Annotated in this window: 94 protein-coding genes, 2 tRNA genes and 1 pseudogene (2 of these 97 only partly in view); 30 read left to right on the top strand and 67 right to left on the bottom strand. The window is 44.1% G+C overall.

Annotated elements, in window-relative coordinates:
* A protein-coding gene (locus tag BUQ89_RS01465; RefSeq protein WP_083399549.1) for a Tex family protein crosses the window boundary here: on the top strand, positions 1–1,225 show its 3' portion. It extends 1,001 nt beyond the left edge of the window; only the last 1,225 of its 2,226 coding nucleotides appear in the window; its start codon lies beyond the left edge, outside the window; its stop codon occupies positions 1,223–1,225.
* A gap of 219 nt (positions 1,226–1,444) precedes the next feature.
* Here BUQ89_RS01465 and BUQ89_RS01460 read toward each other — a convergent pair whose 3' ends face one another.
* The 13 genes from BUQ89_RS01460 to BUQ89_RS01400 form a co-directional block, all read right to left on the bottom strand.
* Positions 1,445–2,938, bottom strand: a complete 1,494-nt coding sequence (locus tag BUQ89_RS01460; protein WP_028462065.1) for a DEAD/DEAH box helicase — start codon at positions 2,936–2,938, stop codon at positions 1,445–1,447.
* Positions 2,939–3,374: 436 nt separating this feature from the next.
* A complete protein-coding gene (locus tag BUQ89_RS01455; protein WP_074202462.1) occupies positions 3,375–4,013 on the bottom strand; it encodes a NapC/NirT family cytochrome c in 639 nt (212 codons plus the stop codon).
* On the bottom strand, positions 4,013–4,726 hold the full coding sequence (gene cycA, locus BUQ89_RS01450) for a cytochrome c-550 CycA (RefSeq protein ID WP_074202461.1): 714 nt from the start codon (positions 4,724–4,726) through the stop codon (positions 4,013–4,015). Before cycA ends, BUQ89_RS01455 begins: the two co-directional genes overlap by 1 nt.
* Positions 4,727–4,871: 145 nt before the next feature.
* Positions 4,872–5,918: a hydroxylamine oxidation protein HaoB gene (haoB, locus tag BUQ89_RS01445; RefSeq protein ID WP_074202460.1), complete on the bottom strand. Its 1,047-nt coding sequence runs from the start codon at positions 5,916–5,918 to the stop codon at positions 4,872–4,874.
* The gene (locus BUQ89_RS01440; protein WP_074202459.1) at positions 5,915–7,627 is read right to left on the bottom strand and encodes a multiheme c-type cytochrome; all 1,713 of its coding nucleotides are present in this window, start codon (positions 7,625–7,627) and stop codon (positions 5,915–5,917) included. Before BUQ89_RS01440 ends, haoB begins: the two co-directional genes overlap by 4 nt.
* A gap of 253 nt (positions 7,628–7,880) precedes the next feature.
* A complete protein-coding gene (locus BUQ89_RS01435) occupies positions 7,881–8,582 on the bottom strand; it encodes a hypothetical protein (RefSeq protein WP_028461603.1) in 702 nt (233 codons plus the stop codon).
* Between the two features lie 446 nt (positions 8,583–9,028).
* A complete protein-coding gene (gene glcF, locus BUQ89_RS01430) occupies positions 9,029–10,273 on the bottom strand; it encodes a glycolate oxidase subunit GlcF (RefSeq protein WP_028461604.1) in 1,245 nt (414 codons plus the stop codon).
* Between the two features lies 1 nt (position 10,274).
* A complete protein-coding gene (gene glcE / locus BUQ89_RS01425) occupies positions 10,275–11,348 on the bottom strand; it encodes a glycolate oxidase subunit GlcE (protein ID WP_028461605.1) in 1,074 nt (357 codons plus the stop codon).
* A gap of 15 nt (positions 11,349–11,363) precedes the next feature.
* Positions 11,364–12,818 (bottom strand): FAD-linked oxidase C-terminal domain-containing protein, encoded by a 1,455-nt coding sequence (locus tag BUQ89_RS01420; RefSeq protein ID WP_028461606.1) that lies wholly within the window; start codon positions 12,816–12,818, stop codon positions 11,364–11,366.
* 4 nt (positions 12,819–12,822) lie between these two features.
* Positions 12,823–13,728, bottom strand: a complete 906-nt coding sequence (locus BUQ89_RS01415; RefSeq protein ID WP_028461607.1) for a 2-hydroxy-3-oxopropionate reductase — start codon at positions 13,726–13,728, stop codon at positions 12,823–12,825.
* Between the two features lie 299 nt (positions 13,729–14,027).
* Positions 14,028–15,290 carry a DUF2254 domain-containing protein gene (locus BUQ89_RS01410; protein ID WP_028461608.1) on the bottom strand — a complete coding sequence of 421 codons (1,263 nt, stop codon included), beginning with the start codon at positions 15,288–15,290 and terminating at the stop codon, positions 14,028–14,030.
* 639 nt (positions 15,291–15,929) lie between these two features.
* Positions 15,930–16,907: an ABC transporter permease gene (locus BUQ89_RS01405; RefSeq protein ID WP_028461609.1), complete on the bottom strand. Its 978-nt coding sequence runs from the start codon at positions 16,905–16,907 to the stop codon at positions 15,930–15,932.
* Between the two features lie 15 nt (positions 16,908–16,922).
* On the bottom strand, positions 16,923–19,121 hold the full coding sequence (locus BUQ89_RS01400) for an ABC transporter substrate-binding protein (RefSeq protein WP_051537599.1): 2,199 nt from the start codon (positions 19,119–19,121) through the stop codon (positions 16,923–16,925).
* Positions 19,122–19,257: 136 nt separating this feature from the next.
* Here BUQ89_RS01400 and BUQ89_RS01395 point away from each other — a divergent pair, with 136 nt between their 5' ends.
* Positions 19,258–20,043 (top strand): enoyl-ACP reductase FabI, encoded by a 786-nt coding sequence (locus BUQ89_RS01395; RefSeq protein ID WP_028461611.1) that lies wholly within the window; start codon positions 19,258–19,260, stop codon positions 20,041–20,043.
* A 67-nt stretch (positions 20,044–20,110) separates the two neighbouring features.
* On the opposite strand, the gene BUQ89_RS01390 is transcribed toward BUQ89_RS01395, so the two are convergent.
* The 9 genes from BUQ89_RS01390 to BUQ89_RS01350 form a co-directional block, all read right to left on the bottom strand.
* Positions 20,111–21,997 (bottom strand): SurA N-terminal domain-containing protein, encoded by a 1,887-nt coding sequence (locus BUQ89_RS01390; RefSeq protein WP_028461612.1) that lies wholly within the window; start codon positions 21,995–21,997, stop codon positions 20,111–20,113.
* Between the two features lie 84 nt (positions 21,998–22,081).
* Positions 22,082–22,158: transfer RNA gene (locus BUQ89_RS01385), tRNA-Asp, on the bottom strand.
* Between the two features lie 20 nt (positions 22,159–22,178).
* Positions 22,179–22,254: transfer RNA gene (locus BUQ89_RS01380), tRNA-Val, on the bottom strand.
* A gap of 11 nt (positions 22,255–22,265) precedes the next feature.
* Positions 22,266–22,538 (bottom strand): HU family DNA-binding protein, encoded by a 273-nt coding sequence (locus BUQ89_RS01375; RefSeq protein ID WP_028461613.1) that lies wholly within the window; start codon positions 22,536–22,538, stop codon positions 22,266–22,268.
* A gap of 242 nt (positions 22,539–22,780) precedes the next feature.
* A complete protein-coding gene (locus BUQ89_RS01370) occupies positions 22,781–23,773 on the bottom strand; it encodes an NAD(P)H-dependent glycerol-3-phosphate dehydrogenase (RefSeq protein WP_028461614.1) in 993 nt (330 codons plus the stop codon).
* Positions 23,770–24,195: an SH3 domain-containing protein gene (locus tag BUQ89_RS01365; protein WP_245812866.1), complete on the bottom strand. Its 426-nt coding sequence runs from the start codon at positions 24,193–24,195 to the stop codon at positions 23,770–23,772. The genes BUQ89_RS01370 and BUQ89_RS01365 overlap by 4 nt, the downstream gene beginning before the upstream one ends.
* Before the next feature lie 68 nt (positions 24,196–24,263).
* On the bottom strand, positions 24,264–24,728 hold the full coding sequence (secB, locus tag BUQ89_RS01360; protein WP_028461616.1) for a protein-export chaperone SecB: 465 nt from the start codon (positions 24,726–24,728) through the stop codon (positions 24,264–24,266).
* Between the two features lie 80 nt (positions 24,729–24,808).
* Positions 24,809–25,066 (bottom strand): glutaredoxin 3, encoded by a 258-nt coding sequence (gene grxC, locus BUQ89_RS01355; protein WP_028461617.1) that lies wholly within the window; start codon positions 25,064–25,066, stop codon positions 24,809–24,811.
* A gap of 9 nt (positions 25,067–25,075) precedes the next feature.
* Positions 25,076–25,510: a rhodanese-like domain-containing protein gene (locus tag BUQ89_RS01350; RefSeq protein ID WP_028461618.1), complete on the bottom strand. Its 435-nt coding sequence runs from the start codon at positions 25,508–25,510 to the stop codon at positions 25,076–25,078.
* A gap of 348 nt (positions 25,511–25,858) precedes the next feature.
* Between BUQ89_RS01350 and gpmA the strand changes: the two genes are divergently transcribed.
* From gpmA to BUQ89_RS01325, 4 genes are all read left to right on the top strand, one after another.
* Positions 25,859–26,608: a 2,3-diphosphoglycerate-dependent phosphoglycerate mutase gene (gpmA, locus tag BUQ89_RS01340; RefSeq protein ID WP_028461620.1), complete on the top strand. Its 750-nt coding sequence runs from the start codon at positions 25,859–25,861 to the stop codon at positions 26,606–26,608.
* Positions 26,609–26,766: 158 nt separating this feature from the next.
* Complete coding sequence (locus BUQ89_RS01335; RefSeq protein WP_074202636.1) at positions 26,767–27,900, top strand: murein hydrolase activator EnvC family protein; 1,134 nt, start codon at positions 26,767–26,769, stop codon at positions 27,898–27,900.
* A gap of 41 nt (positions 27,901–27,941) precedes the next feature.
* Complete coding sequence (locus tag BUQ89_RS01330) at positions 27,942–29,378, top strand: S41 family peptidase (RefSeq protein WP_028461622.1); 1,437 nt, start codon at positions 27,942–27,944, stop codon at positions 29,376–29,378.
* Positions 29,379–29,421: 43 nt separating this feature from the next.
* Positions 29,422–30,195: a HesA/MoeB/ThiF family protein gene (locus BUQ89_RS01325; protein WP_028461623.1), complete on the top strand. Its 774-nt coding sequence runs from the start codon at positions 29,422–29,424 to the stop codon at positions 30,193–30,195.
* Between the two features lie 297 nt (positions 30,196–30,492).
* Here the strand turns inward: BUQ89_RS01325 and BUQ89_RS01320 are convergent, their stop codons facing one another.
* Together BUQ89_RS01320 and BUQ89_RS01315 are read right to left on the bottom strand one after the other, a co-directional pair.
* Positions 30,493–31,356, bottom strand: coding sequence for an SAM-dependent methyltransferase (locus BUQ89_RS01320; protein ID WP_028461624.1), 864 nt, complete (start codon positions 31,354–31,356; stop codon positions 30,493–30,495).
* On the bottom strand, positions 31,353–32,177 hold the full coding sequence (locus tag BUQ89_RS01315) for a glycine/sarcosine N-methyltransferase (RefSeq protein ID WP_028461625.1): 825 nt from the start codon (positions 32,175–32,177) through the stop codon (positions 31,353–31,355). Before BUQ89_RS01315 ends, BUQ89_RS01320 begins: the two co-directional genes overlap by 4 nt.
* Positions 32,178–32,326: 149 nt before the next feature.
* Here BUQ89_RS01315 and BUQ89_RS01310 point away from each other — a divergent pair, with 149 nt between their 5' ends.
* From BUQ89_RS01310 to lspA, 3 genes are read left to right on the top strand one after another with little or no spacing between them, the layout of a single operon-like run.
* Complete coding sequence (locus BUQ89_RS01310) at positions 32,327–33,283, top strand: bifunctional riboflavin kinase/FAD synthetase (RefSeq protein ID WP_028461626.1); 957 nt, start codon at positions 32,327–32,329, stop codon at positions 33,281–33,283.
* Positions 33,284–33,337: 54 nt separating this feature from the next.
* The gene (gene ileS / locus BUQ89_RS01305) at positions 33,338–36,163 is read left to right on the top strand and encodes an isoleucine--tRNA ligase (RefSeq protein WP_028461627.1); all 2,826 of its coding nucleotides are present in this window, start codon (positions 33,338–33,340) and stop codon (positions 36,161–36,163) included.
* Between the two features lie 32 nt (positions 36,164–36,195).
* Positions 36,196–36,666, top strand: a complete 471-nt coding sequence (gene lspA / locus BUQ89_RS01300; protein WP_028461628.1) for a signal peptidase II — start codon at positions 36,196–36,198, stop codon at positions 36,664–36,666.
* 740 nt (positions 36,667–37,406) lie between these two features.
* On the opposite strand, the gene ftsZ is transcribed toward lspA, so the two are convergent.
* From ftsZ to rsmH, 15 genes are all read right to left on the bottom strand, one after another.
* Positions 37,407–38,561 (bottom strand): cell division protein FtsZ, encoded by a 1,155-nt coding sequence (gene ftsZ / locus BUQ89_RS01295; protein ID WP_028461629.1) that lies wholly within the window; start codon positions 38,559–38,561, stop codon positions 37,407–37,409.
* 67 nt (positions 38,562–38,628) lie between these two features.
* Entirely contained in the window at positions 38,629–39,867 is a 1,239-nt protein-coding gene (ftsA, locus tag BUQ89_RS01290; protein ID WP_028461630.1) for a cell division protein FtsA, read from the bottom strand.
* 20 nt (positions 39,868–39,887) lie between these two features.
* Positions 39,888–40,580: a cell division protein FtsQ/DivIB gene (locus tag BUQ89_RS01285; protein ID WP_245812865.1), complete on the bottom strand. Its 693-nt coding sequence runs from the start codon at positions 40,578–40,580 to the stop codon at positions 39,888–39,890.
* 73 nt (positions 40,581–40,653) lie between these two features.
* Positions 40,654–41,571: a D-alanine--D-alanine ligase gene (locus BUQ89_RS01280; protein ID WP_028461632.1), complete on the bottom strand. Its 918-nt coding sequence runs from the start codon at positions 41,569–41,571 to the stop codon at positions 40,654–40,656.
* Positions 41,568–42,536 (bottom strand): UDP-N-acetylmuramate dehydrogenase, encoded by a 969-nt coding sequence (murB, locus tag BUQ89_RS01275; protein ID WP_028461633.1) that lies wholly within the window; start codon positions 42,534–42,536, stop codon positions 41,568–41,570. Before murB ends, BUQ89_RS01280 begins: the two co-directional genes overlap by 4 nt.
* Before the next feature lie 54 nt (positions 42,537–42,590).
* A complete protein-coding gene (gene murC, locus BUQ89_RS01270; protein WP_028461634.1) occupies positions 42,591–44,009 on the bottom strand; it encodes a UDP-N-acetylmuramate--L-alanine ligase in 1,419 nt (472 codons plus the stop codon).
* A 1-nt stretch (position 44,010) separates the two neighbouring features.
* On the bottom strand, positions 44,011–45,090 hold the full coding sequence (murG, locus tag BUQ89_RS01265) for an undecaprenyldiphospho-muramoylpentapeptide beta-N-acetylglucosaminyltransferase (RefSeq protein WP_028461635.1): 1,080 nt from the start codon (positions 45,088–45,090) through the stop codon (positions 44,011–44,013).
* A 37-nt stretch (positions 45,091–45,127) separates the two neighbouring features.
* Complete coding sequence (gene ftsW / locus BUQ89_RS01260; protein ID WP_051537600.1) at positions 45,128–46,288, bottom strand: putative lipid II flippase FtsW; 1,161 nt, start codon at positions 46,286–46,288, stop codon at positions 45,128–45,130.
* Between the two features lie 3 nt (positions 46,289–46,291).
* Complete coding sequence (gene murD, locus BUQ89_RS01255) at positions 46,292–47,707, bottom strand: UDP-N-acetylmuramoyl-L-alanine--D-glutamate ligase (RefSeq protein ID WP_028461637.1); 1,416 nt, start codon at positions 47,705–47,707, stop codon at positions 46,292–46,294.
* Positions 47,704–48,789 (bottom strand): phospho-N-acetylmuramoyl-pentapeptide-transferase, encoded by a 1,086-nt coding sequence (gene mraY / locus BUQ89_RS01250; protein WP_028461638.1) that lies wholly within the window; start codon positions 48,787–48,789, stop codon positions 47,704–47,706. Before mraY ends, murD begins: the two co-directional genes overlap by 4 nt.
* A gap of 52 nt (positions 48,790–48,841) precedes the next feature.
* Complete coding sequence (locus BUQ89_RS01245; protein WP_028461639.1) at positions 48,842–50,257, bottom strand: UDP-N-acetylmuramoyl-tripeptide--D-alanyl-D-alanine ligase; 1,416 nt, start codon at positions 50,255–50,257, stop codon at positions 48,842–48,844.
* Positions 50,254–51,804, bottom strand: coding sequence for a UDP-N-acetylmuramoyl-L-alanyl-D-glutamate--2,6-diaminopimelate ligase (locus tag BUQ89_RS01240; protein WP_036573110.1), 1,551 nt, complete (start codon positions 51,802–51,804; stop codon positions 50,254–50,256). The genes BUQ89_RS01245 and BUQ89_RS01240 overlap by 4 nt, the downstream gene beginning before the upstream one ends.
* Positions 51,805–51,812: 8 nt before the next feature.
* A complete protein-coding gene (locus BUQ89_RS01235; RefSeq protein WP_028461641.1) occupies positions 51,813–53,540 on the bottom strand; it encodes a peptidoglycan D,D-transpeptidase FtsI family protein in 1,728 nt (575 codons plus the stop codon).
* On the bottom strand, positions 53,537–53,842 hold the full coding sequence (gene ftsL, locus BUQ89_RS01230) for a cell division protein FtsL (protein ID WP_028461642.1): 306 nt from the start codon (positions 53,840–53,842) through the stop codon (positions 53,537–53,539). Before ftsL ends, BUQ89_RS01235 begins: the two co-directional genes overlap by 4 nt.
* Positions 53,843–54,790, bottom strand: a complete 948-nt coding sequence (gene rsmH, locus BUQ89_RS01225; RefSeq protein WP_028461643.1) for a 16S rRNA (cytosine(1402)-N(4))-methyltransferase RsmH — start codon at positions 54,788–54,790, stop codon at positions 53,843–53,845. It abuts the gene before it with no gap.
* A gap of 1,066 nt (positions 54,791–55,856) precedes the next feature.
* Here rsmH and BUQ89_RS01215 point away from each other — a divergent pair.
* Complete coding sequence (locus BUQ89_RS01215; protein ID WP_074202458.1) at positions 55,857–56,996, top strand: CHRD domain-containing protein; 1,140 nt, start codon at positions 55,857–55,859, stop codon at positions 56,994–56,996.
* A 501-nt stretch (positions 56,997–57,497) separates the two neighbouring features.
* On the opposite strand, the gene BUQ89_RS01205 is transcribed toward BUQ89_RS01215, so the two are convergent.
* Together BUQ89_RS01205 and BUQ89_RS13800 are read right to left on the bottom strand one after the other, a co-directional pair.
* A complete protein-coding gene (locus tag BUQ89_RS01205; protein WP_218612745.1) occupies positions 57,498–58,505 on the bottom strand; it encodes an RNA-guided endonuclease InsQ/TnpB family protein in 1,008 nt (335 codons plus the stop codon).
* Positions 58,454–58,630 carry a helix-turn-helix domain-containing protein gene (locus tag BUQ89_RS13800; protein WP_218612743.1) on the bottom strand — a complete coding sequence of 59 codons (177 nt, stop codon included), beginning with the start codon at positions 58,628–58,630 and terminating at the stop codon, positions 58,454–58,456. Before BUQ89_RS13800 ends, BUQ89_RS01205 begins: the two co-directional genes overlap by 52 nt.
* Before the next feature lie 403 nt (positions 58,631–59,033).
* On the opposite strand from BUQ89_RS13800, the gene BUQ89_RS01200 reads away from it, so the two are divergent.
* The 6 genes from BUQ89_RS01200 (at position 59,034) to BUQ89_RS01175 (ending at position 64,301) form a co-directional block, all read left to right on the top strand.
* Positions 59,034–60,191, top strand: coding sequence for a cysteine desulfurase family protein (locus BUQ89_RS01200; protein ID WP_028461742.1), 1,158 nt, complete (start codon positions 59,034–59,036; stop codon positions 60,189–60,191).
* 140 nt (positions 60,192–60,331) lie between these two features.
* On the top strand, positions 60,332–61,129 hold the full coding sequence (locus BUQ89_RS01195) for a phosphocholine cytidylyltransferase family protein (protein ID WP_028461741.1): 798 nt from the start codon (positions 60,332–60,334) through the stop codon (positions 61,127–61,129).
* A gap of 68 nt (positions 61,130–61,197) precedes the next feature.
* A complete protein-coding gene (locus BUQ89_RS01190; protein WP_028461740.1) occupies positions 61,198–61,677 on the top strand; it encodes an HIT family protein in 480 nt (159 codons plus the stop codon).
* Positions 61,670–62,716, top strand: coding sequence for a fatty acid desaturase family protein (locus BUQ89_RS01185; protein ID WP_028461739.1), 1,047 nt, complete (start codon positions 61,670–61,672; stop codon positions 62,714–62,716). Before BUQ89_RS01190 ends, BUQ89_RS01185 begins: the two co-directional genes overlap by 8 nt.
* Positions 62,717–62,924: 208 nt before the next feature.
* Positions 62,925–63,650 (top strand): 2,3-bisphosphoglycerate-dependent phosphoglycerate mutase, encoded by a 726-nt coding sequence (locus BUQ89_RS01180; RefSeq protein WP_036573198.1) that lies wholly within the window; start codon positions 62,925–62,927, stop codon positions 63,648–63,650.
* Between the two features lie 108 nt (positions 63,651–63,758).
* Positions 63,759–64,301, top strand: coding sequence for a DNA-deoxyinosine glycosylase (locus tag BUQ89_RS01175; RefSeq protein WP_028461737.1), 543 nt, complete (start codon positions 63,759–63,761; stop codon positions 64,299–64,301).
* Between the two features lie 267 nt (positions 64,302–64,568).
* On the opposite strand, the gene BUQ89_RS01170 is transcribed toward BUQ89_RS01175, so the two are convergent.
* Positions 64,569–64,958, bottom strand: coding sequence for a RidA family protein (locus BUQ89_RS01170; RefSeq protein ID WP_028461736.1), 390 nt, complete (start codon positions 64,956–64,958; stop codon positions 64,569–64,571).
* A 274-nt stretch (positions 64,959–65,232) separates the two neighbouring features.
* Between BUQ89_RS01170 and sbcB the strand changes: the two genes are divergently transcribed.
* From sbcB to BUQ89_RS01150, 4 genes are all read left to right on the top strand, one after another.
* Positions 65,233–66,666 (top strand): exodeoxyribonuclease I, encoded by a 1,434-nt coding sequence (sbcB, locus tag BUQ89_RS01165; protein WP_028461735.1) that lies wholly within the window; start codon positions 65,233–65,235, stop codon positions 66,664–66,666.
* A 246-nt stretch (positions 66,667–66,912) separates the two neighbouring features.
* Complete coding sequence (gene ilvA / locus BUQ89_RS01160; protein ID WP_028461734.1) at positions 66,913–68,424, top strand: threonine ammonia-lyase, biosynthetic; 1,512 nt, start codon at positions 66,913–66,915, stop codon at positions 68,422–68,424.
* Positions 68,425–68,771: 347 nt separating this feature from the next.
* On the top strand, positions 68,772–70,877 hold the full coding sequence (locus BUQ89_RS01155; protein WP_028461733.1) for a methyl-accepting chemotaxis protein: 2,106 nt from the start codon (positions 68,772–68,774) through the stop codon (positions 70,875–70,877).
* A gap of 45 nt (positions 70,878–70,922) precedes the next feature.
* Complete coding sequence (locus BUQ89_RS01150) at positions 70,923–75,968, top strand: hybrid sensor histidine kinase/response regulator (protein ID WP_028461732.1); 5,046 nt, start codon at positions 70,923–70,925, stop codon at positions 75,966–75,968.
* Between the two features lie 89 nt (positions 75,969–76,057).
* Here BUQ89_RS01150 and mutL read toward each other — a convergent pair whose 3' ends face one another.
* The gene (gene mutL / locus BUQ89_RS01145) at positions 76,058–77,848 is read right to left on the bottom strand and encodes a DNA mismatch repair endonuclease MutL (protein ID WP_028461731.1); all 1,791 of its coding nucleotides are present in this window, start codon (positions 77,846–77,848) and stop codon (positions 76,058–76,060) included.
* 509 nt (positions 77,849–78,357) lie between these two features.
* On the opposite strand from mutL, the gene rpiA reads away from it, so the two are divergent.
* The 3 genes from rpiA (at position 78,358) to ppx (ending at position 81,501) form a co-directional block, all read left to right on the top strand.
* Positions 78,358–79,017 carry a ribose-5-phosphate isomerase RpiA gene (gene rpiA, locus BUQ89_RS01140; RefSeq protein ID WP_028461730.1) on the top strand — a complete coding sequence of 220 codons (660 nt, stop codon included), beginning with the start codon at positions 78,358–78,360 and terminating at the stop codon, positions 79,015–79,017.
* A gap of 72 nt (positions 79,018–79,089) precedes the next feature.
* Positions 79,090–79,797 carry a phosphate signaling complex protein PhoU gene (gene phoU, locus BUQ89_RS01135; RefSeq protein WP_028461729.1) on the top strand — a complete coding sequence of 236 codons (708 nt, stop codon included), beginning with the start codon at positions 79,090–79,092 and terminating at the stop codon, positions 79,795–79,797.
* Positions 79,798–79,992: 195 nt separating this feature from the next.
* Entirely contained in the window at positions 79,993–81,501 is a 1,509-nt protein-coding gene (gene ppx, locus BUQ89_RS01130) for an exopolyphosphatase (RefSeq protein WP_028461728.1), read from the top strand.
* A 105-nt stretch (positions 81,502–81,606) separates the two neighbouring features.
* Here ppx and BUQ89_RS01125 read toward each other — a convergent pair whose 3' ends face one another.
* From BUQ89_RS01125 to BUQ89_RS14330, 12 genes are all read right to left on the bottom strand, one after another.
* Positions 81,607–82,065, bottom strand: coding sequence for a type IV pilin protein (locus BUQ89_RS01125; protein WP_028461727.1), 459 nt, complete (start codon positions 82,063–82,065; stop codon positions 81,607–81,609).
* 102 nt (positions 82,066–82,167) lie between these two features.
* On the bottom strand, positions 82,168–85,695 hold the full coding sequence (locus BUQ89_RS01120) for a pilus assembly protein (RefSeq protein ID WP_028461726.1): 3,528 nt from the start codon (positions 85,693–85,695) through the stop codon (positions 82,168–82,170).
* A 28-nt stretch (positions 85,696–85,723) separates the two neighbouring features.
* Positions 85,724–86,293, bottom strand: coding sequence for a pilus assembly PilX family protein (locus BUQ89_RS01115; protein WP_028461725.1), 570 nt, complete (start codon positions 86,291–86,293; stop codon positions 85,724–85,726).
* Positions 86,290–87,024 (bottom strand): PilW family protein, encoded by a 735-nt coding sequence (locus BUQ89_RS01110; protein WP_028461724.1) that lies wholly within the window; start codon positions 87,022–87,024, stop codon positions 86,290–86,292. The genes BUQ89_RS01115 and BUQ89_RS01110 overlap by 4 nt, the downstream gene beginning before the upstream one ends.
* A gap of 65 nt (positions 87,025–87,089) precedes the next feature.
* Entirely contained in the window at positions 87,090–87,596 is a 507-nt protein-coding gene (gene pilV / locus BUQ89_RS01105; RefSeq protein ID WP_028461723.1) for a type IV pilus modification protein PilV, read from the bottom strand.
* Complete coding sequence (locus BUQ89_RS01100) at positions 87,593–88,114, bottom strand: GspH/FimT family pseudopilin (RefSeq protein ID WP_028461722.1); 522 nt, start codon at positions 88,112–88,114, stop codon at positions 87,593–87,595. Before BUQ89_RS01100 ends, pilV (BUQ89_RS01105) begins: the two co-directional genes overlap by 4 nt.
* A 276-nt stretch (positions 88,115–88,390) precedes the next feature.
* Positions 88,391–88,951: a GspH/FimT family pseudopilin gene (locus BUQ89_RS01095; RefSeq protein ID WP_036573187.1), complete on the bottom strand. Its 561-nt coding sequence runs from the start codon at positions 88,949–88,951 to the stop codon at positions 88,391–88,393.
* A gap of 21 nt (positions 88,952–88,972) precedes the next feature.
* Entirely contained in the window at positions 88,973–92,080 is a 3,108-nt protein-coding gene (locus tag BUQ89_RS01090) for a pilus assembly protein (protein WP_036573186.1), read from the bottom strand.
* A gap of 22 nt (positions 92,081–92,102) precedes the next feature.
* A complete protein-coding gene (locus tag BUQ89_RS01085) occupies positions 92,103–92,603 on the bottom strand; it encodes a pilus assembly PilX family protein (protein WP_036573183.1) in 501 nt (166 codons plus the stop codon).
* Positions 92,600–93,673: a PilW family protein gene (locus BUQ89_RS01080; protein ID WP_051537609.1), complete on the bottom strand. Its 1,074-nt coding sequence runs from the start codon at positions 93,671–93,673 to the stop codon at positions 92,600–92,602. The genes BUQ89_RS01085 and BUQ89_RS01080 overlap by 4 nt, the downstream gene beginning before the upstream one ends.
* Positions 93,670–94,248 carry a type IV pilus modification protein PilV gene (gene pilV, locus BUQ89_RS01075; RefSeq protein WP_245812864.1) on the bottom strand — a complete coding sequence of 193 codons (579 nt, stop codon included), beginning with the start codon at positions 94,246–94,248 and terminating at the stop codon, positions 93,670–93,672. The genes BUQ89_RS01080 and pilV (BUQ89_RS01075) overlap by 4 nt, the downstream gene beginning before the upstream one ends.
* A gap of 8 nt (positions 94,249–94,256) precedes the next feature.
* The gene (locus BUQ89_RS14330) at positions 94,257–94,667 is read right to left on the bottom strand and encodes a type IV pilin protein (RefSeq protein ID WP_036573181.1); all 411 of its coding nucleotides are present in this window, start codon (positions 94,665–94,667) and stop codon (positions 94,257–94,259) included.
* Between the two features lie 257 nt (positions 94,668–94,924).
* On the opposite strand from BUQ89_RS14330, the gene thiO reads away from it, so the two are divergent.
* Positions 94,925–95,980: a glycine oxidase ThiO gene (thiO, locus tag BUQ89_RS01065; protein ID WP_036573199.1), complete on the top strand. Its 1,056-nt coding sequence runs from the start codon at positions 94,925–94,927 to the stop codon at positions 95,978–95,980.
* A gap of 31 nt (positions 95,981–96,011) precedes the next feature.
* Here the strand turns inward: thiO and ispH are convergent, their stop codons facing one another.
* The 4 genes from ispH to BUQ89_RS01045 all read right to left on the bottom strand — a co-directional run bounded on the left by ispH (position 96,012) and on the right by BUQ89_RS01045 (position 100,030).
* On the bottom strand, positions 96,012–96,959 hold the full coding sequence (gene ispH / locus BUQ89_RS01060; RefSeq protein ID WP_028461715.1) for a 4-hydroxy-3-methylbut-2-enyl diphosphate reductase: 948 nt from the start codon (positions 96,957–96,959) through the stop codon (positions 96,012–96,014).
* 171 nt (positions 96,960–97,130) lie between these two features.
* Positions 97,131–98,267, bottom strand: coding sequence for a 3-deoxy-7-phosphoheptulonate synthase (locus BUQ89_RS01055; protein WP_028461714.1), 1,137 nt, complete (start codon positions 98,265–98,267; stop codon positions 97,131–97,133).
* Positions 98,268–98,455: 188 nt separating this feature from the next.
* Positions 98,456–98,752 (bottom strand): hypothetical protein, encoded by a 297-nt coding sequence (locus BUQ89_RS01050; RefSeq protein ID WP_028461713.1) that lies wholly within the window; start codon positions 98,750–98,752, stop codon positions 98,456–98,458.
* A gap of 45 nt (positions 98,753–98,797) precedes the next feature.
* A complete protein-coding gene (locus tag BUQ89_RS01045) occupies positions 98,798–100,030 on the bottom strand; it encodes an RNA-guided endonuclease InsQ/TnpB family protein (RefSeq protein ID WP_074202456.1) in 1,233 nt (410 codons plus the stop codon).
* Positions 100,031–100,060: 30 nt separating this feature from the next.
* Between BUQ89_RS01045 and tnpA the strand changes: the two are divergent.
* The 3 genes and pseudogenes from tnpA to BUQ89_RS01030 form a co-directional block, all read left to right on the top strand.
* Positions 100,061–100,369 (top strand): annotated as a pseudogene (gene tnpA, locus BUQ89_RS01040) (IS200/IS605 family transposase); the annotation flags it as partial.
* Positions 100,370–100,662: 293 nt separating this feature from the next.
* The gene (locus tag BUQ89_RS01035; RefSeq protein WP_028461236.1) at positions 100,663–101,943 is read left to right on the top strand and encodes an ATP-binding protein; all 1,281 of its coding nucleotides are present in this window, start codon (positions 100,663–100,665) and stop codon (positions 101,941–101,943) included.
* A complete protein-coding gene (locus BUQ89_RS01030) occupies positions 101,940–102,500 on the top strand; it encodes a response regulator transcription factor (protein WP_028461237.1) in 561 nt (186 codons plus the stop codon). The genes BUQ89_RS01035 and BUQ89_RS01030 overlap by 4 nt, the downstream gene beginning before the upstream one ends.
* 83 nt (positions 102,501–102,583) lie before the next feature.
* Here the strand turns inward: BUQ89_RS01030 and ribD are convergent, their stop codons facing one another.
* The 6 genes from ribD to clpS form a co-directional block, all read right to left on the bottom strand.
* Positions 102,584–103,669: a bifunctional diaminohydroxyphosphoribosylaminopyrimidine deaminase/5-amino-6-(5-phosphoribosylamino)uracil reductase RibD gene (ribD, locus tag BUQ89_RS01025; RefSeq protein WP_028461238.1), complete on the bottom strand. Its 1,086-nt coding sequence runs from the start codon at positions 103,667–103,669 to the stop codon at positions 102,584–102,586.
* Positions 103,670–103,767: 98 nt separating this feature from the next.
* Complete coding sequence (gene nrdR, locus BUQ89_RS01020) at positions 103,768–104,235, bottom strand: transcriptional regulator NrdR (protein ID WP_028461239.1); 468 nt, start codon at positions 104,233–104,235, stop codon at positions 103,768–103,770.
* A 109-nt stretch (positions 104,236–104,344) separates the two neighbouring features.
* The gene (gene glyA / locus BUQ89_RS01015; RefSeq protein WP_028461240.1) at positions 104,345–105,592 is read right to left on the bottom strand and encodes a serine hydroxymethyltransferase; all 1,248 of its coding nucleotides are present in this window, start codon (positions 105,590–105,592) and stop codon (positions 104,345–104,347) included.
* Between the two features lie 127 nt (positions 105,593–105,719).
* A complete protein-coding gene (locus tag BUQ89_RS01010; protein ID WP_051537563.1) occupies positions 105,720–106,778 on the bottom strand; it encodes a TRAP transporter substrate-binding protein in 1,059 nt (352 codons plus the stop codon).
* A gap of 138 nt (positions 106,779–106,916) precedes the next feature.
* A complete protein-coding gene (gene clpA / locus BUQ89_RS01005; RefSeq protein ID WP_028461242.1) occupies positions 106,917–109,175 on the bottom strand; it encodes an ATP-dependent Clp protease ATP-binding subunit ClpA in 2,259 nt (752 codons plus the stop codon).
* A 1-nt stretch (position 109,176) separates the two neighbouring features.
* Positions 109,177–109,485, bottom strand: coding sequence for an ATP-dependent Clp protease adapter ClpS (clpS, locus tag BUQ89_RS01000; RefSeq protein WP_028461243.1), 309 nt, complete (start codon positions 109,483–109,485; stop codon positions 109,177–109,179).
* A 289-nt stretch (positions 109,486–109,774) separates the two neighbouring features.
* Here clpS and BUQ89_RS00995 point away from each other — a divergent pair, with 289 nt between their 5' ends.
* Complete coding sequence (locus BUQ89_RS00995; RefSeq protein ID WP_028461244.1) at positions 109,775–109,978, top strand: cold-shock protein; 204 nt, start codon at positions 109,775–109,777, stop codon at positions 109,976–109,978.
* A 122-nt stretch (positions 109,979–110,100) separates the two neighbouring features.
* On the opposite strand, the gene icd is transcribed toward BUQ89_RS00995, so the two are convergent.
* Together icd and BUQ89_RS00985 are read right to left on the bottom strand one after the other, a co-directional pair.
* Entirely contained in the window at positions 110,101–111,351 is a 1,251-nt protein-coding gene (gene icd, locus BUQ89_RS00990; protein WP_028461245.1) for an NADP-dependent isocitrate dehydrogenase, read from the bottom strand.
* Positions 111,352–111,838: 487 nt separating this feature from the next.
* A complete protein-coding gene (locus tag BUQ89_RS00985; protein ID WP_028461246.1) occupies positions 111,839–112,327 on the bottom strand; it encodes a retropepsin-like aspartic protease family protein in 489 nt (162 codons plus the stop codon).
* Between the two features lie 387 nt (positions 112,328–112,714).
* Here BUQ89_RS00985 and BUQ89_RS00980 point away from each other — a divergent pair, with 387 nt between their 5' ends.
* Both BUQ89_RS00980 and BUQ89_RS00975 read left to right on the top strand, forming a co-directional pair.
* Positions 112,715–113,752, top strand: coding sequence for a phosphoglycerate mutase (locus BUQ89_RS00980; RefSeq protein ID WP_028461247.1), 1,038 nt, complete (start codon positions 112,715–112,717; stop codon positions 113,750–113,752).
* A gap of 137 nt (positions 113,753–113,889) precedes the next feature.
* Positions 113,890–115,343, top strand: partial view of an EAL domain-containing protein gene (locus tag BUQ89_RS00975; protein ID WP_051537564.1) — the 5' portion only. The gene runs 22 nt beyond the window's last position; 1,454 of the gene's 1,476 nt are visible here — the first part of the coding sequence; its start codon is at positions 113,890–113,892; its stop codon lies off the right edge, out of view.

The following is a 115,343-nucleotide window of genomic DNA, read 5'->3' as shown; positions in this document are numbered from 1 at the left end:
CGGGCCACACGTCACTATTGGACTTGATCCGGGGCTACGCACGGGAGTGAAAATTGTAATCGTCGACGCAACCGGTAAAATTATAGAAACTGCCGTCATCTATCCTCACCCACCCAGAAATGATTGGGATGATTCTTTATCTATTTTGAAGAAACTCGTCGAAAAGCATCGGGTAACATTGGCCGCTATTGGTAATGGGACTGCATCACGTGAAACAGACAGGTTAATAAAGGATTTAATTAAACAATACCCTGAGTTGAAGCTGACCTCAGTCATCGTATCAGAGGCAGGGGCCTCAGTTTATTCCGCGTCCCAGCTGGCTTCTCTTGAAATGCCAGATATCGATGTGTCATTGCGCGGCGCAGCATCTATTGCTCGCCGCTTACAAGACCCATTAGCTGAATTAGTTAAAATAGATCCTAAATCAATCGGTATTGGTCAATACCAGCACGATATTGACCAAAACAAACTAGCACGTTCATTAGATGCTGTTGTTGAAGATTGTGTCAATGCTGTGGGCGTAGATGTGAATACCGCTTCATCAGCATTACTTAAGCGCGTATCAGGCCTCGGTAGCAAAGTAGCTCAAAATATTGTTACCCATCGTGATGCAGAAGGAATGTTTGTCTCGCGTACCGCTTTGCTCAAGGTGCCACACTTAGGTGAAAAAACTTTTGAGCAGGCAGCCGGATTTTTACGCATCATGAATGGAAATAATCCGCTGGATAGCACTGCAGTACACCCAGAATCATATCCACTGGTCAATAAAATTCTGGTCAGTCTTAAATCAGACATCCAAACACTCATGGGTAACATTCATTTATTAAAATCACTCAGCCCCTCTCATTATATCGACAAGAAATATGGCGTACCCACCATTAGTGATATTCTCAAAGAACTTGAAAAACCAGGTCGAGATCCCCGCCCTGCTTTTATTAATACAATCTTTAAAGCAGGTGTGGAAGAACTCACAGATTTACACCCCAATATGATACTCGATGGCGTCGTCACCAATGTCGCAGCATTTGGTGTGTTTGTCGATATAGGAGTGCACCAGGACGGGCTCGTTCATATTTCCGCACTCGCAGATACTTTTGTGAAGGACCCTTCCACCATAGTCGAAGTTGGACAGGTAGTTAAAGTCAAGATATTAGCTATAGACTTAAAACGTAAGCGGATTACATTAACTATGCGCTTAACTGACACGGCTTTATCTAATCATTAGCTGTGGTGAAAATAGTCTTAATCATAATGCGAGACTTTTGCAAAAGTCCTCGATAGAAGATTTATACTATTGATTATAAAGGGTTAATTTTTCAACTATTGGGGTTTTGCAAAGGTCTCAATGCATTCATGGCTGAGAAAGAATAAGCTGTCCCTAGCACATTAACAACGCCACTTGTAAAACCAGATACTGAAAAACAAGTGCAGAATCGATAGATTATTATTTACGTTTATCTACTGCTGGTGGAATAAACAAAGCGGGTAACGGTCTTTTGTGACGGCCATATCGAGTCGTATTCATAATTTTCTTCTCCATATCTGACTGATTCGATTCCGTTGATATTGTATTTTTTACTAATGGAACATAAGGTTGCGTAAATAATGGATCTTCCTGTGCGCTCAGATACCTCGCGCGAGGCTGCTGTGTTTTATTCACATTAGAACGCACAGCTGAACGTGTTTCATCACCATGTCTACTCGTGCGAATCTTTTTTTGTATTATTTTATTCCGTTCATGCGGTGGTTTATCTGCATGAGAATTCCCTGCAGACGGGACTAGATTGCGTGAATTTTTCTGTTCAAACCCATCAATTGTTTCTACTGAAAGTTTTATTTTTAGCAACTTCTCAATACCGATCAATAATTGATTTTCTTCCTCGCTTACCAAAGAAATAGCATTTCCTTTAGTACCAGCACGCCCCGTGCGCCCAATCCTGTGAACATAATCCTCTGGATTATTCGGCAATTCAAAATTAATGACATGTGATAAATCTTCTATATCTAAGCCGCGAGCAGCAATATCAGTAGCAACCAAGATTCGTACTATACCCTGCTTGAAATCGGCCAACGCCTGAGTACGTTGAAGTTGGTTTTTATCCCCATGAATTGCCGTTGCATTGACTCCATTCCGGTCTAATTGCTGAACCAATCGATTTGCTCCATGTTTAGTGCGCACAAACACGAGCACCTGTTGCAGATCACGTTGCTTAATTAATTGTACTAATAGTTCACGCTTACATTCCTGATTAACCGGATATACTGTATGTGTTATCAATTCACTCACCGTATTCCGCTTTGCGACCTCTATCAAAACTGGCTGCCGCAACAGTTTATCTGCAAGCTTCTTAATTTCGTCTGAGAAAGTAGCCGAAAACATTAGATTCTGACGCTGCTCAGGCAATTGCTGGAATATCCGTTTGACATCAGGAAGAAAACCCATATCCAGCATACGATCAGCTTCATCAATGATTAACATATCAACTTTTGCAAGATTTAATGTCTTTTGCTCAATATGATCCAACAGACGTCCCGGCGTGGCCACTAAAATTTCCACACCGGCACGAATTTCTTCAATTTGCTGATCCATATTAACGCCACCATAGATTACCGCAGATCTGAGGGTTAGATATTTACCGTAAATTCTAACGCTCTCATATACCTGTGCCGCTAACTCTCTTGTAGGAACAAGAATCAATGCACGAGTAGAATGCCGAGCTGGTGACATGCTCGTATTAGCATGAGACTGAAGTCGCCGCAACATAGGTAATGTAAAGCCCGCTGTTTTACCTGTGCCTGTTTGCGCACCACCCATAATATCCTTACCTGCAAGTATCGCTGGGATGGCTTGTGTTTGAATTGGAGTAGGTTCTGTATAACCCTGTTCCGAGATAGCTCTTAAAATTTCGGTCGATAAACCGAGTTGCTCAAATAGCATTTATGCTGCTCCTAAACCACTTAACAAAATTTACTAGCAGTAGTTTAGATAGAGATTGATAGTTTCAAAAACTGCATATAAATTACGTTTATTTATACTAAAAATTAAGGCCGCTATGAATAACTTTATTCAATACCGGTTGATAACAAATAATGAAATATAAAAGATAGAAAATATATCCATCATTGTGTTAATAGAGGGGATAAGTTTATCTATGTTAGTTTTCTCATAAAAAAATCATTTGAGAAAACTACTAGTTCTTCGATTAAATTCATCTTATACAAAATATTAACATTCTGGAGTGTATTACCACTCCAGAATGTATCGCCACATCTTTTCTCTTTTGTTACAGCTCATTTATAGACAGAAAACATGAACTGAATAGCTGAGTAAGTTGTTATCACTCATCATTCAAACGACAAGAGGAGTGAAGCATTTACTCATCATCATCTTCATCTTCTTCCTCATCATCATCCTCGTCGTCGTCATCCTCTTCCTCGACTTCTTCCTGCTTCAAGACTAACTTACCCGCTGCCAGACTCGCATTCAAGTCAGTCATAGGTGCTTCTTCATGAACCAGGTTTTGATGACAATCTATACATGTCGCACCTTCAGTTTCCATCTTTTTATGAGCGGCTTGTGCATCTTCTCCCGGTGGGTCCGGATTTCGATGGCAATCACGGCAAGTCACACTATCCCATTTCTTCAGGTTCATGCGAGCATCATGCGCCATGATCAAACGACGTTCATTAAATTTTTCCAGCGTGGAATAATCGTTCATGAATTCCAAATACAGCTCGCGCGCGCCATCAACCGCATGAGTATATAGCGCAAGATGGAAATTCGAAAATCCCTGTGGAATATGACAATCCTTACAGCTTGGATTGACACCTAACGCGCCATAATGTGTCGATTCCTTCAGTTCCTCTTGCGGATACGTCATGGAGTGACAGCTGGTACAGAACTCTTCCGTAGAGAGAGCAGCCTCGCCTCCAAATACGACCGCGACCATGACTATTCCAAGCAGACCACCTGTAAGCAGCGTACCTATCGCGCCTTTTTGTAGTCCTGTCATCAGTCTTTTCCTTTCTTGTCGTCTTTGGCTACTTTGGTCTCAGCCTGGAATTCATCATGATATTTGAATTTTGGCTCACCCACAAATGTGCCATCCAGTTTGTAATGTTCATGCATGGCACCCACATCTTTAACCATTTTGTCAAAGTTAAATGTGTATTTTTCATCAACTTCAGGGGTGAACGGTGTATAAGGTGCTTTAGCGCCTTTCCATGGCGAACCTTCATAGTTCAAATGACAAGCATTGCAGCTTTCTTCAAAGTGAAAATCCTGTCCTTTGTCCGCCAGCTTCTTGCGAGGTGTTGTCTTACCCGATTTTTCAAATTGCTGACCACTCTTACGGTGATCACCGCGATACTTTCTACCAGGCCCATGACAGGATTCGCAGCCCACACCCGTCAACATTTTCTTGGGTGATGCAATCGTATACCCCCCTTTCTCGCCAAAGCCATCTACGTGACAACCGACGCAATCCTTATCTTTGGTATAGTCTTTGGCTGGATCAAGCTTTGCCTTGATCTTGGCTTCTTCTCGGGTATTCGGTTTGAGTGATTCCATTGCTTTGGCATGGGCAGTATCTTTCCATGATTTAGCTTGAGCTTTATGGCAGGAACTACATTTCTTGCGTCCTTCAAATGTATCAGCAGCTACGTTTCCGGAAAAAAAGGTCAACATGGCTAACAGAGCAAATACATAGGTGATTGGGTGTTTCATCCTTCCTCCTTTATAACTTTTTTATCGTTCAAATTATTTGCCAGGTATTCTACGCTATCATTAAGTGGTGTAAATGGACAAGATCACGATTGTGTCCTTTTTTTGTAACGAACTGCTTTATTTTTCGTACGTGTCTGCCCATTGTTTACTGCTTTTGCCCCGATGGGATTTGATACACCCAATAACCACCATGCTGATAAATCAGTTGCGCCGCTTCGAGTTCCAGCGGTGGCTTGTTACTGGTAAATGGCAACATCTGCGCGAGCAAGGTCTGGCTACTCGCTTTATCGCTGAGAAAATAGGCTCTGATCTCATTGTCTGATAGCGATTGCAGCGTGTATGTTTCGTAATTATTTTCTTTCAGATACACCTTCATATGATTGATCAACCCATGCATGTTGCCTGTCAACGGAAAACTTTTATAAGCAATACCGAAATTATCCGGTTGCATCAATCCCAGTTTATAAAGATCCGTGACGTGTACAATGAGATAGGCTTCACGTGGGGAACCGATCAATTCCCGCAGCATGGCAACACCTTTTTCCGGGGTTGCTACCAGTGCTTCACTAAAGCGCTGAAAATCATCCTGTTCTTGTTGAGTAGCGGTATCCTGCCAGAATTTATTTTCGTATGCGCGGATGGCTTCCTGCTGATCTCGCCAGCTTTCCGGGATGATCAGTGGTTCACCCAGATGACTGGTAAAAAAAGTATCCCGTTCAGACAAGAGCTTTATCTGGCGCGAAGTATCCCACCAAGCCAGTATGATTGCCTCGGGCGATGCATGCTTGGCAATCGCATCAGCTAAGACACTGAGTTCAGATGGCTTCTGATCAATTGAGATCAATTGCTCGCTGAGACGGTTTTCCCAGTTGATGAGTACCGGCGAGTCATTTTCACGTCGAGCAAGGTATGCCAGAGCAACGGGTTTATCTATGCCCGCTACCTGTACCTCATATTTACTGAGTGCCAGATCTGGCCAGGAATCAAGCTCCAGCTCACTAAACTGACGTACATCTCCTTCTGCTACCAAATGATACTCATAAGGCGCTGGTACCGGACTAAACCAGAGATAAGCAAACCAGCCAAGTAGAATCAAACCTCCCATCACCAGGAGTATACCCAGTGACGGGAGCAGCTTACTTCCCGGTCGCGTCACGCCAGTGGAGCGACCGGATGTGTTGAAGGAGGTCAACCTTCGATCTTCTTACGTTTACGCCAGCCTGCTAATGCAAGCGTCCCAGCCAGCAACATACCACCACCGAGTCCTCCCAATGAGATTTTCTCAGCCGTGCTGTCCAGATCGAGGAGACTGGTACGTTTGCTTTCAAGCTTCTGTACACGTTCCTGTAATGCCATCATTTCACGGAACTTTGTATTTTCGTCCTGAATTTCAACGTATGAACGGTTCATCGGACCCCAACCTTCAGTATAGGTCCAGCCACCTGGGTTGACGTGTGCCAAGCCCACATGCATTTTCGCCAGCTGATTCTCACCCATTTCAAGTATCTTCAGTTCGAGTGAAGCTGGGTTATTCCCTTTCGACCAGAACAACTGTGAGAATTGCGCAAACCCGGGTTTTTCCGGTGCAGGTGGTGCAGGACGATTAGTCTTCTGACCCGTTAGCAGACCATCGTTGTAAAGCGTTTCTACAATTTCATGGGCTTCCTGGTATTTAGCCAGTCCTTGTAGGGTACCCTTGTCCATGAGCTCCAGATAAGAACGTGCCAGACGCTCAGAGTGACATTGCGTACAAGTTACGACCCATGAGTCCAATCTTCCTTCAGACCATTCGCTGGTAATGTTTTCTGCAATACCCGGTACAAATGGGTAATTTGCCCAACGAATCTTCCTGACCATATTATGCGTGTATTCACCTTCATATTCCATATGGCAGCCAGCACAAGTGGGCGCATTCTGTCCACCTTTTGCATAGGCATCTTTCAACTGCACATCCCAGTTCCATTTATTACCCAGCATCGATACCATTTTTCCATGTTTGGACATGGAATAGGCTTCCCAGTTGTTGTGATCAACACCGCTGTGACAGGTAGCGCAAGCTTCCGGTTTACGTGATTCTGCCGCTGAGAATTCATGGCGGGTATGACATGAGTCACATTTGTTTTGATTGGTATGACACATGGAGCAACCTTCGGCTACTTCCCGTTGTGGCATTGCTGCCCAGACAGTCGTTTCTACGTTGGCTTTATAGTCCAGCGCATGAGATGGACGTCCTGCAGGCCATTGGTCATGCGGCCAGATAAGTGTATCCCGCTCAGATTCCCGTTCAGCAAATTCCTGCAGGTGACAGACACCACAGACATCTGCTGTCGGCATAATCAGGTCTTTGCTGTGATCGGCCTTCTTCTTAGCGTTAATATCCACGTGGCAATCAATACATCCGACTTCTTTCAGATTCTCTTTCTCGCCCAACTTGCCCATGGAGCGCAGATTCTTTTCTACACCTTCCAGTTTGGCTTTCTTGTAATAGGTCGGATCACTTGGCTTAAGATCCCGTATCTTGTCCAGGTTAGCATGGGTGCTTCGTTTCCAAGCCTGTACCCAAACCGGTGATTCGTCTGTATGGCATTCTACGCATTCACTCCGTCCGGCTACTTCTTTCATTGAGCTGGGAGGAGTATAAAAAGTTGCCGGATCCAGATATATACCATAAGGAATGGGTTCCCAATATTCAGCCATGGTCCCTCTTCCAGCACCCTGAGCAGGATCTTTATAGCGCTTTACCAACGCCTCGTGCATTTGTTTGGGTGTAACCGTATTACGATCCAGCTTCAGTGCTTCATAGGTTTCATCCGGAACGCTTGGTATGCTCGCGTGCGCTGCTGCTACCAGCAGTCCGCTACAGACAAGCGATACTATTTTTAGCCAAGACTTGGCAACCATATCTCTCTCTCCTTTATTGTTCCAAAATTACTGCTTACATTATTACAAAATAGTTTTTTGCTTTTATTATTCCCTGTGTGCAAGAATTTTGCTCGCACATTCCTCTATCCAGCACGTTTTATTCTCTAGACAAGAGGACCGCCTAGCCTACTGAGTCCATACTTCACTGTCAAGAATTTTTGGCTAGGCAAATTAATACATCACTAAAATGTCAAAAAAATCAGGATTTATTATTTAATGCTTATAAGAAAACCTACTCAGGATTATTCTTACGACGCAGGAAATAAAATGCAGCACCGCCTGTCACAATTAACAAAATAGCAATTTCCATCATACCAAAGCCACCACCGTGCCCACCATGCCCACCACCTCCAACGTGTAAAGGGATGCGAACTGCTGTACTTACATTGCCAGCGTCATCTTTTTTTTCCAGTAAGACCGCATACTGGCCAAGCTCCTTTAGTTCTGCTGCGACGACAATAATTCCGGATCTATGAACTTCCGCTGGCATATACACAATCCCCTGCTCTTTTGCAGCATGGCCATCATGATCCACGCCTTCATGCGCACTATGATCGGCCTCTTCACTTTCATTCTCTCCTTTGCCAGAAGTAGCAACGTCATCATGGTTCCCGCTCTCATGCCCTTCTTTTATCAAACGTACTGCAAGTGGTATTTCACGAGCCGCATAATCAGATAATTCTACAGTTAAGTTCACCTTTCCCACACCGGGTAAATGATCGCAATATGAATGCATAGGCGGAATATCCCCTTCAGGTACCTCATAAGCACTGAATGTTACTGAGAAATCTCCCGTATCTATCACACAACCACCGCCTCCATGGTGTCCCTCATGCGCGAGCATTAATTGCGCATATGATGGTAGCGCCAATAACGATACCAAAACAGCCCCGCTTATCTTTGCAACCCATCCACCCTTTGACACTTCCTTCATAATTTCTCCAATTTATAACCTGTGAGCTAATTCATACCTGCTCAGCAATCCTGTCCGAACAATTCAGCCCAAGATTGTATACCAAATAAATCCAAATATTAATCGAATTAAAAACATTCAATTCTGACACCTTACAAACAAATATCAAAATATCAAGTCATTGAGGATTGTGAGTCCCTACGCTATCTAGACTTGCTATGCAAGTATTTGTCAATAAAGATTCTCTGGATATCTATACTTTGTCAGTGGTAACGTACATAAGAGTATCTGAAAATTAGATTTTTTTATTCCTAGATAATTGTAAGTAAGCAAAAAAACATAATTTTGGAGTACTCCATCCACTCAAACTGAAAATTGACAGATGCAGTAAGGAGATGATCTCTGTTATAACAGACATGCGAATACGACCAGCTAACTGAAATTTAAAATAATAATATATCCCTTGATTAACAACACGACAACTCCTCATCCAACAATTCAATCCAATGTTTCACAGATAACTGTGTACCAGTCTGTAAATGTGTTAAGCAGCCAATATTTGCTGTTACAATTTGCTCAGGATTATCAGATTCTAGTGCCGCTATCTTATTCTCCAGAAGCTGTCTAGACAACTCGGGTTGCAGTATCGAATAAGTTCCTGCTGATCCACAACAAAGATGAGCATTCTCAACCATAGCTAATTCAAATCCCGCTGCAAGCAAAATTCTCTCGGCCGTACCACGTATTTGCAAACCATGCTGAAGCGTGCAAGGAGAATGGAAAGACAACTTAGATCCTTTGGAATTCATAGAACGGTTATTTAATAGCCGCTGCAAACTTTCAAACTCGGTATCGAGAATCTCACTAATATCTTTAGCCAACGCTGAAATCCGTGCTGCTTTTTTTGCATAAGCTACATCATGCCGCAGCAAATATCCATATTCTTTCACGGTTACACCACAACCACTCGCAGTCAGAACAATGGCCTCTACTTCCTGCTCAACATATGGCCACCAAGCATCAATATTATGACGCATGTGGTCCAACCCTTCTTCCTGAGCATTAAGGTGATATGCAACCGCACCGCAACACCCCGCTTGCTCCGCCTTAATCAGTGAGATATCCAGATTGTCTAATACACGCGCAGTCGCCGCATTAATATTGGGAGCCAATACCGGCTGCACACAACCTTCAAGCACTAGCATTCTTCGTGTATGTCGAATTAGCGGCCATTTCTCTGCAGATCTTACTTTGGATGGGACTGTTTTCTTTAAACTACTTGGCAATAACGGACGAATCATCTGTCCTAATTTAAGACATGCTGAAAATACGCTAGTATTAGGTAATATTTTACGTAGCATATAACGTAAAATACCAGATTCGATATTGCGCTTCACTTGTTCTTCGATAATACCACGACTAATATCCACCAATTTTCCATACTGCACACCAGATGGACAGGCCGTTTCACATGCACGACAAGTTAAGCAGCGATCAAGATGCAACTGAGTTTTTTGTGTAACTGGTTGACCCTCCAGCATCTGCTTCATTAAATAAATACGCCCACGCGGGCTATCCAACTCGTCGCCCAATAACTGGTAAGTTGGGCAGGTAGCAAGACAAAAGCCACAATGCACACAACTACGTAATATCGCATCGGCCTCTTGACCCTCAGGGGAGTCCTTAATGAAATCGGCTAGGTTAGTTTGCACGTTATAAGCCCGGGTACAGCCTGCCAGGATTAAATATTCCTACAGGATCAAATTTTTCTTTTAATAATCGGTGAATTCGCATCATAGCTGGATCAAGAGGATGGAATACACTGACACATGATTCGCCGCTACGAAAAAGCGTGGCATGACCTTCCGCTTCTTTCGCTACCGTATGCATCATTTCTGCATTTATTCTTTCGCTGCCGACCAGCCAGCGTAATGCGCCACTCCATTCAATCAATTGCTGTCCTGGCAACGATAATGGCGCAGCCGTTGATTTTATCGATAAGCGCCAAAGTGATTTAGCAGAATGAAAATAAGAATGAGTTTGCTCACGTACGGATTCCCAGAATGCAGAACCTGTTACTAATTCCTCACCACCTAGTTTAGCATGAGCTGCGCGTACAGCTGATTCAGCACCCGAAAGTCTTAGCATCAGCTCATCACCGCAGAAACAGGTTGCAGAAATCGGCAGGGGTTTTCCTGCCCATTCATTCATTTTACTCATTGCTTCTGCTGCATTCATCTGCATACGTAAAGTTAATTCAGCAGGGGGTAGCGGCAACACCTTAAGCGATACCTCAAGCAGCACACCCAACGTACCCATGGAACCAGCCATCAATCGTGAAACATCATAGCCAGCAACATTCTTCATGACTTGTCCACCAAAACGTAAATCATTTCCCCTGCCATCCAGCATGCGTATGCCCAACACAAAATCACGTACTGCACCAGCAGATGCCCGACGCGGCCCGGATAATCCAGCAGCAACGCAGCCACCCAATGTGGCCGTCGCACCAAAATGCGGTGGTTCAAATGCGAGCATCTGGCCATGGTTGCGAAGCGTAGCCGAAAGATCAGCCAGACGCGTACCGGCACGCGCAGTCACCACTAATTCAGTTGGTTCATAATCAATAATGCCGCTATAAGGCGAGATGTCCAAAGTGTCATTATTTTGTCCAATTATTGTATTACCATAAAAATGCTTGCTCCCTCCACCACGTATACGTAATGGCAATCTACATTTCGCAGCGCCGAGAATGGTAGTCACAAACTGATCAACAATCGCTTGCATAAATCCCTATATTTCTTAAAATCGTGGTAATTCGGGAAATTTTATTTTACCCTGATGTACATGCATAGCACCCAGCTCCGCGCAACGGTGTAAAGTCGGAACGGCTTTTCCAGGGTTTAATAATCCGTCCGGATCAAAGGCTGCTTTTATAGCGTGAAATATCTCTAACTCTTCGTTTCCGAACTGTGAACACATTTGATTAATTTTTTCCATACCCACACCGTGTTCGCCTGTTATTGTTCCCCCGACACGGATACACATTTCAAGAATCTTTGCACCAAACTCTTCCGTTTTCTCCAACTCTCCGAGCTGATTAGCATCATAAAGAATTAATGAGTGCAAATTCCCATCTCCTGCGTGGAATACATTCATGCAGCGCAATTGATATTCCCTTGAAAGATCCTCAATACCACGCAATACATCTGCCAGATGTTTGCGCGGGATTGTTCCATCCATACAATAATAATCAGGAGAAACCCGACCTGCCGCAGGAAAAGCAGCTTTACGACCAGCCCAGAAACGCTGTCGTTCCACTTCATTATGTGATGTGCTAATTTTAATTGCACCACTCTGCTGCATAATCTCATGAATTCGTACAATTTCATCCGCAACTTCCTCAGCTGTTCCATCGGACTCACACAATAGAATAGCTGCCGCATCAAGGTCATAGCCAATATGAGTAAATGCTTCTACTGCATGAATTGCTATTTTATCCATCATTTCCATGCCCGCAGGAATAATACCCGCACCTATTACGCGAGCAACAGCGTTACCTGTTTTATGCACATCGTCAAACGCCGCCATAACTAACTGTGCTTTTTCTGGCTTAGGGATTAATTTTACGGTAATCTCAGTAACGATACCCAACATACCTTCACTACCCGTCATCAGCGCCAGTAAATCATAGCCCGGGCTATCTAAGCTCGCACCACCAATTTCTAAATATTCTCCCGTAATAGTCAATACACGCAGTTTAAGAATATTATGAACAGTAAGGCCATATTTTAAACAATGTACTCCTCCCGAATTTTCCGCAACATTACCGCCAATAGTACAAGCGATTTGTGAAGAAGGATCAGGTGCATAATATAAACCATATATCGCAGCAGCTTCGCTGATTGCTAGATTTCTCACACCAGGCTGTACGCGAGCGGTACGGGCTACCGGGTCCACCTCAATAATTTGCTTTAATCTTGCCAACGATAATAAAACACCTTGTGCATGAGGCAGTGCACCACCTGACAAACCGGTTCCTGCACCACGTGCCACCACAGGTATCTTCGATGCCTGACAAAGTTGTAAAATTTGGATAATTTCTGCTTCCGTCTGTGGCAAAACAACAATCATGGGTAGCTGTCGATAAGCGGATAGGCCGTCACATTCATAAGGCCTCAAATCTTCTATTTCATGTAAGACAGCTTCAGGTGGCAAAAAAGCACATAGATTATCAACTAATTCTAGAGGGGACATGCGTTTATTCCGATAGTTTCTGAATTTCGTGACCAGCCAATTTCTCCAGCATCTTTACGATTGCGGAATTATCCCACTTAGCACCGCCGTGCGCTATGCAAGCATTAAACAACCCATGTACCGATGCAGTATTAGGTAGGCTCAATCCTAATGCCGCAGCATTAGATAATGCAATATCCAGATCTTTTTGTTGTAATTCAATACGAAATCCCGGCTCAAATATACGTTTAATCATACGATCTCCATGGATTTCCAGCACACGAGATGATGCAAAACCGCCCATCAATGCCTGTCGCACCTTCTCTGGATCAGCTCCTGCCTTAGATGCGAATAACAACGCCTCACCTACCGCCTCAATCGTAAGCGCAACAACGATCTGATTAGCAATCTTACAGGTTTGTCCGGCACCATTCTCGCCTATCAACGTAATATTCTGACCCATCAACGCCAAAATGGGCCGCACCTTATCAAAAACCACCTGTTTAGCACCGACCATAATAGTCAATGTTGCGTTCTCTGCGCCGACATCTCCGCCAGAAACCGGTGCATCCACATAATCACAACCCAGCTGATTAATCTTAAGAGCAAACTTCTGAGTTTCAATAGGGGAAATTGAACTCATATCCACCACCACTTTCGCTGAACTATCACTCTCTTCCAAGCTTCGTACTACGCCATGTTCGCCAAACAAAACTTTCTCGACATCTGGCGTATCCGGCAACATAGTTATAATAATGTCCGTATGTTGAGCCACCTCCTTTGGCGAAGAACAGAGCTTGCCACCTTGTATCACTAATTCCTCAGGAACACCGCTACGTGAATGTAGGTATACGGTATGCCCCCCCTTAATCAAATGCTTTGCCATGGGTTTCCCCATGACACCAAGACCAATAAAACCAATATTTGCCATTGACTTCTATATTCTTTATAAAATCTATGTTTTATCTATTCATAAGCCAATATTACCAGCCTAGTAAGCTCAGAAAACATTTAATTACTTACATCCAATGCAGCTCTTTATGGTACCCAAAAATAACTACCAGGAGAAACCTTTGCAAAAGCCCTCGCCAGTAGTTTTTTACTATTCATTATAAAGGGTTAATTTTTCAACTATTGGGATTTTGCAAAGATCTCACCTCAATTCCCTCACTGATCACAAGCAGACATCTCTAACACAGACACACTCATTTGCTATTCAACAATCCGTCTCTAAGGCAAATCCGTAAACTTGACCAACTTGCGCACACGTTCTAAATCTTCTGGAAATTCCAATGTTTTTTCTGCTCTAACGAGCGCTAGACGAGCATAGCGAATCGCAATGGCTCTCATCGGACTATTTTCCATCGATGCGAGTGACCCAAAAGCTTTTTGCAGCCGTATCGCAACTTCAACAGTACCTGCTCCATCACGCGCGATCGCGGTAAAGGCATCATCGAACATGTCTTCTAAAGATATTTCAGGCACTGCGACACGATTATATTTGGAAATTCGTATATCACCTTCACTAATTGGCTCACCCCAAAGCACAAAAAGCCGCACAAATGTTCCAATAATACCAATTGCTGTGCCAGGATCATTGATGGCAGGCGACATCGCCCTGCTCGCGATTTCGGACAAAACAATTAAACCAAATCGAGGATCCTCATCAAATTTTCTATCATTATCAATCAGAAATTCTCGAGTTATTCGGTCAACATTAATACTAGATAAATCGCTCGAGCCTACGGTTATATATGCAAGCGCTTGACCCGGAGCAGAAAAAGCACCCGGCAAAGCCACGACTGTAATGCGTATTTTCACTTCTTCCGCATATACCTGCAGCGCAGCAACATCAATACGCTGCACATAACCAACCACATTTCCGTAAATAACTTGATCGACAACCAGATCTGCTTCCACAGACGCACCACAAAGCGTCGGTGCATATCGAAGTCGACGCAAAGCTGCTGCAGTCGCCGCCTCAACCTTATCGCTCGTTTCCCCAATCCGGCCTAGACGTGCAATGCAGTCTACCCATCGTACAAGTGTAATAATCACCACGGAAAAAATAAGCAGCGTTAAAACGAATAATGCAAAACGGCCAGCTTGTTCATAATATCCATTCTTCAATGCAATCAGCGCAACAATGCTGAAGATAAAAGCGCCGATGAAGGTTGATAATGCATTTTGAGAAACATCATCTGAAATAATCAAGGAAAAAGAGCGGGGCGTTGCAACGCTGCTGGCGGAAGCATAGGCAGAGACCATCGATGCAACAGCAAAGGTGGCAATTACTAACATGCTGGAAGAAATAATAGAGAGTAGCGCTTCTATTGAATCTAGTGTAATGTTTGGAATAAATTGATTAGCTTCGGTATCATCCGCCAGCTTTGCAAGAAACACACCTGCTATTGATAATACACACATCACGAATGGCTTAACCCATAGCTTCTCGCCAATACGATTCAGAAAAAACCTAAATCGATCTTTCATGACCCCATCCCCTGACAACCCAATTACAACATTTACTATCACACTTTTTTCGAGCTATCAAATTAGCTCTAGCAGAATCATTATCATATATGAATATCCAATATAGAATGGCAGTAACGATTATCTTATCCATATCTCTCGGAAAAATACTGTGATCTACTTTCCAACGGGGCTATTTTTAGACAGTTATATAAACTATCTTTCGTAGCAACCCAAGGTTTTCTATTTAACCATTTTCATTAACCAGAGCTATCAAATAGTTATTAAACAACAATATCGAGAAGGAAAAAACAAATAAAGATATATTGCTGACAACTCCTGACTGATATGTCGAGATCTTTGCAAAACCCCAATAGTTTAAAAATTAACTATTTACAATCAATTATTTAAAACTTATAGCAAGGGTTTTTGCAAAAATCTCACATCAATTATTCAAAATAACGATTGTACTTGTGGTACTTTATTTTAAAAACTGGATTTTGCCAAGGTCTCGCTAGATGTCGTTCTCTGATAGGATATCTCGTCACCACGCTATCCGAACACAAGATTCCTAAAAATAGATAGAATAGGAAATCTAATCTTCAACTCTTTAAATAGATTAATTATTTCTTAATCAGTTGCTCATAATCCCATGCTCAGTTATGCAAACCTAATTCTTGGATCAACTAACGTATAAGAAATATCCGTCAATATCAAACCAATAATATAAAGTATCGAGCCTAGAAAAACCATGGCACGCACAACCGCAAAGTCCTGCGAATTAATTGCATCAATGGTATAACTACCTAGTCCCGGAATGCCAAAAAATGACTCCGTAATCAGGCTACCCAGAAATAATAATGGCACAATCACTACCGCACCCGTCAGAATTGGGATCATAGCGTTTTTGAGAACGTGCCTGAATAGAACTACAGATTCTGGCAAACCTTTTGCACGGGCAGTAGGAACATATTCCTTACCCATTTCTTCCAGAAAAATAGTACGATACCAGCGCGTATTAGCACCTGCATTACTAATGACACCAATAATAACTGGTAGTATCAAAAATTTACCAATATCTGCTCCGCTTCCATAACCGGATATCGGGACCAAATGCCACAATTTACTAATAAGAAATTGGGCACCTATAATATAAAACAAACCAGAAATTGACATCAGTGCAACGCACAATACAACACCGCAGAAGTCAATATAAGTTGCACGAAAAAAAACCATGAATAACGCAAAAATTATATAAGCAATCAAGCCTAGCAGGAATACTGGTAGTGCAATGGCAATACTCGGCACCATGCGCGATTTAATTTCTTGCCCAATATCGCGACCATCATCGGCACGTCCAAACTCAAAAACAAACATGGCGACCGATTTTTCAAAGAAGATAGTCTGAGTGAACTGGGCCAATCTGATTTCTTGATTATTAAAAAACAGCGGTTTATCATAACCACGTTCTTGCTTCCATTTGGTAATAGCCTCAGGGGTGACATACTTGACCCCCAATTGCATTCGCGCCATATCATCAGGTGTGTTAACAATAAAAAATAATGTGAACGTCACCAGATTTACCCCAATCAGAATTGGAATCGCATAAAAAATACGTCGAATAATGTAGTTAAGCATCGCGATCGCTCACACTCAAGTTGACGACGACCGAACTTTAATTCCCAGGTCACGTTCTCTGCGACGAAAGGCTTTTATTGCAGGAATGAAACCTAATATGCATATGATTAAAAACCATCCAATGGGCCATAACACGGGTTGGTTCCACTCCTGTCGCTTTTGCTCTCTTAATTCCGGATTCACTCTAAAGTATTTGAAATTATTATAAGATATTTTATTTGGCTTGATATTTCTGTGCCAGGTATGATAGAGCCCGTAATCCTTCGGGTGATAACCCCAAAGCCAAGGTGCATCGTAACGCAGAATCGCGACCATCCGATCAATGATTTGCTGACGCTCAGGACCATTGTCCATATTTTTCATCTGTTCAAATAACCGGTTATATTCCCCATTATCATAATTTGCAGCATTTTCACCATTTAGGCCTACCTTTCGCTGAGGCCCATATAACAGAAACAAGAAATTCTCCGGATCAGGATAATCTGCATTCCAACCCCATTCAAAGATTTGTGCATTCCCTTTGCGTATCTTATCTTGAAAACGATTATAATCTGTACTTCTAATGACCAATTGAATATTCAGTTTATGAAATTGCTTGCGCATCCAGTCAAGTCCGGATTTATCCTCTGAGCTACGCGCAGTAACATCAAAGTATAATATTAAAGGCATGCCCGTCTTCTTATTCACGCCATTAGGATAACCTGCTTCCGCAAGCAAAGCTTTGGCTGTTTCAATTGACTTGCGTTCCGGACGATCATTTATCCAATCATATACAATCGCGTTGATGCCCTCTTTTCCATCACGATGACCCGCTATGCCAGGGGATATCGGGCCCTGCGCTGGAATACCACGACCATTGGCAAATATTGAAACATATTCTTCATAATCTACGGCAATTGAAATGGCCTGTCTCAGCTTTCTTGCCGACTCACGCTCCTGATCACTGATTCCACCGACCACGGGGTCCAGCATATTAAAACCCATATAATAAGTGGAAGCAGCTATCGCTGTTTCGAGCCTTATTCCCTGCGCAACCATCGCCTCAGTTACGGCTGCTTCACCCTGGCCTACCAGTTGTATTGCCTGATCAAAGCTATCGGAACCAATGCCAGATACATCATAATACCCCTGCAAGAATTTATTCCATCTGGGAATACTCTCTTTCTCACGTGTAAAAATAATTTTGTCCGTAAATGGCAGCAATTTACCTGCATCAACTAATAAGCCATTTTGCTCATCATCTGCCATTCCCTCCGATGGATAAAACTCACCATGAAAATTTGGATTTTTTTCCAACATCATGATTAGATTTGGATTGTTTTCAGTAAGCATGTAAGGCCCCGTACCGACAGGATACCAATCAAGAGTAATATTCCTTTCTATTAATCCTTTCTGTGAATAAAACTGTTCCGCTTCCCAAGGAACTGGAGCAAAAAAAGGCATGGCCAGCCAATATAAAAACTGTGGATATTTTCCTTTAATCTTAATACGGTAAGTATAATTATCTACAGTTTGAACGCCTTCTAGTGCAAAATTACTTAAATCTAAATAGGCACCGTGTTCTGATTGCCCCTCAGTTGCGGTTTTAAGAATAGCCGCATACTCCCTAAGACCTACAACATAATCTGCCATCAGTTCATATATTGGCGAATGCAACCTAGGATGCGCCAGGCGCTTTATTTGAAATACGAAATCATCTGCAACCAATTCACGTGTTGCTGTTTTAGAGAAATCAGACAGCTTATAAATATCTGTTAAGTCTTGATTTGTTAGATTGTGATAAAGTAGTTCGTTCCGTGCGTTACGTACGAAAGCAGGATGAGGTTGAAATAAAATACCCGGCTTAATTGAAATATCATAGACAGTGTAGGCTATCTCAGCAGTATGAACAGTATCAGGTAATTTGTTTCCCTGATTATCAATGTACTGTATCGTTGGCATTTTATCTGCTGACAAAGGAATCAGCGTATAAGGGCGCTTTAAGTAATGGTATTGTAGTGGCGGTTCGTATATCTGGGCAGTAAATTGAATTTCATTACTACTATAGGATTGAACTGGATCCAGATGTTTAGGTCGCTCAGTGAATGTATTGTAGAGAATATTCTTTCCAGCATCCTTTAATGGATAAGGGCTATTCCAATTGTGGTGATCACAAGCAGGTATTAACACCACGATCAGTAACATCCACCATTGAACTTTAATATTTTTTTTCATTGAACTCACAGTTTATCGGAAACACTCAATCTAAGAGAATAAATCCAATTGCATAATTTCACCTATCCTAATACGCCACGCTCAACTAGCCTTAAGCTATAATCTGCCAATACCTTAATTTTTAAAAGGAAACATCATGGGATTTCTTGCTAATAAACGGGTACTCATTACGGGATTACTCAGTAACCGTTCAATTGCATATGGCATTGCCAAGGCAATGCGGCGTGAAGGAGCAGAGCTTGCTTTTACTTACCAAGGAGAAGACATACGGGGACGAGTCGAAAAGCTCGCCAAGGAATTTGATAGCAATTTGCTGTTTGCCTGCGATGTAACAAAAGATCAGGAAATCAGCCAATGTTTTAATGATATTCAAAAACACTGGGATGGCCTTGATAGCATTATTCACTCTATCGCATTTGCGCCACGTCAGGCGCTCAGCGGAGACTATCTTGACAGTATTAATCGAGAAGCCTTTCGTATTGCACATGATGTTAGCTCTTATAGTTTTGCTGCATTGGCAAAAGCGGGGCTGCCATTAATGCAAAATAGAAATGGCTCTCTCTTAACTCTGACTTATTTAGGCGCAGTTCGTGTCATGCCTAATTACAATGTAATGGGCCTAGCCAAAGCAAGTCTTGAGGCAAATGTTCGTTTCATGGCATCCAGTCTAGGGCGTCAAAATATACGCGTTAATGCAATTTCTGCGGGACCCATTAAAACATTAGCTGCTGCCGGCATTAGTAATTTTGGAAAATTATTAGGCTATACTGAAAAAGTGTCACCATTACGACGTAATGTCACCATTGAGGAGGTTGGCAATGCAGCTGCTTTTCTATGTAGCGACTTAGCCAGTGGTATTACAGGAGAAATCACCTACGTTGATTCAGGATTTAATACCGTCGCCTTTGATATAAGCGAATAATTCTATTCCGCTGATGTTTATTCCGTTGATGTCTCAAACGTAGTTATACTCCGGACATCAACGGAAATTAATTAGCTATTATATCCTGCTTGATTGTGACATCATAGCGCTGCCTGAGCCCACTCAGATAAGATGACAACTCCTCCTGGGTCATAATTTCTTGCAATTGTTCGCTAAACTTTTCATTTTTAGCCTCGTCTTCCATATCTGGTTCAATTATACGGTTGACGCGTATCAAATCATAGCCTCCGAGAGAATCACTGATTCCCACATAGGCGGGCAATCTGGCTCCGTCTATCCTAAAAACCGATTGCAGGATATCATAATCAACACCTTGAGACTGTGAATATGAAATTTCTTTAGTATCAGTCCATGTAACAACATCGTTCTCGCCTGCCTGTAGGTGCGCAAGCTTTTCCTCACCCTCTTTCATAGCCATTTCAACAGCAATTTGTTGCTTCAGACGTTCAATAATCTCATCCTTTACAATCGCTAATGATTGCGCCGCCGCAACTTTATGCTCTAATATACGTGCAGAAACAAACACATCGGGTTCCACCTCGATCGCATCGGTATTCCGCTTATCCTTAATAGCATCGTCAGAAAAAATGGCTGCTAATAATTTCTCATTAGCGAGAACAGAAGGTTCCTTTATTTTTCTATCAATCCAATCACTCTCGTGTATTGACAATTCAAACCTTTCTGCTACAGGCTGCAAACTATCACTTTGTTCGTACACAATATTACTAAAATCTTCTGCTATTTCTCCAAATAGAACTGCTATTTTTTGTTGCTTCAAATTTTTAGCAATTTGTGCTTCCACTGCTTCAAAATCAGCCACTTCGGTAGGTTTTACCGCAGAAAGCTTAATAATATGAAATCCAAAATCCGTTTCAACCAACCCACGTATTTCATCTAGCTCCATCTGAAAAATTTCATCTTCAAACGCTTTAACCATAGCACCACGGCCAAAGAAGCCTAAATCTCCATCCTGATTGGCTGAACCTGGATCATCAGAATACTGTTTTGCCAGATCAGCAAAATCATTTGGATTCTGTTTGATCTGCTCTAATATCTCGCTTGCTTTATCTTCCGCTGCCTTTCTTTCATCGCCCGATGCATCAGCAGGCACACTAATCAGAATATGACTGGCTCGTCGCTCTTCTGGCTGACCAAATTCACTCTGATGTTCATCAAAATAACTTCTAATCTCATCTTCATCTATCGGCTCATTTTCCGCCAGATTATCTAAAGATAAAACCAAGTACTCTATACGCACTCGTTCAGGTAAATAAAATTCTGCACGATGCTCCTCATAATAGGATTCTATCGCCGCTTCATCCGGATTTATCTGCGATATAAACTGACTCGGATTAATTCTGACCTGACTAATTTCACGCTTGACTTCACTCAAATAAAGCGCCTTTTTTGCCGCGGTCTTTGAGATAAACCCATTTTCACTATAGCCGTCCAATAACTGCTGCAGCAGCAGCTCTTGTCGAACACGCGATTCAAATATTAATGGGCTTACTCCCTGATTCTGCAATAATTCCTGATAACGCTGATTTGAGAAAACACCATTCTGTTGAAATTCTGGAATGTCTCTTATTACTTTTACCAGCTGTGAATTCAATACGATAAATTTATTATTGACTGCTTCTTGATGTAACAATCTCTGCTGGATGAGTCTATCTAGCACTGAGTTTCTAACTTGAGGATTATCAAGCAGCGCGCTATCAAAATTTGAGCCGAACATACTGCGCATCCTTTCTTGCTGATCGCGTAACGCCTGTTCAAATTCACGACGTGATATTTCTTTGCCATCAACTATCGCAACGTAACCTTCACCTCCATCACTGCGATACGACTCGACACCCCAAAATAAAAAAGGCAATACCGCCAGAAACATAATAACCTGGACGACACGTTTTTTTCGGTTAACAAAATCAAACACTATTAAAACCCGATAGAATCAGCAGGAAGAAAAAGGTAAACGCTCGCTCACCTTTGATTGTTTACTTAATATTAATATATTTTTTGGCGGAGTGGACGGGACTCGAACCCGCGACCCCCGGCGTGACAGGCCGGTATTCTAACCAACTGAACTACCACTCCTAAAACCATCTATTCTAATTTGGTGGGTGCTGACGGGATCGAACCGCCGACATTCGCCTTGTAAGGGCGACGCTCTACCAGCTGAGCTAAGCACCCATCCGAAGACGCTAGTTTACTGCATCTTTAAGTGCTTTACCAGCACTGAATTTAGGAACCTTCGCCGCTTTTATTTTAATAGCAGCCCCAGTACGCGGATTCCGACCAGTACGTGCAGCACGCTTACCTACTTTAAAGGTTCCGAATCCAACCAGAGTAACACTTTCATTCTTTTTTAACGCAGCCTTTATTGCAGATAACGCTCCGTCCAGCGCATGACCTGCTGAAACCTTAGATATATCAGCAGATTTAGAGATGGCCTCAATGAGTTCGGATTTGTTCATATAATTCCCCTTTTAATTTATTGGTAATTAAGTCACAAGCAGTTTCTGCATTCGCTCTTATATCAAGCTGTCTAAGCTTGGTCAAGCGATTGCATACACTCCTTTACAACAATTGATTTTGCAAACTATCACATCAAAGTTAAATACAGCGCCAATGATAAACGAAACCAGCTTCAAGGTTTCAGAGAAATACACAATCATCTACTTCCCAATTTCCTTTATCAGCATTTACATTGTCATCTTTAATTAATAAACTCTGTTTTTGGCTCACGATTTAACAACGCTTCTACCGCTATTTTAGCCGGTACATTTTCGTACAGAATACTACAGACTGCTTGTGTAATCGGCATTTCAATGTTTAGTTCTGTAGCTAATCGCTGCGCTTCCTTTGCGGTATGCACACCTTCTGCAACATGCCCCAGATTCCGCAAAATATCTGGCAAGCAACGTCCCTCAGCAAGCATCAATCCAACCTGCCTGTTACGTGACAAGTCACTAGTGCAGGTAAGAATCAGATCGCCCATTCCAGTCAGCCCCATAAAGGTTTCCATACAACCACCCAGCTTAAGCCCCAATCGAGCTATTTCTACCAGCCCTCTTGTAATTAAAGCAGCCCGCGCATTATGGCCAAAGCCCAAGCCATCAGAAATGCCCGCAGCTATGGTAATGACGTTCTTGATCGCACCCCCTGTTTCTACACCGATAATATCCTGACTGGTATAAATTCGTAATCTATTATTGTGCAATTGGGTTGCTATTTTCCTGGAAAATTCATCATCACGGGATGCCAATGTCAAAGCGGTTGGTAAACTCTGCGCGACCTCTAAGGCAAAACTAGGGCCAGATAATACACCACAAGGCAAAATATCAATATATTCCTCTTGCACTATCTGATGTGGCAGCTTAGCAATCCGCGGTTCAAATCCCTTGCACCCCCATATCATCGGTACTTTTATTCCTGTTTTAACCACCCCGCGCAATGTCTCTCGGAATCCAGCAATCGGCACAACAACGAGAATAAGATCTACGGAATCAATTGCGTATTGAAGTGTAGATGTAAATTGCAATGACGCAGGTAATGGAAAACCGGGAAGATAACTTTGATTAACTCGATGGCTGATAAGCTCAGAAAGGTGAGCTGGATCTTTTGTCCATAATGTTATTTGGTGGCGCGAAGATAGATTAATAGCCAGTGCCGTACCCCAGGCGCCAGCGCCCAGTATGGCAATTTTCATGAACCCCAGACCTGATTAGCCCTGACATGACCACTCTGTCCATCACGATGACGTACTTTTACCCATCCTATAGTAGAGGAATCCAGCCATTCCATAACAATATTTTCCTGAGCCTGAAAAACTAATTTTGAATTAACATCTGCCGCCTGATAGACATCCGCCAATGGCACAATAACAATGACATAGCGCTTATCACTCAAAACTTTTTTCTCAACCCAAGCAAGACTCCCACTATGGTCTCGTATCTTAGCCCAACCTTCAACATTCACCACTACCTCGACTGGCAAATGGATATTTGCCACATATAATTTCTCAGCTTTAAGTGAAGGTGCATCATACATAATTACAGCGTTCTCTGCCGTTGAGAGAAACTCAATGCTGGCAGCAGTATGTCCTGACAAGATCCATAATATAGCTAACAACAAAACTCTAATTAGAGTTTTAAATTGTGATCGCTTAACAAGGAAGATATTTCTCATCGATTATTTTTTTATGCTTTCTCAATTTTTTCAACGACAGCATCTGTTTCAGTTTTTTGTTTATCCTGCCGATAAATGGCTTCAAAATTTACCGGATTTAGAATAACCGTAGGGAATCCAGCTCGCGTAACGATATCCGATACCGTTTCGCGTAAATAGGGAAATAGAATATTAGGACAGGCAATACCCAAAACTGGGTTCATTTCCTTTTCCTCGATATGATGTATCCGAAAAATACCTGCTTGCTGAACTTCTACTAAAAACATAACCTTACCTTTAATCCTGGCAGTAACGGTTACTGTTAGCAATACTTCATACAATTCCTGATCAACGCTTTCATTTTTAGTATTCAGCTGAAGGTTTACCTCAGGCGTCTCACGTTCCAGAAAAATACTGGGTGCATTAGGGATCTCTAAGGATAAATCCTTAACATAGATTTTCTCTATCGCAAAGACAGGTAATTGTTGTTCACTCATAGTTAATTCAGTTTAATTTAAAGATTAAAAATTCAGGATTGCCATAAGCGAATAGAATATACAACCCTTCCATCAGAGCATTAAGGTGTCAGTAATGTCAGCAATTCGCCTTTATGATCCAGGCGATTTAAATCATCATAGCCACCCACATGCATTTCTCCGATATAAATCTGAGGAACAGTACGACGACCTGTCTTTTCCATCATTGCAATACGCTGATTAGGATCCAAATCAATACGAATTTTTTGAATTTCCGAAACACCTCTGGAACGCAATAAATTTTCTGCCATCTTGCAATAGGGGCAAAACCCAGAAGAATACATAATTACTTTAGGCATTTATTCTCTTTATCTCTTTACGATGGGTAAATTTGCGCGGCGCCAAGCATCGATACCGCCCATGAGATTATGCACTTGGACAAATCCGTTTTTAAACAGTACTGAGCTCGCATGGCCTGACCGAACACCGCTACGAAATATGACGACAATAGGCTTGTCTTTAAATTTTTCCAACTCATGCCAGCGCTCTGCAATTTTTTCCGTTGGAATATGTTTTGAATTAGGCAAATGACCGTCAGCATACTCACTATCGTCTCGGACATCCAGCACTAAAGCATCTTTGTAATTAATTAACTGTATCGCTGTACGTGTATCAATTTCCTTGGCTGATCGACCCGATATCGTCGACCATAACAACATGCCTCCACTCATTAACGCAGCAACAACGAATAGTAAATTCTCCGGTCTCAGGAGAAAATAATCTTGCAACAATGTCGATTCCATATGTACTTATCTTGTATCTTCAAACAATTGATTTTATCAGAAACTGACCGTTCATGATCTTTTCCCTTTCACCAGTCAAGCGCACATCATCATATTGTGATTATAAATATCCCGGATCTGTCGAAAACCCTATGGTGAACTGCCTTCTTAGCAAAAAATATAAAAAATACGCTCACAGCGCAATCATGCCAAAAATAAAGCAAATGATGTGAAATATACCCATTCTTCTTATCATTATATTCAAGTCTAAAGTAAAGTTGGATGCTGCGAACATCGTCAAAATATAATAGAATAGTAGAATATTTCAAGCTGCTTGACAAAAAAACTCCCTTTTCATAAAAGGCTAACATGAAAAAACTCGTTCTCCTGCGACACGGAGAAAGTATCTGGAACAAAGAAAATCGATTCACCGGCTGGACAGATGTTGATTTAACACCAAAGGGCTTAAAAGAAGCCCAGAACGCTGGCCGATTATTGCGGGAACATGGCTTTATCTTTGATCAAGCTTATACTTCAGTATTGAAGCGGGCTATTCGTACCTTATGGGTTACGCTCGATGAAATGGATCAAATGTGGATTCCTGTTCATCTAAGCTGGCGGCTAAATGAACGGCATTATGGCGCGCTACAGGGATTGAATAAAGCTGAAACGGCAACCAAATATGGTGACGAACAGGTTTTAGTATGGCGACGTAGTTATGATATTCAACCTCCCGCACTAACTATCAACGATGATCGCTATCCTGGAAATGATCTTCGTTATAAGGAACTTGCTAATCAAGACATACCTCTAACCGAATGTCTTAAAGATACCGTCATCAGATTTCTTCCATACTGGAATGACGTTATCGCACCTCAGGTCCAATCAGGAAGTCGCGTTATTATCACCGCTCACGGGAATTCATTAAGAGCGCTTGTTAAGTATCTGGACGGCATTCCTGACCAAGAAATTCTAAACTGCAATATTCCAACAGGTGTACCATTAGTGTACGAGCTAGATGATCACTTAAAACCGATACGAAACTATTATCTCGGAAACCCGCTAGAAATCCAGGAAGCAATGCAGGCAATGACGAATCAAGGTAAATCAAAAATATAATATTAATTTCATATCATACGAGATCGTATAGTCCATCAATGGTCAAATGTTCTCACTTGATAAAGCTGTATCCGGGATCAGGCGAGCCCGATCGCCTCTATCTTTTATGCTGTATGCCACTGAAATTGATCTTGATCTTCATCTTGATCTGCATTTTGATGCAGTCACACCTGCTTTATGCCACACCCGATCATAAAGAAAATCTAAGGGAACTCCGTAACCGTATTCAAGTATTACAAAAGGACTTATCTCGTAAAGAAGAATCAAAGCTGGAGGCAGCCGATGCTCTCCGAGAGTCCGAGCGTGCTATCAGTAACGCAAATCGTAAACTTACTGAACTAACACGCGAGAAACGACGAATCGAGGTGAACTTAAAACGTTTACAGGCAAAGCATAAACGTGTTAAAACCAGTATTAATGTGGCACAAAAACAACTTGACAAATTACTATATCAACAATATCTGGGTGGCCAGCAAAAATATCTGAGGTTATTACTCAATCAACAGGATCCTAATCAGATTGCGCGTAATATTCATTATTACAAACATCTCTCGTTGGCACGCTCAGAAAATATTCGTACCCTACGTATAAACCAAAAAAAACTCGAAATACTCACCAGGACTAGTCGCAAACAAATGGATCAACTTACTGCAATCCAAACTGAGTATTCCAAGCAAACAGAAAAGCTGGCACAAGAAAAAACCAAACGTCAGATGGTTCTTTCCCAGATTTCCGAGAAAATTATTCAACAACGGCAAGAAATCAACAAGCTCAAACATGACGAAAAACGTATCGCCAATCTAGTCGAACAGATCAACAAGCTGCTCGCCAAACGAAATATCACCCCCCCTTTGTACAATAATAAGCTTCCGAATACTTCCAAGGAAAAACAGTCATTTGCATCCCTTAAGGGGCGCTTATATTTACCCGTACGAGGGGAACTTGTCAGTCGTTTTGGTAGTCCACGATCTGGTAAGCATATTACGTGGAATGGATTATTTATCCGTTCACCCAGCGGTAATGATATAAAGGCTATTGCAGATGGGCGAATTGTATTTGCGGATTGGCTCCGAGGTTTTGGAAATCTGATGATTGTAGATCATGGTAACGGTTATATGAGTTTATATGGCAATAATGAAACACTATACAAACAAGTGGGTGACATAATCCGCGGTGGTGACATCATTGCAGCAGCAGGAAACAGCGGCGGCAATCTAGATTCCGGTTTATACTTTGAATTACGTCACAAGGGCAAACCATTTGATCCTTTGACATGGATAAAAATAGAATGAAAGTATTAACGATAAAATTCGATCAGTGCGGAGATAGCGTAATGCGTGACATAGTTAAAAAAACCGGTTTAATTCTTATTGGTGCCATCACTGGCATAATGCTCAGCTTGAATTTCTCTGCCGTAGCTAATAAAGAAACGAAGGAAGTATTGCATCCACTGCCGATCGAAGAATTACGCACATTCTCGCAAGTATTTGGGCGCATCAAAAGTGATTATGTTGAACAGGTAGAGGATAAAAAACTCATTACTGAAGCTATTAATGGAATGTTAGTTGGACTGGATCCACATTCTGCCTATCTCGATAAGGATGACTACAAAGAGTTACAAATAGGAACACAAGGTGAATTCGGTGGACTGGGCATCCAAGTCAGTATGGAAGATGGGTTAGTTAAAGTGATTTCACCTATCGAAGATACCCCGGCATTTCACGCGGGTATTAAAACAGGCGATCTTATTATCAAACTGGATGATACCGCTGTTAAAGGCATGACATTGAATGAAGCAATCAAACGTATGCGCGGAAAACCCAAAACACCCATTACGATTACTGTAGTACGAGAGGGTGAAACTGAGCCATTAATTTTTACATTAATACGAGACATTATAAAAATACAGAGTGTTAAATCCAAGCTAATCGAACCAGGCTATGCCTATGTTCGCATCACTCAATTTCAGGAGCAAACCGGTGAAAATCTAGCCCAGGCTTTGAAAAAATTATTCAAAGAAAGCTCAATTCCCATGAAAGGTTTGATATTAGATTTACGCAATGATCCCGGTGGATTGCTAAATGGTGCAGTAGCTGTATCGGCAGCATTTCTGCCAAACAATGCGCTGGTTGTCTATACTGAAGGCCGGACTGCGGATGCACAAATGAAACTTCATGCTAATCCGGAATCATATTTACGCGGGACAAGACAAGACTATCTTGAAGGATTACCTGCTGGAACTAAAACCGTACCAATGATTACACTCGTTAACGGTGGCTCTGCATCGGCTTCAGAAATTGTTGCAGGGGCCTTACAAGACCATAAACGTTCCATCGTAATGGGATCGCAGACTTTTGGTAAGGGATCAGTGCAAACTATTTTACCTTTAGGTAACGATACCGCTATCAAATTAACTACGGCACGTTATTACACCCCCAATGGGCAATCTATCCAGGCCATGGGTATTACACCTGATATTGCGGATGAATCAGAAAGAGATGATAAACGATTACGAGAAGTTGACCTGAATCGTCATTTATCTAATGGGAAAGCCAAGGAAGCAGAACTGATAACAAGAGCTCATGAAATAGAACAAGAATCCGTAAAACAACCCGAGAATAATCAAGATCAAGACAAAGACAAAGACAAAAAAAATAATTCTCCAGTTGAATTTGGCTCCAGCGATGATTTACTCTTAATTCAAGCAATGAATTACCTCAAAAATATCATCGAAAAACTTGATCATAATACTATTGAAACAGACGGTTAAATCATAGCTAGAAACAAGAATTCATGATCGGAGCAGAGGGGTTGTGAATGACAATCAGCTACTGCGATATAGTCGTCATATCCTGCTGCCACAAATTGATATAGCGGGGCAGGAGACGCTCATCCGCTCACGTGTACTCATTATTGGTGCTGGAGGACTAGGCTCGCCTGCGGCACTGTATCTTGCAGCTAGCGGTATTGGCAAGCTCGTTATTTGTGATGGCGATAAGGTTGATCTTACCAATTTACAGCGGCAAATCGTCCATAATACGCATTCTATCGGATTGTCTAAAGCCTATTCTGTAAAGCGTACACTGACAGGGATTAATCCAGAGATTGATATCGTGACACTACAGGAGCACGTCAATGAAGATCAATTACTCCAACTGGTAGCTGAAACAGATGTGGTAATTGATGCAAGCGATAACTTTGCTACGCGCCATAACATAAACAAAGCTTGCGTCTTGCATAAAAAACCGCTGGTATCAGGCGCGGTTATTCGTTTTGATGGGCAAGTTACTGTATTTGATCTGCGCCGCAACGAGAGTCCCTGTTACCACTGCCTATTCCCACTAGATGGAGACAATGAAGACATGCATTGTGCAGTCATGGGTGTGTTTTCTCCACTAGCGGGCATCATAGGATGTACGCAAGCAGCAGAAACACTTAAAATATTGCTAGATATAGGTGAAACTTTAAACGGTCGCTTACAGTTACTCAACGGTCTAACAATGCAATGGCGATCCATTAAATTACACAAAGACCCTGCCTGTATCGTATGTCGCATTTCTGAGTCAGCAGCAATTCACATCAAGTAACTTTTTGGATTGGCGATTAATATATATTGCATTAGTCAAATAAGGCACCTTTCAATGCTTTTCTCGTCATCATTCGACTGTATGATGAATTATCCAGACTTTTGCAAAAGCCCTCGCCATAAGTTTTAAGCTATTGATTACAAATGGTTAATTTTCAACTATTGGGATTTTGCAAAGGTCTCAACATAACTAAAACAGTCTGGTATTAGTTAATCCAAAAGATCGACTATTAAGAATCTGGCCAATAATAGCAAACCACAAGCATAGTATATTCGAGAAATCATACCGTGTTTAGCATTAAGGTTTCCGTAATAGGAAGATCCCCCATGCTAAATATCCTGCCTTACCACCGGTTATCCAGTACCTTAATCCCGCTTTCATTCGTTCGACATAATTTGCGCTGACTTTTCCCTCTAGCTCAGCCGCACGTGCTTCGGTTTCTTCCAGTACTCGCTGGTAATGATTAACCAATTGATTCGTCTGATCATCAAAATCAAGCACCTCAAATCCCAATGCCTTTGCGATAGTACAATAATAATTCGGTGAGCCAAGAGAACTCAAATGAATGCGATCAAGAATGGGTTGCAATACGCCTTCCGGACAATCATCCGCTTGCATTGGATCGGTAAATATAAAGTAACCACCCGATTTTAATACCCGATATGTCTCTGCAAATACCTGCTGACGATTACCGCTGTGCAGTATTGCATCTTGTGACCATACTATATCGAAACCATTATGAGATGAGGAAGCACTTTCAAATGGCATCGTTTCAAAACTGCCATCGCACACTTCAATATAAGATGACAAGCCAGCTGATATATTGTGTTCACGCGCTTTCTTATTTTCCACCTCACTCAGATTCAGTCCCGTTACACGAATACCATAAGTTTTCGCAAGATATCGTGCCGCGCCACAATAGCCAGAACCGATATCAAGAACATGACAATCTGCATCAAGCCCGGACAGGCGCCCGGCCATAGTGACTACAGTGCGCTGACTCGCTTCATTAATTGCCTCATCAACGGCCTCATACAGCCCAATATGAATATCCTCTCCACCCCATATTTGGCTATAGAAGTAATCGGCATCCTTACTATTGTAATAATCACGGGCAGTTTCAACAGCAGTAGACCGTGTTTCTTCAGAAGCAGCTGTCATAAATCACCCTCTGATCGTACATAGGCTTTTTCAGCAATATGGACAAAAAAATCAGGGTCATTCTCACGGCGTGTTTCCTGGAAATCACCAAAAGTCTCAATACGCTGAAATCCTACTTCACGCATTAGGCGGGTAGTGTAAGAATTTCTAAGCGGAAACATATTTAAATGATATACGTCATTATCAGAAAAACGATATTCAAATCGCGCCAGCCCATCATCCACATGCACCGGTTTCACCGAAACATCATTGCCACAATAATAGTAAATATGTTTACTTGAGAAGCCATGATCTAATAGAGCATCATAATTTCTCTGATCAAGCACTAAAATGCCATTATGACGTAACGCCGCATAAAATTCGGCAAGCGCCTTACGGCGATCATTCTCGCTAAACAAATGCGTAAATGAATTACCAAGACAAATGATCGCATCAAATTTCTGGTGTACATCACGATTAAGCCAACGCCAATCAGCTTGTACCGTACGAAGCAAATGGCCGCGAGAACGCGCATTGGAAAAAGCTCTAGCCAGCATTTCTGCACTGCCATCCGCACTCACTACTTCAAATCCTGCCTCAAGTAATCGCACCGAATGAAATCCAGTTCCTGTAGCAACATCAAGCACTTGTCGTGTGCCTCTTTCCCTAAGCTTATCGATAAAAAATGAGCCCTCTGATTCAATACGTGCATCCCAATCAATCAATGAATCCCATTTCTGCACAAACGCATGAACATATTCCGCTCGATATTGATCCGTTGCGCGGACAGAGACTGGATCAGGCCCGTAATTTTGTTTTGTTTTATTTGATGATGTAACCATAAATTCTCCGTGGCTGTTAGTGTAGTTTTACTACCGCCAAAGCGACGGCATAAGACGCCAAAATAGCATCAGCATGCGTAATAACTTGGTATCAACCTAGACCTGCTTGCCTTAAACAAGCTAAAATTGCAATTTTAGGTATCCTGCACATGCAAGTTTGGAGAAGCACTTCCGCGCATGCTAAAACACCTGTCGCACTTACAATTGGAAATTTTGATGGTGTGCATCTAGGGCACCAAGCTATGCTTGCCCGTCTGAAAGATGCAGCAAAAAGACTGGAACTTACTGCTTGTGTCATGACTTTTGAACCACATCCACGCGAATTTTTCGCGCCAGATCAAGCACCCACACGATTAACTAGCTTGAGGGAAAAACTGGAGTTACTAGCTCAATCGAAAGTGGATCGGGTTCAAGTATATCGTTTTAACTATGATTTCGCAAAGATCTGTGCTGAAGAATTCATTATTCGCATTCTAAAAAGGGAGCTATCTGTACGCTGGTTATTAGTCGGAGACGATTTTCGTTTTGGTGCACGACGAGCTGGTAATTTCTCCATGTTACAAGCTTATTCTTCTCAATATGAGTTTGAAGTAGAAGAAATGCCCGGGTTTATCATAGATAATCAACGCGTCTCAAGCACTCGAATAAGACAGGCGCTAGCAGCTGACAATTTAAGACTGGCCAAACACTTATTGGGAAGACCTTACAGCATTAGTGGACGCGTGGTAGATGGCGATAAGTTAGGCAAGAAACTTGGGTTTCCTACTGCCAATATTCAATTAAAACATAATCGACCACCGCTATCCGGAATTTTTGTAGTGGAAGTACATGGCGCAATTAAATCATCACTGCCAACAATTATTCCTGGTGTAGCAAGTTTGGGGGTCAGACCCACTACGCATGATAACGGTAAACCAATACTGGAAATTCACTTACTGGATTTTAGCCAGAATATCTATGGTCATCATCTGCGCGTCGATTTTCTACATAAACTCCGCGACGAAGAAAAGTACCCTAATTTGGCAGAGCTCTCTAAACAAATTGCAAAGGATATAGAAAGTGCAAGAAATTATTTTCTGACCGCTTATTCCTTAAAAATGGCTTAAAATGGCTTAAATAAGCACGCTGTGCTTTAATATCATAATTCAATTTTATATTTCATGACTGACTATAAGAAAACCCTTAATCTGCTTGACACCTCTTTTCCCATGCGCGGCAATCTTGCGCAGCGGGAGCCTACTATGCTCAAGGCCTGGCAAGAGAGAAATATATACCAAAAAATTCGCACAGTCTGTAAGGGCCGCCCTAAATTCATATTGCATGATGGCCCTCCTTATGCCAACGGCGATATTCATATTGGTCATGCAGTCAACAAAATTCTTAAAGATATCATTGTCAAGAGTAAAACATTAGCCGGCTTTGATGCACCTTATGTACCCGGCTGGGATTGTCATGGCTTGCCTATCGAACATCAAATTGAAAAAAAACAGGGCAAGCATTTGCCTCCAAATAAAGTGCGTGAACTTTGCCGTTCTTATGCACAAGAACAGGTTGAACGACAGAAGCTGGATTTCATGCGCTTAGGCGTATTGGGTGATTGGGAAAATGCCTATCTCACTATGCATTTCCAGACTGAAGCAAGCATTATCCGCACACTTGGGAAAATTTATGAGAATGGTTATCTCTATCTAGGGCAAAAGCCAGTTAACTGGTGTATAGATTGCAGCTCCGCTCTCGCCGAAGCGGAGGTCGAATATGAAGATAAAACCTCGCCGGCAATTGATGTTGGCTTCGAGGTCGGCTATTCAAACGTATCTGTCGATACCCAACCCATTACCCAACAACTGGCCAACATATTTGGTTTATCTTTACCAATCAACACGAAGATTTACGCTGTTATCTGGACAACCACTCCATGGACACTGCCCGCTAACCAAGCAGTCAGTATTCATCCTGATTTCGATTATTCACTGATACAAACGCCTCGCGGTTTGCTGATACTGGCTGCTGAACTCGAACAGGTATGCTTAACGCGCTATGGCTTAACTGGCCAGACGCTTGCCACTTGCAAAGGTAACGCATTAGAAAATATTCCACTAAAGCATCCTCTTGAAGAACGTGGCGTAAAAATAATATGTGGCGAGCATGTCACTTTGGAGGCAGGAACCGGATTAGTACACACTGCACCAGCTCATGGCTTAGATGACTATTTTATTGGCCAACAATACCATTTACCCAGTGACAGTCCGGTAGAGGGTAATGGTAAATTCAGCGCCAGCACACCTTTAGTGGGCGATTTGTTTGTATGGAAAGCTAACGATGTCATCATTGATGCATTACGAACAGGCGAGCACCTGCTGCATCTGGAAAAAATAGAGCATAGCTACCCACACTGCTGGCGACATAAAACACCCATTATTTTTCGTTCGACACCACAATGGTTTATTGGCATGAATCAGCAGCATGGAACAGATGCGCTACAGCAAGCAAAGACATTACGTCAACTTGCTATGGATGCAGTGGATGCGACCGCATTCTATCCTGCATGGGGGAAAGCACGATTAGAATCAATGATTAGAAATCGGCCTGATTGGTGCGTTTCGCGTCAACGTAACTGGGGCGTCCCTATGGTGTTTTTTATACACAAAGAAACACAGGCGCTCCATCCACAGACGCTCCAGTTACTTGAACAAGTCGCACAAAAAGTCGAACAGCACGGAATCGAAGCATGGTTTTCTCTTGATGCGACAGAGCTATTAGGCGAAGAGGCGGAGAATTATAGAAAACTAACCGATACGTTAGATGTATGGTTTGATTCTGGCACTACTCATGCAACCGTACTCAAACAGAATTCACTGCTCAAGCATCCAGCCGATCTTTACTTAGAAGGCTCAGATCAGCATCGAGGCTGGTTCCAGTCCTCACTCCTCACGGGTTGTGCTATTGATGGTCGTGCGCCTTATGATGCACTACTTACACACGGTTTCGTCGTAGATGGTAACGGCCGCAAGATGAGCAAATCCAAGGGAAATGTGATCGCGCCTCAGAAAATCATGGATACCTCTGGAGCAGATATTTTACGGTTATGGGTTGCTTCAACTGATTATTCCGGTGAACTTTTTATTTCTGAAGAAATTCTGAAGCGCGTTGTAGAAAGTTACCGACGCATTCGTAATACGCTGCGTTTCCTATTAGCTAATCTAGCTGACTTTGAGCCTCAAACTGATGCGCTAGCAATAGAAAACTGGCTTGAAATTGACCGCTACATGCTCGCAGCGACTAAAGTACTTCAGGAAGATCTCACTCAAACTTATGATCGCTATGAATTTCATCAGGCAGTACATAAACTGCATAATTTCTGCTCAGAAGATTTAGGTGGATTTTATCTGGATATTCTCAAAGATCGCTTATATACCACGGCCGCTCAGGGAATTCCCCGCCGTTCAGCGCAAAATGCGCTCCATCACATTGCCCACAGTCTCATACGTTTGTTTGCACCGATCCTAAGCTTTACTGCCGAGGAAGCATGGGAACATCTAACTGGCGATACTGATGGCAGTGTGTTATTACATACTTGGCATGAATTCCCTTCACAGCCTGATGCTTCCATACTGATACAGCGCTGGACTCAACTCCGAGTATTGCGTTCTCAGGTACAGAAAAAACTTGAGGACTCTCGTACCAAAGGAGAAATCGGCTCATCACTCGCTGCGACTGTAGAAATTCACGCCCATAATGAAAATTACACGCTACTTAGCTCATTAGAAGATGATTTACGATTCGTATTCATCACTTCTGAAACTAGCTTGGTAAAAATTGATAACCCACAGACGGAAAGTATTTTTATAAAATCCTGTCAGCATCTGAAATGTGAACGGTGCTGGCATTATCGCCAAGATATCGGTAATAACGTTGAACATCCGACTCTATGTAATCGATGCATATCCAATCTTTTTGGTACAGGTGAAGTACGACAGTATGCTTAAAAATATATCTAATGCGCGGGAGTACTGATGTTATGAAACTTCGTTTTGCCTTAAGTATTGCATTCGTTGTGTTGCTTCTCGATTTTATTACAAAGCGCTGGGTAGAATCCGTATTATTCTCTGGCCAGCAGATCCCTTTGACTGGCTTCTTCAACTTAGTACTAACCTATAATGCAGGTGCCGCATTTAGTTTTCTAAGTGACGCATCAGGATGGCAGCGATGGTTTTTAAGCAGTATTGCAGCAAGTGCATCAATACTGATTATTTATCTGCTATATAAACATACGGCTGAGAAACTCTTTTGTCTTGCACTCAGCTTGATCCTGGGCGGGGCATTGGGGAATTTATGGGACCGTATCACAATCGGACAAGTCGTTGATTTCCTAGATTTTTACGTTAAAGATTATCATTGGCCTGCATTTAATATCGCTGATTCTGCCATATTTATCGGTGCAATATTATTAATTTTTGATAGCTTTCAACATAAGAAACCTCATGATTAACATGGCGCAATGTGTTTTTATCTGATCCAATTGAAATTCTGGATTTCATCTGATTATTATCGATGTCGATTAATCACACGGCGGATTAAATAACAACAAAAAACACTAGGCGAGGCTTTTGCAAAAGCCCTCGCCAGAAGTTTTCGATGACTGATTATAAAGAATTAATTTTTCAACTATTGAGATTCTGCAAAGATCTCTAGGCATGACATTGATCATTAGCTGGAAAAAACTGAAAATAAGACCCTGATCAAATTCAAAGATATTGTGAATGGGTCATTTCCGATATTTTTAACAAAAATAAACATTATTTAGTCTCATCGAAGCCAATAACCTCATGCTTAGTACACCAGTAATCCACCACATTCAGAAAAGCTGCTTTAACCGGATCCGAATTGCTATTGCTATCATCTTTATGCGCCCTTCCACAACCATACGATAGTATCGTTAGATCAGTAAACCCCTTGTCGGCCAGACTCTTTAAGCACGCTAATCCAAGAGAACCCAACAGACAATATGAGTTGCTATCACAGATAAGATCGGACTCGTCTTGCCAACGTGTTTATTTCTGTTACGTTATACACCTGTTAAACGAGGCCGTTTACTCAATTCAATAACATCATGACATCATTCACACGTATCAACTGCCGAGTCCAATCCAAAAAAGCCAACATCAGTAATCGCACACTGCTTAAAACCAATTTCCATCAGATCCAATCTAAATCTGTACAGCCATCAGGCTAGTCAGCCTGTCTCCTCAAGAATGCTGGAATATCCATGGGATCAACACCTGATTGTCGCATGGCTGCCACTGTTGCATTGCTTCTTCTACCTGTGCGCATTACAGCAGGTTCTTCCATCGGCATTGCTGATGTCCTGTCATCCGTTCCTGTACGTGTATGAATAACAGTCAACGGTTTTTTATTTTGGCTTTGGGAGTTTATATTACCCAGGCCGGTTGCCACCATAGTGACGCGTAAATCATCATTCATATTTTCATCTATTACAGTTCCGATAATTACAGTAGCATCTTCAGCAGTTAAGTCTTTAATAGTACCCATTACTTCATGCACTTCGCGCATCTTTAATCCTGAATTAGCCGTAATATTTACTAACACGCCCCGTGCCCCAGACAGGGAAACGTCTTCCAATAAAGGACTCGCCACAGCCTGTTCTGCCGCCATACGAGCACGATCCATACCAGTTGCCACTGCAGAGCCCATCATCGCCATACCCATTTCTGACATAACTGTTTTCACATCAGCAAAATCAACATTAACCAGTCCCGGACAATTAATCACTTCCGCAATTCCTGCCACTGCACCATACAGAACATCATTTGCCGCCTTAAAAGCATCCAGCATACTAATATCATTACCCAGTACCATCATCAATTTATCATTAGGAATAACAATTAATGAATCAACATGCTGTGCCAATGCTTCCATTCCTACCTGGGCTGCTTTGAGGCGCTTTCCTTCAAAGGAAAATGGTTTGCTTACGACTGCCACCGTCAAAATACCCATTTCTTTTGCTACCTGGGCGACTACTGGTGCAGCACCCGTTCCCGTACCCCCTCCCATTCCAGCAGTAATAAATAGCATGTCCGAACCCTGAATCAATTCAGCAATCCGATCACGATCCTCCAACGCAGCTTCACGTCCAATATCGGGATTGGCTCCTGCTCCTAGTCCTTTTGTAATACCAGGCCCCAGTTGCAGTAGAATGTCTGCTTTATTACTTTTCAAAGCCTGCGCATCGGTATTCATACAGATAAACTCAACACCCTGCATGGCATTCTGAATCATATGATCCACAGCATTGCTGCCACAACCGCCCACACCAATCACCTTGATGATCGCTTCCTGGCTATCTGTATTCATGGTTTCAAACATAACCTGTCTCCTCTCATAAATTAAAATTAAAGCCGCTAGATTACTAACAACACTTATAAAACTCTAATTAGAAATTTCTCTGAAACCAACCTCTCATTCTTGCAAAAACCTGTTGAGCTGATCCGCCCTGCAATCTTGTACTCTGTTGGTGCTGTATCTGTTCAATACCAGCAATAATTAATCCAATGCTAGTAGCATACCGCGGCGTATGCACAACCTCCTTAAGGTTACCACTATACCTCGGTAAACCTAGCCGTACAGGCATATGAAATATTTCCTCACCTAATTCCACCATTCCGCGTAAAGAAGCACAACCTCCCGTAATAACAATTCCTGATGAAAGTAATTCTTCAAAACCACTCCGACGTAATTCGGCTTGTATCAGAGAATAAAGTTCCTCTATTCTGGGTTCAATAACCTCTGCTAACGTCTGTTTGGAAAGCTGACGAGACCCTCGATTACCCACATCAGGCACCTCTACCATTTCATTAGCATCAGCCATACTTCGCAATGCGTATCCATAACGACATTTAATATCTTCCGCATTTTTAGTAGGTGTACGTAATGCCATTGCGATATCATTTGTAACCTGATCACCTGCAATTGGAATGACCGCAGTGTGACGAATTGCGCCATGCGTAAAAACCGCAATATCAGTAGTGCCACCACCAATATCCACCAGACAGACACCCAGATCTTTTTCATCCTCTGATAATACAGCCATAGCTGAAGCAAGTGGCTGCAATATTAAATCACGGACTTCCAAGCCACAGCGATGCACACATTTCACGATATTCTGGGCTGCAGATACAGCACCCGTTACAATATGTACTTTAACCTCCAACCGTATCCCACTCATTCCAACCGGCTCACGTACATCTTCCTGCCCATCTATAATGAACTCCTGGTTGAGGATATGCAGAATTTGTTGATCTGCCGGAATATTCACTGCCTTAGCTGTTTCCATAACCCGCTCTACATCTTTCTCTGAAACTTCTTTATCTTTGATTGGCACCATTCCATGTGAATTGAAACCTTTAATATGGCTACCTGCAATTCCCGTATAGATTTCATTAATCTTACAATCCGCCATGAGCTCGACCTCCTCCAATGCACGCTGAATTGCATTGACTGTTGTCTCTATGTTTGCCACCACACCTTTTCTCAAACCACGTGAGGGATGACTGCCTAATCCAATAATCTCAAAGCCACCATCAGATTTAATCTCCGCAACAATAGCAATAATTTTAGAAGTACCAATATCAAGACCCACAATTAAGCTTCTATTTTCCCTGGCTTTATTCATCTAGTTACCTCCCCCTGATTTCACGTTTCTTTCCTTGCGCCAGGTTTACGCGGTGCTGATTGCATTGTCTCTGGCATGCGCACAGCAAAACCATTTGGATAGCGCAGATCTAGATAAGCCAGAGGCCCTTGCTGACTTAACTTTGCAATACTCTGGTCATAAACTGCAGTATAACGTGCCAATCGCGCTCTCATCTGTTCGCGCCCTAACTCTAATACAGTCCCTGTTTCTAAGCGAATACGCCAAGCATATCGGGGTGACAAGTGAATCTCCGCGATACGTTGCCGCAATGGCTCCAATAAGTGACTAAAAGTAGCATACTGTCGTGCAATTTCTTGCGAACTTTCTTCCATTGGCCCGATAAAAACAGGTAATTCTTTATCAATTGTTGCACGAAATACTTCACCATATGTATTTACTAATGCATTACTGCCCCATTGTGCCAGCACCACATGTTCTTCAAGCATCACTTTCAATCCAGATGGCCAATCCCTGTGTACTTGTACAGTGCGCACCCACGGCAATTTTATAAATGCCTGATGAATTATCGCCAGATCAATTGTAAAATAACTGCCTGTAATTTCATTTCGTACGATTTGTTCAATCTGTTCCCGTGTCACATGCTGCAATTTGCTTTCACCTGAATCCGCCTCACTAACGCCTATGATACTAATTTCCCTAAGCAAAAATAACGGCGGCTCTATCACCCGCATACTAACGATATACAGAACCGCAAATATCACTAGTGTTAATAGTGTATTTGATATTAAATTCAGCAGGTTATAATTATCCCACATAAGATAATGTCAAGATTTTTATTACCAGATCTTCAAATGATATACCTGCCGTTTCAGCCGCCATTGGCACCAAACTATGATTAGTCATGCCAGGAGAAGTATTTGCTTCTAGAAAATAAGACTTACCGGATTCGTCCAGTATTAAATCTACTCTTCCCCATCCTTCACATCCCAAAACTTTATGTGCCCATAATGCTTGAGACTGTATGGTGCGCGCCTCCTCATCAGGCAAACCACTTGGGCAAAAATAACGCGTCTCATCAGAAAAATACTTAGCCTCGTAGTCGTACAACTCACCCGCAATTTCTATTCGTACTAACGGCAACGGCGTTTCTCCCAGAATAGCGACGGTTAGTTCCACACCTTCAACAAATTCTTCTGCCAGTACAAGCGCATCATGTTTTGCAGCCAATTGATATGCAGCAAACAAATCTTTTTCATTGTTGACCTTACTTAAACCAATTGTTGATCCTTCACGCGATGGTTTAACAATGAGCGGCAGACCCAGTATTCTGATAACCTCATCGAAGTCACTTTGTGCATTCAATACAACATAGCGGGGGGAATTAACCCCTGCTGCCTGCCATAACAGTTTGGTGCGCCATTTATCCATCGCCAATGCGCTGGCCAGAACACCACTTCCTGTATAGGGAAGTCCCATCAGTTCTAACGCCCCCTGCACGGTCCCATCCTCCCCGTAACGTCCATGCAGCGATATATACGCTACATCAAACGCTTCATGCAACAATACCTCCATCGCATGCTCAGCAGGGTCAAATGGATGGGCATCTACGCCACGACTACGAAGTGCCTTGAGTACGGCATGTCCACTTTTGAGCGAAATTTCACGTTCGGCAGAACGCCCTCCCAACAGCACCGCAACTTTCCCAAAATCGTAATTGGTCACTGTATACTGCTCCTGGCATCACCGATGACACGCACTTCTTGAATTAACTTAATACCCGTTTCCTTTTCAACAGTGTCTCGTATCATTGCTATCAACAATTCGATATCAGTTGCTGTTGCATGGCCAGTATTAACGATAAAATTCGCATGTTTGAAAGCAATCATTGCACCACCCACGCGAGAACCTTTCAGGCCACAGCACTCAATTAGGCGCGCCGCATAATCTCCTGGCGGATTACGAAAGACGGAGCCCGCACTTGGCAAATTAAGCGGCTGACTACTCATACGCATCGCCAACAATTTTTTAATCTTCTCACGTGATATCGCTTGATTTCCCTGTTTTAATCTGAAATATCCGCCTACAAACCACTCCGAATTAGAAACAATTGGAAGAACAGTTCTTAATGCCACATGGCGATAGCCTATTTCATACTCATCAGACTGCCGAATAAATATTTTACCTGTCCTATCAATAACCTGGGACATACAAGTAATATCCCATATCTCACTATCATAACAACCCGCATTCATCGCCATCGCTCCACCCACCGTACCTGGAATACCCGCCAGGAATTCAGCGCCCGATAAATTGTATGATGCCGCAAACCGTGCCACCTTAGCGCAAGCTACTCCCGCACCTGCATAGATTAAACTACTTGATGTATCCTGTTGCAGCAGCTGCAAGTTACCTAATCGCGCATGCACTGTCACGACAGTACCTCGCAAACCACCATCACGCACCAATAGATTGCTTCCCAATCCCACCAGATATACGGGCTCACTCTGTGGTAAATCACGTAATAAGTCAGCAAAATCAGCCAGATCTGCGGGCACATAAAATCGCTCGGCTTCGCCGCCAACACGCCAGGATGTATGTTTACTCATTGGCTCATTCCGGCGCAGCTCCCCACGCAACGCAGGCATTCTTAATCCACTCATCAATTTATCTGCTTCCGGCAGTCTCATACATATATACTAAGCTATATAGTCAGTAATATCGTTAAAAAACTGCTCGTCTATTTATCCGTGCATTATCGTGAACTTTTGCTCTTTTTGTGCGATATCAGGCGCTACTTTCGATATCGAACCCGCTCCCATAATTAAAATTACATCACCGTCCCGCGCTATACGGGTTATGGTCGCAGATAGATCATCCACATTATTCACATAAATTGGCTCCATTTTTCCCTGCACCCTGATTGCGCGTGCCAGAGATTTACTGTCAGCAGCCAGTATAGGTTCTTCCCCTGCAGAATAAACCTCTGTTAAAAGCAAGATATCAGCCTTAGTTAGAACCTTGACAAAATCCTCAAATATATCACGGGTCCGCGTGTAACGATGTGGCTGAAACACCAGCATCAAACGACGGTTTGGAAAAGCGCCTCGTGCAGCGGCGATGGTTGCAGCTACTTCCGTCGGATGATGACCATAGTCATCAATTAGCGTAATTTTGTTTTTGTCGGATAACTTAATTTCGCCATAATGCTGAAAACGTCTTTCTACACCCTTAAATTCAGATAATGCCTTGATTATGGCTGTATCTGGCACGCCAATTTCGTTCGCCACCGCAATTGCAGCAAGCGCATTCTGTATATTATGTAATCCGGGCAAATTAAGTGAGATAGCGAGTTTACGAGTCTTACCATTTATCCCAATCAGCGCAGAAAAGCTCATCCTGCTGCCACAGTGATTAATATCAATAGCACGAATCTGCGCGTTATTTGATAATCCATACGTCGTAATTGGCTTAGTAATAGCGGGCATAATCTCACATATATTGGCATCATCTATGCACAGTACAGCCATACCATAAAAAGGTAAATGCTGAATAAACTCTACAAATGTCTGCCTTAACCGATCGAAATCATGACCATAAGTATCCATATGATCGATATCTATATTAGTCACTACCGTAAGTACCGGTTGCAAATAAAGAAATGATGCATCGGATTCATCAGCTTCAACCACAATGAATTCTCCGCTGCCCAGTTTGGCATGACAACCCGCCGCCTCCAGCCTGCCACCAATAACAAATGTGGGATCCATATTGGCCTCGGCCAGAATACTTGCGATTAGACTGGTCGTCGTCGTTTTGCCATGCGTGCCGGCTATTGCGATTCCACGACGCAACCTAAGTAACTCCGCCAACATAAGGGCGCGTGGTACAACCGGAATATTGTTTTTACGTGCTGCTATAATCTCCGGATTCTCTGGCTTCACAGCAGTCGATGTGACCACTGCGTCTGCGGACGCTATCTGGCTGCTTTCATGACCAATATGCACTACCGCACCCAGGTTTCTCAAACGACGTGTCGCATGATTGTCAGATAAATCGGAGCCACTTATCTGGTAACCTAAATTCAACAAAACCTCAGCAATACCACTCATACCAGCGCCACCAATACCCACAAAATGGACATGTTTGACTTTGTGTTTCATTTTATGTACGAGCCATTTCAATACAGGCTACAGCCACCCGTTGAGTTGCATCCGGCTTCGCTAAACTACGTGCTGCAATAGCCATTTCCAATAACTTTTCTCGGGTCATTCCCAACAATAATTCCATCAAATCCTGTGGATTCAATTGATTCTGAGGCACCAGCACTGCTGCGTTATGATTACTCAAGAATTTTGCATTATGTGTTTGATGATCATCCACAGCAAAAGGAAAAGGTATCAGAATACTCGCGATCCCGGCCGCAGCCAACTCCGAAATCGTCAGCGCCCCGGCACGACATAATACTAAATCGCAAGTTGCATAGTGCGGTGCCATATCCTCGATAAAACCGACCAGCTCCCCTTCTACGGCCACCTCGGCATAATTTCTTCTTAAGGCATCCAAGTTTCTTGCGCCAGCTTGATGAATCACAAATGGCCGTAAATTCTCAGGGATTAACCCCAGTGCCTGTGGCACAATCATATTTAGAACCTGCGCGCCAAGACTACCACCGATAACCAGTAATCTTAGTTTCCCATCCCGTCCACGAAATCGTTTTTCTGGTATTTCTAATTGCCCAATTTTATCTCGCACCGGATTACCGGAGAAAATGACCCTACTTTCACCCCCATCCATTACGTCAGGAAAGCCCACTAAAATCTTATCTGCCAGTTTTGCCAGAATTCTATTACTCAAACCAGGAATTGAATTCTGTTCATGTATTAGCAGTGGCTTATTCAACAGCGTCGCCATCATCCCACCAGGAAAGGCAGGATAACCCCCCATGCCCAATACAACGTCTGGTCGTACCCGAAATATTACCTGGCCACTTTGCCAAAAAGCACGCAGCAATCGCAGCGGTAACATCAACCAGGTAACCATACATTTTCCTCGCAAACCCGAGAAATTAATGAGTCGAATGTCATACCCATATTGTGGAACCAGCCTGGCCTCCATTCCATTTTTTGTTCCCAGCCAGACTACGCGCCACCCTAATGCTCTCAAATAATCGGCAACTGCCAGTCCTGGAAAAACATGCCCCCCCGTTCCCCCCGCCATGATTAAGATAGTGCGCACTACCATACAGTACTTATGTTTCGACCATCACTTTTCATCTGTTTCAAATGGGCAGCCCCTTTAAACGCTGACGATTTTCCCAATCGATGCGCAGCAGCACGGCGAGTGCAATACAATTAGCCGTGATGCTACTACCGCCAAAGCTCATCAAAGGTAATGTCAACCCCTTAGTCGGTAATACACCCATGTTTACTCCCATATTGATTAACGCTTGTATGCCTATCCAAATCCCAATGCCCTGCGCTACCAATGCTGAAAAATGACATTCCAGTTTAGTGGCTTGCCGACCAATCACAAATGTACGCAGCACCAGCCATATGAATAAGCCAATAACGGTTGCCACACCCACAAAACCTAATTCTTCTGCAAGAACTGCCAATAAAAAATCAGTATGCGCCTCAGGTAAATAAAATAATTTTTCAACACTGCCGCCCAAACCCACGCCCAACCACTCACCACGCCCAAAAGCAATTAATGCATGACTGAGTTGATACCCTTTTCCAAAAGGGTCAGCCCATGGATCCATAAATGCGATAATTCGATCCATACGATAAGATGCACTCTGGATCAAAACGAATAAGCCAATCGCTAAAAAGCTAATTAACCCCACAAAAATCTTTAAACTCATGCCACCCAAAAATAGAATAGCCATCGCGAGGGCTATCACAACAACAAATGCACCAAAATCTGGTTCAAGCAAAAGCAGAAACCCCACTATGGACAAAGCAAAAAGTATGGGTAGGAAGCCTTTACTAAAACTATTCAAATACTCAGTCTTGCGCACGACATAATCCGCAGCGTACATTATTATGAATAATTTAGTAAATTCAGATGGTTGCAAATTCACAACAAATAAGGATATCCAACGCTGACTACCATTGACTTCACGACCTATTCCTGGAATCAAGACTAATATTAACAGCAGAATGCTCAGAAAAAATAGATGAATGGCATACTTCTGCCATAGGTACATGGGTATTTGGAACACAATAAAGCCTGACAGTAAGCCGATAGTAAGATAGGCGCCATGTCGTAATAAATAATGCCCAGCGCTATCGACGCCATACTTTGCTTCAGCAATTGCAATAGATGCGGAATAAACCATTACCAATCCCAAACTCAGCAAGAGTAGGACTGACCAAACCAAAGCCTGATCAAGCTCTGATAGAATCTTTGGATATTGAGTATGCGTCTGATGAGCCATCGGCTAATGCCTTTTCTGACCGAAACTAAAGAATTTCGCTTCGATTTCCTTCACTGCGCCAACAAATGCTTCCGCCCGATGAATATAATTCCTGAACATGTCCAAACTGGCGCAGGCAGGTGACAGCAATACGATATCACCCGTTTGCGCCAGCAAGAAACTTTTCTGCATGGCTTCCTCCATTGTCATTGCAAAATGCAAGGGGACACCACAGCCATCTATGGCTACAGCAATCTTTTTTGCATCTCGTCCAATCAGCACCACTGCGCGTGCGCACTCCATAATCGGTTGCCTCAGAACAGAGAAATCCTGACCCTTGCCATCACCACCCGCAATTAAGATCACGTTTTTCTGCATTCCACCCAGGGCTGCAACCGTGGCGCCTACATTTGTACTTTTTGAATCATCGTAGAATGTCACACCATTGAATGCCGCCACCTTCTCAACCCGGTGCGGCAACCCTCTAAATTCACGCAATGCCAATAACAATGGCTTAATGGGTAATTCGATGGCACGACATAGCGCTAATGCAGCCAATGCGTTAGCCACATTATGCAATCCATTGACAAGTAGCTCCGATGCTTTCATTAGCTGCATCTTACCTTGCATCAACCATATATCACCTCCATCACGCAATATACCGAAATCAGTATCTGTCTCTGGCACATCTAAACCAAAAGTAATATGTTGCTTCCCTGCTAACGCCATGGCAGATACAGCTGGATCATCCCGATTCAAAACCTGTATACCCGCTCCGTTGACCTGATGCATAAATATTCTTTCCTTGGCAGCAACATAATCGTGCATATTCACATAGCGATCCAAGTGGTCTTCACTAAGATTAAGTACGGTTGCCACATCCGCATTCAGGTGCTGAGTCGTTTCCAACTGAAAACTGGATACCTCCAGGACCCATGACTGCGGTAATTTTCCTGAGTCCATACGTCTCATTAACGCATTCAATACGGCTGGGCCAATATTCCCCGCTACCTCCACATCCCATCCCGATTTCTTCAGCATTGCGCCGACCATGGCTGTCACCGTCGTTTTACCATTAGAACCAGTAATAGCCAAAATTTTAGGTCTGGGAACATCCATGTGTTCAAATGCCAAAGCAAAAAGCTCCACGTCCCCGAGCACGGGGATACCTTGTGCTTTTGCCTGCTGTACAAAAGGTTCTGCCAATGACACGCCAGGGCTAATTGCAACTGTCTCTACACCATCAAAAATTTCTTTTTCAAATTTACCCTTATATAGCTGTACAGCGGGAATAGCCTGCATCAGCGCATCCCAGCCTGGAGGATCCATTCGACTATCCGCCACACGTATTTTTGCACCCATACGTGACAGCCATTTGGCTATAGACAACCCCGTTTCACCCATTCCTAAAACCAGTACCATTCTATCTTGTAAGTTCATCTTAATTTTAATGTAGACAGTCCAAACAGCACCAGTATGAGCGTAATAATCCAGAATCTCACCACTACCTGATTTTCCTTCCAGCCTTTTAATTCGTAATGATGGTGTAATGGCGCCATTCGGAAAATACGCCTGCCCACCAGTTTAAAGGATGCCACTTGCAGCATTACGGATAATGTTTCTATAACAAATACCCCCCCCATGATGAGCAAAACGATCTCTTGACGCACAATGACCGTCACTACTCCCAACGCTGCGCCCAAAGCAAGTGCGCCCACATCGCCCATGAAAACTTCTGCCGGATAAGTGTTAAACCACAAGAAAGCAAGTCCCGCACCCGCCAAAGCACCACAAAACACGGACAATTCACCAGTATGCGGAATATAAGGAATACCAAGATATTTCGCAAAAACAACATGACCTGTTACATAAGCGAAAATAGCTAATGCACCACTAATCATGACCGTTGGCATAATGGCAAGCCCATCCAGCCCGTCAGTCAAATTAACCGCGTTACTGGTTCCGACAATGACAAAATAAGTCAGTATCATAAAACCAGGAATACCCAACGAAATCGCCACCTCCTTGAAAAAAGGTACAATCATCTCTGTCTGCGCGGGTAATTCAGCTGTTGAAGCCAGATACAGTGCAACGATCAGGGCAATTACTGACTGCCAAAATAACTTCGCACCCGCTGACAGTCCTTTCGGATTACGATAAACCACTTTTCGATAATCATCGATCCAGCCAATCACACCAAAGCCTACTGTAGTCAGCAATACTACCCAAATATAGCGATTGCTCCAATCCGCCCAAAGTAATGTCGTAATCACGATGGATACGAGTATCAATGCCCCACCCATCGTAGGTGTACCCGCTTTAACAAGATGGCTACGAGGTCCATCATCACGCACTGATTGGCCAATTTTATAAGCTGTAAGCTTGCGTATCATAATTGGGCCAATAACAAATGAAATAGCCAGCGCTGTCAATGATGCCAGCATAGTACGTAATGTAATATAATTGAATACATTAAAAGCACGAATATCTTGAGACAACCATTGAGAAAGTTCTAACAGCATAAGAACTCCGGTAATAGCAATTTATTCCCCGACTTCCAAGGCTCCAATTGTGTTAATGCATGCATTTTGTATCCGCAATTAAATATTCACTCTCAAATTTTTTGACTACGCGCTCCATTTGCATAAAGCGTGATCCTTTGATCAATAATGTGACATCAGCTGTGAGCAGCGATTCAACTACAGCCAACAGCTCATCTATGTTGCTGAAGTGCTGTGCGCCTGCTCCAAATCCAGCAGCTGTATACGCACTCAATTCGCCCAGTGTTAACAGCCTATCCACTCCGGCAAGATAGGCCTCTCTACCAATACATCGATGTAAATCCACAGCACTCTCGCCCAGCTCACCCATATCGCCCAGTACCAATATTTTCTTACCGGGCGCAGCAGCCAATACAGCCAAGGCAGCACGTACCGACTCCGGATTGGCGTTATAACTGTCATCAATCATCACGGCATGATGCAGACAACTTTTTTTCTGCATACGCCCCCGTACACCACTGAAACTCGCTAATCCCTCAGCAATTATCTGTTTGTCTATGCCTAATCCTACTGCTGCCGCTGCCGCTGCCAACGCGTTATAGACGTTATGCTCACCTGACACCTGCAATACGACATCGACTATTCCATCAGGTAATCTCAAGGTAATCTTGTTATCTAACAAAGCGTCCTGATAATATGCGCTCACTTGTGCATGTTCACGCAAACCAAAATCCACTACGCGTCTATTACCTGCAAACTGGCGCCATAGTGGCGCATATGTATCATCAGTATTAATAACAGCCGTTCCTTGCTGTCCCAACCCTGAAAAGATCTCACCCTTAGCACGGGCTACTGCTTCAATCGATCCTAATCCCTCAATATGTGCTGCACCGGCATTAGTGATAACGGCTACATCTGGCTTAGCCATTTGTGTCAAATAAGATAACTCTCCAGCATGATTCATACCCATTTCAATGACTGCATAGCGATGCTGCGTACGTAATTGCAACAACATCTTTGGCACACCAATATCATTATTAAGGTTTCCTTCCGTCGCCAATACAAAAGATTCACGATCCTCCTCACTGGTCTGATTACATCTTGTAGCCCGTTTCAAAATCGATGCAATCATTTCTTTCACCGTCGTTTTCCCATTACTACCAGTTACGCCAATCAGAGGCATCATCAAATTTCTACGCCAATATGCTGCTAATTGCCCCAAACCCAATCGCGTATCTTTAACCACTATCAGCGGTATTGTGGATGCCAAATGAGCAGCATCCACGCTCTGACTTACCATGGCTGCTACTGCGCCCTTTTCTTTAGCAGGAATAACAAACTGATGCCCATCAAAATTCTCTCCCGAAAGCGCAATAAATAAGTCACCTTGTTTTAGCGCACGACTATCAGTACTGACATCTGTAAATAACACATCTTCACCGTACCAAGCAGCATCCAGCGCGCGTGCCGCTTCCTCTAGCATCATCATGCTGGCACCTGTGCCCCATTAGCCAAATCCTGAAGTACCTGCAACGCAATCTGACTGTCACTGAATGGCAACTTGCGTCCATTAACTTCCTGATACATCTCGTGTCCTTTACCTGCAATCAGTACGACATCTCCCTTACGGGCACTATAAATAGCCTGGTAAATAGCTAATGCCCTGTTTTCCTCGACATAATAGTTCACACCTGGAATAACGCCTGCAACAATGTCATCGATAATAACGCGCGCATCTTCACAACGGGGATTATCGCTCGTGATAATGACCTCATCTGCAAGACGGGTGGTAACTTCACCTGCCAGTTTACGCTTACCCTGATCCCGCTCTCCGCCACAACCAAATACACAAAATAATTTAGCATTCAGGGTTACAGATGTCGGCCTTCGTTCGGAAAGGTGCATAATCTCACGCAATGCGGTCAGTACTTTTTCCAAGGCATCCGGTGTATGCGCATAATCAACAATCACTACTGGCTGACCAACCCCACCCAGCTTCTCCATCCGTCCAGGTATTGGACGCACCTGCTGCAAGGCTTGAATGCTATCTGAAAATCTGATTCCGCTTGCCAGCATGACAGCCAACACAGCCAGTAAATTTGACGCATTAAATTTACCTACCAGGTCGATTTCTAATCTCCCATTATTGCCTTCGAACTCAACATCGAACGCCAAACCATGAATATCCATTCTCAGATTCGAGCCCCGTACCATCTGAAATTTATTAGAATACCGTTCGGCAATTTCTGATTGTCTAAATCCATAGCCAATAACCTTTGTAGGCTTACTGGCCAGTTGTCGAGATAATTCAACACCTAAAATATCATCGAGGTTAAGCACCGCATATCTCAGCCCGGGCCAGAAAAATAACCGGGCTTTAGCAGCTGCGTAAGCATCCATATTTCCATGATAGTCTAAATGATCTCGCGATAAATTGGTTAGCACAGCCACAGCAAAAGTTACACCATTGATACGACCCTGTACTATTCCGTGCGATGAAACTTCCATTACAACATTCCCCGCATCTTGTTGTAAAAATTCTGCCATTCTCTGCTGCAACAAAATTGCATCGGATGTCGTATTGATCGTTGCCTCAAGCCTGTCAGGATAACCATTACCCAATGTGCCCATCACACCGGTTTTATTCTGCAATATCGCCATGGCCTGCGCATACCAATGGCTACAGGATGTCTTACCATTCGTTCCCGTAATGCCGACCAGCCATAGTTTCTGCGATGGATAACCATAAACATGGTTAGCAATTAATCCAGCCTTGGCTTGTAAGTCCGTTACCGGCAATGCAGGCAACTTCCAATCCGGATTCCAAACGAAATTGTGTCGTTCCCATATCACTGCATTTGCACCCGCTGCAATTGCCTGAGGAATAAACTGACGTGCATCAGACTTCTCCCCCGCATAAGCAAGAAATGTATCCCCTGGCCTTATCATGCGGCTATCGGCAACAAGATTTTTGATCGGGACACCCAGATTATCCAAAAGATTACAATCAAATGGTTTATATGATTTAGCCGCCATAATCAGACTCACCCCTCATTACCTAATTCCGACGCCACAGGGAACGATACAATATTATTTTTTGCAGGCGCATCATGCGGCACATTTAATATCCGTAAAGCACCTGTCATGACCTGACTAAACACTGGGGCCGCGACCGTACCAGCAAAATATTTCCCGGCAGATGGCTCATCTAGCATTACCGCAATTATTAAACGAGGATTCGATGCGGGCGCATAGCCAACAAATGTTGATATATAGCGATTTTTTGCATAACGACCATCTATTAATTTATGTGCCGTGCCTGTTTTGCCTGCGACCCGATAACCATTAACTTGTGCTAATGGCGCAGTTCCCCCAGGCTGAGTCACCATTTCAAGCATACGGCTGACTGCAAGCGCCGTATCACGTGAGATCACCCGCTGCCCCATGACCGGCAGGTTCTGTCTCTCCAGAGAAATGGGCTTTAACTCCCCTCCAGTTGAGAAGATTGTATAAGCGCGCGTAAGCTGCATCAGGCTGGCTGAAATCCCATGACCATATGACATCGTAGCTTGCTCAATTGGTCGCCAAGTATTATATGGTCGTAACCTACCATTCGCTTCTCCCGGAAACCCAGATCCGGTCGATATGCCAAAACCAGATTGATTGAACATTTTCCACATTGTTTGCGATGGTAGCGACAAAGCAATTTTCGCGGTGCCCACATTACTTGATTCCTGAATAATCTGTGCGACTGTCAATTCGCCCTTGTTACGTACATCACGTATGGTCGCCCGACCGATTCTCAGCATACCGGGCGCCGTCTGAAAAACGGTATCTGGATTAATTTCACCAACTTCTAATGCCGCCGCCACAGTGAAGGGTTTTAAGGTAGAACCTGGTTCAAAAACATTGATTAAGGCTCGATTCCGGGTTTTCTCATCACTAATACTCGTGCGTAAGTTTGGATTGTAAACAGGCAAATTACTTAAAGCCAACACCTCACCTGTCTGCGCGTCCAATACAATAATGCTGCCTGCTTTCGCTTTATTAACTTGTACAGCCTGCTTCAGCTCACGATGCGCGAGATACTGAATTCTACTATCGATAGATAAAATAAGATCCTGTCCTTGCTTAGGCAAACGAATGTTTTCCACATCCTCTATAATCCGGCCCTTATTATCTTTAATCACCCGACGGCTACCTAATTCGCCAGCAAGCATTTTTTGCCACCCTCGCTCAACGCCTTCCTGCCCCTGATCATTAATATCAGTAAAGCCAAGCACATGCGCGGTCATTTCTCCTGCCGGATAAAAACGCTGAAATTCATATCGTAAAAAAATGCCCGGCATTTTCAGATTCTTAATATTTTCGGCTATTTCTGGTAATAACCGGCGTTTTAAATAAACAAACCGACTTTGTTTTTTGTTAACAAGTTGGCTAACTTCTGTAGCATCCATTTTAAGTAAAGCGGCCAGTTTATTAACTTGTTCGGGTGTTATATCTGTTTTCTGCGGATCCGCACATACCGATGCCACAGGTGTACTGACCGCGAGTATTTCTCCGTGTCGATCAGTAATCATGCCACGATGTGCGCTCATTTCAACTACACGAACATAACGAGATTCACCCTTCTGCTGCAAAAAATCATTATGCATTCCTTGCAAATAAGCAGCCCGTCCAGCTAAACCAATCAAACCAAAAAATAACAATCCGAATAACAAACGCGAACGCCACACGGGTAAGGTAATATGTGGCATAGGATTACGTATCATGGCTTAAAATTCTCATCAAAATTGACCCAATCAACCGTAGCATCCGGCGAAATAATCTGTATACGCGAAGCCGAGGGTACTTTCATATTTAATTGCCCACTCACAATGGTTTCGATACGACCATGCATTGCCAGCGTACCCTGTTCCAATTGCAACTTTCCCCACTCCACCTCCAGTTTCCGCGCTATTTCTTTTTCACTCTCCAGCATCACAAAAAGCTTGCGCGCCTTGTGCTGTGCAGTCACCACACTCAATGCACAGATGACAAGAATCAGAATCAAAGAAATATTTAATCTAAGCATTCAATCCTCACCAGTAGAAATTCGCTCCGCCACGCGCATGACCGCGCTTCTAGCTCGCGCATTGATTATAATTTCCTGCTTTTCAGGACGCACTGCTCTGCCAATTAACTTTAACTTCTGTCTACTGAGGCGCCGCACCTCCTTTTCCCTTAATGGCAAGCCCCGGGGCAATACGTCAGCATCTGCGGCCGTACGCATAAAACGCTTCACCATACGATCTTCCAATGAATGAAAGCTGATCGCTACTAATCTGCCACCCAAATTCAATAAATCTGGACATTGCGGCAAGGTCAGCGACAGTTCCTCAAGTTCACGATTGAGATGGACTCGTATTGCCTGAAAAGTACGCGTCGCGGGATGCTGTTTATTTTCTCTCTGATGCTCACGTGAACGCACAACTGATGCAACAATCTCAGCAAGCGCCGACGTGGTAACAATCGGCTGACGCATTCTCTCCTCAACAATCTTCCTTGCAATCTGTCTAGCAAAGCGCTCTTCACCATAATCTCTGATTACCCTTGCTAAATCGGTCTCCGTTACGGAAGCCAACCACTCCGCGGCGGTCAAACCCTGGCTCGTATCCATACGCATATCAAGCGGGCCTGTAAAACGAAAACTGAATCCTCGTGAGGCTTCTTCTAATTGTGGCGATGACACGCCCAAATCCAACAACACGCCATCAATCCGGCTCACTGCCATCGCTCGTAACATCGACGGCATTTGAAGAAAACTACCATGCTTGATACAAAAACGCGGATCCTTAATCGCCTCCCCAGCACTAATAGCATCCGGATCCTTATCAAATGCAATTAACCTCCCTGCTTCATTCAGTCGCGATAAAATTAGACGACTATGACCACCACGACCAAAAGTGCCATCTACATAAATGCCGCCTGGTTTAACTACCAGCGCGGCCACCGCCTCTTGCAACAATACCGTTACGTGCATCAGCGCATCATCACCAGTTCGTCATAACGAGAAATCCCTCCATTCGGACGATATTCCTCCGTCTTTAAAAGCCAGCACATGTTCAGTTTGTAAATTCCGCCTCTCCTCATTCCACAGCTCAAGTTGCCCACCCTTGTCCTACTCACAGGGTATTCTTGCTCAAATCCGCAAATTGACGCAGTAGCAACGACATCAAAATGCGGCTTGTATTATCCATCTCCACACCCATTGTATTACCGGCAGGTAGCCGCTCCAAACTGCGTATTTTTGGATTAAAACTTAAACGATTATTGAATTTTATTCTATAGATTCCCAGGCTGGCTGGGGATAAATCAGCAGATACTTCGAAGAACCTGCGGTGGTGATTAAACATCTAACGCAAGAGAATATCTGCCTGTTACGGCATCTCACGGAGATTGCAAGTCTACTCTTACTACCCGGACTAAACTGCACAACACCACGAAACATGCTGTCCCCTTGCTCATACAGGAAAAATTATTAATTTTTAAATTCACACTCCACTACCCTCCACCGCTTCTCACTTTAATCAAAAAAAATTACCCAGTCAAGTAAAAATAAAGCTATTTTCATTTATATGACAAAGACTTAAATGCATCGCCAGCAATTCTTTATCCAAAAAATACAGCTCATAAACAAGATAGATAAAGCATTACCTTTACATTGATTTTTATAACACGTTTTTTGGATTATTACGTACTCGATTGTTAAACTGACAGATCCTTTCGCGATTCGATTATCAGGTCTTATCTTCTAATATCCCAATGCACGTTCAAATCATCCCTGGCAGCATCCCACCTGAGCATCATAGCTATTAATACAACAAAGATTATTCATAATGACAGAGAATTGAAGCGCCAAATCATTTTTAAGAATTTTTCCTAAATGAAAATAGGTTATCTATCTATTTATCTGTAATGACAATCGCTATATCGTGCTGTTTTAGGGTGACAGGAACACAAAGGTTAAATGCACATTGTTTAACACTCAATAACCGTCTTATCAATCTGGTGGCAATAAAAAAACAAATCCACTCTCGGGAGAAAACATGAAGAAATTTATGGCCACATCCATAATAGGAGCAGGTGTCTTATGCTTCTCTTTAGTATCAGAAGCCGATCATTTACAGATTCCTAACTTTAACAGCGCTAATAACACACTTATTTTGCCAAATATAACCGTTGATTCCGACCCTAATCAGGAATTTACTAACGTTGGCGTAACGTTAGAACGTTTTACAGTCAGCAATGCTAACGCGCCTTTAGTCAGAGGGACACCGGACTACCAAACAATCAGAGTCGCCTTGAATCCTGCGGAAGAAATCACGGAAAACATCACCTCAGCCGGCGGCTGCAGAGGAATAGTGCGCGTCGTAAACAGCACCCGTGCCATAGAGGCCGCCATCATCTGCGAAAATGTAACGGATATCATTCAGGCCCATATTCATAATGGTTCTATCAATACTGATGGTCCGATTATCTTGCGTATGCAAATAGACAATGATCAATCGGATAATAAAACCCTGATACAACTCTCTCGCAATGATTGTACTGCCCGCACTTTTTTCTCTCTTGGGGCAGTTGAAGGGATTCCCAGAATTGAAGGAAGCTGCTTGAACCCCTTAGACCAAGATGGTGATGGGACCGCAGACGGTTCCATAGATGCCAGAACTCAATTGACACTAGATGAATATGACGCATTTTTGAGAGGAGAGCTATACTTTAACGTGCATACCGCAACTAACAAAGGCGGCGAATTGAGAGCACAAATCATCCCTGAACAACGTACCATCACATCTTTGACGGCTTGCAGCCAAGTCGAGGAAGCAGCCACCATACCGGTGGAAGATGAATTAAATAGTGTGGGCACTGATTACGCCACCTGTACTGCAAGCTATACTGTCGATCTAGAAACCCGAGTAATCACAGGCTACGTGCTTCCTGACACGGAAACGACAATAATTGCAAATGGAATTCATATTCATCAACAAACGGCCGAGCAACGTATCGGCCCGATCATCATCTCTTTACAGCCAACTGAAAACGGTAAATGGATCGTTCCTGACAATACTGTGCTGGAATCTGAACAATTAGCCGCTTTCGTTGCAAACCAGACTTACACCAATGTACATACGGAACGAAATCTATTGGGTGCGACCAGGACACAAAATACGCCCACTCTAAATTAAGAACACCCTGTAAAAGACCGCTGCATAACTGGTTATCTCGGGCTGGGCAAGATTTTTAAGTGTTTGATTTATCAATGCTGCAAGTAATCAGAAAAGCTTAAAAATACAGTTATGCAGCGGTCTTTGTAAGTAAATAAAAAAAGAGACACGTTAACGATCCTTCTTCGAAAACCATTTACGCCGTATCCTTGGTATATTCTTTCAATACTGCTCAACTGCTCCCTCTCCTCCCTGCAGGAGAGGAATTTCCAATTCAATCATCACAACCTGAGCGCACCTAAATGCCAACAGGATTCACACTATCTTCCAGGGTTCGGTCTCGCAGCCCGGTGGTTAAAACATACCATGCTGTTTTTAATCTGCCTTTACGTCTGTTTGTAGCACCACACCGTTTCCTTGCCATTCGCTGCTGCAATTTGACAAGCCTGGTTCCGTTCTCTTGACTGCTCCCCTCCGTAAACGAAGGGGATTCCCAATTCAACGAATCCAACCCGAACGCACCTAAATGCAAACAGGACTTATAGATTCTCCAAGGGCTGACACCGCCAGTCCAGCGGCCAAAACATTACGCGCTGCGTTGATGTCTCGATCATGGATTGATCCGCATTCCGGACAAGTCCATTCACGCACATTCAAAGGCATCTTGTTTACGGTATGCCCACATCCCGAGCAGCGTTTGCTGCTTGGATACCATCGGTCAATACCTACAAGCTCTCGCCCGTACCACAGCGACTTGTATTCTAATTGCCGCACAAATTCACCCCATCCTGCATCGGAAATTGATTTTGCGAGGCAACGATTTTTCTTCATATTGCTAACAGCTAAAGACTCTACAGCTATCACTTGGTTTTCGTTCACTAGCCGTGTTGAGAGTTTATGTAGAAAGTCTTTACGAGCATCAGCAATTCCTGCATGTAGTCGCGCTACTTTCAGTCTGGCTTTTTGTCTATTGGCCGACCCTTTGCGCTTTTTAGATAGCTTGCGTTGCAGCTTAGCAAGCCTGGTTTCATTCTTTCGTAGCGTGTTAGGAGACGCAATCTTCTCGCCCGTAGAAAGAATAGCGAAGTGCGTTAATCCTAAGTCAATGCCGACTTTGCCGCTAACCCTTGGCTTTCGCGCAACAGAGTCGTCGCAAAGCATAGAAACATGGTATCGACCCGCTGAGTCTTTAGAGACTGTTGCAATCGTTAGTTTTGTTGCCTTAGGAAGGGTGCGCGACCATCTGATATTCAGTGGATCTTTCATCTTCGCCAGTTTCAGAGACTTACCGTCCCACTTGAAGGCGCTGGACATGTATTCAGCCGATTGCTTCTCATGCTTGCTTTTGAATGACGGGTATTTGGCTCGTTTGGCAAAGAAATTACCAAATGCCGTTTGCAGGTGGCGGAGAGATTGCTGCACAGGAACACTGGAAACTTTGTTCAGCCATTCAAATTCAGGCTCTTTTTTTAACTCGGTCAACAAAGAGGAGGTAGCATGATACCCGATTCTTTTTTCTCGGTATACCAAGCATCAGAACGAACGCGCAACATGCGATTATAGACAAACCGAGCACACCCGAATGTTTGAGCCAGAATAGTTTCTTGCTCAAAAGTTGGGTAAAACCTGAATTTGTATGCGCGCTTAATTTCCATTAACACACTGTAACAGAAATAGGTGAAAAAACAGGCTTTAGTATCAGCGAAGCTGACTCCCTATCCATCCCCGGCCTTAAGACCGGGGTTTTCCGGAAGTTGAGATGATAAAACCTTGGATACGACGATCTTCCTGTTTGATAAATTTTGGTAAATGTTTGAACTGATGTGGCTACTTCAATACGACCACATTTAATGCTATGCTCAAGTCACGATGAGAGTCACATAACCGTGTTTATATCAAATCGGAATAAATTGAAAGTTTCAAATCTGCTTGATATCACTATGTTTTACAAGCTCGTCGGATAACAGCCGGTTAAACAATATTGTGAATATGGAATACCCATAAATACTATTGAAAAACTGAGGCCAATACTACTGAGACCAATACTACACTGAACCCATGGCACAAGTATATTTCGATCATAATGCGACCACCCCGGTAGATGATGCCGTATTTGAAGCAATGCTGCCCTATTTCCAGCAGGAATTTGGCAATCCTTCCAGTCGGCACAGCTACGGTACGGCAGCCCGTCACGCTATTAATCGCGCGCGCGCGCAAATCGCGGCAGTTGTTGGAGTGCAACCCGTGCAGGTCATTTTTACCAGCGGCGGCTCAGAGGCTAACAACCTATTTATTAGAGGCGCGGCTGACAGTCTAAAACCCTCAGGCATTTTTATCAGCGCCATAGAGCATCCTTGTATCATGCGCCCAGCCCAGGAACTGGCCCGCAGGGCGAGCGACAAATGGGTAGTGCAGCGGTTGGCTGTAGATGACCAGGGACAATTAGATCTGGAGGCAGCGGGCGGCATCCTGACAAAACAGAAATCCGGATTGGTCTCTGTCATGCTGGCAAATAATGAATCAGGTGTGATACAGGATATCGCCAGTATTGCAGAAATAGCGAGATCACACGGCGCCTGGATGCATACGGATGCCGTACAGGCACTCGGCAAAATTCAGCTAGATTTCACATTACTCAAAGTCCATGCCATGACCTTATCGGCACATAAAATTTATGGGCCTAAAGGAGCAGCTGCCTTAATTGTTGACAAACGCCTATTATTAAAACCTCTCATTTATGGCGGCGGTCACGAAAATGGGATGCGCTCAGGCACCGAAAATGTGCCCGCTATTGTCGGTTTCGGAGTTGCCTGCGAATTAGCTCATTCGCGCATAGAAAAAACTGCGCAACACGTCAGCGCTTTGCGTACACGCCTGGAGCAAGGATTACATGAAATGGGTGCCGTTATTTTCAGTTCAGGAGCAACGCGTTTACCCAATACCTGTTATTTTGCCCTGCCTGATATTGAAGGTGACACCCTGGTTGTTCAACTTGATAAAGCAGGATTTGCCGTCGCAAGCGGGGCAGCCTGCTCCAGTGTGAATCCTGGACAAAGTCATGTGCTAGAAGCCATGGGCATCTCACCAATACTCGCACGTTGTGCTGTCCGAGTGAGCCTGGGTGCCAGCAATACCTTGTTGCAAGTAGAAAATTTTCTTAAAGCAATTAATCATATTTGTACAGAACTTAGACGCATGAATGGCATTGTCAGTTAAAAATTTTTTTTCCCGTTACTTGATTAAAACGGATAGCCACACCGCAACAACGGTCGTTATTCCTCGCCTATCCATATACGCCTGATTCGATCAATCACACATCAACAAATCCACACAAGGCATTCAGCAGACTACCCTCCATGACCCATAGAGAAAATAAAAAACCACCTAAAGCAATTATTCTGAGCGCAGGTCAAGGCCGGCGATTACTGCCACTTACTGAAAATACACCAAAATGTTTATTACCTGTATCAGGCATACCCGTTATTGAATGGCAAATTGATGCTTTACTTGCCTGTGGTATTAAAGAAATTACAATCGTTGCAGGCTTCCAGGCAGGTTTGATTGAAACGCTGTTGCAACAACATTATACTGATGACACCCTACTGATCAATGTGCTGTTTAATCCATTTTTTGAAGTAGCTGATAATTTAGCCAGTTGCTGGCTCGCTCGCTCTATTATGGACCGGGACTTCTTGCTATTGAATGGCGACACCGTTATTGAATCTGCGCTAGTGACACAGGTATTGGATTCGGAATCAGCACCCATTACACTCAGTATAGATTATAAGAATACTTATGATGCAGATGATATGAAGGTCCAGTTAGATGCGCATGGTTGGGTTCAACAAGTGAGCAAAATACTGCCAGTCAATCAAATTGATGCTGAATCTATCGGCTTGGTTTATTTTCGTGCACCCGGCCCGCAATATTTCCGTGAAGCCGTGGAATCTGCGCTCCGACATCCCGCCGAACTCAAATCCTGGTACCTCAGCATTATCGATACACTGGCTAAAAAACACTGGGTAAATTCATGTTCAGTCGCTGGCCATCGCTGGTGCGAAATTGATTTCATCGAAGACCTTGCCAGAGCCAGTATGCTTTTCACACATCAACACCATACAAGAAATACCACATTTAACAAGCCTTCTCTATAAAAACACAACATCAAACAAATTATCTGCCTTTATCTTTATTGCAACTCACTTCAGCACATAAATACCCGATGAACGAGACAACAGAAATCTATCCTTTAAATGCAACCATGCGTAAGTTCGGGGCTCCCCAAACCACCATTCACCAGTCTCCATACTGGCATACTCTGCTCCGTCCTGCACAGGTTACGCTAGGCGCCATGGTTCTGGTCGCTCAAGAACCAGCGTACGCATTCTCGGAATTAAGTCAAGCCAGCTTTACCGACCTGCATCAAACGATCAAACAAATAGAAACGGTTTTAACAAAAGCTTTTCAATACGACAAGCTCAATTATCTGATGCTAATGATGGTCGATCCAGATGTTCACTTTCATGTCATTCCTCGCTACGCACAGCCCAGGCAATTTGACAACATCACATTTATAGACCACGGCTGGCCAGGCACCCCTAACCTTACGCAAATCAATGAGACCAGCTTGGCGACCAATCGCCTTATCATTGATCATATTTCATCCTGCTGGACAGACTCAAAAGAAATAGAAAATGACTGATACCTCACCCGATACAGCAACGTTCCCTCTTCACGAGGCACACGAACTGGTACGTGATCTCATGACACCCAATCCCTGGATTTACTGGATCGATTTTCTTTTCCATATTTCGCTGGGCTGGAGTACCTTTATAATCGCATTATCTACGCCCTTATTTTCTTTCTGGCAGCTGTCTGCCTACCTGATCTCCGTATTTGCACTTTATCGTTCAGCTATTTTCGTACACGAACTCGCACACTTAAAAAAAGGAACTTTCAGGATTTTTCGTCTCACGTGGAATCTTGTCTGTGGCATTCCGCTGATGATACCGTCTTTTACCTATGACGGCGTGCATCATGATCATCATAAGCCCGGTGTTTATGGTACCAGCAGAGATGGTGAATACATTCCATTTGCCACAAAAAAACCTATAGAAATAGTAGGCTATGCTCTGCTATCATTTATTTTGCCTTTATTACTCGTTACCCGCTTTCTATTACTGACGCCTTTATCCTACTTGATCCCATCGCTACGTAAAATTGTCTGGGAACGCGCATCATCACTTACCATTGACCCCAGTTACAGGCGCGCAAAAAACACTATCCGTAATGATCATAACTGGCGACAGCAAGAGTGGGCCACCTGCCTCTTTGCACTATCAATACTGACCTGTATTGCCTGGGAAATACTACCCCATACAATATTGCTGCTCTGGTATGCTGTCGCAGTGGCTATTTTTTTACTCAACTCATTGCGGACACTTGCGGCCCATGCCTACCGTAACTCAGACGGACGCACAATGACATTTACAGAACAATATCTTGATTCAATTAACATACCAGGCAACCTATTTATTACGGCCTTATGGGCCCCGGTAGGTTTACGTTACCATGCCACACATCATCTTTTCATGAGCATGCCCTACCATAATCTGGGCAAAGCGCAACGCCGCTTGATCCATGGCCTGAGTGATAACACACTGTATCTTAAAACTGTCCGCAATGGCTTATGGGATGCACTCATACGAATCTGGCGTGAATCTTCCATATCTACACGCTAACGCAAAATTTTTATTGAATACTGAGCAGGCAACTTTCGATCCATATGTCCACGAACGGCAATTTTATCCAGATGCTAAACTCACTATTTAATGAATCTCAAATGGGCTGGACTATGTGGCAGTGCTGCATCACTTCCGAAGACAAAAATACTGCAGCATTAGCCCCCGCGCCATGCGCTAAAAAACACATCGCTTCTGTCAGATCCTTATGTTTTCCAATCTAAGCAAGCCACCAGAAACGACGCAGCTTGTGCTGTTGCGCCACGGACAAAGCATCTGGAATCGAGATAAGGTTTTTACCGGCTGGAGCGACGTTGAGTTAAGCCCCCAGGGCAAACAGGAGGCAGAACAGGCTGGTCGATTGCTTAAAGAAGCCGGTTATACATTTGATGTGTGCTTCACCTCAGAATTAAAACGCTCAATTAGCACACTGCAAATCGCACTAGCCATAATGGAACTCGATCAAGCGAAATTATCCATACAACATAGTTGGTGTCTGAATGAGCGCCATTATGGTGCACTAGAAGGTATGGGGCGCTGGCAAGCCATTCGGAAATTTGGTATTTGGCCAGTATTGAGGTGTCAATTACGGTTTAATGCAGCACCACCCTCTCTCGATCCAGCAGACCCCAATTTTCCAGGTAATCAGCCGCGCTATACTGCAATCAACAAAGAGAAATTACCCCTTACCGAGAGCATGCAGCAGGCAGCTATACGCATGCAACCCTATTGGCAGGAAACAATCAAGCCAGAATTACTTTTCGGAAAACGAATACTCATTGTTGCTCACAAAAATATCCTTCGCACCTTAATCATGCAACTCGATCGTTTATCTCAGATTCAAGTTATGAAACTATCAATTGCGACTGGCCAGCCATTAATTTATGAACTAGATCATGCACTCAATCCACTTAGACACTATTATTTGAAATAGCACTACGCCCGCTGCTTTAATCATTTACGCGCCCCGCTACCCTAAAAATTCGATGACAACAAGCACCAACGATTCAATCTGTGACCTTATCCACACAGCGCCACCAGCATGACCTATATCCATAGCTTTGCACCAATCGAAAATAGCCAGGCAGAGATTCTGATACTCGGTAGCATGCCCAGTCAGAAATCATTAGCTAATAATCAATATTATGCACACCCTCAAAATGCTTTCTGGCGGATCATTTCAGATCTGTTGCAGCTCAATCCTGATAGCTCTTATGAAGAAAAAACTCAAGCCCTAAAAGCTGCCCGAATCGCCCTTTGGGATGTTCTTCAATCATGTGAACGAAAGGGAAGCCTGGATTCAATGATTAAAACCGAAACACAAACGGTCAATGACTTCCAAACTTTCTTCCAGACGCACAAAGCAATAAAATTTGTATATTTTAATGGTGCAAAAGCAGAAATCTGTTTCAAGCAACAAGTATTGCGGAAAATTAACTCTGAAACTATCTGCTATATGCGACTCCCTTCTACAAGCCCGGCAAATGCGGCCATATCTTTTGAGCGCAAGCTCGCCATTTGGCGGCTCATGCTTGGGTCCAGGCTTGATCGGGATAATAAAGCAGCTATCAAAATTAACCCTTAAATTTGAATTTCTCACTTAATCAATCTTTCAGGAACAGAAAATTCATTACCTTTTATCGATTGCATTATCGAATGGCTCTTTATGAAAAGCGAAAACTCTGAAAGAATACCGACTACCATTATTAATTCTTGGGAAATCTAAATGAAAAATCTAGTCATTGTGGTGCTTATTATTTTTTTACTGGGATACCTCGGCTTAATGATTCAATATTTCTAATAAACCGATTATTCCTTATATTCATTAATTCAACCAAACCGCGCGCACTGCTTAACCTTCCGCCTTGCGATAAGCTGTTACTTGAATTTCTATTTTCATGCGCGGATCAGACAAGCCCGCTGCAAGCATCATCGCTGCGGGTTTGATGTCCCCCAGATATTTACGCATAATTGGCCAGCATCGAGGGAAATCGGTCGCAACCGGTAATATGTAAGTTACCCGGACAACGTCTGCCAAACTTGATCCGGCTTCATTTAATGCCGCCTGAATGTTCTGAAAACATTGCTCAGTTTGTTCCAAGAGATCATCAGAAATCGCCATTTTACTGTAATCAAACCCGGTCGTACCAGAAACAAGAATCCAGTCTCCCTCTACGACCGCACGTGAATATCCAATTTCTTGTTCAAATACGGAACCTGAACTAATTAGCCGACGTGACATAGCCTACTCCCTCCTTAATTAAGAAAATAAATTTCATCAATATATGATTATTACGCGACTATAATAAAAACAAAAGCATCCATCAGTTTGCCCTGATTTGAATATATTTTATTATGAGAGCCTTATCGATGGATTCTATGATTCTATGCATTAAGCACCCAATTGTACGCAACAAGCATTTAGATGATTTAAAATAACCGGCTTCACTGGTAAATCAGTTATCCATCTGACAACGCCTTCCAGTCTAACGAATTTCAAAAACAGAATAACCAGAATGCCCACCACACTTTACTGGCATGATTATGAAACTTTTGGCACGGATCCCAGACGAGATCGAGCGGCACAATTTGCCGGGTTACGTACCGATGAAGCACTGAATGAAATCGGCGAGCCATTGGTGATTTACTGTAAGCCCGCACGAGATCTCTTGCCACATCCCGCAGCCTGTTTACTCACAGGAATAACGCCACAGATAGCCGATGTACGCGGATTAACGGAACCAGAATTCATTGCCCGTATTCATGCCGAGCTGGTACAGCCAAATACGTGTGGAACTGGATATAATTCCGTACGATTCGATGACGAGGTCACCCGTCACACTCTGTACCGTAATTTTTATGATCCCTATGCCCGAGAATGGCAACAGGGTAATTCACGTTGGGACATCATTGATTTGGTACGCATGACGTATGCATTGCGACCTCAGGGAATAGAATGGCCCCGGCACGATAATGGCCAACCCAGTTTTCGTTTGGAAGATTTGGTCAGCGCTAACAATATCAGCCATGAATCTGCTCATGATGCGCTATCGGATGTACGCGCGACTATCGGCTTAGCGCGCCTACTGTATAATCGACAGCCGCGCCTTTATCATTGGCTGTTTCAGCTTCGCAATAAACGCAAAGCACTCGCTCAGCTTGATCTAATCAAACATACACCCGTAGTGCATACCTCCCGTATGTATTCGGCTGAAACGGGCTGCACTACCTTGGTCATGCCGTTAAGCGCAGAACCCGGCAACAGCAACAGTGTTCTGGTTTATGATCTACGCCATGACCCCGCGATTTTCATGGACATGGAAGTAGCGGATCTCAATACATGTCTATTTACCCGGGCAGATGACTTACCTCAAGGCATGCAACGGTTGCCCGTCAAATCTATAAAAATCAACAAGTGTCCCGCCCTGGCCCCCAAAAATACACTGGATGAACCATCTGTTGCACGTATTGCAATTGATTTGGATGCTTGTCATCGACACTGGCAGCAATTACGCACCCAAACCGGATTCATGCAACGCATAGCATCCGCTTATAGTCACAAGAACTTCGAATCTGCAAACGATGTCGATACCGCATTATATGAAAATCTTCTGAGTAATCTTGATTCCCCATTATTGTCCAAAATACGAAGCGCCTCTCCAGAAACATTGGCACACACTCGTTTTGATTTTCACGATCCACGACTACCTGAATTATTATTTCGCTATCGTGCGCGTAACTGGCCTGAAACATTGACACAGCAAGAGACACAACAGTGGGAACAGATGCGGCATCGACGTCTAACAGAAGCAGGAAGCGGAGGCAGCATCACCCTGGCAGACTTCACCGACCAGGTTACTGTACTACGCAATGAACATAAGGATGATCCCACTGCACAACAAATACTGGATGCCATGGACGCCTGGAAGAAAAGCTTGCTGGGATCATAAAAAACAAGCATACAATCAATTATGTTATTTAATAACATTTGCATAGACACTCAGCATGATAAAATATTTGGATCGCAGAATCGGAAAACCTTGACTACCGACTGGCTAAACAAGTGAATTTCATATCGTCCTTATCACTGATTATTCAGTCTATGATCTATGAATAAGTCTGCAATATCTTATTGAATAATTGCCCCCCAGCCTAAAACGCTTGATGACCCATTTCATCCACCAACACACCATGTTATGAAAAACAATTATCTCGAAAGAATCCTCACTGCGCAGGTTTATGATGTTGCAGTAGAAAGCTCATTGGAACATCTAGCCAACTTATCGGAGCGCATACACAATCAAGTATTACTCAAACGTGAAGACCTGCAGCAAGTCTTCTCGTTCAAACTGCGGGGCGCCTATAACAAGATGATCAAATTATCACCCGCAGTCCGCAGTCGTGGCGTCATTGCGGCTTCAGCGGGTAATCATGCGCAGGGAGTCGCATTAGCGGCTAAGAAGCTGGGCTGCTGCGCCACGATTGTCATGCCCGTTACTACGCCTCAAATTAAGATACAGGCAGTCATGTCATGGGGAGCAACCGTCTTACTGCACGGTGACTCTTATAATGACGCATATGATCACGCCATCGAGCTCACTAAGCAAAAAAAAGCAACTTTCGTGCATCCTTATGATGATCCGGATGTGATTGCGGGCCAAGGCACAATCGGGATGGAAATATTACGCCAGCACACTGGTATCATTCATGCCATCTTTGTACCGGTTGGTGGAGGCGGGCTCATCTCCGGAATTGCGGCGTATGTCAAAAGACTCTATCCAAACATTAAAATAATCGGTGTCGAGCCGGTTGACGCCGATGCCATGTACCGTTCTTTGCAGAAAGGCCGACGTGTTAAATTAGCGCAGGCAGGACTCTTTGCCGATGGCGTGGCCGTCAGGGAGGTAGGAAAAGAGACTTTTCGTTTATGCCGCGAACTGGTCGATGAAGTCATCCTGGTCGATACCGATACGATCTGTGCCGCAATCAAGGATGTTTTTGAAGATACGCGCGCTATCCTGGAGCCTTCTGGCGCCTTGTCTATCGCGGGACTCAAGGCTTATGCCCAACGGGAAAAAATTCGTCATCAAACATTAATCGCGATTGCATCTGGCGCTAATATGAATTTTGATCGATTACGCCATGTTTCTGAGCGGGCGGAACTGGGTGAACAGCGCGAGGCCATTATGTCTGTCACAATTCCGGAGCAACCCGGTAGTTTTAGGAAATTCTGTAATCTACTGGGAGCAAAAGGAATTACTGAATTTAATTATCGCTATTCCGACCCCAATGAAGCACACGTTTTTGTGGGTGTATCAGTACGTAACCGTGACGAAGCACTAAAATTAATTCGGAATTTGAGAGAAAGCGGACTGAATACAGAAGATCTGAATGATAATGAAATGGCTAAATTACATGTGCGTCATTTAGTGGGTGGACGTGCCCGTGATGTAAAAAATGAAATGCTTTATCGTTTTGAGTTTCCGGATCGCCCGGGCGCATTAATGAGTTTTCTGAATAGCATGAGCCATAACTGGAATATCAGTTTATTCCATTATCGCAATCATGGTGCTGACTATGGTCGGGTTTTGATAGGCATGCAAGTTCCCTCGGACGAGAAAGTTGCTTTTAAAGCCTTTCTCAATCAATTGGGTTATCGTTACTGGGATGAGAGTAAAAATCCGGCATACAAATTATTTCTTGGCTAGAGAATAGCTTATTTCCCAGGCAATGCGCTACCCCGTTTCCAAGCTACCACACATCACTCAAAGCACCACAAACTGGCTTTTTCAGCTGCTGAAAGCAAATGGCACCAGTACAAGCAACGCTCACCGTCATCAATAACAAAATCAGTATCCGCTATTTCATGCCAATATCAGATAACGGTCATGCTTGTATGAAGCTGAAACACCGGTTTTATTCCTAAATGGAATCTTTTCTTAGGTCTTATCTTGTTTTTGACTGTGGAAATTACGCGTATTCTGTAGTTTGGCAAGCAGCATGTCATGAAATGTTCAGATGACTCAAATGACCAGGAAAACTGGCGGAGAGAGTAATGGCAGGAATTTTATCAAGATTAAGACCGTCATTCAGCGCTGTAACTCAGCAAGCTAATATACCGGTTAATGTCACGCCGTTGCGGTCTATTTCAGGGCATCCGCTAATTTCAAGAATAACCTGGATTTATGGTAGTTTATTCTTATTACTCCTGCTACTGCTACTGGCCGCCATGGCTGTCAGTATACGACACACCCGACACAGCACCGCTCAAATGGAAATTGCGGCGCGCATACAAATGCACAATCAACGCCTCACTAAGGCCGCACAGCAAACAATTCTAGGCAATCAAGCTGCATTCAAACAACTGCAAGACAGTCAAAACCAATCTAATGACTACATCACACTACTTACTCGAGGAGGCGTATACCGTGGCAACACCATATCCCCTATTAACGAAGCCTCGCCCGCGTTATTGCTTAAAACCTATACTCAGAAATGGCACCTTGCAGAGAAAAAAATCAACTTAATTCTGAATAATCAGGATGCCCTAATTACCTTGGGTCGGATAATTCATGAGGTTAATACAACCAATAGTCAATTGCTCAGATTATTTGAACAACTCACAAAACAGATGGAACAGATGGGTGGCCTGTCCAATGAAATTATCGCCGTTGAGACAATGAAAGTGCTCACCCAAAGCATTACAAAAAATATCAGCATCATATTACCCAGTGAATTTCCCATCTCTGCCATTAAAGGACAGCTAATCAATGATCGAAAACGACTGCTAACCATTATTCATGCCTTGAGTCAGGGAAGCAATGAATTGCATCTATCCGCTATCAAAGAACAAGATAGCCTGAAGATACTCACGGAAATCCAGATTCTCTATCGCAAGATTAATGACCGCCTGGATATTATACAAAGAGAAATAGCCAAGGTAATCGCAACCAAGTTCGCCATCAACGAAATTTTCAAAAGCAGCGAAACGATATTGAGCATCGGTACAGAATTTGACAATGAATTACAGAAACAGGCAGCTGTCATGGTCTTCTCGCTCAATGCCATCATCTATGCTTCTGGCACACTTGCGCTTTTGATATGCATCTTATTTGCCAGAGCATTGACGCAAAACATGCGCAAGCAGTTGTTAGCCAGTGAGAATGAGGTTGAGCGCACTCAAAAGGCAATCCTGCGATTACTAGATGACATGGAAAAATTAGCCGACGGTGATCTGACAATACGCACCGTAGTCACTGAAGATATAACCGGCGCAATAGCCGACTCGATTAATTACACTATTGAAGAGTTGCACACCCTGGTAGAGGAAGTAAATAAGGCCAGTTCTCAGGTTGCCACTGCTTCAAGCCAGGCGCAGCATGTTTCATCTAAATTATTAACCGCAGCACAGCAGCAATCATTAAAGATTGAGGAAACAACGATCGCTGTATTAGGTATGGCTGAATCAATCAGTGAAGTTTCTGAAACAGCGACAGAGTCGGCCAAAGTAGCCAAACAATCATTAGCAACGGCTGAAAAAGGGACCCTTGCCGTACGTGAGTCCATTGCCGGAATGAAAGAAATTCGTACGCATATCCAGGACACATCAAAACGAATCAAACGCCTGGGAGAAAGCTCTCAAGAAATAGGCGAAATGGTTGCATTAATTTCTAATATTACCGAGCAGACAAACGTTCTCGCTTTGAACGCGGCCATCCAGGCTGCTTCTGCTGGAGAAGCGGGGCGTGGATTTACTGTGATTGCACGCGAAGTACAACGCCTGGCTGAGCGCTCTGCTGCAGCAACCAAACAAATCAGTTCGCTAGTCAAGACAATTCAAGAAGATACACGGGATACCGTTGCAGCAATGGAAAGAAGTACGCTAGGCGTGGCAAAAGGGGCTAAACGCTCCGATTCAGCAGGCCAGGCACTGGAAGAGATAGAGGAGGTTTCAAAGCGTTTAGCGCAGCTGGTTAGCACTATTTTTGATACGACGCATGCTCAGGCACAGGCGGCGAACAAAGTCGTTGAGAATATGGAAGACATTCTACATATTACCCGCCAGACAACGGACGGGACTATGCAGACAACGGCATCTATTAAACAAATAACTGGTTTTGCCTCTGAATTAAAGGCATCGGTATCCAACTTCAAGGTCTGATTCTAACCCCTATTTTTAATTATTATTGTTGTTAATACGCCATTAATGAATGCTAAAGCCAAGCTCAATATTGCATCGATCATCGGGATTCAGGATGGAATCAATCAAATATTTTCATTAATTGAACAATATCTGGATGCCTATATTCAAAACCTTGATGATGACACTCAGATCGATTCATTCCGCCAGTCTATTCATCAACTGAATGGTTTACTTGAAATGCTCGAATTAGATGGCCTCACTATTATCAGTCAGAGAATAGGAAAACTGACTGATACCTTAATTCAAGAAAAAATCAAACCGGAATCCGCCACACTCAATACACTCAAACAAACCGTAAGCGCACTATTACATTATCTGCATGAATTGATTCATGGCGCTGAAGACAATCCGCTACGCCTCTATCCGGTTTACTGCGATCTAATGCGAGCACAGGGATTAGAGAAGGTTTCTGAAAGCGATTTATTCTTTCCTAAGTTAGTAACGGATCCGCCCTTACAGGCAGCATCACCATCACTGGAACCCGCAGCGATGAAAGCTTCAGCTAAACAAGCCCGCACCGAGTATCAAACCGGATTACTCAAATGGCTGCGCGATACAACTAATGCAGAAGGTTTACGTCAAATGAGCTCTGCAGTCGCACGGATCGAGAAGATGCCGGGCTCGATAGAACAACGATCATTCTGGTGGGCAACTGTCGGTTTTCTGGATAGTCTACCTAGTCAGAAATCCGACATCGATTTATCCATACGCCGTCTGTGTGGAAAAATTGAACAGGAAATACGACGCATGGTTGAAGGAACCCCCGGTAGCACCGTGCAACTCATGCGCGAAATACTCTATCAGATTGCTCACAGCCGCTCGGCCAGTAAACGTATTCAGGAAATTAATCACGCCTATGAGTGGCCCAGCCCCTCTGCATCCTTAGAAGCACAAACAAATGAACAATTAGCCAATAAAACAACATTGCAATCAACCCTGGATGCGATGCGTGAAACCTTGACGAAAGTCAATCATGACTGGCGAGAATTCAGTACAGGTAATCCGGAAAAACTGGCTCCATTAGTGACCCAGATTGAAGAACTCAAGCAATTGGCCATATTGACCCAGTATTTACCGCTTGAAAAATTAATTACGGTCATGGGTGGTGCGATTACCTATCTACGTATCCGCCCCCAAAATATGGGTGAAGATCTGGCAATGGAGATGGCCACTTCATTGTTACTGGTAGAAAATATCCTGGATGATTTCAACAAACCATCACCCGGACTACTCGATCAAATAGAAGTGCTTTCTGCCCGTTTACGAGGCATTACCACAGGCAAACAAAATGACAGTTCGTCGCCCGATGCCGCAAGACCAGATGAGATCGAATATAAAACACAAGAAAAAAGACTGCAGGCGCAGGCCTCGCAAGAAATTCTGGCCAATTTAGAACAAATAGAAGGTATTCTGGATCGATTCTTCATCGACACAACGATACGGACTGATTTACCGGCATTATCACCATTGTTCAAACAAGTATCGGGTGTTTTAATCATGCTCGATCTTGAACCAGCCAATAAGCTACTGAATCTCTGTCATCATCTTGTTAATCAGTTTCTGGATCCGCAGTACACAATCCCATCATCGGAACAAACATTATTAGCTGATGGTTTAAGTAGCCTGGGCTTTTTTATTGAGGCCTATAAAAATGCACAGCCTGATCATCATCATATTATCGAAACAGCCCTTGCCCTGTTCGAGGACACCACAACCAATCAAGCAACACTCGTAACCTCCGGGAATACGACACCCAGCAATGACCTAAAGAAAGAAGGCACAACACCCGCGATTGATTCGGAGTTACTCGACATCTTCCTAGAGGAAGCCAGCGAAATACTTGCGGATATAGCCAATAACCTGCAAAACTGCCGCAATGATCCAGCTGATGCTGCATCACTCGCTACGCTACGACGTGGATTTCATACGCTCAAAGGTAGTGGGCGCATGGTGAAATTACCCAGCCTAAGTGAAGTAGCCTGGAGCATGGAACAAATTTTAAATCGCCGTTTGAGTGAAAGAAAACCGGCTACGCCTGGATTGCTGGATTTAATCGATCGTGTACATCGTGAATATATCCAATGGTGTAGCGATCTTAAAGTGCTGGGCACTGCCGAAATCAATGCGGATGAAATACTCTCGTTAGCTAAAAATTTAATCAACGGCAAAGAACCCGAAACCATTATTCCAGTCGAAGCACCTTCTACTGAAATAGAAAAAAAGGCAGATACCGACGCGGTTGCTGAAATTCGTCTAGCCAGTCATATCACGATTGGCGACACTATCATCCCAGTCGACCTGTTTGAAATATTCACTATCGAGTCCAATCAGCACCTTGCAGTCCTTGAGCTTGAACTGAATAACCTGATTACGCATCATGACGCAATGGTCAACCATCAATTTATGCTCGCCAGTCATACCTTGGCAAGTATCTCACGTACATTAGGGCTCATATTTATTGCTGATCTCGGATTTGCTCTAGAACAGTGGTTGTCGCAACGATTAAAGGATACAGTGCGGCCCACCGAAAGCGATTTACACCGACTGCACGATGCCATTGAGCTCCTGAGCCAACTGCTGAAAAAAGTACATCATCAGCAATTACCCGAAGCGCTCACTTTACAGACAGCCAAGACACTGTCTCAGACATTGACACAATGCCTGTCGCAAGAAAAGACTTTAGCTGGAATGGAAACACAACCTGATGCAGCGTCCAGCACCCGAGCCCTTCCCTCCCCTGCATCATCGGCATTACAGCCTGCAACCCATGACCCAATCGATTCCGAGTTATTACTGCTTTTTATTGAAGAAGCACAAGAACTCATACCTGTGATTGGTCGCAACCTGCGCGCCTGGCGTACTCACCCGCAAAATAAGGATATTCATAAAGCCTTACTGAGGGCATTACATGCATTGAAAGGAAGTGCGCGCATGGCTGGCGCCATCCCACTTGGCGAATTATTACATACGATGGAAAGCGATATTGAGACTGCCTGTCATAAACAGACTATGGGTATATCAACCTCCACGATCGATCAATTGGAAAGCGGACTGGATCGTATCAGTGAACATATTGAACAGCTACAACATGCTTTCTCGGCTGAGAAGCAATCTAAAATGGTCGAACTCCCAGTCCCTGAGTCGCAGAATGAAACCATCATCCCGTCGTACGTGCGTGCTGGCACCATTCCCGTGCCGCTGGCCGCATCAGACGAATGCTTTCCCGCTGCACAGAAAACCATGTTGCGTGTCGATGCTGCATTAATAGACCAGTTGGTCAATGAATCCGGCGAAACCAGCATCGTCCGTTCAGGAATTGAAGCACAGTTATATAACTTCAAACAATCCTTGTCAGACTTGACCGAGAGTGCAGACCGCTTGCGTGGCCAATTGCGCGAAATCGAAATTCAGGCAGAAACACAGATGCAATCGCACCTTGCAAGCACGCAGGAGGGTGAGCCATCATTCGATCCATTGGAATTTGACCGTTTCACTCGCTTCCAGGAACTGACCCGGCTCATGGCCGAAAGCGTCGATGATATTGTCACTGTAAAACAAAGCTTGCACATAACCCACAGCACGACAGAAGAGGCTGTCGCACAACAAGCACGGATGAACCGTAAGTTGCAGCAGGAGTTAATGCGTATTCGTACGATACCTTTTGGTCGTTTTTCGGAACATTATTATCGCCTTGTCAGACAGTCAGCTAAAGACATCGGCAAGAAAGCAAGTTTAGAAATCCAGGGCGATGAAATTGAAATAGACCGCAGTGTGCTGGAAAGGATGAATTCCTCACTTGAGCATTTGCTGCGTAATGCAATCGTACATGGTATCGAAGCACCCGACAGGAGAAGACAGCTCGGGAAGCCTGAAACAGGTCAGATTACGATTAATCTGCAGCAGGAAGGCAATGAGGTCATCATTATTTTAAGCGACGATGGGAGTGGCCTGGATATCGCACGTATTCACAAGAAGGCGCTACAATTGGATTTGATACCACAAAATGCAGCTTTAGATGATGAACAAATCAGGGCGCTCATTTTTATGCACGGGCTTTCAACTTCAGAAGCCGTAACTGGAATCGCAGGACGAGGCATTGGCATGGATATCGTCAAGAACGAAATTGCTACACTGGGCGGGCATATCACGGTTAATTCGGAAATCGACCAGGGAACCACTTTCAGCATTCACCTGCCATTGACCCTCGCCGTCGCACAAACCCTGCTAGTACGCGCCGAGACACAAATTTATGCTATCCCCACTGTCATTGTGGAACAAGTAAAAGAATTCGATAGCGATGCACTACAGGCCGCCTATCAAACCCAAATCGTTGATTTTAATGAAAAAAACTATCCATTTTTCCACCTTTCCCATCTGTTCGGAAAGCAAGAACATGTGCCTGAAATAAAGCGATACAATCGAATCATATTATTGCATAGCGGCACCTTACGACTGGCCCTACACGTGGATGAATTGATTGGCAATAGTGAGATTGTCGTTAAAAATATCGGGCCACAACTAGCCCGTGCACCGGGGGTTGAAGGTGCCACTATCATGGGTGATGGTGAGATTATTCTGATTATCAACCCGATAAAGCTCATGCAGCGAGATGAGGTACAAAAAACACGCACGACACCTGCACCACAACCAGAGCCATCCGCAATGTCTGAAAAATCGATGGGCGCCGCAACGATTATGGTTGTGGATGATTCTTTAACGGTGCGCAAAGTAACCGGTCGTTTACTTGAGCGAGAAGGCTGCGAGGTATTAATCGCTAAGGATGGCCTGGGTGCCATCCAGTTGCTACGGGATGTCATTCCGGATGTCATGCTGGTTGATCTGGAGATGCCTAACATGAATGGTTTTGAATTGATCCGACATATACGCAATAATCCGGATACGGTGAATATTCCAATTATCATCATTTCATCGCGCACCGCAGATAAACATCGCGAGATGGCCAGTGCGTTGGGTGTGAATCTATTCCTCGGCAAGCCCTATAAAGAAGAAGCATTACTCGCGCATATCACCCGATATATTCAACCATAATGCCTGGAATGCAGCATCATTAAGCGCGGAGCATCCATATACCCCTGTATTTTCGAGAGAATCAGCCTCATCGATTGCTTTTAGTGCATCTATTTCCCACGCATGAACATTTTATCCAAATCCGCAAGGCTTATTTCAAACCAGGTAGGTCTGCCATGGTTGCATTGATCCGCACGCTCGGTTGTTTCCATTTCACGGAGCAACGCATTCATTTCCGGAATTGTCAACGTACGATTAGCACGGACAGAACCATGACAGGCCATGGTTGCCAGCATTTCATTGCGACGACCGGTTAATAGCTGACTCGCACCATATTCGCGCATCTCTTTTAATACCCCCTGTGCTAATTCTGCCGCCTCTCCGTCCTGAAGCAAGCTCGGTATCGCACGAACCACCAGCGTCGCGGGCGACAGTACAGCAATTTCAAATCCCAGCTTACCGAGCGCAGCCTGATTTTCCTCGACGGTTGCGATATCCAGACTATCTGCCTGAAGGGTAATAGGCATCAGCAATGATTGCATGGGTAACATCTGATGATCCCATGCTGACTTCAATTTCTCATACACGATGCGCTCATGTGCCGCATGCATATCCACAATAATTAAGCCTCGGCTATTCTGTGCCAATATATAAATCCCCAGGAGTTGCCCCAATGCAAATCCCAGAGGAGGACACGCGGGTTCTTTTTCAATGCGTTCTAACGCACTTACGATACCGGCCGCCATTTTTATGCCTGTAGACTGCGGTGCAGATGTATCTGTCGTTATCTGTGATGAGTTTGCATAAAACGCCGAAGGCTGCTCAGTCACAGAAGCTAAAGTTATGCTTTTCTGTGGATAATAAGGAAAGGGTGGTTTGGCGACTGTCGGCTGATGCGCATACTCCAATTGCGAATGTGTTGACGCTAATGCTTTATGAATGGAATGAAAAATAAATTGATGGAGCGCGCGCGAATCACGAAAGCGTACCTCGGCCTTAGTTGGGTGCACATTTACATCCACCTCACCTGAATTCAAGTCAAGAAACAGCACAAAAGCCGGATGCCGATCCAGATGTAAAATATCCCGGTAAGCCTCACGCAAGGCATGCGTAATTAACTTATCACGCACAAAGCGATTATTCACAAAAAAATATTGAGCGTCACGTGAAGCACGCGCATATGCAGGCAAGGCCACCAAACCATACAAACGAATGCCTGTCGATTGTTCATCCACAGATAGAGAAGCCTGACCGAATGCTTCGCCCAGCACGGCCATAATACGTCGTCGCAAATCTGTGATGCCCAGCTGAATACGCAGTTTCTCATTATGTTGCAAGACAAAACCAATATCAGGCCGCGACAAGGCCATGCGTTTGAATACTTCCTCGCAATGTGCGAATTCAGTGGCTTCAGTCTTTAAGAATTTGCGTCTCGCGGGAATATTAAAATAAAGGTCATCAACTTCTACCGTAGTTCCGATGGCCAGTGAAGCCGGTTTCGGCTGCGATAGTTGTTTGCCTGCAACCCCTATCTGCCAGGCATGATCTGCTTCCGCCTTCCGGCTTGTCAAGGTCAGACGTGAGATGGCTGCAATACTTGCCAGTGCCTCTCCACGAAAGCCCAGGCTAGTTATATGCTGTAAATCTTCCAATGTACGGATTTTACTGGTGGCATGCCGATCAAGTGCGAGCGATAACTCTTCTTTTAAAATACCCGTGCCATTATCCACTACTCGAATTCGCTTGATGCCACCTTGAACCAGTTGTGCTGTCACTTCACTGGCATTCGCATCGATACTGTTCTCCAATATTTCTTTGAATGCAGCTGCAGGACGTTCCACCACTTCACCTGCCGCAATCTGATTAACTAATAGTTCTGGGAGCGATTTAATAGAGGCCATCACAAGATCAAGCTAAAATAATACGATTATTATATCTTTGGATACCGCATGGTATCGTGTTCCGGATTTTCTTGACATCCTTCCTCGCCTAAAGACAGGGGATTCCTGCTATCTCTACCCCGGAATGGGGCAGATGACTTCGGTGAGTTCCGGTTGCTGACGACATGGCTGCATTGTTCGCTTGGCAGGCGAGCTGGGCACATCCTGCCCTTAGCATATTAAATCAGGGTAAGCGAATAGCTCGGATTATTTCATAACAGACTATCGGTTTAATCTAATTGCACCGGTAAAAGGGCTGTTTCAGAAAAATATTTTCAAATAATCTGAGCTATCATTATCAGAAGCCTGAAAAGTAAAAATTTTAATTTTCAAGTATTTTAAAACAATCTCTTGCTATCTTATTTTATATCACCGCAGGTTTTCATCCTGTTGGCATGAAAGATTGTCTAAATGAATAGATAACGCTATGCTGACGAATCATTTTAATTTTATATCAGCACAAGGACACTATGGCCCAAAACGAACAGAAACAGGCGGCTGCGCAAGCCGCAATTCAACATATTCCCGTCGGTTGTATCGTTGGCGTCGGAACCGGTTCTACCGCCAACTATTTTATCGACGAATTAGCTAAAATCAAGCATAAAATCGAAGGTGCCATCGCCAGTTCCGATGCTACCGCACAACGCCTCAAGCATCATGGTATCGAAGTGCTTGATCTAAATAATATTAACGACCTGCCTGTATACGTGGATGGTGCGGATGAAATCACGGAACACCTGCACATGATCAAGGGAGGTGGAGGTGCGCTCACCAGGGAAAAAATCGTGGCGGCCATTGCAAGAAAATTTATTTGTATTGCCGATCAAAGCAAGCTCGTCAACATACTCGGCAATTTTCCCCTGCCGATAGAGGTGATTCCGATGGCACGCAGTTATGTTGCGCGCGAAATTGCACTCATCGGCGGACAACCCGCGTTACGTCAAGGATTTACCACCGACAATGGCAACGTTATTCTAGATATTCATGGCTTACAAATCATGAACCCCGTTGAACTGGAAGCGACGCTGAACCAGATAACAGGTGTTGTCACAAACGGACTTTTCGCAAAACGCGGTGCCAATACTTTGTTGCTGGGCACCGACAGCGGCGTCCGGACAATAACCATTTGATCTACAGAATGTCAGTACGTTGAACATTTCTGAATAGACTGTTAACACTTTTAACCAATCGAAAGGCAGGTTATGGTACACAAAGAACATATTTCCAAACAATTCGATGCTGATCTCGAAGAGGTTCGTACACGGGTATTGCAGATGGGTGGCTTTGTAGAAGAGCAAATCGAGCACGCCATTGAGGCACTCACCAATGGCAATGAAAAATTGATTGAACAAGTGATCGCTTATGATCACCGGGTGAATGCGATGGAAGTCGCCATTGATGAAATCTGTAATCAGATTATTGCCCGCAGGCAACCGACCGCCGGTGATTTACGCATGATTATGATGGTAATTAAAACGATTACAGATCTGGAGCGTATTGGTGACGAAGCTGAGAAAATTGCCCGCATGGCTCGATTGATATACGCTGCGGATCGTATGCACATGCCCCGTTTTATCGAGATCAAACACGTCGCCTGTATTGCCATGGATATGGTACACAAGGCATTGGATTCGTTTGCCCGTCTGGATTTAAATACGGCGGCTCAAATTGTTCGTCAGGACGAACTGGTTGACGAAGAATTTCGTTCCATTATGCGTCAGTTGATCACTTTTATGATGGAAGATCCGCGCAAAATCTCTACTTCAATAGAAATCCTGTTCATTGCCAAAGCAATTGAGCGGATCGGTGATCATGCCAAAAATATGTCTGAATATGTCGTCTACATGGTCAAGGGCAAAGATGTACGCCATGTTACCGCTGATGAAATTGAACGCGAGATACGCGAATAAAAACTATTTCTCCATTGACACCTGCCCATTCGACTTGAAACGGCATAATCTGCCGCTTCCAGCGTTAATTAATAGCGTGCACAGCATCAGTAAACCGAGTATTGCGCTTACTTTAAAGACTGGAAGCTCTTTTCTTCCAGCCAGACAGACCGTTATAATGACTTGAGCTCGATCAGTTTCTTACTCTAAATAACCATGCGCAAATACTCCATGCTTGCAGCTGTTGATCTTGGCTCTAATAGCTTCCACCTGCAAGTCGCACGAGTCGTTGATAAACAGATTTATCCACTGGATAGCTTACGTGAAATGGTGCGGCTTGCCGGCGGGTTTAACGATACAGACAAGAAACTGGACGAGGATTCTCAAATGCGGGCACTGAATTGCTTGCAGCGTTTTGGAGAACGCCTGCGTGACTTTCCCGCCCATACCGTACGCGTCGTAGGCACAAATTCCTTACGTATCGCTGAGAACGCACCCGCTTTCTTGAAAAGGGCAGAAGCCGCATTAGGTTTTCCTATAGAAATTATTTCGGGACGCGAGGAAGCCCGCCTAATCTATCTGGGTGTTGCACACAGTCTCCCCGTTTCCGACCATAACCGATTGGTTATCGATATCGGTGGGGGATCGTCCGAATTTATTATTGGCAATCGCCTGCAGCCCAACAAGCTAGAGAGTCTTTATATCGGTTGTGTCAGTCACAGCCAACGTTTCTTTCCGGATGGCAAGATCAGCAAAGCTGCCATGAAACAGGCGGAATTGGCAGCACGAACAGAGATACAGGCTATTGCTGCCGAATTCTCGGCGGATCAATGGCAAGAAGTTATTGGTTCATCAGGAACCGCACGAACACTGGGACAGGTTCTAAAACTGAACCATTTTTGCAAGCAGGATGATAGTGACGATATTACGCCTGCAGGACTTGAAAAATTTCGTGACTATTTGCTCAAAACCGGTGACAGTAAGAAGCTTTCCATTGCCGGTCTTCAGGCTAACCGTAAAGCGGTCATCGCAGGCGGATTTGCCATCATGTCTGCGGTCTTCTCGGAGCTGGGCATTCAGCGTATGTCACAGACAACCGGCGCACTACGTCAGGGTGTACTTTATGATATGCTGGGCCGTTTTCATAATGAAGATATGCGTGAAATCACGGTGCAACAGTTCATGCAACGCTATCGGATCGACACCGCTCAGTCTATACGTATTGAATCATTATCCGGCCTACTCGGAAAACAGCTATTAGCTGCCCATACCGACCAGTCAGAAGACTTACTAAGAATCCTGTCATGGGCAGCCAGACTTCATGAAATCGGTATTTCTATCGCACATTCCGGCTACCATAAACATACTGCCTACATTCTCGCTAATGCCGATATGCCCGGTTTTTCCAAAATGGAACAAACCAACCTCAGTCAACTCGTCCTGGCTCATCGCGGCTCTCTTGGCAAAGTCAGCGAATTTGTGGCTAATCCGCTCAATGCGTTATTACTCATGGCATTGCGTTTAGCCGTACTCTTTCACCGCAGTCGCAGCAACATCTTATTGCCACCATTGGATGTCACTGCAGAAAAGGCAACCTGTACGCTTTACATCGCGCGGGCATGGTTAAAACAAAATCCATTAACCAGAACCCTGTTGCACACTGAAACAGAAGAATGGCGCCGATTCAATTTCAAATTACAGATTAAAAGTAAAAAAGACACCTGAAACAACACTGAGGACTTGTGGGAAATGCCCATTCAACAAATGGCTAGAACTGAATAAAACAGAATACAACCGATTGATTTAAACATGAATCAATGAATTGCTGCATTATCGGTTCCAGCAACTCGCCACATCACCACCAGCCCCTTGTAGTCCCGTGCTCGTCAAAGTCAATGTGCCGCAGCTATCTCCAGCCATTGAACCCACAGGAATGGCTTGCAGCGTAAAAGTATTATTATTTACTGCCTGCAAAGAAAGGTTGTACTGAACCGTGCCCGTTCTCGGCGAGCGGAGCAGGGGTATGACTACGGCCACATCATCCCCTGTATTCGCAATCCCGTCGACACCCACCGTCGCATCATATTGATTATTTTCTGTGTAGAATTGCTCCATAAATTGCGCGTTTTCATAGAGCATGGTTTTAACCAGGGCTCTATTTGATTGCCGGATATAATCTTGATAAGAAGGCAGCGCAACCGTTGCCAGAATGCCAATAACAGCAATGGCCACCATCAATTCAATCAGGGAAAACCCGCCGCATTCATTTAAACTGCTATTCGCTTTCATTTTCATGCCTCTCTCAAAGATATCATCATTCCATTCGTTCCATTCATATCACGCCTGTTCAGGACAACAGCACAGTGATTCGGCCCCTGAACAATCGAATGCTTACTGAATCAGTTCCTGCCACACAATACGACTTTGTGGTTCAGCGGGACCTTTGGTTGCGGGCGTTTTTACCAGTTCGCCATCCGCTCTGGAGGATAACAACCAGTCCTGTGTCTGCCCCCTGACGCGCGTCACCCCACCCACCGAAAAACCAATTTCCACGCCCGCTGACAAAGCATCATCAAAGGCGATGATTCGGTTCCCGTTGGTATCAAAGGCAGGGATAGAGAGCATACTGCCCGTCAGGAAATCCACTGTATTCACAAACCCTCTGCCACCAAAATCACAGGGTGAGATGGACGGAATAATCGTCGTAAAGGTGTAAAGGTTATTTTCGATCGCAGGGACACCCGTCAGTCTTTCGCCACTGATAGGCAAATCCAGATACCAGCCCTTTATGGTTGCAGAATAAGCAACCGAATTTTGCGTAGCGGTTCGGATCGATGCATCCGTCATGACTTGTTGAACCAGCGCCCCAGTTGCAATGGTTGCCGTTGTATTGTTATCCCATATACCATAAACAGACTGCCCATCCTTATTCGTTGTATCCGCTGTTTCAAGGTATTTGCCGGTACCAAACAGAATCAACTGCCCCCCCTTTGGATGCAGACTCACAACCGGGGGAGAAATAATGGGTTTTTGGGAACCGGATACGAATAAAGGTGCGCCTGCTACCGCCACATTCCAGCTGGCGGGCGTTGTCGAGCTGACATCAAATTTCCATAAATTTCCCCGAATATCCCCGGCATAAATCACATCAACTAAACCATTCGCATTGCTATCAAATGGAGTCGGTGTGGAAAGTCCATTCCCTGTACCCGTATCAGCAACCAAACGAATATAATCCGTACCCACTGTCCAGGTGCCGTCTTCACCCCCGCTGATAAATAATATATACAGCACGGCCTTACCAGCGACACTGTTATAGCCATTACCGACAATCACTGCCCACTGGCCATTCTCCATTCTCACAATCTGCTGGGCCTGGCCATTCAGGGCAATGGTCGGTAAATTGTGGCTATACCCCATGTCACCGTCATCCGCATCCGTAAATTCCCACAACACAATACTCGCCGCGTTGGCATTGGTAAAATTAGCCGGGTTCGTCACATCCAGCGCATAATAACCCTGACCACCTCCATTGAGCCCCCCCACCAGCACAGTTTTCCAGCTCGGCGTGGTGCCGATATGCGCATCCGCAACCATCAGAGAACCATCTACAAAATAACGATGATTGTCATGATAATCCTGATTACTTAGGCGATTCAGATTGGCATACACGCCACCGGGCACGTAAGCGATGAGTTCCTTGCCCGCATCGGCTGCAATACAACCGGGTGTAACCCCCACTATGCAGGCATTAAAGCCATGCAGCATGCCATCATTTGCCCCCACATAAACCACCGGGGTTCTATTCTTATAATTGTTTACAAATGCAGCATAACCGGCGTGATCAACATCAGAGTATCCAGCGCCGGGTTTATCGACATAAAAGGGGGCGCCATTGACAATATCACCCAACAGGCTGGTAGTACGTTTGCGGAATTTATTGATTATCGTCGTGCTCACACAGAGCAATGTTCCTGTGCCTCCCTCTCCGCTGGCACTTCCCCGCAAATAAGCCACTCGTTCCAGACCACAAGTGTCAAGCAGGCCGGCATTGTTTTTATCCAGAGATGCTTTTTGCGTCGCACTCAGCTTCAGATACTGGAAGGGCACCCCATCACTGTTGCCCTTGGTTATGATAACCCGGGAATCAGGCGAAACAGTTGTCGGCGCAAGCGAAACGGTGCCTGCATTCCATTCCGCCGTGCCAGATACGCCAGCAGTATTAATCGGAATCGATAATAACTGTCCGCTCCAGTCACCGCTATTAAACTTAGTCTGATAGATGCGACTATGGGCCATCAGTGAACCGGCATTCACTGCCACGGCAGCAGCCGATCCGGTACGCGCAACAATAGTGGACAAGCTGTTAGACAAGGCATCGGCAAATGTCACCGGATCAGCTGCACTAAAAAATTTACCGCGGCTATTGATGGCTGCATGCCACAAATCATCAATTTTTGCGGCCTCACTACTCATCGTATCAGGCCACGTCTCCGTTCCTGATGGCGGTGTAACCAGCGTACCCTGAACACCCAGCCCGACCGTAAAATTAACCATATGTTGCCAAAAAGCAGGATTGCCTGAACTCGTCGGAACCTTATTAAGCAGATCCGGCCGTAGATCATTCTTCCAATAGAGCATGGCCACATCTGCCAGCGTACCGGGATTGGGATCGGAGTAAGGCAGTACTGGCGTATAGGTATAATTCGGCGGGATCGCCGGAGAAGCATGATTGGTAATGGTCATACCTACCTCACTATCCTCATTATCCGCATTCTCCGCCCCACCACCAATCCTGCCACCAACCCCGCCGGTCCAGTAACCATCGGTCATCAGAATATGATAGTTCTGGCGACATTCATGCTGCTCCCCGCCCTTATCACCCGGCGTATCGCTCCACGGACCTTTGTCATCGGTCCGCTGAAAATATTGCCCGACATCATCCATCGCCGCGCGTAACGGGGTATTCGCTTTGGGAATAGGATGGCTATAGAGATTGGTAAAGAATTCGGTTCTGCCGGCGCCGATGAACGGTCGCACGCCACTGATCAGCGTCTTCGTTCGCACACCATCGACTATACTGTTCCCTTGATTGATAGCCGCAAAACCTACCCGCATAGTATTGCCCTGGGTGGCAAAGGCGCGGCCAATGCCTGCCCGGGACAGTAAGACACGTGAACGATAATAGGTATACCAGTTTGCGAAATTCTGAATTTCTTCTATATAGGTACAAGTCGGCGCAGCAATGCAATCTGTCCGGCCCGGTCCGCCCGTGTAAAAAAGCTTGGGCAGCCGAATCTCTACCTGCGTATAGTTAGCGGCCGCATACACATTGCCCCCATTATCCTTATATTTAAAATATACGGCTGGATAAAAAGTCTTTGATTCGGAAGACGACAAACTCCCGTTGCTCTTTAGCCATTCAGCCGCCTGTTTATTCTCTACTATGAGATTACGACAGCCGGCACCGGTATTCATTGGATTGTGCGGTGCGCAGGTAGGATTCACTGCCGGCATCAACGACCCGTCCGCATTGCTCCACGGCTGATACCTGACGGTCGGATTATAATAAACCTTGTTGACCTGGCTGGAGCGCAGAGAAGCAGCGTACCCGCTACCCGGGTCATTAACCATAAATGCAACGACTTTATTGTCGAAATCCGATGAATTGTTATACACACTTTCCGCACGAGGGAATACAAAACGCACCCCATTAGGAGCCAGCCCCTCCGGCATGATTTCTTGTTGCATTGAGCCGGAGTCATCCAGCGTGAACACGACGTTTGGCGTGATGCTGCCGCCTAGAAAAAGAGGGCCGTTCGAAAGCGGTAACGCCGCATCGACAGACCAGGATAAAATACAGGACAAATAAAAAACCCATTCTATCCCGACAGAAAAAGGCCGTTTCTCTTTCATCATGCTCGTATCCCGTTTAATAATCTCACCATCAGGGTTTGAATACTTCTTGTAACCAAACGGTCGTGCCGGGTTTGGCACCTTGCCCGCGCACAGTAATCCGGTAGTAGTACTGTATGACACTACCCGGTCGTATTTTCCGAATACCCTCAATTAAATAAGTCGGTGCAGGCACGCCTGCCGGCAAGGCAGGCGCTGTATAGGTCACAACATTATTCACACTAAATGTATTTCCCACGTGATAGCTGATCGGGCAATCCGGTGTGCAATAAGTCGTCCAGACGGGGACCGTGGGCGCGTCGACCCCTTCACCGTAATAACAAAGCCCATTCGTGCAGGTTGCATCAAAACCTGTCACGCCAACTATAAGGGGCGGGACGGCCGGATTATTATTTCGGATATACTGCTCGGCATAACGCAATCCCATTTCTGCCGCCTGCAATGCCAGATGGCGATCCCGTAAATTACCGGACATACGTTCTTCTATGCTGGCCGTCTTGACTGCGCTGACCCCTAACAATGTCAGGATAAGCAAAAAAATCAGGCCGGTAACAAAAACAATACCCGATTGTTTTTGTCGTAAAGACGGATTCCTGTTCATGGGATAGTATTCACACGATTACGCAGGTTATAGGTCGCGCTAAAAGCCTGTCGCAGTCGCCTATCTGCCGGCACCGCTACAGCCGTGCTGTTACAGCCCAGATAATAACCAGCAGCAACAACCCCCATTTTCTCCGAACGAATCAGTATGCAAATCCGTGCGGTAACAACCTGATCCCAATTGGCAGGCACAGCAACATATTGATTCGCCGATTGGTCACCCGTCGTATCAATGCCATAAAGCACTTGTAAATCCTCTACATTGTTCAGTAGCACCTGACCACTGCTCGATGGGCCAGGCGCGGGTGGCGTTACGGCAATGGTACCGGCACACTGCAATTCAGCATTGGCTGCATCCAGGTTAAAGTGATTCTGAATAATGGTACCGGCCGCAATCACCACAGTCCCTTCACAATCCCGACTACCGATGATGCCGTCATATTGCACTGTCAGCGTATCAGCCGCACCGCCAGCACCATTCGTGCCATTAATCGCCGTACCGGAAAAAGCCATCTTGTCTCCGATAAAGGGGATATCAGCAAAACCGGCCTGCTTGATGCTCCGCCCAAGGATTTCCAGTGCAAAACGACCACTTTCCTGTATGCGCGCACCATCTTCCTGTACACGAAATGCCTGACGACTACTGACAAAGACCGTGCCAATCAAGAGCAGTAATACCAGACTAATGGTCATCGCGAGCATAAGCTCCACCAAGGTGAAACCATTTTGCATCCGACCTCTTCTTTCCCTAGCATCTAAAAGAGGGGTTGTTCGGCTGATTCTCGAATCGGGTCTAATCATGGCGAGAATCTACTTGAAAAACAACGCCTGTCGGCGGGAGTACCGCTCGGACAGGCAGGGTCTGTAACGCCATTCATTTCTTTTTCGACCCACATTACAGTCACCAAAAATCCCCCCGCCAGATTTCCCACAACCGTTCCCACACCATCAGGCAGCAGGATGCCATTGGCCGCATTCCATTGTGCATGATCATAAACAGCCATTTGCGCAGCACTACAGTTAGTTGCAATGCAATCATTACTGGCCGGAATGCCTGTCGCGAGTGCATCATAATGGCCCGCGCTGACTCCCACCAGATTCGCGCGCATCCGATCAGCCATATCATGTGTCTGTTGCGTGGCGATCCCTCGATAATGCGCAATATTATTGCTGCGCATACCCGTCAGAATCAAATTGGCCATCCCCAGCAAACCAAAAGACAGTACCAGAATCGTAACCAATACCTCCAACAGGCTGAAGCCCGCGTTCCGGGTCTGCTGTCTGTCATAAGACGGGCGCTTCATGAACACACTCCCGTTCCAGTCTCCGCGCGTAATCGACCTTGATTATTGATGATCAAAACTTTGGAATAAGTCGCGCCACGACTATCACACAAAGAAAAGGTGTCATTAAAACCCAGCGAAAAACCACTCGCGGCAAAGGTAACCCGGGTACGCACCCCCGATATCAATTGGTTATCCCCAGTCAGCGGGGCACCCACTTGAATCACTTCCTCACCGGTATCCACCACACCATCACCATCCTCATCAGCAAATACAATCCAGCCATTAGACCAGTTTGTTCCACCCGTACAAGCTACCCCATCTGTACTGGGACAGATCGTGGCAGAGCGGCCTCTTTTAACCGCTTCGCCTTTCGTCAGCATAACGGCAGAGGTAAAATGATTGCTCTGGGTTAGTAAGCGAGTGTCTTGAACAAATACCTGATAGCTTGGCAACGCAACGGTCAACAGAATACCAGCCACACTCAACGCAACCATTAACTCAACCATTGTGAATCCCTGATTCGCAACACGGCGCATGACTCTTTACCCTCGATGCTCAAACAATTAAACGTGTACAAGGTAACGGTTAGAATCAGGATTAGCTTTAATCCTTCTTTACCAGATTGCCCGCCAGGCGGGTCATATTCAGAGGGAACTTGATAGGCGACCAGCAGCGCATACCTGGTATTGAGATACCGGATGGTCGATCAAACAGGGGGTGTTCTATCGAATCTAATGGCGCGGCAGAAACAGACGGTATCTACAGTAGTTTCACAAGGTAGAAATAGAGATAATGTTCATATGCGTTACGCTTTATGAGCAACTGGCGATTTTAACAACGCGCGCTCGGCCGCTGCCGCTCAATATAACCTCACGTCCGATACCGGCAGCAGCCGGTGCCGGCGGACACAGTGTGAAGGTACCCGCTTGAAAAGAACCACCGACGAGCCGGGTCATCCCCTGTGAATCATAAGAGACATAACTATCGATCTGGCTGTTTCCCGTCAGACGATGGCCGAGGGCGAATGCGGGCATCTTATGTATAATCAAATCTCCGCTATCTCTATTCGCATCATTATCCAAATCAGCAAATACGATCCAGCCCTGACTCCAATCCCCTATATTGGTACAAGCCAACCCGTCTGAGCTTTTACACAGCACCACGCGACGATTCCGTTTAATTGCTTCTGATCTTGCCAGCGCCAGATCGGAAAAAATTGAATTCGCATAATGACTCAATCGGCTATTGACTGAGAACTGGCTCAGCGCAGGTACGCCCACGGCTAATAAAATAGCCAGGATAGACAAAGCCACCAGTAATTCAATCAAAGTCACTCCACGCTCAGAAGAAACCTGTTTATCGATGTCGATCATCACTATTTTTACTGATCACATTTATTGTTGCTGCAAAAACCAATAAGCTCTCGATTTAGAGCGGGCGGGCGTCACCGCAGGCGCAGGTGATAATCCTTCCAGCACAGAATCCGGATGGGTGCCAATAATAAAAGGCACGGCGATCACTGTCCCGGTATTCGGATTCCTGACGTTCACCATACCGGATACGGGCGATGGCGGCAGGCCACCACCGGTAATGACCGTACTCCGGGTAGCACCTACGGGACTAGAATCCAGAAAATTGAGGTTATAAACACGCGCCAGGCCCAAATCGGACCCACAGCTCTCCGGATCCTGTCTGGTTGGCGTATGCGTACTGAAAGAGAGCACCCCCAGTACAACGACTGCCGTCGTCACGACCTGTTCTTTATCATGCAGGCTATTCTCCGCACCCAAGGCCAGATACCAACCCTTTTTCGCATTCAATGCCGCTTCAGTCGGCATCGTGGTACTGTCCGGATCGATTTCCAGGAGTGAAGCCATACAGGCTAATGCCAAGGATTCACAATGACCGGCTTCGCTGGACCACCAATTCGTATCGGTGGGCTTATCTTTCAGCATAAAAAAAGCATTATCTACACCGGCTGTTGTCGTATGCTTCAGCAAGGGATGTTCACGATCACCCGAACCAATTAAAACAGCATTAAAATCGGGCGTGACAACGACTTCAGGGGCAAATAGAAACTTGCGGTTAGCGACACCACCAGGACAGTGAGTTGTACTGCATCCCAGCGCGGCAATCCGTGTCATTGTCCAGCTTTCCGGTGCGGCTGAACCCATCGTAATCCGGTAGAGATTACCTCCTGTATCCGCCGCATAGGCATAATCAGCCAATCCCGTAATCACATTGGTTACGATGGTAATATCTCCCACCACACTGCGATTAGTTGGAAATGCTTTCAGTAAGACACCACTATCCGCGTCCAATACAAAAACCCGATTGCCTTTAGGAGAGGTGCAACTATTCAGATCACTATCAGCGCCGCCGTCTTCGCAGAGATCATATCCACCACCCATGATCAGCATTGGTTTGGGTGTCTCGCCGGAAACATAGCCCGATGATTTTATAATCTTGGCGGCCGACCAGGTTTGACCCATTTGAATAAACTCGCTCGCAGTACAGCCGGTATCATCGCTTAAATTGGGGCACCCCTGACGCCATTTCAGACGCACATCGATGGGCGTGCTGGCATCCAGCGCATAAATCATTCGCCCCCCTCTTCGCTGCGTTGCATATATCCAAACAGTCTCATTCTCTTTGTGTCCGGTAACCGGCCCATCAAAGAAATAAGGCTTGGCTGTCCCGTCATTCACACTGGGTAATGTAATGGCCGGACTGTTATCATAAATACGCTTCAGTTTCCCATAATGCTCTGGCGCGATAAACGACCACAATTCACTCCCAGGCAAATAGCTGCCGATATTAGTGGATTGATTACCATTAACCGCATGCAACATGCCATCGTTAGCGCCATAAAATACGACGACACCAATACTATTTCCATAATCAATCGCCAGTGGACGGGAGTGCACAATGTCGCCGTGCACAGAAGGTCTCATTTCTTCGAAATTGCCATTATTATTCTCATCGTTCACATCCATCCCGCGCGACCAGTTGATAATCCGGGTTCGTTCCGTATCATTGGCTGCTTTCAATAGAGTAGACGTAATGGCGGTATTGGTGGTATCAAAATTAACTAGTCCCGTGCAGCTATCCGGATTGCAGGTTTTGATGGTACGCGAGGAGGGCGCCATAGCTCGTAATTGATACCCTACCGCGCCTTTTTCCACAATTTCCCCATCCGGCGTATTCGATTGTGCCGAATTAGCAATCGTCGTACACAGGCCTTGTGGATTAAAAGCCCAGTAACTATCCATATTATCCGTACTGGGTGTCCAGAAACTACGCGCGCATTGCGTGATAAAACCGGTATTGCTATTAATCGCCAACACATCGTCTGCATCCGCCAGATTAAGGGATAAGCCCTCACCAGATATCCCTACTTTGAATTGATATTGTTTCAGGTTTCCATGCCAGCGGGGAGCCGCACTCGCATCCGGCCGAAACATGCCAATAAATACCTGGTTCAAGAATGTGCTCTGGGTATTCACGCTGATCGGCAGGCCAGCTGAAGCGAACACACTATTAACGGATTGAATTTCAGAGAAGATCCTATTAAGCGCAGTCATGATTTGTATGCCATTATCCACCGAAGAATCAACCGAAAAATATTTTCCCCGGCCGTTACCAGCCATACTTTTCAGCAGGGCGGTAAACCCAGGGCCCTGACCATTCAGAACCGGGTCCACATCCACTGTATAGGTAACAATCCGAGTGCTCGCATCTGCTGCCATAAATCGTGCCCACTCATCAGCGGCATTCGATTGAGACCCGCCAGGAGAAAGGGGAATTTCTCTTGTATTACCACCCAGTGCAGTCAGTTGAGTATTTGCTCGAGTTGTATCAGAACTGTTATCCTGCACCGCGCCATTACTGATATAAATAATAAAGTTTTTCTGGCAGCCCGATTCAACCGGACTTTTATATTTGGTTGCCGTTGCAGAATCAAACGCATTACCCGCGAGCGCATACACCGCGTTATCTGCTTTTGTCCCGGATAAATTACCCGCATAATCCCGCTTGGCCTTATTGTGACCGGCATAAGCCTGCTCGCCTGAAAAATAATAATACGCCTCAGCCATCGCTAAAGCCAACTTACCGCCATTAGATTTATCATCAGTCCGATCCAGGCCAACGAATAGATCCCGATAGAGCACTTTATTTGCTGTATCCATCAAACGTGTGGCGGCACGTATATACCCGCCATCCGGATTGCGGTTATCTCCCCCCGTTTCACTGAACATCATCAGGCCAACTTTGAATCGGTCTGCTTCCAGACCATTGAATACGGCAACCAATGCCGCTACCTCATTCGTGAACGCCTGATTCCAGTTAGCTGTATTATCCAGCACAATCAATATATTCGCTTTATCCTCGACAGCGGACGGAGCAACTCCTGCAAATAAATCAATATCTTCTGCTACCGAAACCAGACTCAAACTCGCCAGGCTAATCCCTAATAAGAGCTTTCTCCATACAGTGCACATGCTTCCCCCTAGCCTGATTGACTTAACACGTGGAAATAATATATTCGCTCAGCGTCAAACGCTTATTGATGCCCTGCTTAGCTATGATTGAAGCACCGGTTGCCTGATTCTCCACGTTTACTTCAATTTCCCATAAGGTCAGGTAATCACCGGAATTTGTGATATTGGCATTCACCCCGCTCAGTTCCGAAAAATTGACCGATGCAGGTATGGCTTTGATACAGGTTGGGACTCTAACGCTGACAACGTAGTCAACAATATCGTTCTGATCAATATCGACGTTGATGAGTGTAGGGTAATCAGCAGGATTCAGCGTGGCGAAATGAATGTTTATCATCTGCTCAATCGCCATGTTCGCCGCAGCAATCGCTTCATTCCTGAATTGCATGTTTCCTACTGCCTTGAGGTTTCCCCCGGTCAGTCTAAAGGCGGAAACAGTCAGCAGCGTAATCACGACCAGCATGATTAATCCAACGACCAGAGTCGCCCCCCGTTCCTTGGCAGTAACCTCATGCGTTATCATGGTTTTTCTTTTCGACCAGAAGGATTAATCAGGCGAACATAGCTGGTATAGACGTGACGCATGAATCCATCATTAAAAGGCCCCAGAATGGTCGATCCAAGCGTATAAGATTTATTCTCGGCATAACCTGACGAGGCCTCCAGATTACGCGCCAGAACATAAATACGAACAGCCACAATATTGGCCCAGTCGGTGGCCGTACAGGCACTACAATCACTGAAGCTATCGGCACTGCCGTCATCATCGATATCCCGGCCATATTCCAGTTTGAGACTCTGAATACCTTCTATCATCGGCTGTCCCGCCTGCATCACGACACTACCGCCATACGAATCCAGATCAGCGCGCATGAGCGTTGGAATATCATCACCTGCGGTCACTGAATAATTGCGTACATAAAAAATGGACGTGATTAATTTACGCCGATCGGCAGGTGTCGTGCAGTCTTTCCGATATACCCCCGTTCCGGGCGTGCCCAGTACGGGTACATTTTCTGCGCTAGCGACATAGTTTGCATGACTGATATTGACACAAGATTGTGTTTGTAAATAAAGCTTACCGGCATTGTAGTTTTCGCAGTTGGCGGTACCCGCTACGCAAGTTGCCGCATATCGGATGACCAGTACATCTGAATCGGATTGCAGGTTGTTGATAATACCGGCACACGCCGCCGGCAACGTGCCCCCCGCCACATAGCCCTGCACCGGAATAGCATAGATATTCGCAATATCGGCAGCACTCCAACTGGAAAACCCCACGCACGGATTCGGTATGGCCGTTGGCGGCATTAATGCGGGCGAAGGTGGCACATAAGTATCCCAAAAACCCGCATGCCATAATTCCTGCTGTAATAGTTGAATGGTAAACCGGCCATTTTCAATTTGCCGGTTCATTTTGGCTAATTCCGCATTACTGCGCGATAAATTCAGATAAAGCGCCAGTACGGCTGTCATGACCAATAAACCCAGCGTAATGGAAATCATTAATTCAATCAGCGAAAAACCCGTCTGTTGAAAATGCGGACGACGACCAGATGGTATCGTCGACAGGATACTGCTCCCGGGCTTCATAATGATCCCAGATCTGCAATGCGCACAATTGTACTCATCGTGCGCCGACACAGATCATTCACACAGCTTGACCCGGCTGCGCCATTGTATAAACCTGCCCCACAGCGAGATGTAGAGGCTTGAATGGGGGTCAATCCTTGCCATGCAACGGTAATCATGAATTGATCAGCAGTACCTAAACTCTCAATACAACCACGGGCCCCGATCATCGCACCCACATTGCTGGAGGATGCTGATTGTTCAGCAGCGCCTTGCAGGGCATGACTCCATTGACAGATATCAAAACTTTGGCCGCTTCCCAAGCAGATATCAGGCTGGCTATCGCCTGTGCCTACCAGATCGGTGACATAGCTTGCCGCATTCTTACGATTAGCGGCTATTCTATTAGCCATATCTTCAAGCAATATCAGCGCGTGTGTCCGCTGATAGGCCTCAATTTCGGAAGATTGCAGACGTAATTGCAAACCCGCAAGGCCCAAAAGGCCGATAGCCAGAATCACAATCGTTACCAGAACTTCGATCAGAGACACGCCACGCATCCGGTGCATGACCGGCGGAAAAAATACAACATTCATTGACCTGATTACCATTTATCCGCAGGCGTTTTTTCTCCCTCATGCGTCATGACCAGATTGCCATCGCTTACTTGTGAACCACTCGGTATAAAGGTCAATGTATAGGAAGGAGAAGCACCACCGCCAAGCACAATAGTATAACTATACTTACTGCTGATATCCGCTGGCAGACTAAACCCACTGGCTTCCAGCGTTGCCTTGTCCGCATAACTTCGATTCATTAATAAAAACTGCTGTTGACGATTGGCAATATCCATCATTTGTGTTTGAGCCGCTGCACGGTGTGTTCTGATCATGTATTGCTGATAGGACGGGTAAGCCAGTGTTGTCAGAATTCCGATGATCGCGACGACAATCATTACTTCAATCAATGTAAAACCGCTTTGTTTAATCTGTTTGATGCTCTGTTTCTTTCCCATTATTATAAATACTCCGACAAAATTTTCTACCCGTCACCAGTCCTGTACCCGGCGCAATGGGTTGCCCAATACTAACGGCTATCATCCTAATAAGCTTGAATTTAACACGCCGGGCTTCATCTCCGCCTCACCTTCATAAAATATTTCAGCCCAGAATAACTGCTACTCATATCAGCTGCCTGGCAGCACATCGAAATATCACTGACAACTGGCGTATCATGCATGGATTTATACGCAAAATGAGCAGCCAAAGTGTAATGAAACAGGATGTCATTATAATTGGCGCTGGGATCATTGGATTGGCCACAGCAGAACGGCTATTGACACAGGGCGCAACGGTTACGATACTCGAACGTAATGAGGCAGGACAAGAATCATCGTGGGCGGGTGGTGGAATCTTGTCACCCCTTTGTCCATGGCACTATAGCGATGATGTAACCCGCCTCACCAGTTATAGTGCCCGCCTATTCCCGGCATGGATTAACGCGTTGCAGCATGCCACAAATATTGATGCTGAATATGAAGTAAGCGGCATGCAAGTACTGCCGCCCTATAATTCACAGGCTGCACAACACTGGTGTGCGGCACATGGAATGCAGCTGCATCATCACGCAGAACCAGGACAAGCACTATTTTTACCAGATATTGCACAGGTACGCAGCCCGCGTTTACTACGCGCATTACAGCATCGGGTCATTACACTGGGCGGGCGAATCGTTGAATATTGCACAGTCCACAATGTCATGGTTACAAGGAGACGGGTCAACGCCCTGGCAACTTCATCCGGCAGGTGGCATGCGGATTATTATATTGTGACAGCCGGAGCCTGGAGCAAAGAAATTCTGGGAGCACAGGCGTTCGGGCTGGATATCAAACCGATCCGGGGACAGATGCTCCTATTCAAATTTGCTACTCCCCCTGTACGCACCCTGCTATTACAGCAAAATCTATATCTTATTCCGCGTCGCGATGGCCATGTATTAGTGGGCAGCACATTAGAAGATGTCGGCTTTAATAAGCAAACAACCCGCATTGCACGCGAGGATTTATTGAAACGCGCAACCATATTATTACCATTACTGCAGGACATGCCAATAATACGACACTGGGCCGGGCTGCGTCCGGCTTCACCCCATAATATCCCTACCATCGGGAAACACCCGCTACTCAATAATCTCTATATCAACTGCGGGCACTTCCGATATGGCGTCACGATGGCACCCGCGAGCGCAGAAATTCTATTAAATGAAATGACAGGCACACCGCAGCCATTTGATACAGCTCCCTATCAAATGGGATGGCAAACACGTTGATTTAATATTGATATCTATTGACGCCATTGAATCAAGTAGTCTTGGGTAATGGAAACACGACCGACTCCACAACACCACTCAATTCACTGATCATCACTTCCTCGCCCGTTTGCGCGGTTCCTATTTCCTTGAGACGGGATATCACTTGCTGCACTAATATTTCCGGAGCAGAGGCTCCAGCGGTAATACCCACACGACTCTTTCCTATAAACCATTCTTCTTGTAATTGAGAGGCGCTGTCGACCATATAGGCCTCCACGTAAGCGTTACGTGCTACTTCACATAAGCGATTGGAATTTGAACTATTAGGAGAGCCCACTACAATCACCAGATCACATTGTCCGATCATCTTCTTAACCGCATCCTGACGATTTTGTGTTGCATAACAAATATCATCTTTTTTAGGACCTGTAATCATCGGAAAACGCTTTTTCAATGCTTCTATCACACGCGTGGCATCATCCACCGATAAAGTGGTCTGAGTAACATAAGTTAAATTAGCGGCGTCCTTTACTTGCAGCGCATCGACATCCCGCTCAGTTTCCACCAGATACATCCCTTTATCCTTGCTCTCAATCTGCCCCATCGTCCCTTCAACTTCTGGATGGCCCTGATGACCGATCATAACGATTTCTTTTCCATCCCTGCGCATTTTTGCGACTTCTACATGCACCTTGGTCACCAACGGACAGGTCGCATCAAACACTTTCAACTTGCGCGATGCAGCCTCTTGTCTCACTGCATGAGAAACACCATGTGCACTAAAAATCAGGATACTGTCCTGAGGAACTTCATCCAGATTCTCGACAAACACGGCACCTTTTTTTTCCAGATTTTCTACGACAAAACGATTGTGTACCACTTCATGGCGTACATAAATCGGGGCACCATGCGTTGCCAACGCGCGCTCGACAATCTCAATTGCACGATCGACTCCTGCACAAAAACCTCTGGGATTCGCGAGCAATACTTTAATCATTTATTATTCTCCATAAAATGGGCATCCATCAGTCATCAGTGAATATCTAGACGCTAAGGGCAATCACATTGACTATACGCCAACCACAGGCGTCTCTTCTGAATATATAACGACAGCCATATCAGCTTGAATGAATCGCTCGCATCCAGTCAAGTTGGCATTGCAGATATTTTACTCCAGGTCATCATTCTCTTTTTTCTGATAGCGTGCAGCCAACGCAACCCGTTGGTTATAAGCTTCGCGCGCAATGCGGATATCTTCCAGAAATTGGGGCAATTCTCGAATTAATAATGCCTGCGGACCGTCTACCAGCGCCTTATTGGGTACGGGATGAAAATCCACCAGTATCATATTGGCACCGGCAATCACGCCTTGAGCCGTCACATGCATGATGTCCAATATGCCATCGGGTGAATGAGTCCGCGCACCAACAGAATGTGACGGATCAATGCATACCGGCATCCGTGTCAGACGTTTGACAACTGGCACATGCGCAAAATCTACGAAATTACGATGTGGGTCAGCCATATTCGTCTTCATTCCACGCAGACCAAATATGACCTTCCGATTCCCTTCGGAAGCCAGATATTCAGCCGCATTCAGTGATTCATCCAGAGTGATGCCAAAGCCCCGTTTGATGAGTACCGGATAATTCTGCTGACGCCCAACAATTTTCAACAACTCAAAATTCTGCGTATTACGCGTCCCAATCTGCAGCATCACGCCCGTTGGATTACCTGTTTGATAAAGTGCTTTACTAATTTCTTCCAAATGAGATTCATGCGTAATCTCCATCGCAATGACTTTTAAATCATATTTTCCTGCTAACTCAAATACATAAGGAAGACAGTTTTTTCCATGCCCCTGAAATGCATAAGGACTGGTGCGCGGTTTATAAGCCCCCATACGCGCACAAACCTGGCCTTGGTCGCGTAATGCTTTCATCATCATCTCGACATGCTCTATGGTATCGACTGCACATAATCCGGCAAATACATTGAGTGTGTCTTGACCAAAACGAACGCCGTTATAATCAAAATGCGTCGGACGATCATCGTTCCTGTGCCGCCCCAGCACACGATATTCTTCAGAAATCCGTACCACTCGGTCAACACATGGAAGACTCCGGATATCTTCAATAGATAACGCTTTCGTATTGCCAATCAGATAAACTTCTGTCAGCGATTGTTCCGCGCCCACCTCAATATGCACGCGTGTCGTAATACCCGGCAGATTGGCGAGATGTGCCAATAATTGTTTATACTCCGGACTATCAGGCCGAGTATCTGGAATAAGGACAAGAATCATAAAATGGTACCAAGAAGATAACGTCCATTACGACGATAAAAGGTAAAAATTGGATCTCGATTCTAACTGAAAAAACTATTCGTTACCATGATTCAGAATCCTTTCGAATTGTCATTTTGTTCGGTAATCACTCAGACCCGTTTAGAGTCGGACGGCGGACTGCTTGTTACTTGAATTCACCACATGACCTAGCTTCTTTCCTGACGTGATTGCTCAACTGCCTGCAAATAAGCAGACGTCAGTTTGTTCTCATAGAGAACACCCACAAATTGACGCGATGTCTCGTTAGCAATAACCGGAATACTGATACCAACAAAATTCTGCAAACATGAATATGCGTCCAATACACTCATGTTTGTAGACAGGATCACAGATGATTTAGAAAGCAGGCTGGTCACCGGCTGTGTCAATAATCTCTCATCGGTAATTTTGAGTAATATTACGGCATTTATCTCCCCCAGCAACCGGCCTTGATCATCCACCACTTGACATCCTCCCCTTCCTAAACGAAGGGGATTCCTAGCGACTTATTAAGCCGTTAAGAGTAGGTTTGTATTGCTACTGCCTACTGGTTCCTGCTTCTTAGACGAAACTAACGTTTCAACTCCACAGGCTAACAAGCGATGTCCTCGCTCAAGTACATTCAAGGCACCTACCAAGTCGGCATTGGCTTTAAATCCACATTCTGTACATTCAAAAGCACTTTGGCTTTTGCGATTGTCACGACTAACATGTTGACATCCAGGGCAGGTTTGAGAGGTGTATTGAGGGTTTACCTTCAATACATCCCCGCCTGAACAAGCCTGTTTATACTCCAAGAACGAAACGAACATTCCCCATCCTTGGTCAAGAATGGATTTGTTTAGACCCGATTTCGCTTTGACGTTTTTACCATGCTTTTCAACACTGCCCTTGGCACTCTTAGACATGTTTCCTATCTTTAAATTCTCAACTACGACCATTGCGTGATTTTTGCTGATTTCGGTTGAGGTTTTGTGTAAGAAGTCTAAACGAGCATTGGCAATACGCTCATGCAGTCGAGTAATGATTTGTTTCTGCTTTTTCCAGTTAGCAGAGAAACGGACTTTTTTAGACAGCTCACGCTGTTCAAAAGCCAGTTTCTTTGATAACTTTCTGAAACTGTTTAAAGGTTCTACGTATGAGCCGTCTGACAAGGTTGCAAAGCGGGTAACGCCCATATCAACACCAATCATACTGGTTGAGCTATGACGCTTTAGCTCGGTCTCGTACTCAGTCTGAATCGACACGTACCAATAACCGCCTTTACGGGAAATCGTCATATTTTTAACGTCACCAATGACTTGGCGTGAATTACGATATTTCACCCAACCGATTTTAGGCAAGAACACTTTGCTAGACTCTTGCTCCAGCTTAAATCCTTGTGGATAACGAAAGCTGTCACTCAAACCTTTTTTCTTGAATTTTGGAATCCGTTTTAAAGGCTGTTTTTTATCAAAACCGTCTTTGAACGCTTTTTCTAAGTTTTTTAAGGCTTGTTGCAACGGTTGAGAATGAACGGTTTTTAGAAATCCATAATCTTCTGAGGATTTCCATAGCTTTAGCCAAAATGACAACTCGTTGTACCAAAGCAATGGCTGTTTCTGCTCTAATCTGAACAGATTCATTGCTAAGGCTTTATTCCAAACAAACCGATTAGCACCCGCAAACTCAACCATCTTCTGTACTTGGTCAGAATTTGGATTGAGTCGAGATTTAAAGGCTTTGCGTATAATCTGCTTCATGGTTATAATTATACAAAAAGGAATTGGTCTATGAAAGTTAATAACGATGTAAGAACAGGAAGAAATTGCGTTTTTAATCTTCATGTTCATTTGGTCTTTGTAACAAAATACCGTAGAGATGTTTTCTCCGGAAGGGTATTAATTGATTTGGAAGAAATATTTAAAAACGTGTGTTTGGATTTTGAAGCAGAATTGGTGGAATTTAACGGTGAGCATGATCATATTCACCTTTTAGTTAACTATCCACCAAAAATTGCTATTTCTAACTTGGTAAATAGTTTGAAAGGCGTTTCAAGCCGACTTATTCGCAAAAAGAATTATCCCGAAATTAAAAATAAAGTGCAGCACCTTTCTCACCAACAAACCATTCATGCAACCAATCTATCGCCAGCAAGAAACCCAATGAGGCGTATCCAACAAGTACGCCCACCACAATTGCGGAAAATAGCAGTGAAACCGAATCCAGCCCAGCACGGATTGATGCAATAATCATCTATTCATTTTTCCAGATACAGTGATTTACTAATAGCACCCGCTCATATGACTCGAAAATAGATATGCGACAATTTGTCACAGGCTATCAACCATAATTTACGTTAAAGTACGCGTAAAAATCCAGATGAACAATCAACATGTTTAGCGATCTCAATCAATTCCCCCTGAGTAAAAATTTGCAGCGCTTATTTTTACTGAGAAATATTGCAATCATCTCTCAATGCGCTGTAATTGCTATGGCATATTGGATCATTGAAATCGTACTACCTTGGACAGAAATGATTATCGTGGTGGCCGTGCTCGCAACGCTGAATCTATTCACAAGGCTACGCTTAAGTCATAATTGGCCGGTATCTCATATTGAGTTCTTTGCGCAATTGCTAGTCGATGTGCTTGCACTCAGTGCATTATTGTATTTCAGCGGCGGCTCAACCAATCCATTTATCTCACTCTATCTGTTACCTCTGACAATCACTGCCGCCACCCTTCCATGGCGCTATACCTGGGTAATGGCAACCATCACTATTAGCTGCTATTCACTCTTACTATTTAATTATATGCCATTACCGCATGATCACAGCAGTGACCATAGCAAACACATGACAGAATTTAACCTCCATGTAATTGGAATGTGGCTGGCTTTTATGCTCAGTACCGTAATCATTGCCGGATTTGTTGTCAAGATGAGTATTTCTATACGCGATCGGGATAGAGATCTGGCAAAAGTACGAGAACAAGCATTACGTAACGAGCAAATTATTGCATTGGGCACCTTAGCTGCAGGCGCTGCACATGAGCTGGGAACACCGCTTTCGACCATGGCGGTTGTAACCGGCGAACTACAACATGAATACCTGCTAGATAGCGAATTTCAAAACAATATTCGCATCCTGCGAGATCAAATCAGGCACTGCAAGCAAACATTAACGCAACTATTAGCCGATGCAGGACAAACAAGAGCGGAAGAAGGCAGCGGACAATCAGTTGACCATTTTCTATCCCAGATATTGGATAAATGGAAATTAATACAACCCTCAGTCAAATTTACCTATCATTCTGATGGGATACAACCCACACCAAAAATCATGAATAACCATTTACTCAGCCAGTCTATTTTAAATTTATTAAATAATGCGGCCGATGCATCATCAAAATGTGTCGATATCAAAAGTAATTGGGATCATCAAACACTCCATCTGGAAATCATTGATGACGGAGAAGGCTTATCTGTTGAAGCCAAGCAACACGCAGGTGAAGCCTTTTTTACCAGTAAGGCGCCAGGACAAGGTTTTGGAATCGGCTTATTCCTAGCCAATGCAAACATAGAACGTTTTGGCGGTAGCGTCCACTTATTCGACCATGAAAATGGAGGCGCTTGTATACAAGTCACTTTACCGCTCATAGGACAACCTGCATGACAGTATCATTACCCGTAGAAAGCCATGAACAACCAAGCCTGCTCATTGTCGATGACGATACTGTTTTCTGTGATGTGCTTGCAAAAGCCATGACAAAACGAGGGTTCAATGTACATTGTATACATACCATTGAGGAGGCACTGGAATACGCCGAATCTTCCACGCCGGAATACGCCGTCATTGATCTTAAATTATCCAACGAGTCTGGATTGGTCCTGGTCGAGAAACTAAACCTGCTAGATCCAGGCACCCGTATTGTTATGTTGACCGGTTACGCCAGCATTGCAACTGCCGTTGAAGCAATCAAACTCGGAGCAACCCATTATCTTGCAAAACCGGTCGATGCTGATGACATTATGGCCGCATTTGAGCGAACGACCGGCGATACCGATACACCCATTAATGCGCATCCCTTATCAGTAGGCCGACTCGAATGGGAGTATATCCACCGTATTTTAAATGAGAACGATAATAATATTTCGGTAACCGCAAGAATACTGAACATGCACCGTCGCACATTACAACGCAAACTTTCCAAGAAACCTCACAGGGAATAAATCCGGCATACTCTATCCTGAGTACGTGTTTCTCCAAAAATATCAGTAACGCCCAGCCACCCGGTTAGAAATTTTGATCACACCTACGAAAACCGGCTGATAATTCGTATATCTTTCCCTAGCATGCGTAAATCCTGAATCTCGAGCATATGCTTCTGCTCGAGATTGATTAATTCGGGTAGATTGATCATCCCCCGCGCTTGATCACCGAGTAAATGAGGTGCAAGAAAAATAACCAGCTCATCAACCAGTCTTGCTTTAATCAATGAACCATTCAGCTGGCAACCCGCCTCAACCAATAATTCATTCATGCCGGAATCCGCTAAAACACGCATCATAGCAACAAGATCAACCTGGCCAATCGTATCTGGTAATACCACCACCTGCGCGCCCAGATCACGCAGCGCGGCGATTTTCTCCCGATTATTTGATGCTGTAAAAATAAAAGTCTCCGCGCCACGCAACACATTAGCGTCTAACGATAAGCTCAAGTGACTATCAACCACTACCTTCTTCGGCTGCCTGACTGTCTCTATATGCCGCACCGTCAGCGCGGGGTCATCCGCCTGTAATGTTCCGATACCGGTCATCACAGCGCAAGAACGAGCACGCCACCGATGCCCATCCTCCCGTGCTGCCTGCCCGGTTATCCATTGGCTCATCCCATTATTCAATGCGGTTTTGCCATCCAGGCTGGCTGCAATCTTTAATCTAACCCATGGCTTTCGATCTGTCATGCGAGTGATAAAACCAATATTCAGCGCATATGCTTCTTTTTCCAGCAAGCCAACCTGCACCTCAATTCCTGCTTGTTTTAATAACGCAAATCCCGTTCCAGATACCAGTGGATTTGGATCTTCCATCGCAATGATAATTTTAGCAACGCCTGCCTGGATCAAGGCATGCGTACAAGGCGGAGTACGTCCATAATGACTACAAGGCTCTAGTGTGAGATAAACCGTTGCGCCCCTCGCTGCTGCACCAGCCATATCGAGCGCGTTGATTTCTGCATGGTTTAGTCCGGCACGCTCATGCCAACCGCTACCAACAACCTGATCCTGATATGCAATGATACAACCTACGCGGGGATTAGGACTCGCACTATACAAACCTTGCTCAGCAAGTCGTAAAGCATGCGACATGTGGATGTAATCAATAGAAGAAAACATACTGGAAACTATACCTGATATTGATTACTTAAGCTAAGCCGCATCCAGCAAAGGTGATCGAGACAATAGCGCTCCTTGCAAGCAGGTAACGATCAACTTCATCTATCTTTTGATTTTGGTTTCTGAACTTCTTTAATCGCATCACGAAAGTCATCGACATCCTGAAAGCTCTTATAAACCGAAGCAAAACGAATATAAGCCACTTTATCCAGTTTATAGAGTTCTTCCATCACGCTTTCGCCAATACTACGCGAAGATACCTCACGCTCTCCCATACTGAGCAATTTCTGTACAATACGGTCTATTGCCGCATCTACATAATCAGTAGGAACCGGGCGTTTATGTAACGCGCGCATAAAACCTGTCAGTAATTTATCACGATCAAATTCAGCACGATTCCCATCATGTTTCACCACCTGAGGCAAGCGTAACTCAACTGTTTCATAAGTAGTAAAACGCTTGTCACACGTTAAACACCTTCGACGGCGACGTATTCTGTCGCCGTCTTCACTAACACGGGAATCGACTACACCGGTATCATCTGCATTGCAAAAAGGACATTTCATAATTCGCCAAACCTATAGGCCAGATCATCCTGAAACCTTTGCACGCGATCTTTTCTATCATGAGATCCAGTATATTAACTTTCATAGACATCATCTACGGCAATTTTGACTATCCATAGACCGGAAATTTTGCACACAATGCTTTTGCCTCCTCTGCTACACGCGACAATACAGCAGAATCTGCAGGGGCCTCAAGCACATCTGCAATCAGATTCGCCAGCTGCTCCGCTTCTATTTCTCTAAAACCACGGGTCGTCATTGCCGGAGATCCGATACGAATACCACTGGTAACAAACGGTTTCTGCGGATCATTGGGAATTGCATTTTTATTCACCGTAATATGGGCCAGTTCCAAAGACTCCTCAGCCTGTTTACCCGTAAGATTCATGGCGCGAAGATCGACTAAAAACATATGACAGTCTGTTTGCCCGGATACAATCCGCAAACCACGGTTTTTGAGTACCTTAGCCATCACACGTGCATTTTCAATCACTTGTTCCTGATAACTCTTAAATTCCTTACTGGCCGCTTCCTTGAAGGCTACCGCTTTAGCAGCAATGACATGCATCAACGGTCCACCCTGGGTTTGCGGGAAAATGGCCGAATTCAATGCTTTCTCATGCTCTGGCTTGGCCATAATAACGCCGCCCCGTGGTCCACGCAGCGTCTTATGCGTAGTGCTAGTAACAAAATCAGCAATACCAACCGGGTTTGGATAAAAGCCGGCTGCTATTAGCCCGGCGTAATGGGCCATATCGACAAACAAATAAGCACCCACCTCATCAGCAATCTTACGGAAACGTTTCCAGTCTATAATACGTGCATAAGATGAAGCACCCGCAACAATCATTTTTGGCTTATGCTCATGTGCTAAGCGTGCCACTTCATTATAATCCAGCTCCTCAGTCTCCAGATCAAGTCCGTAAGAAATTGAATTAAAAATCTTTCCACTGAGATTCACGCTAGAACCATGCGTTAAATGACCACCGTGCGCAAGCGACATACCCAGCAGCGTATCGCCTGGCTTCAAAGCAGAAAGATAGACCGCAGCATTAGCTTGTGAGCCGGAATGCGGTTGAACATTGACATACTCAGCATTAAACAGCGCTCTTAAGCGATCAATTGCAAGCTGCTCAACTATATCCACATATTTACACCCGCCATAATAACGTTTGGCCGGATAGCCTTCAGCATACTTATTGGTTAGAACAGATCCCTGCGCCTGCATTACTGCGGGACTGGCATAGTTCTCCGAAGCAATCAACTCAATGTATTCTTCTTGACGCCGAACTTCCCCTTCCATTGCCTGCCATAAATCTGAATCGGTATTCGCGATAGTTTGTTTCTGGGAAAACATGGTGATATCAACCCTTTGAAATTATTAGAAACTGAGAAAATATGTATTTTACCATTACCGACAGAAACATGACTCAACAAAGCAATCGATAACTGCAGTAATCTGATTTTTTTACGCAAAACAGCGACTAACGCAATTTTAAATAACTCTCATCCGTGATTCTGGACCAATCCTTCATCCTGGCAAGGAATATTTGCTGACTCTCAATAACCTCTTTTACGTAGGGCGACTTACCTGCGATGTGTGCGAGCAACTCATTATTTGCTTTTTTAAATGCATCGAGGACATCTTGAGGGAAGGTACGAATACTAATATTATGCTCCTTCTTCATTTCTTCCCATGCCACTGCATTACGAAAAAAAGATTCTGACAGCATGTCAAATGAAGCTTCCTTTGCTGATACAGCAATAATCGCTTTCAAATCTTCTGGTAACGCATTAAATTTCTGTTTATTGATAAATAGATGAAGCTCAGCACCCGGCTCATGCCACCCGGCATAATAGTAAGGCGCGATCTTTTGAAACCCCATTTTCTCGTCATTAGCAGGGCCAATCCATTCTACGGCATCAATCGTACCCCGCTCCAATGCCGCATATAATTCTCCGGGCGGAACGTTAACCGGCGTCATGCCCGCTTTTCCCGCCACCTCGCCAGCGTGCCCGGGAATGCGCATCTTCAGCCCCTTTAAATCCTTCAGCGAGTTAATTTCTTTTCTAAACCATCCGCCCATCTGTATATGAGTGTTGCCCGCAGGAAAAGCGACAATGTTATGGCGGGCATAAACTTTATTCAATAATGCGAGACCACCTCCGTAGTAGTACCATGCATTCATCTCCGTTGGTGTCATGCCAAATGGTGTCGTTGTAAAAAAGGTCGTCGCCGGATCTTTGCCTTTATAATAGTAAGAAGCAGTATGTCCCATCTCGTATGCACCAGATCGGACCATGTCGAAAACACCCAAAGGTGCTTTGTGTCTACCGGGTGCATCGACTGTAATATGCATGCGCCCGCCCGACATTTTCTCTACGTTATTGGCAAAACGTGCTGCTGCGTTATGCAGCATTGGTGTTCCCTTAGGCCAGGACATAGCAAGCCGCCACTCATACTCTGCCTGAGCAAATACAACTTTCCCAGACAACAAAAAGGCGAACAGTATAATCGTAGCAGAAACAGACAAATATCTCATTTCCCCCCTAAACCGGTAATCATAAAAAAATGGGCATGACAGCCAAGCTAATCTATTCCGAATAACGACCCTCTATCACATACCATAGGCATCCAACTGCTGCTCGATATAAATAAACACAAACACAGCAAATCAAAATTATAAAATAGCCTCGGCTTCCTCTTCGAACTGAAGCTTCACCTCACCCTGAGCACTTATATCTACGACCACTTTACCGCCATTGACAAGTCGCCCAAACAATAATTCATCAGCTAAGGCACTACGAATAGTATCTTGTATCAGGCGTTCCATCGGCCTCGCGCCCATCAGTGGATCAAAACCGTTTTTAGCCAGATATTGCCGCAATTCATTAGTAAACGTTACCTCTACTTTCTTTTCTTGCAGTTGTGCTTCAAGCTGGATCAGGAATTTATCTGTAACCCGCAAAATAACCGCCGTATCTAAAGTAGAAAATGAAATAATGGCATCTAATCGATTACGAAATTCGGGTGTAAACAAGCGCTTTATATCGGCCATTTCCCCCCCTGCCTGAGTTGACTTGGTAAAACCAATCGAAGTCTTAGCCAGCGATTCAGCGCCCGCATTAGTCGTCATAATAATGATAACGTTACGGAAATCCACCTTACGTCCATTATTATCCGTTAATGTGCCATAATCCATAACCTGCAGCAGAATATTAAAAATATCTGGATGCGCTTTCTCAATTTCATCCAGCAGCAGCACTGAGTAAGGATGTTTTATGATTGATTCAGTCAGCAAACCGCTCTGATCAAAACCGACATACCCGGGTGGAGCACCAATCAAACGTGATACAGCATGACGCTCCATATACTCGGACATATCAAAACGGTGTAGATGAATCCCAAGCGCATAGGCCAATTGCCGCGCTACTTCGGTTTTACCTACGCCTGTAGGGCCAGAAAAAAGAAACGAACCAACTGGTTTCTGTGCATTGCCCAATCCACTCCTGGCCATCTTGATCGCCGCAGACAGTGCATTAATGGCTTGATCCTGTCCAAATACAACCGCTTTCAAATCACGATCTAGCACCCGCAGCTTATTGCGGTCACCAGAAGAAACACTCTGTGGCGGAATACGCACTATTTTAGCCACTATATTTTCAATCTCATGCTTCCCGATCACTTTACGTTGTCTTGATTTCGGCAAGATACGTTGTGCCGCACCCGCTTCATCAATCACATCTATCGCTTTATCAGGCAAATGTCTGTCATTAATATAACGCGCTGACAGTTCTGCTGCTGTTGTAAGTGCACCCGCGGTATATTTGACTTTATGATGTAATTCGTAACGAGATTTTAGACCACGTAGTATCGCGACCGTTTCATCCACACTCGGCTCAGAAATATCAATTTTCTGAAAACGTCTTGACAAGGCATGATCCTTCTCAAAAATTCCACGATATTCGTTATACGTAGTCGCACCAATACACTTTAGTTCTCCAGTACTCAATACGGGCTTCAAGAGATTCGAAGCATCTAAAGCGCCACCAGAAGCTGCACCGGCACCAATTAAAGTATGAATTTCATCAATAAACAGAATGGTGTCTTTATTATCGATGAGTTGCTTTAATACTGCTTTTAATCGTTGTTCGAAATCACCACGGTATTTTGTACCCGCCAATAATGCACCCATATCCAAAGCATAAACCTGATGATTCAACAACAGTTCGGGTACATTTCCCGCCACAATTTGCTTTGCCAGTCCTTCTGCAATCGCAGTCTTACCCACACCTGCTTCACCTACTAATAATGGATTATTTTTTCGGCGGCGGCATAGCGTTTGTACGACTCGTTCAATTTCTTTATCACGACCTATGAGCGGATCTATTTTGTTTGTTAACGCCTGAGTATTAAGATTCACGGTATAATTCTCGAGTACGCTACCTATACCCTGCTCCAGCTCGGTTTCGCTTTCATTTCCTACTTTAGGATCATTATGTTGCGTCAATTTCTTGATGTTATGCGAAATATAATTAACAACATCCAGCCGAGTTACCCCTTTTTCCTGTAAAAAATAAACGGCATGTGAATCTTTTTCGCCAAAAATTGCCACCAATATATTAGCGCCGGTCACTTCCTTTTTACCTGATGACTGAACATGCAAAATGGCGCGCTGGATAACACGCTGAAAACCCAATGTCGGTTGCGTATCCACTTCACCTTCACCGCTCACAATCGGTGTATGACGCGCAACATGATCCAGTAATGCTGTTCGTAAATCATCTATGTTGACTGAACAAGCACCTAACACCTCCGCTGCACTGCTATTATCGAGCATCGCTAACAGCAAGTGCTCTACCGTAATAAATTCATGGCGCTTTTGTCTTGACTCTACAAATGCCATATGCAAGCTGACCTCTAAATCCGGGGCAATCATTTTAATTTTCCTCCATGACACATCTCAGTGGATGCTGATTCTTTTTTGAGAACTCAACAACTTGCTTAACCTTCGTGAGTGCAATATCACCCGGATAAACACCGCAGACTCCAACTCCTTCCGTATGGACTTTTAACATAATTTGTGTCGCTTGCTCCTGATTCATTGAAAAGAATGTTTGCAATACAAGCACGACGAACTCCATAGGAGTGAAATCATCATTCAATAATAAAATTTTATACAATGGGGGCGCTTTCAACTTGCTCTTCGCCTTTTCTTGTATAACATTTTCAAAATCACCGACTGCCATAACGACTTATCCCACTTATTAATTAGTCAGTTTTATATCTAAATATAGAGTTTATTCTCATTATTAACATATTTGACGATTACGACAAAATTTTCAAGTATATTGAGGAATATCAGCTTATTTTTACGCCACAAATATAACGTAACCGCTTGACTTTAACATCAGATTTGCGTAAAACGATATGTGGCGTTTGGCTTCAAGTTCTCTGCAGTACTGGTTAGAGCCGTTTGCGGTCTTGAAATTCAAATAGTGTTAGGGTTTCCGGCCCAGTTTTTTATAGGAAGTAGAAATGGCAACAGGTATAGTAAAATGGTTCAATGATTCCAAGGGATTCGGATTTATTACCCCTGATGATGGTAGCGAAGATTTATTTGCACACTTCTCCGCAATCAACATGTCTGGATTCAAGACATTGAAAGAAGGCCAAAAAGTAAGTTTTGATGTTACTCAAGGCCCGAAAGGAAAACAAGCCTCAAACATCCAGTCTGCTTAACGAGTTCTAGCTGGCGTAGCTAAGCTGCGCCCAGCTTGTGGTCGCCAGATTTACAGATCCCTTGCCGGTTTTTCTTGGAAAGGGATCTTAACACCGAATCAAAAAATTCTCTCTACGCAGCTTTACACCATATGCTCTATCAACGCGTCTCCGAACGCTGAGCAAGATACTTTCTGAGTACCAATCATCTGTCGCGCAAAATCATAAGTCACGATTTTATCCTGAATAGTATCCTCCATTGCCTTTATGATTAAATTAGCCGCCTCGGTCCAGCCCATATGCCGCAACATCATTTCTGCTGACAGAATGATTGATCCTGGATTTACCTGATCTTTACCCGCATATTTGGGTGCTGTGCCATGTGTCGCCTCAAATACGGCAACTGAATCACTTAAATTGGCCCCCGGAGCAATACCGATCCCACCCACTTGGGCTGCCAGTGCATCAGATATATAGTCTCCATTTAAATTCAATGTAGCAACCACATCATATTCTTCTGGACGCAAGAGAATCTGCTGTAAAAAAGCATCTGCAATGACATCTTTGATAATGACCCCACCTTTATCAGCAGGTAACTTCATCCAGGGCCCCCCATCCAGTAATTCAGCACCAAATTCTTTTTTTGCTAACCCATAGCCCCAGTTTTTGAATGCGCCTTCAGTGAATTTCATAATATTCCCCTTATGAACCAAAGTCACTGATCGACGCTTATTATCAATTGCATACTGAATGGCTTTTCTTATAAATCGCTCCGTACCTTCTCTAGACACGGGTTTAATACCTATCCCGGATGTTTGTGGAAAGCGGATATTAGCCACGTTCATATCCTTTATTAAGAAATTTATTATTTTCTTTGCAGATTCCGATTCAGCCTCCCATTCTATTCCAGCATAGATATCTTCAGAGTTTTCACGGAAGATCACCATCTCGGTCTTTTCCGGATTCTTCACCGGACTGGGTACTCCTTTAAAATAATGTACAGGCCGCAAGCAAATATACAGATCAAGCTGCTGGCGTAACGCCACATTAATAGAACGAATTCCACCGCCTACCGGTGTAGTCAATGGTCCTTTGATAGAAACCACATATTCTCTTGCTGCCTGCAATGTTTCTTCCGGTAACCATACATGCTCACCATATAGGCGTGTAGATTTCTCACCCGCATAAATTTCCATCCATGAAATCTTACGTGTACCACCGTACGCTTTAGCGATCGCCGAATCAACGACCTTCCGCATTACCGGCGTAATATCGATACCAATACCGTCTCCCTCAATAAATGGAATAATTGGATTATCCGGTACGTTTAATGAAAAATTATCATTAACATGAATCTTATCGCCCTCAGCTGGTATTACTATATTCTGATACATTACATCTCCAAAAATTGGGTGGATCGTGTCACAACACTAGCAAGTCAAAACACCTCACTCATACCGATTCATAATTTAACAATACTTCATTTTCTTCACAGGACAGTCTGTTATCAATCATAGTAACCGTTGAATCTAATAACAAGTTTGAATTTTATATGCTCATACAATCGGATTATGTCTAGCATTTTCTTAATACCGACTCCGTATTAAAATACTGGTATTGTTTGCCACATTCCCACTGAGGTTTATTCAAAACCGTAAATCAAGAAGATTGCTCGGTTAATACATTGATCTCCCGTTTAGCGTCCATTCTGAAATTAACATTATGGGTCAGTCGTCATTATATTCATTTCTTAAAATCAACAATGGCAGTTTTCAGTTTTTTGGGAAAAAAAAGATGTCCTGAATCCACTTTTTGCTTCTATTATTTTCTTTTAACTACACTGCTCCTTTAATCACAAAGAATATATTGACCAGCACGCTATCATGTTCTAATCCGTAATATCATTTTATCATTAGACTGAATCACATCCACTCTACGTAAGAAATTCTGGCCAAGCAGCGCCATTTCACTTTGTATACCGACGCTAACGCTCAAGCCCTTTATCGAGATCCCGCCCGCCTCAACAGTTTGTCCTGATATTATTTCACCCGTGACGATACCCCCAGCCGTCGAAAGGCTTACGGGTGTTCCGCTGGGTAAACTAGCCTTTTTCGAAAAATGATCATTAACAGAAACGACACTGGCTCCTGTATCAACCATAAAATCCACAGGATACCCATTAATGGAGCCTCGTATATAGTAATGACCATCCAACGATCTTGGTATCACAATCTCACCGGGGATTAGTCCCTCCTCAGCCACTGCAACCATCGGTTCTTGCCGAATTTCAAAATACACATAAGCCACACTAAAGATCGCAATCCAAGTCACTAAAGCACTAATATGGCCCCATGGGATATAATTATTCATTCTTCCAAGAATTTATTAGTGCAACCAGTCAAATGAAAAAGCTCTGTAATATCAAAATAAATATAGCAGCCAAGAATATATGCTATACCATGCAGTTTAAATAAGCAGTTATTTCAATAAGAAGCCTCATTTTCTCATTTTCATCCATATTCAGTTGGATCACTAAATCAACCGATCATCCAGGAATCATACTTCTACTCGAAACAGAGCGACATTTATTTGAAAAATGGAGCACCATAACAGCTAACAAAGCTATCATCGAAATAACCGCATTATTCATAGATAACCTTCAATTTACAAATAAGCGGAACATCTTAAATAGAACCTCATCTAAGCATTATCTTTTATTTAATCCGCAAAAAATATTTAATATCACCTTTTCTTACAATGAATTTACATCTTCTTATTCCTGCCCTTCTTTGGCCTGATCTATCACAACGTGATATTTATCACGATTTATCATTACCCACATTAGAAATAATATTAGCAAAAAGTGAGCGCATTAAGGATCAGCCAAGAGAAATCGATGCATGGCTTTGTCACACTTTCGGTATTACAAAGCAACAAGACTGGCCCGTGGCACCCATTATGCTACAAATTGACAGTCCGGATAAAATCAAAAATAGTAAAGATTATTGGATACGTGCCGATCCAGTACACCTACGTATCGAGCAGAATCATATTATGCTGGCTGATAGTCAAATTTTTCAAATCACGCAAGAAGAAGCTAACCAGTTTGCTGAAGTGCTTAATGATAATTTTAATAAAGATAACTTAACCTTTCTTCCACTATGTCCTGATCGTTGGTATGTGCACACAACCGATATACCGGCAATACACACACATTCTCTCAGTCAAATGACGTGCCGAAATATTAATAACTCTCTGCCATTTGGACAAGACAGCATGAGATGGCATAGAACCTTTAACGAGATACAGATGCTGCTACATGAACATCCACTTAATCAGGCACGTACAGTACGCGGTGAACTAGCCATTAATAGTATCTGGTTTTGGGGTGGTGGAACCATGCCAAAAAAGGTGACATCTAATTATAATCAAATATGGAGTCATGATGCTTTCCCCCGCGCTTTAGCGCAAGCAAGCCACACACAACATGCAGAACTGCCACCCAACGCTTCAACCTGGCAACAGCTCGCAACGCCAGGGAACCATCTGGTCGTATTAAATAGCTTGTTAGAAAAAGCTAATTATAGAAATGCCTATAGCTGGCGTGAAAATCTAAAAGAACTGGAACGAAACTGGTTCACACCTTTACACCAGGCACTGCAAAAAGGAACAATTGATCAATTAACAATTACCTCTATGAATGAAAACTCAACTTTGAATTTTACTGTAACACGCGCCAGTTTATGGAAATTCTGGCGACCTATAAAATCACTGATGACTTATAACATTACTTAGTCTTAATCTATATAGCGCAGTCGTTAATATAGATAGCATAACTCCCTGATTCAGCAATTTATTATGATCAGAACTCCTGATAGCAAGGAATAAGCGTGCGTAGAAACCCTCTAGTTTATATAGTCAAATCATATATCATGGCAGGCATCGCCTTCGCGGCAATTGCATTATTGATGATGGCCAGCTATTCCATAATCGATATAGCGCTGGCATGGATGATTACTCTCTTGTGGACAGCGCTCATTATATCAATATTGGTTATGACTAATCAGATTATGCGCACAAATAGGAAGCTTAGAAATTATGAAGGCCAACTTGCAGCCAATAAAGACAGGCTGACAAATGAAATAAAGCATCGCCTCTGGGCAGAAAAAACCGCCTCTGAAAATAAAACTCGCTTACAATTTGTGGATGAAAGCTTTCCTGTAATGCTAGCTTATTTTAATATCGACCAGCGTTGTCGCTACCATAATCAGCTATTTAAGAAATGGTTCATGTTAAAAGAAAACCAAATCGAGGGCCGGTTATTACAGGAATTTTCCGATGCAGCGTTTTATTTGGGTATTCAAGAATGTATCAAGAAGACCCTGTCCGGGAAAATAGTACATAATGAGCGCATACTCAAATCCTCTAAAGGATTGGCTTATAGTTTCACTGAACAATTTATTCCCCATTTCGATAGTAAAAGAGAAATAATTGGTTTCTATACACTGCATATTCCTCGTGCTCAAGAAAAAAAACTGCCTCCATCAAATAATCACTTAATTACAGGTACGTCAGATCCTATAAAACCGACAACGCAGAAAAATCCCGATGAAAATAAAATACGTTCCAGCATCCCAGAGAATGAGGATTCTCAGTCAGGCGTTTCTGCTGATCGTATTATTCAGGCCATCGAAGGCGGTGAATTTCATCTTTATTGTCAAAAGATTACTCCCTTACAGAACGATCCAAATTCACCTTCACCTATTCATCAAGAAATTTTAATTCGAATGGCTGAAGAAGAAAATAACTTAATACCACCAGGCGCATTTTTACCTTTTGTTGAAAAATATAAAATGATGCCGCTGCTCGATCGCTGGGTTGTGAGCTATATGATACAGTGGCTATCTACATACCAAACTACATCTAAGTCAATATTCTGTATCAATGTTGCCCAAGATACTTTGAGTGATACCAGTTTTTCCGAGTTTATGAGGAATCAGTTACAAAAAACCAAGATATCCGCGCAAACACTTTGTTTTGAAATTGAAGAACTAGATGCCATAGCCAACCCAGCTAATGCATTAAGTTTCGCAGAAAATATTAGAAATTTAGGGTGCCTTGTTTCATTATGTAGTTTTAATCATAATCAGGCTTCCCTGGACTTATTGCGTAAAATAAAAATCGACTTCCTTAAAATTGATGGTAGTTTAATTTGCAATATACTCCAGGATCCAGAGGATCTAGCCAAAGTTATTGCAATTAACCGTATAGCGCATATCATAAAGATCCAAACCATTGCTGAACTGGTTGAGACAAATGAAATTATCGTCAAACTACGTGAAATCGATGTTGATTTTGCTCAAGGATTCGGCATTTCAAGACCGCA

Source organism: Nitrosomonas cryotolerans ATCC 49181 (genome assembly GCF_900143275.1).
GTDB classification, from domain to species: domain Bacteria; phylum Pseudomonadota; class Gammaproteobacteria; order Burkholderiales; family Nitrosomonadaceae; genus Nitrosomonas; species Nitrosomonas cryotolerans.
The sequence above is the reverse complement of the archived record's forward strand: the minus strand, read 5'-3'. Positions and strand labels throughout refer to the sequence as shown.

Bases quoted from the DNA above. Each gene is read 5' to 3' on its own strand.
- BUQ89_RS01460 (WP_028462065.1), bottom strand. From the start codon at position 2,938: ATGCTATTTGAGCAACTCGGTTTATCGACCGAAATTTTAAGAGCTATC.
- BUQ89_RS01455 (WP_074202462.1), bottom strand. From the start codon at position 4,013: ATGACAGGACTACAAAAAGGCGCGATAGGTACGCTGCTTACAGGTGGT.
- cycA (WP_074202461.1), bottom strand. From the start codon at position 4,726: ATGAAACACCCAATCACCTATGTATTTGCTCTGTTAGCCATGTTGACC.
- BUQ89_RS01440 (WP_074202459.1), bottom strand. From the start codon at position 7,627: ATGGTTGCCAAGTCTTGGCTAAAAATAGTATCGCTTGTCTGTAGCGGA.
- BUQ89_RS01435 (WP_028461603.1), bottom strand. From the start codon at position 8,582: ATGAAGGAAGTGTCAAAGGGTGGATGGGTTGCAAAGATAAGCGGGGCT.
- glcE (WP_028461605.1), bottom strand. From the start codon at position 11,348: ATGCAAGCGATTGTTGATCAGTTTGTGACTACCATTCTCGGCGCTGCG.
- BUQ89_RS01420 (WP_028461606.1), bottom strand. From the start codon at position 12,818: ATGTCCCCTCTAGAATTAGTTGATAATCTATGTGCTTTTTTGCCACCT.
- BUQ89_RS01415 (WP_028461607.1), bottom strand. From the start codon at position 13,728: ATGGCAAATATTGGTTTTATTGGTCTTGGTGTCATGGGGAAACCCATG.
- BUQ89_RS01410 (WP_028461608.1), bottom strand. From the start codon at position 15,290: ATGAAAGATCGATTTAGGTTTTTTCTGAATCGTATTGGCGAGAAGCTA.
- BUQ89_RS01405 (WP_028461609.1), bottom strand. From the start codon at position 16,907: ATGCTTAACTACATTATTCGACGTATTTTTTATGCGATTCCAATTCTG.
- BUQ89_RS01400 (WP_051537599.1), bottom strand. From the start codon at position 19,121: ATGAAAAAAAATATTAAAGTTCAATGGTGGATGTTACTGATCGTGGTG.
- BUQ89_RS01395 (WP_028461611.1), top strand. From the start codon at position 19,258: ATGGGATTTCTTGCTAATAAACGGGTACTCATTACGGGATTACTCAGT.
- BUQ89_RS01375 (WP_028461613.1), bottom strand. From the start codon at position 22,538: ATGAACAAATCCGAACTCATTGAGGCCATCTCTAAATCTGCTGATATA.
- BUQ89_RS01370 (WP_028461614.1), bottom strand. From the start codon at position 23,773: ATGAAAATTGCCATACTGGGCGCTGGCGCCTGGGGTACGGCACTGGCT.
- secB (WP_028461616.1), bottom strand. From the start codon at position 24,728: ATGAGTGAACAACAATTACCTGTCTTTGCGATAGAGAAAATCTATGTT.
- grxC (WP_028461617.1), bottom strand. From the start codon at position 25,066: ATGCCTAAAGTAATTATGTATTCTTCTGGGTTTTGCCCCTATTGCAAG.
- BUQ89_RS01350 (WP_028461618.1), bottom strand. From the start codon at position 25,510: ATGGAATCGACATTGTTGCAAGATTATTTTCTCCTGAGACCGGAGAAT.
- gpmA (WP_028461620.1), top strand. From the start codon at position 25,859: ATGAAAAAACTCGTTCTCCTGCGACACGGAGAAAGTATCTGGAACAAA.
- BUQ89_RS01335 (WP_074202636.1), top strand. From the start codon at position 26,767: ATGCAGTCACACCTGCTTTATGCCACACCCGATCATAAAGAAAATCTA.
- BUQ89_RS01330 (WP_028461622.1), top strand. From the start codon at position 27,942: ATGCGTGACATAGTTAAAAAAACCGGTTTAATTCTTATTGGTGCCATC.
- BUQ89_RS01320 (WP_028461624.1), bottom strand. From the start codon at position 31,356: ATGACAGCTGCTTCTGAAGAAACACGGTCTACTGCTGTTGAAACTGCC.
- BUQ89_RS01315 (WP_028461625.1), bottom strand. From the start codon at position 32,177: ATGGTTACATCATCAAATAAAACAAAACAAAATTACGGGCCTGATCCA.
- BUQ89_RS01310 (WP_028461626.1), top strand. From the start codon at position 32,327: ATGCAAGTTTGGAGAAGCACTTCCGCGCATGCTAAAACACCTGTCGCA.
- ileS (WP_028461627.1), top strand. From the start codon at position 33,338: ATGACTGACTATAAGAAAACCCTTAATCTGCTTGACACCTCTTTTCCC.
- lspA (WP_028461628.1), top strand. From the start codon at position 36,196: ATGAAACTTCGTTTTGCCTTAAGTATTGCATTCGTTGTGTTGCTTCTC.
- ftsZ (WP_028461629.1), bottom strand. From the start codon at position 38,561: ATGTTTGAAACCATGAATACAGATAGCCAGGAAGCGATCATCAAGGTG.
- ftsA (WP_028461630.1), bottom strand. From the start codon at position 39,867: ATGAATAAAGCCAGGGAAAATAGAAGCTTAATTGTGGGTCTTGATATT.
- BUQ89_RS01285 (WP_245812865.1), bottom strand. From the start codon at position 40,580: ATGCGGGTGATAGAGCCGCCGTTATTTTTGCTTAGGGAAATTAGTATC.
- murB (WP_028461633.1), bottom strand. From the start codon at position 42,536: ATGAGACTGCCGGAAGCAGATAAATTGATGAGTGGATTAAGAATGCCT.
- murC (WP_028461634.1), bottom strand. From the start codon at position 44,009: ATGAAACACAAAGTCAAACATGTCCATTTTGTGGGTATTGGTGGCGCT.
- murG (WP_028461635.1), bottom strand. From the start codon at position 45,090: ATGGTAGTGCGCACTATCTTAATCATGGCGGGGGGAACGGGGGGGCAT.
- ftsW (WP_051537600.1), bottom strand. From the start codon at position 46,288: ATGGCTCATCAGACGCATACTCAATATCCAAAGATTCTATCAGAGCTT.
- murD (WP_028461637.1), bottom strand. From the start codon at position 47,707: ATGAACTTACAAGATAGAATGGTACTGGTTTTAGGAATGGGTGAAACG.
- mraY (WP_028461638.1), bottom strand. From the start codon at position 48,789: ATGCTGTTAGAACTTTCTCAATGGTTGTCTCAAGATATTCGTGCTTTT.
- BUQ89_RS01245 (WP_028461639.1), bottom strand. From the start codon at position 50,257: ATGATGATGCTAGAGGAAGCGGCACGCGCGCTGGATGCTGCTTGGTAC.
- BUQ89_RS01240 (WP_036573110.1), bottom strand. From the start codon at position 51,804: ATGGCGGCTAAATCATATAAACCATTTGATTGTAATCTTTTGGATAAT.
- BUQ89_RS01235 (WP_028461641.1), bottom strand. From the start codon at position 53,540: ATGATACGTAATCCTATGCCACATATTACCTTACCCGTGTGGCGTTCG.
- ftsL (WP_028461642.1), bottom strand. From the start codon at position 53,842: ATGCTTAGATTAAATATTTCTTTGATTCTGATTCTTGTCATCTGTGCA.
- rsmH (WP_028461643.1), bottom strand. From the start codon at position 54,790: ATGCACGTAACGGTATTGTTGCAAGAGGCGGTGGCCGCGCTGGTAGTT.
- BUQ89_RS01215 (WP_074202458.1), top strand. From the start codon at position 55,857: ATGAAGAAATTTATGGCCACATCCATAATAGGAGCAGGTGTCTTATGC.
- BUQ89_RS13800 (WP_218612743.1), bottom strand. From the start codon at position 58,630: ATGGAAATTAAGCGCGCATACAAATTCAGGTTTTACCCAACTTTTGAG.
- BUQ89_RS01200 (WP_028461742.1), top strand. From the start codon at position 59,034: ATGGCACAAGTATATTTCGATCATAATGCGACCACCCCGGTAGATGAT.
- BUQ89_RS01195 (WP_028461741.1), top strand. From the start codon at position 60,332: ATGACCCATAGAGAAAATAAAAAACCACCTAAAGCAATTATTCTGAGC.
- BUQ89_RS01190 (WP_028461740.1), top strand. From the start codon at position 61,198: ATGAACGAGACAACAGAAATCTATCCTTTAAATGCAACCATGCGTAAG.
- BUQ89_RS01185 (WP_028461739.1), top strand. From the start codon at position 61,670: ATGACTGATACCTCACCCGATACAGCAACGTTCCCTCTTCACGAGGCA.
- BUQ89_RS01180 (WP_036573198.1), top strand. From the start codon at position 62,925: ATGTTTTCCAATCTAAGCAAGCCACCAGAAACGACGCAGCTTGTGCTG.
- BUQ89_RS01175 (WP_028461737.1), top strand. From the start codon at position 63,759: ATGACCTATATCCATAGCTTTGCACCAATCGAAAATAGCCAGGCAGAG.
- BUQ89_RS01170 (WP_028461736.1), bottom strand. From the start codon at position 64,958: ATGTCACGTCGGCTAATTAGTTCAGGTTCCGTATTTGAACAAGAAATT.
- sbcB (WP_028461735.1), top strand. From the start codon at position 65,233: ATGCCCACCACACTTTACTGGCATGATTATGAAACTTTTGGCACGGAT.
- ilvA (WP_028461734.1), top strand. From the start codon at position 66,913: ATGAAAAACAATTATCTCGAAAGAATCCTCACTGCGCAGGTTTATGAT.
- BUQ89_RS01155 (WP_028461733.1), top strand. From the start codon at position 68,772: ATGGCAGGAATTTTATCAAGATTAAGACCGTCATTCAGCGCTGTAACT.
- BUQ89_RS01150 (WP_028461732.1), top strand. From the start codon at position 70,923: ATGAATGCTAAAGCCAAGCTCAATATTGCATCGATCATCGGGATTCAG.
- mutL (WP_028461731.1), bottom strand. From the start codon at position 77,848: ATGGCCTCTATTAAATCGCTCCCAGAACTATTAGTTAATCAGATTGCG.
- rpiA (WP_028461730.1), top strand. From the start codon at position 78,358: ATGGCCCAAAACGAACAGAAACAGGCGGCTGCGCAAGCCGCAATTCAA.
- phoU (WP_028461729.1), top strand. From the start codon at position 79,090: ATGGTACACAAAGAACATATTTCCAAACAATTCGATGCTGATCTCGAA.
- ppx (WP_028461728.1), top strand. From the start codon at position 79,993: ATGCGCAAATACTCCATGCTTGCAGCTGTTGATCTTGGCTCTAATAGC.
- BUQ89_RS01125 (WP_028461727.1), bottom strand. From the start codon at position 82,065: ATGAAAGCGAATAGCAGTTTAAATGAATGCGGCGGGTTTTCCCTGATT.
- BUQ89_RS01120 (WP_028461726.1), bottom strand. From the start codon at position 85,695: ATGATGAAAGAGAAACGGCCTTTTTCTGTCGGGATAGAATGGGTTTTT.
- BUQ89_RS01115 (WP_028461725.1), bottom strand. From the start codon at position 86,293: ATGAACAGGAATCCGTCTTTACGACAAAAACAATCGGGTATTGTTTTT.
- BUQ89_RS01110 (WP_028461724.1), bottom strand. From the start codon at position 87,024: ATGCAAAATGGTTTCACCTTGGTGGAGCTTATGCTCGCGATGACCATT.
- pilV (WP_028461723.1), bottom strand. From the start codon at position 87,596: ATGAAGCGCCCGTCTTATGACAGACAGCAGACCCGGAACGCGGGCTTC.
- BUQ89_RS01100 (WP_028461722.1), bottom strand. From the start codon at position 88,114: ATGCGCCGTGTTGCGAATCAGGGATTCACAATGGTTGAGTTAATGGTT.
- BUQ89_RS01095 (WP_036573187.1), bottom strand. From the start codon at position 88,951: ATGATCGACATCGATAAACAGGTTTCTTCTGAGCGTGGAGTGACTTTG.
- BUQ89_RS01090 (WP_036573186.1), bottom strand. From the start codon at position 92,080: ATGTGCACTGTATGGAGAAAGCTCTTATTAGGGATTAGCCTGGCGAGT.
- BUQ89_RS01085 (WP_036573183.1), bottom strand. From the start codon at position 92,603: ATGATAACGCATGAGGTTACTGCCAAGGAACGGGGGGCGACTCTGGTC.
- BUQ89_RS01080 (WP_051537609.1), bottom strand. From the start codon at position 93,673: ATGAAGCCCGGGAGCAGTATCCTGTCGACGATACCATCTGGTCGTCGT.
- pilV (WP_245812864.1), bottom strand. From the start codon at position 94,248: ATGAATGTTGTATTTTTTCCGCCGGTCATGCACCGGATGCGTGGCGTG.
- BUQ89_RS14330 (WP_036573181.1), bottom strand. From the start codon at position 94,667: ATGGGAAAGAAACAGAGCATCAAACAGATTAAACAAAGCGGTTTTACA.
- thiO (WP_036573199.1), top strand. From the start codon at position 94,925: ATGAAACAGGATGTCATTATAATTGGCGCTGGGATCATTGGATTGGCC.
- ispH (WP_028461715.1), bottom strand. From the start codon at position 96,959: ATGATTAAAGTATTGCTCGCGAATCCCAGAGGTTTTTGTGCAGGAGTC.
- BUQ89_RS01055 (WP_028461714.1), bottom strand. From the start codon at position 98,267: ATGATTCTTGTCCTTATTCCAGATACTCGGCCTGATAGTCCGGAGTAT.
- BUQ89_RS01045 (WP_074202456.1), bottom strand. From the start codon at position 100,030: ATGAAGCAGATTATACGCAAAGCCTTTAAATCTCGACTCAATCCAAAT.
- BUQ89_RS01035 (WP_028461236.1), top strand. From the start codon at position 100,663: ATGTTTAGCGATCTCAATCAATTCCCCCTGAGTAAAAATTTGCAGCGC.
- BUQ89_RS01030 (WP_028461237.1), top strand. From the start codon at position 101,940: ATGACAGTATCATTACCCGTAGAAAGCCATGAACAACCAAGCCTGCTC.
- ribD (WP_028461238.1), bottom strand. From the start codon at position 103,669: ATGTTTTCTTCTATTGATTACATCCACATGTCGCATGCTTTACGACTT.
- nrdR (WP_028461239.1), bottom strand. From the start codon at position 104,235: ATGAAATGTCCTTTTTGCAATGCAGATGATACCGGTGTAGTCGATTCC.
- glyA (WP_028461240.1), bottom strand. From the start codon at position 105,592: ATGTTTTCCCAGAAACAAACTATCGCGAATACCGATTCAGATTTATGG.
- BUQ89_RS01010 (WP_051537563.1), bottom strand. From the start codon at position 106,778: ATGAGATATTTGTCTGTTTCTGCTACGATTATACTGTTCGCCTTTTTG.
- clpA (WP_028461242.1), bottom strand. From the start codon at position 109,175: ATGATTGCCCCGGATTTAGAGGTCAGCTTGCATATGGCATTTGTAGAG.
- clpS (WP_028461243.1), bottom strand. From the start codon at position 109,485: ATGGCAGTCGGTGATTTTGAAAATGTTATACAAGAAAAGGCGAAGAGC.
- BUQ89_RS00995 (WP_028461244.1), top strand. From the start codon at position 109,775: ATGGCAACAGGTATAGTAAAATGGTTCAATGATTCCAAGGGATTCGGA.
- icd (WP_028461245.1), bottom strand. From the start codon at position 111,351: ATGTATCAGAATATAGTAATACCAGCTGAGGGCGATAAGATTCATGTT.
- BUQ89_RS00985 (WP_028461246.1), bottom strand. From the start codon at position 112,327: ATGAATAATTATATCCCATGGGGCCATATTAGTGCTTTAGTGACTTGG.
- BUQ89_RS00980 (WP_028461247.1), top strand. From the start codon at position 112,715: ATGAATTTACATCTTCTTATTCCTGCCCTTCTTTGGCCTGATCTATCA.